The organism is Pseudomonas sp. NPDC008258 (assembly GCF_042956345.1).
In the GTDB taxonomy this organism is placed as follows: Bacteria; Pseudomonadota; Gammaproteobacteria; order Pseudomonadales; family Pseudomonadaceae; genus Aquipseudomonas.
This window is the reverse complement of record NZ_JBIBGE010000003.1, coordinates 57473-172815: the sequence shown is the minus strand read 5'-3', so window position 1 is coordinate 172815 and position 115343 is coordinate 57473. Positions and strand designations below refer to the sequence as shown.

The 115343-nt window shown below is 62.4% G+C and carries 96 protein-coding genes, 3 pseudogenes and 1 riboswitch (2 of these 100 running past the window's edge); of the genes and pseudogenes, 64 read left to right on the top strand and 35 right to left on the bottom strand.

What is annotated here, in order from left to right; genetic code table 11:
- On the top strand, positions 1 to 2724 hold the 3' portion of the coding sequence (locus ACFY9W_RS03650; protein ID WP_391125887.1) for an error-prone DNA polymerase. It extends 354 nt beyond the left edge of the window; the window shows 2724 of its 3078 coding nt (coding positions 355-3078); the start codon falls outside the window, past its left edge; the stop codon is at positions 2722 to 2724.
- 191 nt (positions 2725 to 2915) lie between these two features.
- Here the strand turns inward: ACFY9W_RS03650 and ACFY9W_RS03645 are convergent, their stop codons facing one another.
- The gene (locus tag ACFY9W_RS03645; RefSeq protein WP_391125883.1) at positions 2916 to 3737 is read right to left on the bottom strand and encodes an aldo/keto reductase; all 822 of its coding nucleotides are present in this window, start codon (positions 3735 to 3737) and stop codon (positions 2916 to 2918) included.
- Entirely contained in the window at positions 3725 to 4630 is a 906-nt protein-coding gene (locus ACFY9W_RS03640; protein WP_391125880.1) for a LysR substrate-binding domain-containing protein, read from the bottom strand. The genes ACFY9W_RS03645 and ACFY9W_RS03640 overlap by 13 nt, the downstream gene beginning before the upstream one ends.
- Positions 4631 to 4770: 140 nt before the next feature.
- On the opposite strand from ACFY9W_RS03640, the gene ACFY9W_RS03635 reads away from it, so the two are divergent.
- From ACFY9W_RS03635 to ACFY9W_RS03595, 9 genes are all read left to right on the top strand, one after another.
- Entirely contained in the window at positions 4771 to 5469 is a 699-nt protein-coding gene (locus ACFY9W_RS03635) for a 3-oxoacid CoA-transferase subunit A (protein WP_391125877.1), read from the top strand.
- A 35-nt stretch (positions 5470 to 5504) separates the two neighbouring features.
- Positions 5505 to 6161, top strand: a complete 657-nt coding sequence (locus ACFY9W_RS03630) for a CoA transferase subunit B (RefSeq protein WP_028613936.1) — start codon at positions 5505 to 5507, stop codon at positions 6159 to 6161.
- A gap of 154 nt (positions 6162 to 6315) precedes the next feature.
- A complete protein-coding gene (locus ACFY9W_RS03625; protein WP_391125874.1) occupies positions 6316 to 7734 on the top strand; it encodes a TIGR00366 family protein in 1419 nt (472 codons plus the stop codon).
- A 78-nt stretch (positions 7735 to 7812) separates the two neighbouring features.
- On the top strand, positions 7813 to 8355 hold the full coding sequence (locus ACFY9W_RS03620) for a helix-turn-helix domain-containing protein (protein WP_391125871.1): 543 nt from the start codon (positions 7813 to 7815) through the stop codon (positions 8353 to 8355).
- Positions 8356 to 8605: 250 nt separating this feature from the next.
- Entirely contained in the window at positions 8606 to 8782 is a 177-nt protein-coding gene (gene eppA, locus ACFY9W_RS03615) for an EPS-associated small membrane protein EppA (RefSeq protein WP_284353647.1), read from the top strand.
- Between the two features lie 265 nt (positions 8783 to 9047).
- The gene (locus ACFY9W_RS03610) at positions 9048 to 9605 is read left to right on the top strand and encodes a polysaccharide biosynthesis/export family protein (protein WP_391125867.1); all 558 of its coding nucleotides are present in this window, start codon (positions 9048 to 9050) and stop codon (positions 9603 to 9605) included.
- A 24-nt stretch (positions 9606 to 9629) separates the two neighbouring features.
- On the top strand, positions 9630 to 10745 hold the full coding sequence (locus ACFY9W_RS03605; RefSeq protein WP_391125864.1) for a hypothetical protein: 1116 nt from the start codon (positions 9630 to 9632) through the stop codon (positions 10743 to 10745).
- Between the two features lie 19 nt (positions 10746 to 10764).
- Complete coding sequence (locus ACFY9W_RS03600) at positions 10765 to 12327, top strand: Wzz/FepE/Etk N-terminal domain-containing protein (protein WP_391125861.1); 1563 nt, start codon at positions 10765 to 10767, stop codon at positions 12325 to 12327.
- A gap of 11 nt (positions 12328 to 12338) precedes the next feature.
- Positions 12339 to 13145 carry an AAA family ATPase gene (locus ACFY9W_RS03595; RefSeq protein WP_391125858.1) on the top strand — a complete coding sequence of 269 codons (807 nt, stop codon included), beginning with the start codon at positions 12339 to 12341 and terminating at the stop codon, positions 13143 to 13145.
- Positions 13146 to 13350: 205 nt separating this feature from the next.
- Here ACFY9W_RS03595 and galE read toward each other — a convergent pair whose 3' ends face one another.
- The 3 genes from galE to ACFY9W_RS03580 all read right to left on the bottom strand — a co-directional run bounded on the left by galE (position 13351) and on the right by ACFY9W_RS03580 (position 18546).
- Entirely contained in the window at positions 13351 to 14316 is a 966-nt protein-coding gene (gene galE / locus ACFY9W_RS03590) for a UDP-glucose 4-epimerase GalE (protein WP_391125855.1), read from the bottom strand.
- Positions 14317 to 14422: 106 nt separating this feature from the next.
- A complete protein-coding gene (locus tag ACFY9W_RS03585) occupies positions 14423 to 17020 on the bottom strand; it encodes a cellulase family glycosylhydrolase (RefSeq protein WP_391125853.1) in 2598 nt (865 codons plus the stop codon).
- Positions 17020 to 18546 (bottom strand): O-antigen ligase family protein, encoded by a 1527-nt coding sequence (locus tag ACFY9W_RS03580; RefSeq protein WP_391125850.1) that lies wholly within the window; start codon positions 18544 to 18546, stop codon positions 17020 to 17022. The genes ACFY9W_RS03585 and ACFY9W_RS03580 overlap by 1 nt, the downstream gene beginning before the upstream one ends.
- Before the next feature lie 95 nt (positions 18547 to 18641).
- Here ACFY9W_RS03580 and ACFY9W_RS03575 point away from each other — a divergent pair, with 95 nt between their 5' ends.
- From ACFY9W_RS03575 to ACFY9W_RS03525, 11 genes are all read left to right on the top strand, one after another.
- The gene (locus ACFY9W_RS03575; protein WP_391125847.1) at positions 18642 to 20018 is read left to right on the top strand and encodes an oligosaccharide flippase family protein; all 1377 of its coding nucleotides are present in this window, start codon (positions 18642 to 18644) and stop codon (positions 20016 to 20018) included.
- A gap of 236 nt (positions 20019 to 20254) precedes the next feature.
- A complete protein-coding gene (locus tag ACFY9W_RS03570; RefSeq protein WP_391125844.1) occupies positions 20255 to 21721 on the top strand; it encodes an FAD-dependent oxidoreductase in 1467 nt (488 codons plus the stop codon).
- 105 nt (positions 21722 to 21826) lie between these two features.
- On the top strand, positions 21827 to 22444 hold the full coding sequence (locus tag ACFY9W_RS03565; RefSeq protein ID WP_391125841.1) for a DapH/DapD/GlmU-related protein: 618 nt from the start codon (positions 21827 to 21829) through the stop codon (positions 22442 to 22444).
- Positions 22437 to 23393: a glycosyltransferase gene (locus ACFY9W_RS03560; RefSeq protein ID WP_391125838.1), complete on the top strand. Its 957-nt coding sequence runs from the start codon at positions 22437 to 22439 to the stop codon at positions 23391 to 23393. Before ACFY9W_RS03565 ends, ACFY9W_RS03560 begins: the two co-directional genes overlap by 8 nt.
- An 8-nt stretch (positions 23394 to 23401) precedes the next feature.
- Complete coding sequence (locus tag ACFY9W_RS03555; RefSeq protein WP_391125835.1) at positions 23402 to 23935, top strand: serine O-acetyltransferase; 534 nt, start codon at positions 23402 to 23404, stop codon at positions 23933 to 23935.
- Complete coding sequence (locus tag ACFY9W_RS03550) at positions 23932 to 24909, top strand: glycosyltransferase (protein ID WP_391125832.1); 978 nt, start codon at positions 23932 to 23934, stop codon at positions 24907 to 24909. Before ACFY9W_RS03555 ends, ACFY9W_RS03550 begins: the two co-directional genes overlap by 4 nt.
- Positions 24910 to 24918: 9 nt before the next feature.
- Positions 24919 to 25923, top strand: a complete 1005-nt coding sequence (locus tag ACFY9W_RS03545; RefSeq protein ID WP_391125829.1) for a DUF535 family protein — start codon at positions 24919 to 24921, stop codon at positions 25921 to 25923.
- A 49-nt stretch (positions 25924 to 25972) separates the two neighbouring features.
- Complete coding sequence (locus tag ACFY9W_RS03540) at positions 25973 to 27175, top strand: glycosyltransferase (protein WP_391125826.1); 1203 nt, start codon at positions 25973 to 25975, stop codon at positions 27173 to 27175.
- Complete coding sequence (locus ACFY9W_RS03535) at positions 27172 to 28359, top strand: glycosyltransferase (protein WP_391125823.1); 1188 nt, start codon at positions 27172 to 27174, stop codon at positions 28357 to 28359. Before ACFY9W_RS03540 ends, ACFY9W_RS03535 begins: the two co-directional genes overlap by 4 nt.
- The gene (locus ACFY9W_RS03530; protein ID WP_391125820.1) at positions 28359 to 29117 is read left to right on the top strand and encodes a WecB/TagA/CpsF family glycosyltransferase; all 759 of its coding nucleotides are present in this window, start codon (positions 28359 to 28361) and stop codon (positions 29115 to 29117) included. Before ACFY9W_RS03535 ends, ACFY9W_RS03530 begins: the two co-directional genes overlap by 1 nt.
- 156 nt (positions 29118 to 29273) lie before the next feature.
- Positions 29274 to 30695 carry an undecaprenyl-phosphate glucose phosphotransferase gene (locus tag ACFY9W_RS03525; protein ID WP_391125817.1) on the top strand — a complete coding sequence of 474 codons (1422 nt, stop codon included), beginning with the start codon at positions 29274 to 29276 and terminating at the stop codon, positions 30693 to 30695.
- A 137-nt stretch (positions 30696 to 30832) separates the two neighbouring features.
- Here ACFY9W_RS03525 and ACFY9W_RS03520 read toward each other — a convergent pair whose 3' ends face one another.
- Positions 30833 to 31774, bottom strand: a complete 942-nt coding sequence (locus ACFY9W_RS03520) for a LysR substrate-binding domain-containing protein (RefSeq protein ID WP_391125814.1) — start codon at positions 31772 to 31774, stop codon at positions 30833 to 30835.
- Positions 31775 to 31920: 146 nt separating this feature from the next.
- Here ACFY9W_RS03520 and ACFY9W_RS03515 point away from each other — a divergent pair, with 146 nt between their 5' ends.
- A complete protein-coding gene (locus ACFY9W_RS03515; RefSeq protein WP_391125811.1) occupies positions 31921 to 33297 on the top strand; it encodes an L-serine ammonia-lyase in 1377 nt (458 codons plus the stop codon).
- A 179-nt stretch (positions 33298 to 33476) separates the two neighbouring features.
- On the opposite strand, the gene ACFY9W_RS03510 is transcribed toward ACFY9W_RS03515, so the two are convergent.
- From ACFY9W_RS03510 to ACFY9W_RS03495, 4 genes are all read right to left on the bottom strand, one after another.
- Complete coding sequence (locus tag ACFY9W_RS03510) at positions 33477 to 34154, bottom strand: DUF3313 family protein (protein WP_391125808.1); 678 nt, start codon at positions 34152 to 34154, stop codon at positions 33477 to 33479.
- A 159-nt stretch (positions 34155 to 34313) separates the two neighbouring features.
- Positions 34314 to 35609, bottom strand: a complete 1296-nt coding sequence (locus ACFY9W_RS03505) for an FAD-dependent oxidoreductase (protein WP_391125805.1) — start codon at positions 35607 to 35609, stop codon at positions 34314 to 34316.
- Positions 35610 to 35622: 13 nt separating this feature from the next.
- Positions 35623 to 36711, bottom strand: coding sequence for an extracellular solute-binding protein (locus tag ACFY9W_RS03500; RefSeq protein ID WP_391125802.1), 1089 nt, complete (start codon positions 36709 to 36711; stop codon positions 35623 to 35625).
- 69 nt (positions 36712 to 36780) lie between these two features.
- On the bottom strand, positions 36781 to 38139 hold the full coding sequence (locus ACFY9W_RS03495; RefSeq protein ID WP_391125799.1) for a glutamine synthetase family protein: 1359 nt from the start codon (positions 38137 to 38139) through the stop codon (positions 36781 to 36783).
- A gap of 172 nt (positions 38140 to 38311) precedes the next feature.
- Between ACFY9W_RS03495 and ACFY9W_RS03490 the strand changes: the two genes are divergently transcribed.
- Together ACFY9W_RS03490 and ACFY9W_RS03485 are read left to right on the top strand one after the other, a co-directional pair.
- A complete protein-coding gene (locus ACFY9W_RS03490) occupies positions 38312 to 39211 on the top strand; it encodes a helix-turn-helix domain-containing protein (protein ID WP_391125796.1) in 900 nt (299 codons plus the stop codon).
- Positions 39212 to 39438: 227 nt separating this feature from the next.
- Positions 39439 to 41349: a hypothetical protein gene (locus tag ACFY9W_RS03485; RefSeq protein ID WP_391125794.1), complete on the top strand. Its 1911-nt coding sequence runs from the start codon at positions 39439 to 39441 to the stop codon at positions 41347 to 41349.
- A 119-nt stretch (positions 41350 to 41468) separates the two neighbouring features.
- On the opposite strand, the gene ACFY9W_RS03480 is transcribed toward ACFY9W_RS03485, so the two are convergent.
- Positions 41469 to 42854, bottom strand: coding sequence for an aldehyde dehydrogenase family protein (locus ACFY9W_RS03480; protein WP_391125791.1), 1386 nt, complete (start codon positions 42852 to 42854; stop codon positions 41469 to 41471).
- A 106-nt stretch (positions 42855 to 42960) separates the two neighbouring features.
- Here ACFY9W_RS03480 and ACFY9W_RS03475 point away from each other — a divergent pair, with 106 nt between their 5' ends.
- The 3 genes from ACFY9W_RS03475 to ACFY9W_RS03465 all read left to right on the top strand — a co-directional run bounded on the left by ACFY9W_RS03475 (position 42961) and on the right by ACFY9W_RS03465 (position 45171).
- Positions 42961 to 43827: a LysR substrate-binding domain-containing protein gene (locus ACFY9W_RS03475; RefSeq protein ID WP_391125788.1), complete on the top strand. Its 867-nt coding sequence runs from the start codon at positions 42961 to 42963 to the stop codon at positions 43825 to 43827.
- Positions 43828 to 43963: 136 nt separating this feature from the next.
- Positions 43964 to 44407, top strand: a complete 444-nt coding sequence (locus ACFY9W_RS03470; protein WP_391125785.1) for a carboxypeptidase regulatory-like domain-containing protein — start codon at positions 43964 to 43966, stop codon at positions 44405 to 44407.
- Between the two features lie 242 nt (positions 44408 to 44649).
- A complete protein-coding gene (locus tag ACFY9W_RS03465) occupies positions 44650 to 45171 on the top strand; it encodes an acyloxyacyl hydrolase (RefSeq protein ID WP_391125783.1) in 522 nt (173 codons plus the stop codon).
- Positions 45172 to 45300: 129 nt separating this feature from the next.
- Here the strand turns inward: ACFY9W_RS03465 and ACFY9W_RS03460 are convergent, their stop codons facing one another.
- Positions 45301 to 47430, bottom strand: a complete 2130-nt coding sequence (locus ACFY9W_RS03460; RefSeq protein WP_391125780.1) for a TonB-dependent siderophore receptor — start codon at positions 47428 to 47430, stop codon at positions 45301 to 45303.
- Between the two features lie 246 nt (positions 47431 to 47676).
- Positions 47677 to 48567, bottom strand: coding sequence for a universal stress protein (locus ACFY9W_RS03455; RefSeq protein ID WP_391125777.1), 891 nt, complete (start codon positions 48565 to 48567; stop codon positions 47677 to 47679).
- Positions 48568 to 48778: 211 nt separating this feature from the next.
- On the opposite strand from ACFY9W_RS03455, the gene hisN reads away from it, so the two are divergent.
- Complete coding sequence (gene hisN / locus ACFY9W_RS03450; RefSeq protein ID WP_391125774.1) at positions 48779 to 49570, top strand: histidinol-phosphatase; 792 nt, start codon at positions 48779 to 48781, stop codon at positions 49568 to 49570.
- A gap of 213 nt (positions 49571 to 49783) precedes the next feature.
- Positions 49784 to 50515, top strand: coding sequence for a hypothetical protein (locus tag ACFY9W_RS03445; protein ID WP_391125771.1), 732 nt, complete (start codon positions 49784 to 49786; stop codon positions 50513 to 50515).
- A gap of 120 nt (positions 50516 to 50635) precedes the next feature.
- Here ACFY9W_RS03445 and ACFY9W_RS03440 read toward each other — a convergent pair whose 3' ends face one another.
- Positions 50636 to 51520: an alpha/beta fold hydrolase gene (locus ACFY9W_RS03440; RefSeq protein WP_391125768.1), complete on the bottom strand. Its 885-nt coding sequence runs from the start codon at positions 51518 to 51520 to the stop codon at positions 50636 to 50638.
- 120 nt (positions 51521 to 51640) lie between these two features.
- The gene (locus ACFY9W_RS03435; RefSeq protein ID WP_391125765.1) at positions 51641 to 52621 is read right to left on the bottom strand and encodes a LysR family transcriptional regulator; all 981 of its coding nucleotides are present in this window, start codon (positions 52619 to 52621) and stop codon (positions 51641 to 51643) included.
- Positions 52622 to 52982: 361 nt separating this feature from the next.
- Between ACFY9W_RS03435 and ACFY9W_RS03430 the strand changes: the two genes are divergently transcribed.
- The 15 genes from ACFY9W_RS03430 to ACFY9W_RS03360 all read left to right on the top strand — a co-directional run bounded on the left by ACFY9W_RS03430 (position 52983) and on the right by ACFY9W_RS03360 (position 69990).
- Positions 52983 to 54143 carry a betaine/proline/choline family ABC transporter ATP-binding protein gene (locus tag ACFY9W_RS03430; protein ID WP_391125762.1) on the top strand — a complete coding sequence of 387 codons (1161 nt, stop codon included), beginning with the start codon at positions 52983 to 52985 and terminating at the stop codon, positions 54141 to 54143.
- 43 nt (positions 54144 to 54186) lie between these two features.
- Positions 54187 to 55140: a glycine betaine/L-proline ABC transporter permease ProW gene (gene proW / locus ACFY9W_RS03425; protein ID WP_391125759.1), complete on the top strand. Its 954-nt coding sequence runs from the start codon at positions 54187 to 54189 to the stop codon at positions 55138 to 55140.
- Between the two features lie 70 nt (positions 55141 to 55210).
- A complete protein-coding gene (proX, locus tag ACFY9W_RS03420; RefSeq protein ID WP_391125756.1) occupies positions 55211 to 56239 on the top strand; it encodes a glycine betaine/L-proline ABC transporter substrate-binding protein ProX in 1029 nt (342 codons plus the stop codon).
- 140 nt (positions 56240 to 56379) lie between these two features.
- The gene (locus ACFY9W_RS03415; RefSeq protein WP_391125753.1) at positions 56380 to 57435 is read left to right on the top strand and encodes a helix-turn-helix domain-containing protein; all 1056 of its coding nucleotides are present in this window, start codon (positions 56380 to 56382) and stop codon (positions 57433 to 57435) included.
- 362 nt (positions 57436 to 57797) lie between these two features.
- Positions 57798 to 58754: a helix-turn-helix domain-containing protein gene (locus ACFY9W_RS03410; RefSeq protein ID WP_391125750.1), complete on the top strand. Its 957-nt coding sequence runs from the start codon at positions 57798 to 57800 to the stop codon at positions 58752 to 58754.
- A gap of 221 nt (positions 58755 to 58975) precedes the next feature.
- Positions 58976 to 60334: a benzoate 1,2-dioxygenase large subunit gene (gene benA / locus ACFY9W_RS03405; RefSeq protein WP_391125747.1), complete on the top strand. Its 1359-nt coding sequence runs from the start codon at positions 58976 to 58978 to the stop codon at positions 60332 to 60334.
- Positions 60331 to 60816, top strand: coding sequence for a benzoate 1,2-dioxygenase small subunit (benB, locus tag ACFY9W_RS03400; protein ID WP_391125744.1), 486 nt, complete (start codon positions 60331 to 60333; stop codon positions 60814 to 60816). Before benA ends, benB begins: the two co-directional genes overlap by 4 nt.
- Before the next feature lie 72 nt (positions 60817 to 60888).
- Positions 60889 to 61899 carry a benzoate 1,2-dioxygenase electron transfer component BenC gene (benC, locus tag ACFY9W_RS03395; protein ID WP_391125741.1) on the top strand — a complete coding sequence of 337 codons (1011 nt, stop codon included), beginning with the start codon at positions 60889 to 60891 and terminating at the stop codon, positions 61897 to 61899.
- Between the two features lie 149 nt (positions 61900 to 62048).
- A complete protein-coding gene (locus ACFY9W_RS03390; RefSeq protein WP_019096256.1) occupies positions 62049 to 62810 on the top strand; it encodes a 1,6-dihydroxycyclohexa-2,4-diene-1-carboxylate dehydrogenase in 762 nt (253 codons plus the stop codon).
- A 57-nt stretch (positions 62811 to 62867) separates the two neighbouring features.
- On the top strand, positions 62868 to 64196 hold the full coding sequence (locus ACFY9W_RS03385; protein ID WP_391125737.1) for an MFS transporter: 1329 nt from the start codon (positions 62868 to 62870) through the stop codon (positions 64194 to 64196).
- Between the two features lie 56 nt (positions 64197 to 64252).
- Complete coding sequence (locus tag ACFY9W_RS03380; RefSeq protein WP_391125734.1) at positions 64253 to 65452, top strand: benzoate/H(+) symporter BenE family transporter; 1200 nt, start codon at positions 64253 to 64255, stop codon at positions 65450 to 65452.
- A 54-nt stretch (positions 65453 to 65506) separates the two neighbouring features.
- Positions 65507 to 66757, top strand: coding sequence for an OprD family outer membrane porin (locus tag ACFY9W_RS03375; RefSeq protein WP_391125731.1), 1251 nt, complete (start codon positions 65507 to 65509; stop codon positions 66755 to 66757).
- A gap of 74 nt (positions 66758 to 66831) precedes the next feature.
- Entirely contained in the window at positions 66832 to 67896 is a 1065-nt protein-coding gene (locus tag ACFY9W_RS03370; protein WP_391125728.1) for a metal-dependent hydrolase, read from the top strand.
- Between the two features lie 101 nt (positions 67897 to 67997).
- Positions 67998 to 68909 carry a LysR substrate-binding domain-containing protein gene (locus tag ACFY9W_RS03365; protein WP_391125725.1) on the top strand — a complete coding sequence of 304 codons (912 nt, stop codon included), beginning with the start codon at positions 67998 to 68000 and terminating at the stop codon, positions 68907 to 68909.
- A 100-nt stretch (positions 68910 to 69009) separates the two neighbouring features.
- On the top strand, positions 69010 to 69990 hold the full coding sequence (locus ACFY9W_RS03360) for an MsnO8 family LLM class oxidoreductase (RefSeq protein ID WP_391125722.1): 981 nt from the start codon (positions 69010 to 69012) through the stop codon (positions 69988 to 69990).
- A 147-nt stretch (positions 69991 to 70137) separates the two neighbouring features.
- On the opposite strand, the gene ACFY9W_RS03355 is transcribed toward ACFY9W_RS03360, so the two are convergent.
- The gene (locus ACFY9W_RS03355; RefSeq protein WP_391125719.1) at positions 70138 to 71235 is read right to left on the bottom strand and encodes an N-ethylmaleimide reductase; all 1098 of its coding nucleotides are present in this window, start codon (positions 71233 to 71235) and stop codon (positions 70138 to 70140) included.
- Between the two features lie 215 nt (positions 71236 to 71450).
- Positions 71451 to 72461: an aldo/keto reductase gene (locus ACFY9W_RS03350; protein WP_391125716.1), complete on the bottom strand. Its 1011-nt coding sequence runs from the start codon at positions 72459 to 72461 to the stop codon at positions 71451 to 71453.
- Between the two features lie 122 nt (positions 72462 to 72583).
- Between ACFY9W_RS03350 and ACFY9W_RS03345 the strand changes: the two genes are divergently transcribed.
- Positions 72584 to 73414: an RHS repeat-associated core domain-containing protein gene (locus ACFY9W_RS03345; protein WP_391125713.1), complete on the top strand. Its 831-nt coding sequence runs from the start codon at positions 72584 to 72586 to the stop codon at positions 73412 to 73414.
- A 176-nt stretch (positions 73415 to 73590) separates the two neighbouring features.
- Here the strand turns inward: ACFY9W_RS03345 and ACFY9W_RS03340 are convergent, their stop codons facing one another.
- A complete protein-coding gene (locus ACFY9W_RS03340; protein WP_391125710.1) occupies positions 73591 to 74922 on the bottom strand; it encodes an MFS transporter in 1332 nt (443 codons plus the stop codon).
- Positions 74923 to 75085: 163 nt separating this feature from the next.
- On the opposite strand from ACFY9W_RS03340, the gene ACFY9W_RS03335 reads away from it, so the two are divergent.
- On the top strand, positions 75086 to 76183 hold the full coding sequence (locus ACFY9W_RS03335; protein WP_391125708.1) for a sugar diacid recognition domain-containing protein: 1098 nt from the start codon (positions 75086 to 75088) through the stop codon (positions 76181 to 76183).
- A 222-nt stretch (positions 76184 to 76405) separates the two neighbouring features.
- Entirely contained in the window at positions 76406 to 77554 is a 1149-nt protein-coding gene (locus ACFY9W_RS03330) for a glycerate kinase (RefSeq protein WP_391125705.1), read from the top strand.
- 13 nt (positions 77555 to 77567) lie between these two features.
- Here the strand turns inward: ACFY9W_RS03330 and ACFY9W_RS03325 are convergent, their stop codons facing one another.
- Positions 77568 to 78470, bottom strand: coding sequence for a LysR substrate-binding domain-containing protein (locus ACFY9W_RS03325; protein ID WP_391125702.1), 903 nt, complete (start codon positions 78468 to 78470; stop codon positions 77568 to 77570).
- Positions 78471 to 78595: 125 nt separating this feature from the next.
- Here ACFY9W_RS03325 and ACFY9W_RS03320 point away from each other — a divergent pair, with 125 nt between their 5' ends.
- Complete coding sequence (locus ACFY9W_RS03320; RefSeq protein WP_391125699.1) at positions 78596 to 79582, top strand: SMP-30/gluconolactonase/LRE family protein; 987 nt, start codon at positions 78596 to 78598, stop codon at positions 79580 to 79582.
- Here the strand turns inward: ACFY9W_RS03320 and ACFY9W_RS03315 are convergent.
- The 5 genes from ACFY9W_RS03315 to ACFY9W_RS03295 all read right to left on the bottom strand — a co-directional run bounded on the left by ACFY9W_RS03315 (position 79572) and on the right by ACFY9W_RS03295 (position 88422).
- A complete protein-coding gene (locus tag ACFY9W_RS03315; protein WP_391125696.1) occupies positions 79572 to 80552 on the bottom strand; it encodes a tyrosine-type recombinase/integrase in 981 nt (326 codons plus the stop codon). The two genes, ACFY9W_RS03320 and ACFY9W_RS03315, sit on opposite strands and share 11 nt — an antisense overlap.
- Positions 80553 to 80603: 51 nt before the next feature.
- Positions 80604 to 81479: a phosphate/phosphite/phosphonate ABC transporter substrate-binding protein gene (locus ACFY9W_RS03310; RefSeq protein WP_391125693.1), complete on the bottom strand. Its 876-nt coding sequence runs from the start codon at positions 81477 to 81479 to the stop codon at positions 80604 to 80606.
- Positions 81467 to 83794, bottom strand: a complete 2328-nt coding sequence (locus tag ACFY9W_RS03305) for an EAL domain-containing protein (RefSeq protein WP_391125690.1) — start codon at positions 83792 to 83794, stop codon at positions 81467 to 81469. The genes ACFY9W_RS03310 and ACFY9W_RS03305 overlap by 13 nt, the downstream gene beginning before the upstream one ends.
- Before the next feature lie 81 nt (positions 83795 to 83875).
- Positions 83876 to 84859 (bottom strand): SCO family protein, encoded by a 984-nt coding sequence (locus ACFY9W_RS03300; RefSeq protein WP_391125688.1) that lies wholly within the window; start codon positions 84857 to 84859, stop codon positions 83876 to 83878.
- A 167-nt stretch (positions 84860 to 85026) separates the two neighbouring features.
- Complete coding sequence (locus ACFY9W_RS03295) at positions 85027 to 88422, bottom strand: Ig-like domain-containing protein (protein ID WP_391125685.1); 3396 nt, start codon at positions 88420 to 88422, stop codon at positions 85027 to 85029.
- Positions 88423 to 88672: 250 nt separating this feature from the next.
- A riboswitch (TPP riboswitch) is annotated at positions 88673 to 88787 on the top strand.
- Positions 88788 to 88865: 78 nt separating this feature from the next.
- On the opposite strand from ACFY9W_RS03295, the gene ACFY9W_RS03290 reads away from it, so the two are divergent.
- From ACFY9W_RS03290 to codA, 5 genes and pseudogenes are all read left to right on the top strand, one after another.
- Positions 88866 to 89513 (top strand): TenA family protein, encoded by a 648-nt coding sequence (locus tag ACFY9W_RS03290; RefSeq protein WP_391125682.1) that lies wholly within the window; start codon positions 88866 to 88868, stop codon positions 89511 to 89513.
- Complete coding sequence (gene tenA / locus ACFY9W_RS03285) at positions 89510 to 90172, top strand: thiaminase II (RefSeq protein ID WP_391125679.1); 663 nt, start codon at positions 89510 to 89512, stop codon at positions 90170 to 90172. The genes ACFY9W_RS03290 and tenA overlap by 4 nt, the downstream gene beginning before the upstream one ends.
- A gap of 409 nt (positions 90173 to 90581) precedes the next feature.
- Positions 90582 to 91482: pseudogene (gene codB / locus ACFY9W_RS03280) on the top strand (cytosine permease); the annotation flags it as partial.
- A gap of 25 nt (positions 91483 to 91507) precedes the next feature.
- Entirely contained in the window at positions 91508 to 92725 is a 1218-nt protein-coding gene (locus ACFY9W_RS03275) for a PucR family transcriptional regulator ligand-binding domain-containing protein (RefSeq protein WP_391125677.1), read from the top strand.
- Between the two features lie 4 nt (positions 92726 to 92729).
- Complete coding sequence (gene codA, locus ACFY9W_RS03270) at positions 92730 to 93971, top strand: cytosine deaminase (RefSeq protein WP_391125675.1); 1242 nt, start codon at positions 92730 to 92732, stop codon at positions 93969 to 93971.
- Between the two features lie 10 nt (positions 93972 to 93981).
- Here the strand turns inward: codA and ACFY9W_RS03265 are convergent, their stop codons facing one another.
- A complete protein-coding gene (locus ACFY9W_RS03265; RefSeq protein ID WP_391125673.1) occupies positions 93982 to 94587 on the bottom strand; it encodes a PAS domain-containing protein in 606 nt (201 codons plus the stop codon).
- Between the two features lie 240 nt (positions 94588 to 94827).
- Between ACFY9W_RS03265 and ACFY9W_RS03260 the strand changes: the two genes are divergently transcribed.
- From ACFY9W_RS03260 to ACFY9W_RS03250, 3 genes are all read left to right on the top strand, one after another.
- A complete protein-coding gene (locus tag ACFY9W_RS03260; protein WP_391125671.1) occupies positions 94828 to 95826 on the top strand; it encodes a DNA-binding protein in 999 nt (332 codons plus the stop codon).
- A 36-nt stretch (positions 95827 to 95862) separates the two neighbouring features.
- Positions 95863 to 97431, top strand: a complete 1569-nt coding sequence (locus ACFY9W_RS03255) for a diguanylate cyclase (protein WP_391125669.1) — start codon at positions 95863 to 95865, stop codon at positions 97429 to 97431.
- A 172-nt stretch (positions 97432 to 97603) separates the two neighbouring features.
- The gene (locus tag ACFY9W_RS03250) at positions 97604 to 98071 is read left to right on the top strand and encodes a sterol desaturase family protein (RefSeq protein ID WP_391125666.1); all 468 of its coding nucleotides are present in this window, start codon (positions 97604 to 97606) and stop codon (positions 98069 to 98071) included.
- A gap of 281 nt (positions 98072 to 98352) precedes the next feature.
- Here ACFY9W_RS03250 and ACFY9W_RS03245 read toward each other — a convergent pair whose 3' ends face one another.
- Positions 98353 to 99252, bottom strand: coding sequence for a bile acid:sodium symporter (locus tag ACFY9W_RS03245; RefSeq protein WP_391125663.1), 900 nt, complete (start codon positions 99250 to 99252; stop codon positions 98353 to 98355).
- A gap of 184 nt (positions 99253 to 99436) precedes the next feature.
- Between ACFY9W_RS03245 and ACFY9W_RS03240 the strand changes: the two genes are divergently transcribed.
- From ACFY9W_RS03240 to ACFY9W_RS03210, 7 genes and pseudogenes are all read left to right on the top strand, one after another.
- On the top strand, positions 99437 to 100300 hold the full coding sequence (locus ACFY9W_RS03240) for a Dyp-type peroxidase (protein WP_391125660.1): 864 nt from the start codon (positions 99437 to 99439) through the stop codon (positions 100298 to 100300).
- An 89-nt stretch (positions 100301 to 100389) separates the two neighbouring features.
- On the top strand, positions 100390 to 101298 hold the full coding sequence (locus ACFY9W_RS03235; protein ID WP_391125657.1) for an aldo/keto reductase: 909 nt from the start codon (positions 100390 to 100392) through the stop codon (positions 101296 to 101298).
- A gap of 4 nt (positions 101299 to 101302) precedes the next feature.
- Positions 101303 to 102586: an MFS transporter gene (locus ACFY9W_RS03230; protein WP_391126138.1), complete on the top strand. Its 1284-nt coding sequence runs from the start codon at positions 101303 to 101305 to the stop codon at positions 102584 to 102586.
- Between the two features lie 203 nt (positions 102587 to 102789).
- Positions 102790 to 102915, top strand: a pseudogene (locus tag ACFY9W_RS03225) (general stress protein); the annotation flags it as partial.
- Positions 102916 to 103031: 116 nt separating this feature from the next.
- On the top strand, positions 103032 to 103619 hold the full coding sequence (locus tag ACFY9W_RS03220; RefSeq protein WP_391125654.1) for a nucleosidase: 588 nt from the start codon (positions 103032 to 103034) through the stop codon (positions 103617 to 103619).
- Between the two features lie 108 nt (positions 103620 to 103727).
- Entirely contained in the window at positions 103728 to 104279 is a 552-nt protein-coding gene (locus tag ACFY9W_RS03215) for an ATP-dependent Clp protease proteolytic subunit (RefSeq protein ID WP_391125652.1), read from the top strand.
- Positions 104280 to 104429: 150 nt separating this feature from the next.
- A complete protein-coding gene (locus ACFY9W_RS03210) occupies positions 104430 to 104699 on the top strand; it encodes a DUF6555 family protein (RefSeq protein WP_391125649.1) in 270 nt (89 codons plus the stop codon).
- Between the two features lie 21 nt (positions 104700 to 104720).
- Here ACFY9W_RS03210 and ACFY9W_RS03205 read toward each other — a convergent pair whose 3' ends face one another.
- Positions 104721 to 105347: a LuxR C-terminal-related transcriptional regulator gene (locus tag ACFY9W_RS03205; protein WP_391125646.1), complete on the bottom strand. Its 627-nt coding sequence runs from the start codon at positions 105345 to 105347 to the stop codon at positions 104721 to 104723.
- A 116-nt stretch (positions 105348 to 105463) separates the two neighbouring features.
- Between ACFY9W_RS03205 and ACFY9W_RS03200 the strand changes: the two genes are divergently transcribed.
- Positions 105464 to 107086: an ATP-binding protein gene (locus ACFY9W_RS03200; RefSeq protein ID WP_391125643.1), complete on the top strand. Its 1623-nt coding sequence runs from the start codon at positions 105464 to 105466 to the stop codon at positions 107084 to 107086.
- Between the two features lie 24 nt (positions 107087 to 107110).
- Here ACFY9W_RS03200 and ACFY9W_RS03195 read toward each other — a convergent pair whose 3' ends face one another.
- The 8 genes and pseudogenes from ACFY9W_RS03195 to paaC form a co-directional block, all read right to left on the bottom strand.
- The gene (locus ACFY9W_RS03195) at positions 107111 to 107410 is read right to left on the bottom strand and encodes a hypothetical protein (protein ID WP_391125640.1); all 300 of its coding nucleotides are present in this window, start codon (positions 107408 to 107410) and stop codon (positions 107111 to 107113) included.
- A gap of 175 nt (positions 107411 to 107585) precedes the next feature.
- Positions 107586 to 109640 carry a phenylacetic acid degradation bifunctional protein PaaZ gene (gene paaZ / locus ACFY9W_RS03190; RefSeq protein ID WP_391125636.1) on the bottom strand — a complete coding sequence of 685 codons (2055 nt, stop codon included), beginning with the start codon at positions 109638 to 109640 and terminating at the stop codon, positions 107586 to 107588.
- A gap of 36 nt (positions 109641 to 109676) precedes the next feature.
- Positions 109677 to 110909: an OprD family outer membrane porin gene (locus ACFY9W_RS03185; RefSeq protein WP_391126135.1), complete on the bottom strand. Its 1233-nt coding sequence runs from the start codon at positions 110907 to 110909 to the stop codon at positions 109677 to 109679.
- Between the two features lie 39 nt (positions 110910 to 110948).
- Positions 110949 to 112517, bottom strand: a pseudogene (locus ACFY9W_RS03180) (cation acetate symporter); the annotation flags it as partial.
- Positions 112508 to 112816 carry a DUF485 domain-containing protein gene (locus tag ACFY9W_RS03175; protein ID WP_012272262.1) on the bottom strand — a complete coding sequence of 103 codons (309 nt, stop codon included), beginning with the start codon at positions 112814 to 112816 and terminating at the stop codon, positions 112508 to 112510. The pseudogene ACFY9W_RS03180 and the gene ACFY9W_RS03175, both read right to left, overlap by 10 nt.
- 170 nt (positions 112817 to 112986) lie before the next feature.
- Positions 112987 to 114063, bottom strand: a complete 1077-nt coding sequence (gene paaE / locus ACFY9W_RS03170) for a 1,2-phenylacetyl-CoA epoxidase subunit PaaE (RefSeq protein WP_391125632.1) — start codon at positions 114061 to 114063, stop codon at positions 112987 to 112989.
- 15 nt (positions 114064 to 114078) lie between these two features.
- The gene (gene paaD / locus ACFY9W_RS03165; RefSeq protein WP_391125629.1) at positions 114079 to 114612 is read right to left on the bottom strand and encodes a 1,2-phenylacetyl-CoA epoxidase subunit PaaD; all 534 of its coding nucleotides are present in this window, start codon (positions 114610 to 114612) and stop codon (positions 114079 to 114081) included.
- On the bottom strand, positions 114599 to 115343 hold the 3' portion of the coding sequence (gene paaC / locus ACFY9W_RS03160) for a 1,2-phenylacetyl-CoA epoxidase subunit PaaC (protein WP_391125626.1). The gene runs 14 nt beyond the window's last position; the window shows 745 of its 759 coding nt (coding positions 15-759); the start codon falls outside the window, past its right edge — the gene reads right to left on this strand; it ends in the stop codon at positions 114599 to 114601. Before paaC ends, paaD begins: the two co-directional genes overlap by 14 nt.

The following is a 115343-nucleotide window of genomic DNA, read 5'->3' as shown; positions in this document are numbered from 1 at the left end:
GGCCTGCTGGCGCTATGGGTCGCCGATGACCACAGCGATACGGCCACTGGTGCGTGGCTGCGCAGCGTGTTTGGCGAGCACCTGTGGCTGGCCGTGCACCTGCACCGTGGCAGTGATGATGGGTTTCGCCTTCAACGCTTGCGAAGCCTGGCGGCTGAAGTGGGTATTCGCGCCGTGGCCTGTGGCGATGTGCACATGCATGTGCGCGGCCGCCGTGCCTTGCAGGACTGCATGACCGCCATCCGCCAGCATTGCCAGGTGGCAGAGGCCGGTCGCTTTCTGTTTGCCAATGGCGAGCGCCACCTGCGCAGCCAGGCACAATTGGGCGAACTCTATCCCGCCGACCTGCTGGCCGAGACCCTGGCCATTGCCGAGCGCTGCCAGTTTGACTTGAGTGAGTTGAAATACCAGTACCCCCGCGAATTGGTGCCTCAGGGCCATACCCCGGCGAGCTGGTTGCGTGAGCTGTGCGAGCAGGGCTTGCCGATGCGCTGGCCAGGTGGGGCCAGCGGCAAAGTGCGTGACGTGCTGGCCAAGGAGTTGGCGCTGATCGAGGAGCTTGGCTACGAAAGTTATTTCCTGACCGTGCACGACATCGTCGCATTTGCCCGCAGCCAGCGCATTCTCTGCCAGGGCCGCGGTTCGGCAGCCAACTCGGTGGTGTGTTTCGTGCTGGGTATCACCGAACTGGACCCCATGGAACACCGCTTGCTGTTCGAGCGCTTCTTGTCGCGCGAACGTAACGAGCCACCGGACATCGATGTGGATTTCGAGCACGACCGGCGCGAAGAAGTGATCCAGTACGTGTTCAACCGCTATGGCCGACACCGTGCGGCGCTGACTGCGGTGGTCAATACCTACCATGCGGCGGGTGCAGTGCGGGATGTTGCACGCGTGCTGGGTTTGCCGGCGGACCAGGTGGATGCCCTGGCCAAATGCTGTGGCCGCTGGAGCGACCGCATCCCCGATGACCAGCGCCTGGCTGAAGCCGGGTTCGAGGCCGGCAACCCATCGTTGCGGCGGGTGTTGGTACTGGCTGGCGAACTGATCGGTTTCCCCCGGCACTTGTCGCAGCACCCGGGGGGCTTCGTCATCTCCCAGCAACCGCTCGACCAACTGGTACCGGTGGAAAATGCTGCCATGGCGGAGCGCACGGTGATCCAGTGGGACAAGGACGACCTGGACATGGTCGGCCTGCTCAAGGTCGATGTACTGGCCCTGGGCATGCTTAGTGCCTTGCGCCGTTGTTTCGACCTGCTGCAACGCTATCGCGGCCAAGCGCTGACCCTGGCCACCATCCCCGGCGAGGACCCGGCCACCTACGCCATGATCAGCCGGGCAGAGACCATGGGCGTATTCCAGATCGAGTCGCGTGCGCAGATGGCCATGCTGCCCCGGCTGCAGCCCAGAACCTTCTATGACCTGGTCATTGAAGTGGCGATTGTCCGCCCTGGGCCGATCCAGGGCGACATGGTGCACCCCTACCTGCGCCGGCGCCTGAAGCAGGAGCCCGTGACTTACCCATCACCGCAGCTCAAGGAAGTCTTCGAGCGTACCTTGGGTGTACCCCTGTTCCAGGAGCAGGTGATGGAGCTGGCCATGGTCGCAGCCGACTACACACCCGGCGAGGCCGACCAGCTACGCCGCAGCATGGCCGCCTGGAAGCGCCACGGTGGCCTGGAACCGCACCGCGAACGGCTGGTGCAAGGCATGCTGCGTAATGGTTACGAACTGGCCTTTGCAGAACGCATCTTCGAGCAAATCAAAGGCTTTGGCAGCTATGGTTTCCCGGAGTCGCACGCGGCCAGCTTTGCCTTGCTGTGCTATGCCAGCAGCTGGCTGAAGTGCCATGAACCGGCCATCTTCACCTGCGCATTGGTCAATAGCTGGCCCATGGGGTTCTACAGCCCCGATCAGTTGCTACAAGAGGCTCGTCGCCAGGGTATCGACGTGCGCCCGGTGGACGTGTGCCACAGTGGCTGGGACTGCACCCTTGAACCAACGGCGGGTGGGGCGCTGGCCATTCGCATGGGCCTGCGCCTGGTGCGCGGCCTTGCCGAAGCCGATGCCATACACCTGGAGCAGGCGAGGGCGCAGCGGCCCTGGCGCGATGTCGAAGACCTGTGCCTGCGTGCCGGGCTCGACGCCCGCGCCCGCGCCCGGCTGGCTGATGGCGGGGCGTTGCGGGCCTTGGCCAGCGATCGGCACCAGGCACGTTGGCAGGTAGCCGCGGTACAGCCGCAGTTGCCCCTGTTCGCTGACGTGCAAGCAGCGCCTGAACTACCCGTGAATCTGCCTGTACCCACCGTGGCTGAGGACCTGGTGGCCGATTACCAGACCCTGGGCACCACGCTCGGGCCGCACCCGCTGGCCCTGTTGCGCTCACGCCTGAGGGCGCTGGGGTGTCGCAGTTCGCTGGAGCTGCAGGGTGTCGAGCATGGCGACAACATTGCCGTGGCCGGCCTGGTGGTAGGGCGCCAACGGCCACAGACTGCCAGCGGCGTGACCTTCGTGACCCTGGAAGATGAGCACGGAATGGTCAACGTGGTGGTGTGGCGGGACTTGGCCGAACGGCAGCGGCGGGCGCTGGTGGGGTCGCAGTTGCTCAAGGTCAGCGGGCGACTGGAGCAGGAGGAAGGGGTAAGGCACTTGATTGCGCGGCGGCTGGAAGATGTGAGCCCATTGTTGCAGGGGCTGGATGTGCGCAGTCGGGACTTCCACTGAGTTGCGCATCAGCACCACCCCTGTGGGAGCGGCCTTGCGTCGCGAAAGGGGCGCGCAGCGGCCCCAGGATTTCAGCTTCGCCGTATGCATTGCTGGGGCCGCCTTGCGGCCCTTTCGCGACGCAAGGCCGCTCCCACAGGGACCGCGCAGGTTTTCAGATTGAGCAAGAAAACCGATTTCCAACTAGCTGGTCACACCATCGCCAGCTGCTGCTTGCGCGCAGGCGCCGGGAACGCCCGGTCAATCGCCCGCAGGTCTTCACGGGTCAATGTCAGCGACCCCGCAGCCGCATTCAGCCGTACATGTTCAGGCTCCACAGCCTTGGGAATGGCGATCACGCCATCAGTACGGGTTACCCAGGCCAGGCTCACCTGGGCCGGCGTGGCGCCATGGCGCTCGGCGATTTCTGCCAGTGTCGGGTGCTGCAACAGGCGCCCAGCCTGGGCCAGCGGGCAGTAAGCCATGGTCGGCAGTGCGCGCTTTTCGCTCCAAGGCAGCAGGTCGAACTCGATGCCGCGCTGGGCCGGGTTGTACAACACCTGATTGGTGGCACAGTCAGGGTTGTGCAGCTCACGCAGGTCGTCGACGTCGAAGTTGGACACGCCCCAGCGCTTGATCTTGCCTTGCTCGCGCAAACGCTCGAAGGCTTCGACGGTTTCTTCCAGCGGGTGCTGGCCACGCCAATGCAGCAGGTACAGGTCGATGCAGTCGGTGCCCAGGCGCGTGAGGCTGCGCTCGCAGGCGGCTGCCATGCTGCGAGCACTGGCATTGTGCGGGTAGACCTTGCTGACCAGAAAAACCTGGTCGCGGCGCCCGGCAATGGCCTGGCCAACTACCGCTTCCGCGCCGCCTTCGGCATACATTTCGGCAGTGTCGATCAGGCTCAGGCCCAGCTCGATACCCTGTTGCAGGGCCGCCACTTCGGCAGCCTTGCGGCCTGGGTCTTCACCCATGTACCAGGTGCCTTGGCCGATAGCGGGAACACTCGAACCTGCCAGTTTCACGTAACGCATGTCACCTCCGGGGGGCGGGTGTTGGAAAGCAGAACCTCAAGCAGCGCCTGCGCTGCCGTGGAAAGCTTGTGTTCGCTGAGGGCAATCACGCCGATACGCCGTTCGACCGTGGGCTCCACCAGGGTCACGCAGCGGGCACCCAGCTCCTGCATCTGGCTGATGCACAGCGCCGGTACGGCACTCACCCCCAGGCCGCTGGCAACCATGCGGCCAATCGTTGCCAGCTGGTGGCTCTCGAAGGCCACCGTCAACTTGCCGTGCTGGGCCGCCACATTCTGCTCCATCAACAGGCGTACCGCCGAAGGGCGTTGCAGGGCTACGAAGTCTTCGGCCATCAATTGTGCCCAGCTGACCTGGGGCTGCAGTGCCAAGGGCGAGTCTGCAGGTACCACTGCAACGAAACGGTCCATGTACAAAGGGTGAAAGTGCAGCCCGTCGATGTTGTCCGGTTCAAAGCCGATGCCCAGTTCGACGCGCCGATGGCGTACCAGTTCCAGCACTTGTTCGTTGATCACGTCATGCACGGTGACGTTGACCTTGGGGTAACGTTGGCGAAATACCTTGAGCGACTGGGGCAGCAGGTTACCGGCGAAGGCCGGCATGGCCGCCACCGCCACCCGGCCCAGTTGCAGGGTGAAGCGCTGGCGCAGCATTTCTTCGGTGTCGTCCCAATCAGCCAGCAGGCGCCGTGCCAGCGGCAACAATACTTCGCCTTCGGCGGTCAGGCTGACGCTGCGTGTGGTGCGGCTGAGCAGGGCGCCGCCCAGGTTTTCTTCCAGGGCCTTGATGGTCAGGCTCAGCGCCGGTTGCGAGACATGCAGGTGTTCACCGGCCTGGGCGAAGCTCTGGTACTTGGCCACGGCGACAAAGGCACGCAGTTGCTTGACGTTCATGACAGGCCTATTGTTTGTTTTGCAAAAGTTATCAATCGATGACGAAAACAAAATTAACAAATCAGTCGCTTGCGGTGAAGATGTCTGCACACGCTCACCGACAGCCTCGTCGGTTCAACAACTACAAAAGGCGGATCAGCATGGCCGGACTGGACAAGCGCGTTGCAACCTATGAACAGGCCCTTGAAGGCCTGACCGACAACATGACAATACTGGCCGGTGGTTTTGGCCTGTGCGGCATCCCGGAAAACCTCATCAGCGAAATCAAGCGGCTTGGCGTCAAGGGCCTGACCGTGGTCTCCAACAACTGCGGCGTCGACGGCTTTGGCCTGGGCGTGCTGTTGGAAGACCGGCAGATCCGCAAGATGGTCGCCTCCTATGTGGGCGAAAACGCCGAGTTCGAACGCCAGTTGCTCAGCGGCGAACTGGAGGTGGAACTGACCCCGCAGGGCACCCTGGCCGAGAAGATGCGCGCTGGCGGCGCCGGTATCCCGGCGTTCTACACCGCCACCGGTTACGGCACCCCGGTAGCCGAGGGCAAGGAGGTGCGCGAGTTCAACGGGCGCAAATACATCCTCGAAGAATCCATCACCGGTGACTTCGCCATCGTCAAGGGTTGGAAAGCCGACCACTACGGCAACGTGGTGTACCGCAACACCGCGCAAAACTTCAACCCGCTGGCAGCCACCGCCGGCAAGATCACCGTGGTCGAAGTGGAAGAGATCGTCGAGCCTGGCGTGCTGTTGCCCAGCGAAATCCACACCCCGGGCATCTACGTGGATCGTGTCATCGTCGGCACCTTCGAAAAACGTATCGAAAAGCGCACCGTCAAGGCCTGAGCGCCCTCCACCAGAACAACAAAGAGATCCTGACCATGGCACTGACCCGCGAACAGATGGCACAACGCGTTGCCCGTGAACTGAAGGACGGCTACTACGTCAACCTGGGCATCGGCATTCCAACCCTGGTGGCCAACTACGTACCCGCCGACATGGATGTAATGCTGCAGTCGGAAAACGGCCTGCTTGGCATGGGCGAATTCCCCACCGAAAGCACCCTCGATGCCGACATGATCAACGCCGGCAAGCAAACTGTCACCGCCCGCCGCGGCGCCTCGATCTTCGATTCGGCCCAGTCGTTCGCGATGATCCGTGGTGGCCACGTCGACCTGACCGTGCTGGGGGCTTTCGAGGTAGACGTGCAGGGCAACATTGCCTCGTGGATGATCCCTGGCAAGCTGGTGAAGGGCATGGGCGGTGCCATGGACCTGGTGGCTGGCGCCGAGAACATCATCGTCACCATGACCCACGCCTCCAAGGACGGTGAGTCCAAGCTGCTGCCCCAGTGCAGCCTGCCCCTGACCGGCGCCGGCTGCATCCGCAAGGTGCTGACCGACCTGGCCTACCTGGAAATCGAAGACGGCGCTTTCATCCTGCGCGAGACCGCACCCGGCGTGAGCGTTGAGGAAATCATCGCGAAAACCGCCGGCAAGCTGATCGTGCCGGATGATGTGAAGGAAATGACCTTCTAAGGCATCACGCGATCCTACCCTGTGGGAGCGGGCATGCCCGCGAATGCTGCGGTGAATTTACCGACGCATTCGCGGGCACGCCCGCTCCCACAGGGTTTTTGCGTTGTCTGATCGTACTGATTCACCTCATAAAACCAATAAAAGGAATGCCCCTGTGGCCGCTGAAATCCAAGACAGCCGCTCCGCCCGCTTTGCCTTGCGCTGCTCCAACTGGGCCGAACGCTGGTTCCCCGATTCCTGGGTCTTCGCCGCCCTGGCCGTACTGCTGGTGTGTATCGGTGCCCTGGCCATGGGGGCCAAACCGACCGACACCGCCAAGGCCTTTGGCGATGGCTTCTGGAGCCTTATCCCGTTCACCATGCAAATGGCCTTCGTGGTCATCGGCGGTTATGTGGTGGCCAGCTCGCCACCTGCTGCACGGTTGATCGACCGCCTGGCACGCATCCCCGCCAATGGCCGTTCTGCGGTGTGCTGGGTGGCGCTGATCTCGATGCTGGCGTCGCTGCTCAACTGGGGGCTGTCGCTGGTGTTTGGTGGCCTGCTGGTACGCGCCCTGGCCCGGCGCACCGACTTGAAGATGGACTACCGCGCAGCCGGTGCCGCAGCTTACCTGGGCCTGGGCGCCGTGTGGGCATTGGGCCTGTCGTCATCGGCAGCGCAGCTGCAAGCCAACCCGGCCAGCCTGCCACCCTCGATCCTCTCGATTACCGGCGTTATTCCATTTACCGAAACCATCTTCCTTTGGCAGTCCGGCGTGATGCTGGGGGCGCTTGTGGTGGTTTCGCTGGTGATCGCCTACGCCACGGCCCCCGGCCCGAACAGTGCACGTAGCGCCGAAGACTGTGGTGTAGACCCCAGCTTCACCGCGCCGCCCGCACCGCAGCGCACCCGCCCGGGGGAGTGGCTGGAACATAGCCCCATTCTGATCCTGATGCTGGTAGCCCTTGCCGCTGGCTGGCTGTACCAGGAGTTCGCCACCAAGCCGGCGATTACCGCCATTTCTGGCCTGAACACCTACAACCTGCTGTTCATCATGCTTGGTGCCTTGCTGCACTGGCGGCCGCGCAGTTTTCTTGACGCCGTCGCGCGGGCGGTGCCGACCACTACCGGGGTGTTGATCCAGTTCCCGCTGTATGGCTCGATCGCGGCCATCCTCACCCAGGTAAAGGGTGTGGATGAACAGACCCTGGCCCATCACATTTCGCTGTTCTTCACCCAGATCGCCACGCATGACACCTATGCCGTGCTGATGGGGGTGTATTCGGCAGTGCTGGGCTTCTTCATTCCTTCGGGTGGGGGCAAGTGGATCATCGAAGCGCCCTATGTGATGCTGGTGGCCAACGACCTGCAGTATCACCTGGGCTGGGCGGTGCAGATCTACAACGCTGCCGAAGCCTTGCCGAACCTGATCAACCCGTTCTACATGCTGCCGCTGCTGGGTGTGTTGGGGCTGAAGGCACGCGACCTGATCGGCTTTTCGTTCGTGCAGTTGCTGGTGCATGTGCCGCTGGTTCTGGTGTTGCTGTGGGCATTGGGTACAACGTTGCAGTACGTGCCCCCGGTAATGCCGTAACCCAAGGTGGGCCTGCAGGCTTGGCGGCAGCCGTCAGATGCGTATCATGGCTGCCTCAGCCTGGGAAACCTGCTTCACATGTCTATCCGATTGAAACTGCTGCGAAAGAAACTGGGGATGACCCTGGAAGTGCTGGCCGAGAAGACCGGCATGACCAAAAGCTACCTGTCCAAGGTGGAGCGCGGCCTCAATACCCCCTCGATCGCCGCCGCGTTGAAACTGGCGCGGGCGTTGAACGTGAATGTCGAGGAGCTGTTCGCTGAAGAACAGGTTGGCCAGAGCCGCTACAGCCTGGTGCGCCATGGCGAACGCCAGGCCTTGGTGGGTGATGGGCAAGGGCCGGGCTACGCGGCCCTCACCAGCCAGATCGGGCAACGCAGCCTGTTGCCGTTCCTGATCCAGCCGCCGTCCGAGTTCAGCGACCCCACCTTCAAGGAACACCAGGGCGAGGAGTTCCTGTTCGTACATGCCGGCCAGGTGGAAGTGGACTTCATGAGCGAACGGGTATTGCTGGAGCAGGGAGATGCCTTGCATTTCAACGCCCAGACACCGCACCGCCTACGCTCGGTAGGTGCCCAGCCGGCGCAATTGCTGGTCGTGGTTCACCACGCAGACGAATGAAAAAACCGGGGGGTCAAGCACGGCTCCCCACCGTTCTCAGCCCTGAAACGCAGCCCCCATCAGCCCGCACGCCCTTGCATATTTTGCATGTCGACATTTTGACGAATACGGCCATCTCCCATTGAATTTTATTATGGTGTCGGATCATTGACGTAGTGTCATTGTGCCCATAAGCTCAAGTCAACAGCGAAACAACTCCCGCCGTAACACGCAAATAACTAATTGATTTCCTTAATTTTTGGAGGGGCGTATGCGCACGACTCTGATTATCAAATCGATGTTTTTGCTCGTGCTGCTGAGTGGTGCTGCGCGCGCCGCAGATTCGTATGTAAATCAAAACAGTATCATTCCTGTTTCAACCGCAGGCTGGTTGATGGCATTTGCCGTTGTTGGCTTTGTGCTGGTGGCCAACAGAAGAAAGATCTGATTCTGATCAGCCCATTCCTTGAGTGGGTACTGGTTGTCGCAAGCCCGGGGCTCGGCTTGTGAATTTCCCAACCGTTGCTATATTCCCAGTAGCCCAAGAAGGCCCAGGATTGCAGGGCGTTGCACCCCAGATCACAGCGTCAAGGTTAGGGCCTCCAGGAAGGTCGAGGCCATCGCGGCGGGCATAAGCCGTGAAGCGGAGCGAGAGTTGGTGTGCTGTTCTCATTCAGTGCTCTTTGTCGGGCCATTTGGCCGGAGGGACCCTCATGAAGCGTTCATTGATTGCTGCATTCTGCATGCTGACAGTGTGGTCCGGTGTGGGCAACGCTGACCAGGGCAGTGCGACCTACCTGCTAAGCCCCGGTGATGTCGTCATGGTTTCGGTGTGGCAGGAAGACAGCCTGCGTCAAGAAGCCACCGTACTCCCCGATGGCAGTATCACGTTCCCTTTGGCCGGGCGCATCAATGTTGCCGGGCTGGATGTTACGGCAGTTGAAAAACAGGTAGCTGCCAAACTCGAAAAGTTCCTCCCCGACCCAAACGTCAGCGTTGTCGTCAAGAGCATCGCTGGCAACCTGGTCTATGTCCAAGGCAAAGTGATCAAGCCGGGCGCTGTGCAAATGGCAGGCCCTACGGCGGTACTTCAGGCCCTGAGCATGTCGGGTGGGCTGGACAAGTTTGCTGACGAAAGCGAAATCAAGGTGGTCCGCGGCACGGGCGCTTCACAAAAGATCCTGCCCGTGCGATATAAGGACCTGGTGTCTGGGCGGGACATGTCCACCAACATCCAACTTCAGGCTGGCGATACGCTGGTCGTTCCTTGATCTTGCCTTTAATAAGAACATTTAATGCCACTTCTTAAAACAACACGCATTGCAACGGCAATCCTGGTCTTGCCGTTTACGGACGCGGTCCTGGCGGCAAATTGGCAGTCTACGGTGGTGGTACCGACATCCGTCGAATACGACAGCAACCCCTTGTTGCTGACCTCGGGGGAAAAAGGCGTAACGCGCACGATCATTGCGCCGGACTACACCTTGATCGGAACCTTCGACCGTGACGAATTGAGGTTGGGGTTGGGCATGCATGTGTTGCGCTCATCCGACACGGACGTGGTCGATGACCGTGAAGACCCCGACCTGAGCCTGGGCTGGCAACGCACGACCGAGCGTGGGCGTTTTGGCCTGGTGGCACGCTACAACGAAAGCTCGACCCTGTCGGGGACGGTGCTGGACACTGGCGTCATCACCACCGACGGCACGCAAAAGCTGTATACGCTGACTGGCAACTGGAGCCAGGCGGTCACCGAACGCAGCACCTTGAGCAACGAAACCACCTACAACCGTGCCCGTTATGACATCAGTTCGCTGACGGGGTACGACGAATTGGCGAACGTCTTTACCTGGACCTACGCCTGGAACGAGCGGGCTGATCTGTACACGCGTTTTGGCGCCCGGCGCTACGAGCCCGAGCAAGACCTCACTGCCACGGCTTCCAACAGCTACACCCCGGCGGTGGGGATCAAGTACCAGCTGTCCGAGCGCCTGAGTGCCGACGCGCATGTGGGCGTCAACGAAGTGTCTGGCGATGAAGGTGGCCGACGCGGGGAGGGCGGTGTTTCGTTGCTTTACACCGGCGTGCGCGCTGACGCCAGTTTTACCGCCGAACGCAGCACGGTGGCCAGCGCCGAAGGTGGTTTCGCCGAGCTGGACCAGGTACGCGGCGTGTGGAGCTACGCGGTCAGCGAGCTGAACCGGGTGGGTGCGGACGCGGCCTGGCAAGACAGCAAGGGCCAGAGCCCCAACACATTGCAGACTTACAGCGTTTGGGCCAGCCGCCAGTTTTCGCCGTACTGGGACCTGCGCCTGTCGCTGATGTACAAGGAACGGCAGCAGGACCATGTAGCAGATGCAACCGCTACGATCGTTGGTTTGACGTTGACGTACAGGTACCCCGACATCTGAACTTCAGGCAGGTGGCCCCATGAAGTCTGACTACGAACTCTCCATCAGAGATTACATCGCCATTATCAAGGACAGGGCCCTGGTGTTAGGGGTGAGTGCCGCAGTCATTCTTGCCGCGACCGTGGCTGTCGCGTTGATGGTGCCGCCGATCTACCAGTCGACCGGCACCATCCTGGTGGAGTCACAGCAGATTTCCCCCGAGCTGGTGTCGACCAACAACACCAGCTTTGCCGATGAGCGCATCGAGGTGATTCGCCAGCGGGTGATGACCCGCGAGAACCTGCTGCGCATCATCGGCAAGTACGACTTGTTCGCTGACAAGCGCCTGAGCGAAAGCGACAAGATCGACCAGATGCGCAACGCCATCGTGGTTGAAACGCTTACCACCTTCGTGCGCGGGCGCGGTGAGGCGACCGTGGCGTTCAATGTGTCTTTCGAGCACAAGCAGGCGCAGGTGGCCAAGGAAGTGGCCGACGAACTGGTAACGTTGTTCCTCAACGAAAACCTCAAGCAGCGTACCGAACGCGCCAACGAAACCACCGAGTTCCTCACCCAGGAGGCCAACAAGCTGGGTGCCGAGCTTGCCAGCCTGGAAAACCAGCTGGCCGACTTCAAGCAGGCTCATGCCAACGCCTTGCCCGAGCACCAGACCCTGCGCATGAACATGTTGTCGCGTTCGGAGCTGGAGTTCCGCGAAGTCGACCGTGACTACAAGGCTGCCCAGGAAGAGCTGCGCTACCTGGAGCTGGAACTGTCGGCGGCCAATGCCGGGCTGGCCACCAAGGTCACTGATGGCGCCCGGCAGGCTACTGCCGACCAGCCCGAGGACTTGCCCAGCCTGAAAGCCGAGTACGCCCGCTTGCTGACCCGCTACAAGGACGCCCACCCGGATGTGGTGGCGATCAAGCGCAAGATCCAGGCACTGGAAGCCACGGGGGGGCGCACAACGGCGGCCTCCTCGGTGAGCCTCGACGTCGCTCGTGTTCGCGCCAAGATGAGCGCTGCCCAGGAACGGATCGCTTCACTGGCCGATCAAAAGCGCGAACTGACCAGGAAGATGGAAGGCTACGAGGCCGAAATCCTGGAAGCACCTCAGGTCGAGCGTGGCCTGGTGACCTTGATGCGTGACCACGACAACGCGCGCAAGAAGTACGAAGAAATCCGCGCCAAGGAAATGGGCGCCAAGATTACCGAAAGCCTGGAGCAGGAGAACAAGGCCGAGCGCTTTGTCTTGCTGGAGCCACCGCTGCTGGCTGAAAAACCGATCAAGCCCAACCGCAAGAAAATTGCCGCCCTGGGCCTGGTGTTGGCACCGGCAGGTGGCGGTGCGTTGGTGATGCTGCTGGAAATGCTCAACCAGCGCGTCCGCGGCGTCGGCGCCCTGGAAAGCCTGCTGGGCAAACGGGTATTGGTGGCAGTGCCCTATATCGATACCCGGGCCGACGTAGCCCGGCGCAAGCGCTGGCGTAACTGGCTGATCCTGGCGGCACTGGCGTTGGCGGCTATCATGGTAGTGCTGGTGCACGTGTTCTACATGCCACTGGATGTGCTGTTGTTCAAAGTCATATCTCGGTTTGCATAGGGAAAGCAGTGATGGACAGGATCAAGCCGGCTGTTGGCAACAATCTTCATCAGGTCACCCCTGGTACCCCCCAGGCATTATCACCCCCACCGGGTACGGCGCTGGCGGAAGTGCCAGGCCAGTTCGACTACGTAACCACCAAGGTGGTGCCGCTGCGCCCGGACCACCTGGAGCGCCATCGCATTGTGGCGTTCAACAAGAACTCCAACATGAACGGGCCGATCGACCTGCTGCGTACCCAAGTACTCAGGATGATGGACGAGAACGGCTGGCGTACCCTCGCCATCACCTCGCCAACCCCTGAAGCAGGCAAGACGGTGCTGGCGATCAACCTGGCCATGAGTATCGCGCACCACACCACCAAGACCGCGTTACTGGTGGATTTCGACCTGCGCCGGCCCAAGGTAGGCAGTTGCCTGGGCCTGCCCATGGAGCAGGCACTGAACGAGTTCCTGACGGACAAGGCAGAACTGCAGGACTGCCTGGTGAACCCGACCCTGCCACGCTTTGTGGTGCTACCGACGCGGGCGCCGGTGCCGTTGTCGACCGAGATGCTGTCTTCGCCCAAGGTAAACACCCTGATCGACGATTTGCGCAATCGCTATGAGTCGCGCATCTGCATTTTCGATTTGCCGCCGTTGTTAAGCTCTGACGATGCGATCACCGTGATACCCAGGTTCGATTGTGTATTGCTGGTGGTGGCCAACGGGATGAACAACAAGAAGGAAATCGAGGATTGCCTGCATTACCTGGCGACGGTGAACCTGGTGGGGACGGTGTTGAACAAGGCGGATGAGCAGCCACGCACGTACTATTGAATCAGGAGCAGCACAAGGCTGCTCTCATCTGATTTAGCAGGGGACCCTGTGGGAGCCGGGCTTGCCGGCGATGGGGCGCGAAGCGGCCCCGGCGATTTATGCAACAACCTGGAAATCGTGGGGCCGCTTTGCGGCCCATCGCCGGCAAGCGCGGCTCCCACAAGAGCAGCCGCAGGTAAACCCGCCACAGGGGGGCGAGGTGCGCTCAACGACTCCAGGGATATTGCAATTCCCACTGCCACGCATGCCGCACGATCTGCTCCAGCGAAACAAACTCCGGCCGCCAGCCCAGTGCACTCAATGCCTTGCCGGCATCCGCCACCAGCCGGGGCGGGTCACCGGCGCGACGTGGCGCATCGAGCACGCGGATTTCCCGGCCAGTTACGGCGCGGGCAGTATCGATCACCTGCTGCACTGAAAACCCATGGCCATTGCCCAGGTTGAACGCCGTACGTTCACCGCCCGCCAGCAGATAATCCACCGCCAACGCATGCGCCGCCGCCAGGTCGGCCACATGCACGTAATCACGAATACAGGTGCCATCCGGGGTGTCGTAGTCCCGGCCAAACACCGTCACCGCCTCGCGGCGCCCTGAGGCCGCCTGCAAGATCAACGGGATCAGGTGGGTTTCCGGTTCGTGGCGCTCCCCCAGTTGGCCTTCGGGGTCGGCGCCTGCCGCATTGAAATAGCGCAGGCAAACCGATTTCAAGCCATAGGCGCGGTCGAAGTCCTCAAGAATTTGCTCGACCATCCATTTGCTCAGGCCATACGGGTTGATTGGCCCCTTGGCATGCGCTTCATCGATCGGTACATAAAGCGGGTTACCGTAAACGGCCGCACTGGAAGAAAACACCAGATGCTTGATACCCGCGTTCACCATGGCCTGCAACAGGCTGAGGGTAGCGGCGACATTGTTCTGGTAGTACTTGCCAGGTGCGCTGACTGACTCGCCTACCTGGATGAACGAGGCAAAATGGAACACGGCATCGAAGCGGCACACGCCAAACAGCACATCCAGTGCGGCCTCGTCGGCGATGTCCAGCTTGGCCCATTGAACGCCAGGTGCAGGCTCAACCAGGTCGGCCACAACCACCTCGTGGCCTGCAGCGAGCAAGTGCTTGACCATGTGCGAGCCGATGTAGCCGGCGCCACCGACAACCAGGAACTTCATCCGCACCTCCTGTGACCTGCTGTTTTACAGACGCAGTGAACCGTCCCTGAAAAGTACAGGTGAGTGGGCCAGCTACAGGTGACTTGAGCGTAGATGGCCAGATGCCCTATTTCAAGAACAGCCAGTTGGACATGTAATTGCTGTCGAACGTAATCAGGTAATGCCCGTCCTTGTACGTTGCCGGCAGCGGCTTGAGTTGTGCCTGTGCATCCCGGGCGAACAGTTTCAGCCCCGCGGGCGCCTTGATGGTGAGGCTGCCTTCGAGCGGTTCGACGTTGAACGGGGTCTTGTCATCGGCTTTGGGCAGGGCGCGGGTGCCCAGAGACAACAGCAGCACCCTTGACTGGCCCAGCGGTTTACCGTCCAGGCTTTGTACCGCGACGCTGGCGTAAGGCGTTTTTGTCTGCACCTGGATGGCCCCAAGGCTGATTGCACGGCCACCCAGCCAGCCCGTGGCCGCCTGGGTCAGCGGTGTGTCGATGGTGTAGATGCCTTGTTGCCAGTTGCGCTTGAGTTCGCCGGTGTCGGTCACCGATTCGGTGGCATCAGCGGCCAGCAATGACTGCCCCGGGTCTTGTAGCACTTGCGCTCCCGTGGGAATGGCGGCCGGTTTCAGCCACGGCAATTCCGGTGTTTGCGGCAGGGCGATCTGCAGCTGGCCCTTCTCCATGGCGGTGCGCAACAACGGCGAATTTCCCGGGGTGATCTCCTGGTTGTACAGGGTGGCGGGTGTCGGTGCGAACACATAATGGGTGGTGGCAGGTTTCACATCGGCACGGCGATAGAGCAGGGCGGCTGCCGGCAAGGTGGCGATCATCGCCGGGTCGTTGTAAGCGTGCCAGTTATCCGCCGTGCGCCAGCCCGGGTTGAAACCTTGCTGGCTGTAGGCATATTGCATCAGCGCATCCCAGCCCTGGTGGCTGGCGGTACCGGCCACGTACAGCGGTAGCGAATGGCGGTCGGGCAAAGGGAACGGCTCGGCGTTCCATTCGGTGACGGTGAGCGGTTTGCCGACCACCTGGGCAGCGGCGATCCAGTCGATCATGCCATCGCTGGTCAGCGGGTTCTTTTCCAGCTGGCCAATGGCGCCGTAGCTGTGGGCATCGACGACATCCCCTACGGTCAGCGCGGGCAGTGCACTCAGGCCATTGCCACCCCACGTACTGGTGGTGGCGATCGGTACCTTCACGCCCAGGCCACGGAGGTGGGCGATCATGTCGGCGTTGAAGCGCTGCTCCAGTTCGTTGAGCCACAGCTTCGAGGGGCCGTGCTCCCAGGCGCGCCAGGTCTGGTCGACGGGCAGGTTGTACTGCCTGGCGAACGCTTTGGCCGCTGCCATGTAGCGTTCGCTGTGGCGTGGTACATCCTTGTTCGGCATCAAGGCATTGCCATAGTGCTGGGTAAGGTCGTTTTCGTTGGTGATCAGCACCGCGGCGATGGCCGGGTCGTCCTTGTAGGCAAGACCTGTGTATTCGTTCACATGGGTCAGGTATTGCTCGGCAAAGCGTTTCATCGCCTGCTGAATACTGGTGTTCACATAGGCGTAGCCCTTCAAGTCGACGCGGTCATCTTTCTTGGGCAGTTCCTCGAAATCTTCAATCTTGTCGTTGGCAGTGAGTGCGCGTTGCACGTGCATGTCCAGCCAGATATAGATGCCTTCATCCTTGAGCGCCTTGATCCACAGGTCGAGCTTGCGTAGCGACTCGGCGCTGAGCTGCTGGGTATCGCGCACCAGGGTGCCATCGCCAAACACGTTCGGGCTGACCCAGGGCGAATCGTGGTGGTGCAGGCGCACCAGGTTGAAGCCCAGTGCCGATAGACGCTTGGCCTGCTGGCGGATTTCCTCATCGGGGCTCTTGAACAGCGAATAGGCAGACAGGTTGGTGCCCCAGAAACGCACCGGCGTGTTGTCTTCGAACATCAGTTGTTCGCCCACTGCCTTGACGAAGCCGCGCTTGCCTGCCGGTTTTTCCGCAGCGTTGAGGAATGACAGGTCCACAGGCGAAGTGCGCCAGTCAAGCTGGTCGTCGGGCCAGCTGGTGGGGTCGGCCAGGCCAAAGCGTTCGGTGGGGGTGGGGCCCAGGTCGATGTCGCCGGTAATGTTCAGCACCGCCTTGATCTGCTGCCGGCCAGCGCTGATCGGGTCTTTGTAGAAGAATGCGCGCAGCTCGGACGGGTTGCCGCGCTCGAAGTACACCTTGGCCAGTGGCGGGTCGAAGCGCATTTCAATGCGTCTGCCCTGGTCAGCCTTGCCCCATGACCAGCCACGGTTGTCGGGTAGCAAGATCGGGGCGCCCATTTCTCCGGCAATTTGCTCCGGGTCGAACTGGAACACCATGCCGCCACCCATTACGCCGCTCTGGCGGCTATGCGCGTCAAGGTCGAAGGCCCAGCTCAGGGTTTGTGGCTGTTGCTTGCGGATGTCTGCCGTAAGGTCGAAATCCAGCTCCTTGTTCTTGCCCTGCAAGGTGTAGTGGTAGGGGCCGTTGACCTTGAAGTCCGTGTAGAAGCCGGTCCAGCTCCAGTTGGCCGCCCAGAAGTCGAACTTGGCCTTCATCACCGGCCCGCCGCCGCGGGTCACAGTGGGCAAGCCATTCTGTTCCTCGACGCTGACCTGCCAGTCCGATGACCAGCCGGCCAAAGGCAGCACCGCCAGGCCAGCCATGACCGAAACCCGCACAAGGGCAAACACATTCATGGGCATTACCTGGGTTGTAGGCCGGGTTCGGCCAGCTCGGCTGCCTGGCTGTTGTGCAGACGGCGGACCATCTGGATGTAGGCCACGCCCAGCCCGCCGATTGACCAGTACACCACCGGGATGAAGGTGATGCTGCTGACGGTGAAGATGATGACCAGAATGCCGATCAGCGTTGCCAGCAACACCCGCCCCAGCTGCCTTCGCTCGTCATCCTTGTCGGCAAAGCTGCGCATGGCCTTGCGGATGCCCCACAGCACCACGGCGAAAAAGGCCACGAACAGGCCAAGCCCGACCAGCCCGACCCGCAGTGCCAGGTTGATGTACGTGTTGACGATGTCGATGATGCCTTCGCCCTGGATCATCGATTGCATTTCCGGGGTGTTGCGGAAGTCGAACGAGCCAAACAGCGGGTTGCGCTGGATGACGATCCACGAGTTGTCCATCAGCCGCTCGCGGTAGGTGATGTTTTCTTTTTCCAGGTTGCCAATGAACGGCAACAGGTCCAGTACCTTTTCACCGCCGGGCACGATGGTCAGCAAGGGCAGGGCGAGCATGCCGGCAGCTGCCAGCAGCGTCAGGCGCCGGACGGCCCCTTTGCCCAAGGCAATGAATACCACCACGATCACCACCACGCCTATCCACGGGCCACGAGACAACGGCGCGAACAGCCCGGCGGCCAGCAGCAGGGCGCCCATCGCGCGCTGCAAGGGGCGCTGGACATAACCCTGCACGAACAGGAACAGGCCGATGGCCACGCTCATCACATAACCCAGGGCAATGGCTTGCCCGGTAGTGGCGCTGGCACGCAGCGCGCCACCCCGGCTCAGGTAGCCGGACATGCTCCAGGGCACGCCCATGGCATCCACCAGGGCGCTGTACAGCAGCCAGTGGCGCACGTACTCGGCCACGGCGATCAGTGCCAGCACGAAAGAGGCAAGCACGAAGGCCAGCAACGCATCCTTGAAGTCGCTGACCTGGCGCAGCCCACGGCTGGCAACGTAGTACGGCAGGAACACATCGACAAACAGGTACAGCGCCTGGCGCAGGGTATCCGTAAGGGTGGTCTCGCGCAGGTACAGCACGCTCATCAGCAGCAGGCCGGCCGCCAGCAACTTGTCGGGCCAGGTGCGCCCGAAGCGCAGGGTGTCACTTTGCCGGCGCAGCTCCAACGCTGCCGGCAACAGCACGCACAGGGTCAGCAGGCGGATATGGTTGAGGTCGACCAGGTAGTTGACCACGCCGAACCCGGGCACCTGCACCGACGCCGGCGGGATCAGGAACAGCAGCATGTAGAACAGCGCCATGGGGTTGTGTTCGCGGCGCGTGGCAATCAACAGGATCACGGCACCCGCGCCCAGGTACAGCCAGAAGCTGTGCGAGACGAAGGCCAGCACGGTAAGCAGGAACCACAAGTTGCGCCGGCGCTTGAAGTCACCGAGCGGAATCAGGTCGGTGGCAGGGCGCCGCGCCAGCAGGAAGACCACGCTCGCCAAAAACAGAATGACGATCAACGCACGAAAATGTTCAGGCATCGGCTATGTACACCTTTCCCTCGGTGGGCAACGGCTAGCATCGTGGCTAATTGAAACTATAGTGACTTTTAGCCAATCAGTCAGAGATTGAAGTCATGCCGTCGATTGATGTGTCAGCTGCCGCAAGCTTGCGCAAGCGAGCCATGAGAGCCGGGTCATGGAACCTGGTATCCCAGGTGGCTTCACAGGTCATGCGCCTTGGCGGCAACCTGATCATGGCCCGTTTGCTGCTGCCGGAAATGTTCGGGGTAATGGTCATTGCCACCACGGTCTCGGTACTCCTGCATTTGTTGTCGGACGTAGGGCTGCGGCAGAACATCATCCAGAGCCATCGGGGTGACGACCCGGACTTTCTCAATACCGCATGGACCGTGCAGATCATTCGCGGCTTCTTGCTGTTTGGCCTGACCCTGCTGCTGGCCTTGTGTGCCTGGGTGGCACAGCTGGAGGAGTTGTGGCCGGCGGATTCCACATATGCCGCGCCCGTGTTGCCGATGGTGTTGGCATTTACCGGGCTGTCGGCAGTCATCTGGGGCTTCCAGTCCACCAAGATAGACGTGGCTGTGCGCACTTTCCAACAAAAGCGCGTGGTGCTGGTCGACCTGGCGTCACAAGCGGCCGGCCTGGTGGTGATGCTGGTTCTAGGCCTGCTGACCCATTCGATATGGGCGTTGGTGATTGCCGGGCTGGTTTCTGCCGTTGCCTGGACCGTGCTGGGCCATACCGCTCTTGAGGGGCCGAACAATCACCTGCGCTGGGACCGTACCGCGCTTACCGAACTGATAGTGTTCGGCCGCTGGATCCTGTTGTCGTCGATGGTGGGGGTGCTGGCCATGTACGGTGACCGCATCCTGTTTGGTGCCAGTATGTCGGCGGCGCAACTGGGGGTTTACTCGATTGCAGTGCTGATCCTGGGCGCGGTGCAGACGGCACTGATGAAAATTGTCGGCGCGGTCGCGCTCCCCGCCTTCAGCGAAGCGGCCCGGGCCGATGACAAGGAGCGCCTGAAAGCGCTGTATCACCGTTTCCGCCTGCTGGTCGACCTGCTGGTGCTGTTCATCTGCGGCGGTTTTCTCACTGCCAGCCCACTGCTGATCGGCTGGATGTACGACGATCGCTACAGTGAAGCAGGGCCGATGCTGGCAATTCTCTCGCTGTCTTTCATCGTATTGCGCTATACCTTGGCACATCAGGTGTGGATTGCCTTGGGCCTGACGAAGTACCAGGCCATGGATAACATCATCCGCCTGGTCTCGCTATGGGCGTTGCTGCCGCTGTTGCAGGCGATCGGTGGTGTGGAATGGGCGATCTGGGGGGTTGCCTTGCATACCGTACCAACGCTGGTGCTGATTGTGTATGTGAATTGCAAGCTGGGAATCTTCAGCCTCAAACGTGAACTGGTGGTGCTGCCGATGCTGCTGGTCGGGGCGCTGTGCGGGGCGTTGCTGACGGCCTTTTTCAACTGGTTGTGAGGCAGCGTGCTGGGTGTAACTTTCATGAGTACAGGTCACGGGATCATGGGGAAGCTTACTTTTTGTAGTGCGCAGGTGGGGCGTAGGGGGTTTCTCCAGAGCTGTGTCTTGCTGGGCGTCGGTGGCGCCGTGTTCGGCACTTCTGCAACCGTTGCCGGCAAACCTGTCGAACAATCGGGGTTCGTGGTCATCAACGGCTGGGTATTGCCGTCCCGTTACTTCCGGAACGAGCAAGCATGATCAAGGACTTCGAGCAGCAGAAGGCGCTGCGTGATCATTACGATTTCTGCATCATTGGTGCCGGCCCGGCAGGTATCACCCTGGGCCTGCGGCTGGCTGCGGCTGGCTGGAGCGTGTTGCTCGCCGAAGGCGGCGGGCGTGAGTATGCGCCGCACTCGCAAGGCTTGTACGCATGCACCTCCACAGGCCTTGAGTTGTACGCCGAAGAAACCCGCCTGCGCTACCTGGGCGGTACGTCCAACCATTGGGCGGGCCGTTGCCGCCCATTCACCCCTTCGGACTTTTCCATCGCCCCGCCTGGCGAGCTGCCTGGGTGGCCGATTCCCTATTCGGAGATAGAGGGCTACCTGCCTGCGGCCATGGATATCGTCGACCTGCCGCCAGGTTCGGATTTTCGTGCGATGAATGCCGGCCTCAATGGCGGCGACTTCGAGCCCGATCGCTTTCTGCTTAGCCCACCCACGCGCTTTGCGCAGAAATACGCCACGGCACTCGAGCAGACCAAAGGCCTGGACGTGTTCATCAACTGCAATTGTGTAGACCTGGAATTCGACAGGGCTTCCGGCCACATTGCTGCAGTGGTGCTGTCCGATTACCAGCGCAATCGCCAGCGCCTGGTGGCTAGCCACTTCATCCTGGCCACGGGCGCCATCGAGAATGCCCGGCAACTGTTGAACAGTGAAACCCTGGTGGCTGCGGGCGTGATAAACAAGGATGGGCTGGTTGGCGGGTGCTTCATGGAGCACCTGAATATTGACCTGGGCACCTTCATCCTCAAGTCCGGGCAAGACCCGGAGCCGCGCCAGTACTACACCACCGATGCCTTTGTCGATGAGTACAAAGCCGGTAAAGGCAACGTCACCGCCGCCTTGCTGGCTGATGTGCAAACCTATGGGCGTACCGCCGAGGTCAAGCATTTTCTCGAAAACCTTGCCTGTGACTGGGGCTTCGCCAGCAAGGTGTCCTTCGTCGCCAAGTTCAGTTGCCCCGGTGACGGTGTGATCAGCACCATGATCGAGCAGTTCCCCAACCTGCACAGCCGCATTTCGCTGCTGAACGAAAAGGATGCACTGGGCATGGCCAAGGTCAATGTCAACTGGGCGCTCAGCGCCGATGACAGGCATACCATCAAGTGCATCGGCACCGAACTGGCCAAGCAGTTCGCCGATATGGACCTGGGGTTCATCAAACTCAACGACTTTGTCTACGACACATCGATACCGCTGAAGATGGCACCGCATGCCCACCACATGGGCACCACGCGCATGGCCGCTTCGCCGCAATTCGGTGTGGTCGATGCCAACTGCAAGGTGTTTGGTACCGAAAACCTGTACGTCGCCGGCAGCAGTATTTTTGCCAAGGGCGGCGCCTCCAACCCGACCATGCCGCTGCTGCAGTTTGCCGTGCGGCTGGCCGACCACCTCAATGCCAGGATGACGGCGGCCAGGGGCGCCGTGGCGTGATGCACGCTGTACATGGGTTGAGAGCGCTGCGGTCAGCAACCAGAAGAACGAGACCGGAACGCCTCAGGGACACTCCAGAAGGTTTTGATCGCGAGGCCAGGCAGTATGAAGGGATGGATACGCAAGGCAGTGGCGCATTATGCCCATGCAACCGGGCGAGGGGGCACGTTCTACCGGCGGTTCTGCAGGCCTTCGGGGCTTGAATGGGGCGCCTACCTCACCCGCTGGGGCAACTTTCACTCGGTCGGCACCAACTTCTTTGTCAATACAGGCTGCAAGTTCCTCGACCCGTCGCTGGTGCGCATCGGTAACAGTGTGGGCCTGTCCGACTGCACGTTGATCGGTCATGACGGCGTGGTATTGCTGATCGAGCATCGCTTCGGCAAGCACCTGGACTCGGTCGGGTATATCGATATCAAGGACAACTGCTTCATCGGCCACGGAGCCATCATCATGCCCCGTGTGACCATCGGCCCGGAGTCGATCGTGGCTGCAGGCGCGGTGGTGACCAAGGACGTGCCGCCGGGCACCGTGTATGGGGGCAACCCGGCCGTGTTCATCTGTACCACCGAGCAATTGATCAAGCGGGTGGAGGAGCGCTGCGAAGCCTACCCCTGGATCGACCTGGTCAAGCAGCGCAATGGCGCCTACGACCCGCAAGTGGAGCCGCAGCTGATGGCGCAAAGGCGCCAGTATTTCTTCGGGGACAGCAAAAATGGCTAGCAAACCTGTGGATGTCATGGTGGTCAATTTCAATACCGCCGGGCTGCTGCAGCCGATGTTCGATGCGCTGCGCCGCGCCGACAGCGAGCGCCTGGCCAGTTACCTGGTGGTAGACAACGCATCGCGCGATGACTCGGTGCAGCGCATGGCCCAGGTGTGCCCCGAGGCACTGCTGCTGAGCAACAAGCAGAACGTGGGGTTCGGCCGGGCCAACAACCAGCTGCTGGCGCACCTGAAAGGCAAGTACGCCTTGCTGCTCAATACCGATGCCTTTGTTGCCGCCGACTCCCTGCAGAAAACCCTCGACTACATGGAGGCCCATCCAGATTGCGGTGTGCTGGGGGTGCGCCTGGAGGGGCGCGACGGTGACCTGCAACCCAGCTGCCGCTACTTCCCCACACCGCTCAACGTGTTCGTCGGGCGTACCGGGCTGGGGCGGTTCTTCCCGGGGTTGAAGATGGTCGACGAAATGAACTGGGACCACGCGTCGGTGCGCGAGTGTGACTGGCTGCCCGGCTGCTTCTACCTGGTGCGCCGCGAAGTGCTCGACAAGGTGGGGCTGTTCGACCCGCGCTACTTCCTTTATTACGAAGAAGTGGACCACTGCAAGCGGGTGAAAGAGGCGGGCTGGAAAGTGGTGTTCTACCCGCATACCACGGTGGTACACATCGGCGGCGAAAGCTCCAAGTCGGTGGCCGAGCTGGAGGCGGCAAGCCGGCAGATCTCGGCGTACCAGATCGAAAGCGAGTTGTTGTACTTCCGCAAGCATCATGGGGTGGCAGGGCTGGCCCTGCACATGCTGCTGGTTACCCTGGGTGACCTGGTGCTGGCACTCAAGGCGCTGTTGAAACGACGCGGGTGGGGCGCGATACAGGCCTGCTGGCGTCATTGCCAGGCGACCTGGTCATTGTTGTTCAAGACCCGGTACGCCAGCCAAGCGACAAGGTAGGTGGAGCCATGTTCGAGAATATTCGTGCTGACCTGCGGGCCCATGGCGGTGACTGGGGCGCGCAGGGCTTCTGGGTACTGCTGGTGTATCGCTTTGGTCGCTGGCGTTATACCGTCCGCCCGGCGCTGCTGCGCAAGCTGTGCTCGCTGGTCTACAAAGTGTTGTTCAAATTCGTGCAGATCATCACCGGCATCGAGTTGCCGTGCGAAGTGGTGATCGGGCGCAACTTTGTCATCGATCATTTTGGCGGCATCGTCATCAGTGGCTATGCACGGTTCGGCGACGACTGCCGTATCCGCAACGGTGTGGTGGTGGGCTTGAAGAATGTCAACGAGCCCATTGCCCCGGTGTTCGGCAACAACGTCGATATTGGTACCGGCGCCAAGGTGCTGGGCAGCATTCGCATTGGCAACAACGTGATCATCGGCGCCAATGCGGTGGTACTGGTGGATGTGCCGGACAACTCGCTGGCGGTAGGGGTACCGGCCACCATCAAGACCAGGCTGCCGGCTGCCACGGCGCCTGTCGAGCGAACGCCATGACGGCAGGCATCGGCGTGGTGGTCATCGGCCGCAACGAAGGCTCGCGTCTGGAGCGCTGCCTGCGTTCGCTGGTGCAGGGGGCGGGCAAGGTCATGTACGTCGATTCGGGCTCCACCGACGGGTCGCCGCTGCTGGCGCGCAGCCTGGGGGTGGAAGTGCTTGCGCTGGACATGAGGGTGCCGTTCACCGCCGCACGCGCCCGCAACGAAGGCTTTAGCGCCTTGCAACAGCTATTGCCGTCGATGCAATGGGTGCAATTCGTCGATGGCGATTGCGAGGTGGATGCCCACTGGCTGGCCACGGCGCAGGCATTTCTCGACCAACATCCAGAGGTAGCGGTGGTGTGTGGCCGTCGGCGTGAGCGCTTCCCGGAGCATTCGGTTTACAACCTGTTATGCGACCTGGAATGGGACACCCCGGTCGGTGAGGCCAAGGCCTGTGGTGGCGATGCGCTGATGCGTGCAGACGCCTTTGCCGCCGTTGGCGGCTTTCGCGCCGAGCTGATCGCTGGCGAGGAGCCGGAACTGTGCGTGCGCTTGCGGGCCAAGGGTTGGAAGGTATGGCGGCTGGCTGCCGAGATGACCTTGCACGACGCGGCCATGACCCGTTTCAGCCAGTGGTGGCGGCGCAGCCTGCGTGCCGGCCATGCTTATGCCGAAGGCGCCTATCTACATGGCCAGCCGCCTGAACAACACTGGCTGCGTGAGTCGCGCCGGGCCTGGCTGTGGGGCCTGGGCATCCCCCTGGTGATCGTGCTGGCGTGCCTGTTGCTGGGTAGTTGGGGCTTGCTGTTGCTGTTGATCTACCCGTTGCAGGCTGTGCGCCTGGCGCGCCGCGGCGGTAAATCGGCGCGCGAGAACTGGCTGCAGGCGGTGTTTCTGGTGTTGGGCAAGTTTCCGGAAATGCTCGGCCAACTGAAATTCCTGCGCCACCGCTTCGCGGCCGGCAAATCGGCTTTGATCGAGTACAAGTGAGAGAGACCCATGATGCTCGGCACCCTCGTGAAAAGCGTGTTCACCTTGCAACCGGGCTACTCGTTGCGGGCGTTGAACAACAAGTACAAGTTGACGCGGCACATTGCCAGGCAATGGCCTGAGCTGAATGGTTTCATGCAGCGCATGACGGCAGCGTTGGGCCCGCAAGGTGTGCAGCGGCTGGGCGTGGACTGCATCGGCATGGTGCAGTGGCCTTACCTCAGCAAGTGCTGGGAGGCCCCGCAGCGCCTGGAGGTGGTGGCTTCGCACTTTGAAGTGCTGGCCGGGGAATTTCCGGCACTGTTGCTGCTGGGGCGGGACGAAAGCCTGACGTTGTGCGACCTGGCCAGCTATTCGCCCGGCTGCCGACTGGTACTGGACCGCCCCATCTGGTTCAAGCGTGAAGGTGAACTGGTACTGAACCTGTTTCAGGGCGACCTGCGTGTGGCGTCGTTGGCGTTTACCCTGTGCCGCGACCAAGGTGAGCTGTTGATGTTCATCGGTGCTGTGCAGGGCATTCACAAGGGCATCGACAGCGAAACATCGCTTGCCATTTACCGTGACCTGACCAAGGACTTCGAGGGGCTGCGCCCGCGCAGCCTGCTGCTAGAAGCATTGAAGTGCCTGGCGCGCACGTTGGGCGTTGTGCACCTGTATGCCGTCAGCGATACCTGCCGGCACCATCGCCACCCGTATTTCGGCAGCGACAAGGCCCAGGACCTGGCGGCCAACTACGACGTCATCTGGCAGGAAAACGGCGCTACTGCGTCGAACCGCGAGGACTTCTTCATCATCCCGTTGGCACCGGCCCAGCGCGCCGAACAGGACATTCCGGCAAAGAAACGCGCAATGTACCGCCGTCGCCAGGCGCTGCTGGACGATGTTTTTCTGCGCTTGCAGGCCGCATTGCCGGGCAGCGGTCACAACCTTGGACTACAAGGAAAACAGGGGGATGCATTTGCTGTGAGTGCATCGGCAGTAGACAGACCGCCCGTAGTCGACAGCCTGAAGTGAAGGTTGGCAGGGGTGGCCGGTCATCAAGCGGGTCGGGATCTGAATTCGTATGCGCATTGCTTACTTCATCAATCAATACCCGAAAGTCAGCCACAGTTTCATCCGCCGCGAGATCCTGGCGCTGGAGCGGCTGGGCGTAGAGGTGCAACGCATTGCCCTGCGAGGGTGGGATGCCGAGTTGCAGGACGCCGAGGATGCGGCCGAGCGGGGCAAGACCCGCTATGTATTGCAGGCAGGCGTGAAGGGCTTGCTGAGGCCAACGTTGCAGGTACTGCGTGCACAGCCCGGGCGGTTCTTCCAGGCCCTGTGGCTGGCGATGCGCCTTGGCCTGCGTGCCGACCGCGCCTGGCCCTACCACCTGGTCTACCTCGCCGAAGCGTGCCAGGTGCTTCAGTGGCTTCAGGCCAGTGAAGCAAGACACGTGCATGCTCATTTCGGCACCAACTCCACCGAGGTGGTGATGCTGGCCAACCGGCTGGGCGGGCCTGCCTACAGTTTTACCGTGCACGGGCCGGAAGAGTTCGACAAGCCGCAGTTCTTGCACATGGGCGAAAAGGTGCGGCGCGCCGCGTTTGTAGCGGCAGTCAGTTCTTATGGCCGCAGCCAGCTGTTCCGCTGGGTGGCGCACGAACACTGGGCCAAAGTGAAGGTGGTGCATTGTGGCCTTGAGCGGGGCTTCCATGAGGTGGCGCCGGTCGATGTGCCGTCTGCGCCACGGCTGGTGTGCGTGGGGCGCCTGTGTGAACAGAAAGGCCAGTTGCTGCTGCTTGAGGCGGCACGTCAGCTTGCTGCAAAGTCGATCGAGTTCGAATTGGTGCTGGCTGGTGACGGCGAGATGCGCCAGCAGGTCGAGGCCTTGATTGCCCGGCACGGCTTGCAGCAGCACGTGCGGATCACCGGCTGGATCAGCAGTGCACGGGTGCGCGAGGAGGTCCTTGCCGCCCGCGCGCTGGTATTGCCCAGCTTCGCCGAAGGCTTGCCGGTGGTGATCATGGAGGCCATGGCCTTGCGCCGGCCGGTACTCACCACCTTTGTAGCGGGTATCCCCGAGCTGGTGCGCCCGGGCGAGAATGGCTGGCTGTTCCCCGCCGGTGCTGTGGACGAATTGGCAGCCGCCATGGCCGACTGCCTGGCGCAACCCGCCGACGTGCTGCAGCGCATGGGCGAGGCGGCCTACCAGCGGGTATTGCAACGGCATGACATCGACACTGAGGCGGCCAGGCTGGCCGGCTATTTCAAGGCATCCGCATGATGAGTGTACTGGGTTGGTTGCTGGGCCTGTTGGCGGTGTCCGCCTGGGTCCCGGTGTCGGTGTTTTTCGTGCAGGTGCTCATGGCATGCCTGCCGCCGCGTTCGCGGCCCCTGGGCAATGCCGTGCGCCCGCGCGTTGCGGTGCTGGTGCCCGCACATGATGAGGCGGCGATCATCCGCACGACGCTGGCGAGCATTACCCCGCAATTGCAGGAAGGCGACCGCCTGCTGGTGGTGGCCGACAACTGCTCCGACGAAACGGCCCGCCTGGCCCGCGAGGCGGGTGCAGAGGTGGTGGAGCGCTTTGATGCAGTGCGGCGTGGTAAAGGTTATGCCCTGGACTTTGGCGTACGCCACTTGGCTGGCCAGCCACCAGAGGTGGTGATTGTGGTGGATGCCGACTGCCAGGTAGGCGAGGGCGCAATTGAATGCCTGGCGCGCCGTTGCAAGCAGGCGCAACGCCCGATACAGGCGCTGTACCTGATGCGCGCTCCCGCAGGCAGCGGGCTGAAAGTACAGGTGGCCGAGTTTGCCTGGCGGGTAAAAAACCTGGTGCGTCCGCGCGGGTGGGCGCGCCTTGGCCTGCCGTGCCAGTTGATGGGGGCCGGGATGGCATTCGGTTGGCACGACCTGGCCTTGATCAACCTGGCCAATGGGCACCTGGTGGAAGACGTGAAACTGGGCCTGGACCTGTGCCAGCACGGCAAGCCGCCACTGTTTTGCCCTGAGGCGCTGGTTACCAGCCAGTTTCCCGCCAGCCAGCAAGGACTGAACAGCCAGCGCACTCGCTGGGAGCATGGCCACCTGGGGTTGATGCTGGCTGATGCACCCAAGCGTGCGCTGGCAGCCATCAAGCAAGGCAATGGCAGCCTGCTGGCCATGACCCTGGACTTGCTGGTGCCACCCTTGGCGCTACTGGTGCTGACGTTGCTCGGGCTAAACGTGTTGGCCTGGCTTGCGTACCTGCTGCTGGGTATTGCGGCGCCTGCGTGGATTGCCCTGGTGGCGTTGGCCATGCTCGGCGTTGCGGTGTTGCTGGCGTGGGCCCGTTTCTGCCGGGAGCTGATACCGTTTTCAGTGCTGCTGTACGCGCCTTTCTACGCTGCCAGGAAAATCCCCTTGTACCTGGGGTTTCTGATCAAGCGCCAGGTTGAATGGGTGCGCTCCAAACGGGATGACGACTGATGGCTGCATGGCAATGGCAGAAACGCTGGCAAGGCATCATCAACGGGCTCGAGGTAGTGCCTGACAGCAGCGCAGCGCAGCGCCTGCTCGACCGGCTGGCTGCCCCGCAGTGCGCAACCGTGCTGGGGTTCGTCAATGCCCATGCGATGAACCTGGTGGTGCGCGACGCTGCGTACTGCCAGGCGTTGTCGGCGGCCGACGTGCTGCTGCGCGACGGCTCCGGCATGGCGATCCTGTATCGGCGTATGGGCCTGGAGCCCGGGCTGAACATGAACGGCACCGACTTCATTCCCAGCCTCATGTCGGCTTATCGCGGCCGCCGGGTTGCGTTCTGGGGCACGCAGCAGCCGTACCTGAACCAGGCTGTGCAACGCTGTGAGGCACTGTTTGGCGTGCTACCGGTTTCGGTTCACGATGGCTTTGCCAGCGTCGACACCTACCTGAACCTGGCCAAGGATCATCAACCAGAGCTGATCGTGCTGGGCATGGGCATGCCCAAGCAGGAGGCGGTAGCAGCCAGGTTGGCAGCGGTTGGCGGACCGTGCCTGATCGTGTGTGGCGGGGCTATCCTGGACTTCCTCGGTGGCAAGGTAAGCCGGGCACCGCATTGGCTACGGCGCCTGGGGGGCGAATGGGCCTACCGGCTGTTGCGCGAGCCAAAACGTTTGTTCATGCGTTATGTGGTGGGCAACCCACTGTTTTTGTTGCGTACGCTGCTGTACGGCAGGGCAGCCGATTCGGCCAGAGGGGCTGGATGAATCGGCCAGAACCCGCCTTGATGGCGGGTGGCTGCTACAGTGAGATCAGTGGCTTGGGGGCTGCACGATCCTGCTTCGGTGGCGTTACATAAGCCGTTTTCAAGACTTGCTGTTTGATGGAAGGCACTTGCTACGCTCACATAGATGAGGTCTGAAATGGTTTTCGAACCCAGAAGCAGTCGTTCCTTACTCCAGAGAAGAAGCAGCGTAAGTAACGCCATCCAGGCCGGGCTTGATGGCATTGCGGTCACAGGTATTGCCTGGTACCTCATCTATGATCAGTTTGGTTACATAACCTCAGATTATGTAATCATGCTGCTGTTGCTGATTGGTGCATTGGCCGTGATTTACGACCATTATGCTATCTACCGCACGAACGTGGGCCTTTCGATCAAGGCCTTCCGCCTGTTCAAAGCGTGGTCTGCAACGTTCTGCTTCCTTGTGGTCATGGCGTTTTTGACCAAGCAGAGCGAAACCTATTCACGGCTACTGGTCGTGCAGTTGTTCATCATTGGTTATATTGCCCAGTTATTCCTGCACTTTGCTGTTCGTGAATTGCAAAAGCGCTTTACCGCCCATGCACGCCTGGACAATGCACTGATTATCGGCGACGGCGACCTGGCCAATTTCCTTTATCAGAAAATCAGCAACAACCCCTGGTTTGGCGAGCGGGTTCTGGGGTGCGTGCTGCTTGACCAGGGCGCCGGGCAGGGGCGTGACAATGCTGAAGGCAAGCAGCGCCTACCCGTGCTCGGGCACATTGCGGACCTGGATGAAATCGTTGCCCAGCATGGCATACGCACCGTCTACCTGGTTACGCCGCTCGGGGGCTCCGAGGTCATCAACGATGTGTACTTCAAGCTGCTCGACAAGTGCATAGCGGTGAACTGGGTGCCGGATATCTTCTCGCTGCGCCTGATCAACCACAGCGTGAGGGAAATTGCCGGTATCCCTGTACTTACGTTGTCTGAAACACCGCTGACGGGCATGAGCCTGTTCCTGAAAAACCTCGAGGACAGGGTGTTGGCGGCGCTCATTCTACTGTGCGCGTCGCCCGTATTACTGGGTGTTGCACTGGCCATCAAGGTCACCAGCCCCGGGCCGGTGTTCTTCCGCCAGGAGCGCACGGGCTGGACCGGCGAATCGTTCCGGATCTGGAAGTTCAGAAGCATGCATGTTCACCAGCCGGATAATGGGGTGGTGAAACAGGCGCAGAAGAATGACCCGCGGCTGACCCGGATTGGCGCGTTTATCCGCCGCACCAGCCTGGATGAGCTGCCACAGTTGTTCAACGTGCTGACCGGGGAAATGTCGCTGGTCGGGCCGCGCCCGCATGCGCTGCAGCACGACACCTTGTATTCGCAGGACATCGTTGACTACTTTGCCCGCCACAACATCAAGCCGGGCATGACCGGCCTGGCGCAGGTGCGTGGTTTCAGGGGCGAGACCAAGGATATCGAGCAGATGATCCAGCGGGTGGACTCGGACATCGAGTACATCAACAACTGGTCGCTATGGCTGGACTTTGTGATCCTGGTGCGCACCCTGAATGCCTTTACCGGCAAGCAGGCGTATTAACAGTTCGAAAGCGCGCCACGGACCCTGTGGGAGCGGGCGTGCCCGCGAAACAAGCAACGCGGTGGATGGCACCGGCTAAGCCGGTGTTCGCGGGCTCGCCCGCTCCCACAGGACCGCGATTAGCAGTAGGAGATTGGTCATTCCTTGCTTAGCGGGTGCAACTCGCGGAATCCCCGCGCTTCCTCCACCAGCCAGTCATGTACCGCCCGTGCCCCCGGCTGGTTCAGTCCACCCGGCGGGTAATGCACCATGTAGCGTTTGTGGTTCGCAATTGGCACACCGAACGGCACGATCAGTGCGCCGCGTTCCAGTTCGTCATTCAGCAGCGTGCGCCGGGCAATCGCTACACCGATACCGGCAATGGCCGCCTCGATCGTCAAGTGGTTACGGTTGAAGGTGTGCCCACGCCGCACATCCAGGCCGGCGGCGCCTATGCCCTCCAGGTAGAACTCCCATTCGGCGTATTCCGAGCTGCCACGCCAGGCGGTGATGTCATGCAGCAGCGGGTAATGGGCAAGGTCTGCCGGCCCATGCAGCGGTGGGCGCCCGCGCAGCAGGGAGGGTGAACACACCGGGAAGATCTGCTCGTCCAGCAGCGGTGTCGAGAGCATGCCGGGGTAGCTGCCATCGTTCAGGTCGATCGCCAGGTCGAACTCGCCCAAGGTCAATGCCTGGGCGCTGTCCTCGGCCACCAGGCGCAATTCGATGTCGGGGTAGCGCTGCTGAAAGCGCGGCAGGCGGGGGGTGAGCCACTTAGCCAGGAATGACGGGATCGAGCGCACCCGCAACGTACCGCGAATTTCACCGGCGTCCAGGCGCAGCAGTTCGGCCTCGATGCTGCCGTAGGCGTCGGTCACCGTCTGGGCCAGGCGCTGCCCTTCGGCGCTCAGCTCCACACCGCGGGCCCGGCGCAGGAAAAGCCGGTAACCCAGGCGTTCTTCCAGCTGGCGCATCTGCTGGCTGACCGCACCCGGGGTGATGTGCAGCTCTTCGGCGCAGCGGGTGAAGGACAGGTGCCGGGCAGCGCAGGCGAATACATGTAGCCAGACGAACAGCTGGCCATTGAGTTGTCGTCGCATCGTTTAGTACCACTAAAGCCTTGCTTAGAAAGTTTCGTTGGTCATCCGTGAGCCATGGCGTCAGTATCGCGCAATATCGCAGTACCACTCAATTTCTTCAGATAACCGTGCTTTGGATTCATCTCAGGGGGCGGTCAGGCATTAGTATGGCTATCAGTGTTTTCGACCTTTTCAAAATCGGCATCGGGCCGTCCAGCTCCCACACTGTTGGCCCGATGCGGGCCGCAGCGACTTTTGCCCAGGCCTTGCGTGAGCAGGGGCTGCTGGCGCGGGTGATGCGTGTCGAAGTGCGCTTGTATGGCTCGCTGTCGGCCACCGGGGTTGGCCATGCCACCGACCGCGCCTGCCTGCTCGGCCTGATGGGCCAGTGGCCGGACAGGATCGACCCGGCCACCATCGAGTCGCGTATCGGCCAGGTGCTGCAAGAGCATTGCCTGATGCTGGATGGCAGCCACCCGCTGGCTTTCGACTATGGCCGTGACATGCTGTTGCTCGACGAAAACCTGCCGTACCACCCCAATGCCATGAGCCTGGAAGCCATGGACGGGCAGGGCAGCCTGCTGTGTCAGACCTACTATTCGGTGGGTGGCGGCTTTATCGTCGAGCAGGCCGAAATCGATGCTCCGGCCACTGAAGGCGGCGCAGTGGTGCTGCCTTATGAGTTCGACAGTGGTGCCCAGTTGCTGGCCTTGTGCAAAACCCACGGTTTGAGCGTGGCGCAACTGATGATGGCCAACGAGTGTGCATGGCGGCCGGAAGCCGAGGTGCGCGAAGGGCTGCTGCGTATCTGGGCGGCCATGCGTGAGTGCGTTGACAACGGGCTGCGCAACGAAGGCATCTTGCCTGGCGGGCTGCACGTCAAGCGCCGTGCGGCGCGCCTGCACCGCAGCCTGCAGGAACTGGGCAAGCCTAACGTGATCGGCTCGACCCTCAGCGCCATGGAGTGGGTCAACCTGTTCGCCCTGGCGGTCAATGAAGAAAACGCCGCCGGCGGGCGCATGGTTACCGCGCCTACCAATGGTGCGGCCGGTATCATCCCGGCGGTGTTGCACTACTACATGAAGTTCAACCCTGCCGCCAGCGACGCCGATGTCGTGGACTTCCTGCTGGCCGCAGCAGCGGTCGGCATCCTGTGCAAGAAGAACGCTTCGATTTCCGGTGCTGAAGTGGGCTGCCAGGGCGAAGTGGGCTCTGCGTGTTCGATGGCCGCTGCCGGCCTTGCACAGGTGCTGAGCGCTACGCCGCCGCAACTGGAGAATGCCGCCGAAATTGCCTTGGAACACAACCTGGGGCTGACCTGCGACCCGGTTGGCGGCCTGGTTCAGGTGCCCTGCATCGAGCGCAATGCAATTGCGGCAGTGAAGGCGATCAACGCTGTGCAAATGGCGTTGCGCGGGGATGGTGAGCACTTCATCTCGCTCGACCGGGTGATCCGCACCATGCGTGATACCGGGGCCGACATGCATGCCAACTACAAGGAAACCTCGCGTGGCGGTTTGGCAGTAGCATTTGTAGAGTGCTAAACAAGCTTACTGGGCGATGCGGTCTTTTTGTGGGAGCGGCCTTGCCGGGGCGCCGGACCGGTCGGAAAGGGGTGCGAAGCGCCCCCAGGATTTCGGCATGGGTGCCTATGTTGCTGGGGCCGCTTTGCGGCCCTTTCGCGACGCAAGGCCGCTCCCACAGGTACTGTGTACGGCGATTCTTAGCGGGCTTTCTGCTTCGCCTCCAGGAAGCTCGCACGCATGTCCTTGGCCCAGCCATCCAGCACCGGCTTGACGTCATTAAGGGTCAGCTTCTGGGTATCGTTCTCCAGCTCCTGGCCCGCACCTTTGCGTACCACCTGGGCGAGTACCTTCTGGTTGGCCCCATCAAGGAACGCCGCCTCCACCCCCACATCCACATCCTGGTCACGGCCACCCGTGGCGGTGTTCACACCTGCCGCGATCAGCGCGATGGGGATGACCTCGTAGGGCTTTAGGCCCTCGTTGCTGGTAGATACTGCAGTAATAGCCGGGCGTACCACGATCACACCCGGGCCAGGACCTTGTGCGAGCGGCATCACACTGCCGATTTCACGGCGCAGGGCCTCATTGAAGTAGCGGGTGATTTCCCCCAGCGTCTGTTGCGTAATAACTGCTGTCGGCTGTGGCTTGGGGTAGAACTGGCTGGGCTCGATGAACACCTGGCTGTACTGGTTGATATTGACCTTGGGGTCGATCCAGCGCATCACCGGGTCGCCAGACGGGCTCTTGGCTTCTTGCAGGCGGCTGTAATCCTTGAGGAAGCCGGAGTAGTCCTTGGGGTCCACGCGATTGCTGGAGCAGGCGGTCACGGCAAGCAATGCGGCGCACAACAGGGTAATGCGAGGCAGTGATTTCATGATGAAGGCGCATCCATGAGAGGTCGGCCAGAACAACGCTAGCAGGTGCATGACAGTTGGCCAGTGGGCGGGTTCAACTCGGGCTGCTGATTCTGTTCAGGTATCTTGCGCATCGCGGGCTTGCCCCCCTCTGTAGGCAGCGTGCACGCCCGCACGCTATCAACCGAGCGCTTCTCGCAACCGATACCACAGCATCCCCAAGGCCAGCAGCGGTGAACGCAGTGCCTTACCACCGGGGAAGGTCAAATGCGGCACGGCGCTGAACACATCCAGGCCGTGGCTTTGGCCGAGGGCGATGCTTTCGGCCAGCAGTTTCGCCGTCCAGTGCGTCACGTTCAGCCCGTGCCCTGAATAGCCCTGGGCGTAATACACGTTCGGGTGCTGGCTCAGGCGCCCGACTTGGGGGAAGCGGTTGGCGGTGATGCCGATCATGCCGCCCCACTGGTAATCGATACGCACATTGGCCAGTTGCGGGAACACCTTCATCACTTTGGGCCGCATGTAGGCAGCGATGTCCTTGGGGTCACGCCCGGAATAGTGGCAGGCGCCACCAAACAGCAGGCGGCGGTCGGCGGTGAGGCGGTAGTAGTCCAGGCCGACCTTCTGGTCGCACAGCGCCATGTTCTGCGGTATCAAGGTAAGGGCTAGCGCTTCGGGCAGGGGTTCCGTGGCTACCACGTAACTGCCGGCCGGCAGCACCTTGCCACTCAAGCGGGGCTCCAGCTCATCGAGGTGGGCGTTGCAGCCCAGCACCAGGCTGCCTGCCCTCACTTTGCCGCGAGCCGTGTGCAAGATCACGCTGGAGCCGTGGTCGATGCGCAGCACCGGGCTTTGCTCGAAAATGCGCACGCCCAGGCCGTGTGCCGCACGGGCCTCACCCTGAACCAGATCGAGAGGGTGAAGGTGACCCGAACCCATGTCGACCAGGCCGCCGGCGTACTGGTCGCTGGCTACAATCTCGTTCAGCTGCCCGGCACCTACCAGGCGTGTTTCATGGCGATAGCCCAGGGCCGAAAGTTCGTCCTGCTCATCCTTGAAAGCGGCGAACTGGGCTGCTGTGTTGGCCAGTTCGCAAAAGCCCCAGCGCAGGTCGCAGGCAATGCCATAGCGGGCAATGCGGTTGGCCACCAGCTCCACCGAATCGATGCCGGCCTGCTTCAGGTATTGCACACCCTCCTGGCCGACGTGCCGGGCGAAGCCGCTGACGTCGTGGCCGATACCGCGAATCAGCTGGCCGCCATTGCGCCCGCTGGCGCCCCAGCCGATGCGCCGGCCTTCCAGCAGCACCACCGAAAGGCCGCGCTCGGCGAGCTCCAGGGCAGTATTTACACCGGTCAGGCCACCGCCGACCACGCAGACGTCTGCCGTAACTTCGCCATCCAGGCAGGGGTAGGGTGCCGCATCGCGTGCCGTGGCGGCATAGTACGAGGCGGCGTGTTGAGTATTGAAAGGCATGGGCGTTCTCGACTCAGCGGTTGGACTTGATCTTGCTCCAGGAACGGGTCATGACGCGCATGATCTTGGGGCTGGGGGTGCTGGAGATGTACAGCTTGTCCAGCACATCCTGGGGTGGGTAGATTTCGGGGTTGTTCACCAGTGATGCATCCATGTAGGCCTTGGCATCCGGGTTGGCGTTGGCATAGCCCACCGTCGCGCTGACTTTGGCGATCACCTTGGGGTCGAGCAGGTAGTTGATGAACGCCAGGGCCTGTTCGGGGTTGCTGGCATCCTTGGGAATGGCCAGCAGGTCGAACCACAGGTTGCTGCCTTCCTTGGGAATGCTGTAGGCCACTTTCACGCCGTTCTTGGCTTCTACTGCACGGTTGGCGGCCTGGAACACGTCGCCGGAGTAGCCGAAGGCCACGCAGACATCGCCATTGGCCAGGTCGGAAACGTATTTGGAGGAGTGGAAGTACGTGATGTATGGGCGCAACTCGAGCAGGCGGGCTTCGGCTTTGGCGTAGTCGGCCGGTTTTTCGCTGCGCGGGTCCATGCCCAGGTAGTTGAGCATGGCCGGGAACAGTTCGTCGGGCGAGTCCATGAATGCCACGCCACATTGCTTGAGCTTTTTCAGGTTCTCAGGCTCGAACAGCACCGCCCACGAATCGATATGGTCGACGCCTAGCGCTGCCTTGACCTTTTCGACGTTGTAGCCGATGCCATTGGTCCCCCACAGGTAGGGCACGGCGTACTGGTTGCCGGGGTCGTTCTGTTCAAGTTGCTTCAGCAGGTTGGGGTCCAGGTGCTGCCAGTTCGGCAGTTTGCTGCGATCCAGTGGCAGAAAGGCGCCAGCCTGGGCCTGGCGGGCCAGGAAGTGGTTGGAGGGTACCACCACGTCATAGCCGGTGCGCCCGGCCAACAGCTTGCCTTCCAGGGTTTCGTTGGAGTCGAATACGTCATAGACCACCTTGATGCCGCTGCTGGCCTGGAAGTCGGCCAGGGTGGTGTCACCGATGTAGTCGGTCCAGTTGTACACGCTCACCGAAGGGGTGGCGTGGGTAGTGGTGGCGAACAGCAGGGTGAATGCAGCGGGGATCAGGGCTTGCAGATGACGCATGGGGACACCTCGTTGGTCTTGTTCTTCGAGTTCGGTGTAAAGGGGGCAGCCAAGCACCCCCTGTGCGGTTCAGACGCTCAGCATCAGGAACTCGCGCTCCCACGAGCTGATCACGCGCTTGTAGTTCTCGTGCTCGGCACGTTTGACGGCCACATAGCCCTGAACGAACTGCTTGCCCAGGTACTGCTGCACGGCTTCGCAGTCTTCCATGTGCTGCAGCGCGTCCTCGATGGTGATCGGCAGGCGCAGGTTGCGCCGCTCGTACGCCCGGCCCTGTACCGGCGCGCTGGGGTCAATCTGCTCGACCATGCCCAGGTAGCCGCACAGCAGGCTGGCGGCAATCGCCAGGTACGGGTTGGCATCGGCACCCGGCAGGCGGTTTTCCACGCGCATCGCCTCGGGGCTTGAGGTAGGCACGCGCAGGCCGGCGGTGCGGTTTTCTTCGCCCCACTCGACGTTTACCGGTGCCGAGGTGTCTGGCAGGAAGCGGCGGAACGAGTTGACGTTGGGCGCGAACATCGGCAACAGCTTGGGGATGTACTTCTGCAAGCCGCCAATGTGGTGCAGGAACAGCGGGCTCATGCTGCCGTCTTCGTTGGCGAAAATCGGCTTGCCGGTGGCGATGTCGACCACGCTCTGGTGCAGGTGCATGGCACTGCCCGGCTCGTCGGTGATCGGCTTGGCCATGAAGGTGGCGGCCACATTGTGCTTGAGCGCCGCTTCACGCATGGTGCGCTTGAACACGGTGATCTGGTCGGCCAGGTCCAGCGCATCGCCGTGGCGGAAGTTGATCTCCATTTGCGCCGGGCCGTCTTCGTGAATCAGCGTATCCAGGTCCAGGCCCTGGATCTCGCACCAGTCATAGACGTCTTCGAACAGCGGATCGAATTCGTTGGCGGCGTCAATCGAGAACGACTGGCGGCCACTCTCGGCACGGCCAGAGCGCCCCAACGGTACTTGCAGCGGCAAATCCGGGTCTTCACAGCGCTTGGTCAGGTAGAACTCCATCTCTGGCGCGACGATGGGCTGCCAGCCTTTGTCGGCGTACAGCTTGAGCACTTTCTTCAGCACGTTGCGCGGCGACAGCTCGATGGGGTTGCCTTGCTTGTCGAAGGTGTCATGAATCACGATGGCAGTCGGCTCGATCGCCCACGGGATCTGGTACACAGCGCTTGGGTCGGGGCGGCAGACCATGTCGATGTCGGCGGCATCGAGGAGGTTGTAGTAGATGTCATCATCTACGTAGTCACCGGTGACCGTCTGCAGCAGCACGCTTTCTGGCAGGCGCATGCCTCGTTCATGCAGGAACTTGGCGGTGGGTGCGATCTTGCCGCGGGCGATGCCGGTCAGGTCGCTGATCACGCATTCGACTTCGGTGATGCGGTGTTCTTTCAGCCAGGTGTACAGCTGATCGAAGGGGGCGTTCATACAGACCTCTTGGTTGGGTTTTTGTGTGGGGGCGGGCAGCTGTTACAGGGCTTGTCAGGTGAACCGCTTCCCAGGTGACGCGCTGGAGACTATCTTGGTCTCAGCCCCCGGGGCCGATCTATCCATTTTCTTCGGCAAGCAATGCACCAAAAGAGTGCAACTAGGATCTCGCGTGAAAACGCCCAATGCGCTGCAAGTCCAGGCCTTCCATACCACCGATGTCTCTGAGCAGGTGCGCGCTACCCCTGGTTGGCAGCAGCACTACCGGCAGATGTCGCCGGGGCATTTCAGCGGTGAACTCCGCTGTCTGGGGATGGATGGCGTGGAGGTGTATGAGGAGCGGCTCAATACCCGGGTAGAGCAGTTTTTTCGAGCCCCGAGTGGCTCACTGGCGTTCTGTTTCGACCGCAGTGAAAACAGCCTGTATCTGCTGAATGAGCAAAGCCGCAATATCTGGATCACCCCAGAGAACTATCAGGAAGTGGCGGTGGTATTCGACCAGGCGTTCCTGGCCCGTCATGGCCTGGACCCGCAACGCCTGGAAGGGTTGTTCATGGTGCCGCTGGGCAGTGGGCAGAACGCACTGTTCGGCAGTTGGCTCAGCGCCACGCTGACGCGCCTTGGCGAGGCGGATTGCCCGCTGCAGGGGCAGGCCTTGGCGGAGCAATTGCTGGAGGATTGCCTGTTCATCCTCGATAACGCCAGCCAGCGCCTGGAGGGCGTGGCCTTGGGAAGGCGTGACGAAGAACGGGCGATCATGCGCCGGGTGAGCGAGTGGGCGGCAGATTGCCCCGAGGAGACCTTGAATCTGGTGGAGTTGGCGGAGGTTGCAGGGGTTTCGCTGCGCCAGTTGCAGCAGGCGTTCAAGGCATTTACCGGAATGCCACCGGCGCAGTGGTTGCGCCTACGCCGGTTGAACGGTGCGCGTCGTGATTTGCTACGCGATGGCAAGGGGACTGTGGCCGAGGTAGCGATGCGTTGGTCGTTTTGGCATTTAGGAAGGTTTTCAGAGAGTTACCGGCAGTTGTTCAAGGAGTTTCCCAGCGAGACCTTGAAGCGGAGCAGGGGTTGAGGGCGGCGGGCTCAATGGCCTTTTCGCAGGTGAGCCTACTCTCAAAGAACAACCGCTAAATCATTGATATAGCAGGGACCTGTGGGAGCGGGCGAGCCCGCGAACACCGGCAAGGCCGGTGCCATACACCGAGTGGCCTGCTTCGCGGGCATGCCCGCTCCCACAGGTATTCCACAATCAGCGCCGAAAGTTGCTATCGTGCCGGCCTGATTCCAACCGAGGTCACGATGTTCTACCTGCCTTTGCCCAGCGATCGGGCCGACCGCCTCGCCAGCGAGCCCAATAGCGACTTCTTCAGCACCGCCAGTGTGCTCGACGCCGCCACGGTGCTGTTCGTGCAAAACCTGCCGCGCCCGCCCGCCACCGCGTCGGCCGACGCGCAAGAGCGGCGTTTCGCCGAAATCGTGCGCATCGCCAACGAAGTCGAGAGCGCCGCCCCCGGGCGCTTCCAGCGCCAGGTGGCCCAGCACTTCGATCGTGAGGCCTTTGCCATGGGCCTGGGCATGTTGGGCGAAAACGGCATTGCGCTTTTGTCGGAAGAAGTCGAGTACCAGGCAAACGAGTTGCTGGATGCTGAAGGCCAGTGGAATTTCCAGTTCGCCGATACCTACCGCCAGCGGGCCACGCCGCTGCACCCGGTATACCTGCCATCGCTGGCTAGCGACCTGATGCTTAGCGACCAGCAGAACCGCCTGTTGCGTGAATTCCTCAGTGGCATCGACGAGTCGGTGGCAGTGCAAGGCTTCGCCGGTACTGGCAAGACCTTCCTGATTCACCAGTTCGCCCGCCTGCTGGAGCCACAGCGTACGCTGCTGTTGGCACTGACCGAAGGCCAGTTGCGTGCTCTGCAGGCGCGGGTGAAGGACGCTGCGGCCTACACCGCACTGACGTTTGGCCAGCTGGCCGACGAATTGCTGAACCGCGACCTTACCGCCAACGGCTGGCGACTGCGCGATCCCTATCGCACCAAGCTGTCGTGGCGCCCGCAGGACGCGCAAGTGGTGCGCTGGCTGGCCATCCCCGACATCGGCCCGCTTGCCGCACGTGATGTGGTTGCCTTGTGCGTGCGCGCCGTGCGCACGTTTTGCCACAGCGCCGACACTCAGCTGCAACTGCACCATCTGCCTTGGGCGGGGCCTGGTACCTCACCGCTGGATCAGGAAGTGCTGTTGGAAAAAGCGCGGCTGTACTGGCAAGAGCTGATTCGCCCGTCTGCACGGGAGATCCAGTTGCCGGTGCGTGACTACCACCGGGTCAAACTGCTGTCGTTGACGGGCTATGTGATCGACAGCCGCTATACCCACGTGATCGTCGACGAGGCCCACGAGCTGTCGGCACCCATGCTTGCCGTGCTGGACCGCAGCCCGCAGTCCATCATTGCATTGGGTGACGAGCTGCAGAACCTCAATGGCCTCAGCCCACACCATGGCAGCTTCATCCGCCAACGCTGCATCGACCACTCCCTGCGTGCGGGGCCAGCCATGGACAATGTGCTCAACCCACTGATCCAGGCGCACCCGGCGGCGATCCAGGCGGCCTTCAGTGGCAGTGCCGAGCACTACACCCGGGTCAGTTTTTTCGATGCCGTGACAGTGCCTGAACAACCCACGGCGCTGATTGTCGATGACGAATGGGGCTTGTTCGGCTGGTTCCAGCGCCTGACGCACCAAGGCGTGCCGTTCGTTTTGCTGAAAAGCGCACGCAAGGACTTCGAGCTGTTCGTCGAGGACTGCATCGAGCTCTATCGCTACGGCACCCGGCCGCGTCACCCGATGCTGTTCCGATATGCCAGTTGGCAGGCGCTGGAGCAGGACAAGGGGGATGACAAGGCCTTCCTTGCCGTGGCCACTATGCTGCGCAAAGGCTATACGCCGGAGCATTTTGCCAAAGCCAAGAGTCGCTACCGTTGGGACAAGGCGCCCAAGCTGTTTCTCGGCCGGGTGCGGGATGTAAAGAACATGGAGTTCGCCCGGGTGATGGTGTCAGCGGAGCTGATGGTGGCGCCGCAGGTGGCGGGTAACCGCAATGAGCGGGCGCGGATGCTGGCGGGGTTGTATACCGCGTGTTCGCGGGCACGGCATGAGCTGATTGTGCCGGGTGGGATGCTGGACTGGGTCAAGGACCAGGTCCGGGATTGATATGCCTGGGGCTGCTTTGCAGCCCTTCGCGGGCACGCCCGTTCCCACAGGGTAATGCACAATCCTGTGGGAGCGGGCGTGCCCGCGAAGGGCCGCAGAGCGGCCCCAAGGGTTTTGAATCAGTTACGGTCCAGCCATACCGTCTGGGCATTGGTGAACTCGCGCACCCCAAAGTGCGACAACTCACGCCCGAAACCGCTCTTCTTCACGCCACCGAACGCCACGCGGGGGTCGGATGCGCAGTAGCCGTTGATGAACACGCCACCGGTATCCAGCGCTGCGGTCATGCGCTCGGCCAGCGCATAGTCGGCGGTGTAGATGGTCGAGGCCAGGCCGAACTCGCTGTCGTTGGCCAGCTCCACCGCATGGTCGGCGTCACGGGCAGTGATGATCGCCGCTACCGGGCCAAACAGCTCCTGCTTGAACGCGGTCATGTCCGGAGTCACATTGGCGAACACGGTCGGCGCGTAGAAGTTGCCTACGCCCTCTACCTTGTTGCCGCCCAGCAGCAGGGTGGCGCCCTCGGCGAGGGTTGCCTGCACCTGGCCATCCAGCTCGTCGCGCAGGTCGTAACGAGCCATCGGGCCAATGTAGGTTGCGTCGTCCAGCGGGTTGCCGACTTTCAGCTCGCGAGTGGCTTCAACAAACTTGCGCGTGAACTCTTCGACAATGCTTTCTTCCACGATCAGGCGCTTGGCCGCGGCACAGACCTGGCCGGTGTTCTGGTAGCGGCCGATGACCGCAGCCTTGACGGCGGCATCCAGGTCGGCGTCGGCCAGCACGATGAACGGGTCGGAACCGCCAAGTTCCAGCACGCACTTTTTCAGCGCAGCACCGGCCTGGGCACCAATTGCCATGCCTGCACGCACGCTACCGGTGAGGGTAACGGCGGCGATGCGTGGGTCGTTGATGGCGCGGGTAACGCCCTCCGGCGTCACGTTCAGTACTTCGAACACGCCTTCCGGCAGGCCGGCATCCTTGAACAGTTCGCCCAGCAGGTAGGCGCTGCCCATCACGTTCGGCGCATGCTTGAGCACATAGGTGTTACCCGCCAGGATTGCCGGTACGGCGCCACGCAACACTTGCCAGACCGGGAAGTTCCACGGCATCACGGCCAGGATCGGGCCAAGCGGGCGGTATTCGATACGGGCTTTTTCAACCTGGGTCGCTTCCGGTGCCAGCATGGCCGGGCCGTGCTCGGCATACCAGCGGCACAGGCCGACGCACTTGCTGACCTCACCACGGGCCTGGGCTATCGGCTTGCCGATTTCGCGGCTGATCATCTGGGCAAAGGCTTCGGCCTTGCTTTCGAGGGTGCTGGCCACGGCGAGCAGGTACTCGCTGCGCTGACCCAGCGACACCTGGCGCCACTGGCGGTAGCCAACCTTGGCACGTTGCAGCGCCGCTTCCAGTGCGGCGTCAGTATCGAACGGGTAGGCGCCGATCTGCTCGCCGCTGTACGGGTCGAGGGAGATGGCGTGGGTCAGGCTGCTGATCGCGCTCATGGCGGACACTCTCGTTGTTGTTAATCAGTGACGCCAGACTAGTGGGCTATGGCTTTAATGAAAACTGAATAATAATGAGCGAAACATTCACGTTTGGAGAAAGGCTGTGGACCTGGTGCAACTGGAGATCTTCAAGGCCGTGGCAGAGCAGGGCAGCATCAGCGCCGCCGCGCAGCACATTCATCGGGTGCCGTCGAACCTGACCACGCGCATCAAGCAGTTGGAAGAAGACCTGGGCGTTGAACTGTTCATTCGTGAAAAAAGCCGCCTGCGCCTGTCACCTGCCGGCTGGAATTTCCTTGAATACACCCGGCGCATCCTTGATCTGGTGCAGGAGGCGCGGCTGGCCGTGGCCGGTGAAGACCCGCAGGGCACCTTCGCCCTTGGTTCGCTGGAGAGCACGGCAGCCGTACGCATCCCGGCCTTGCTGGCGGCGTATAACCAGCGCTACCCGAAAGTTGACCTGGACCTGTCTACCGGGCCCTCGGGGACGATGCTTGAAGGTGTGTTGTCGGGTCGCCTGGTGGCGGCGTTTGTCGATGGGCCGGTGCTGCACCCGACATTGGAGGGCATGCCAGTGTTCGAGGAAGAGATGATGGTGATCGCGCCACTCAACCACGCGCCAGTCACCCGCGCCCAGGATGTCAACGGTGAGAGCATCTACGCCTTCCGCGCCAACTGCTCCTATCGCCATCACTTTGAAAACTGGTTCGTGAAGGACCAGGCGGTGCCGGGCAAGATTCACGAGATGGAGTCGTACCACGGCATGTTGGCCTGTGTCAGCGCTGGCGCCGGCCTGGCCATGATGCCGCGCAGCATGCTCGACAACATGCCCGGGTGTAGCACGGTCAGTGCCTGGCCCATGTCGGAGGATTTCCGCTACCTGAAAACCTGGCTGGTGTGGCGTCGGGGCACAGTATCGCGCAGCTTGAGCATGTTCGTGAAACTGCTTGAGGAAACCAGTACAAACTAATGATCTATATATAAATTAACGTTAGCTTGATGAGTTAGTGCCGAATGTCACGACCCTGACCACGTACTCGGCAGAACGCCGTTACGCCTGAAGGATCAGATACTAGGTAAGCCATCCTCGAAAGGAGGGTCGTACCATGCGTAACCATCACTATGCCCTCGGCGCGGCATTGCTGATCACCTTGGCGCTGCCATGGACCCTGGCTGCCGCCGCCGATCTCAATGCCCCCATCGACATGCAGGCCGTTCAGCTGCAACCCCAGGAACAGAACGGCGTGCGTTTTCTCCAGGGAGGCATTGGCCAGGATGAGGCCAATGCCCTGCGCAAAACCCCAGGCTACGACTTGCATATAGAGCTTTCTACCGGGCCGAAAGGCAAGTTCGAGAGCGGTGCCAATGTCGACATCCAGAGCGCCCAGGGCCACTCCGTGCTCAGTGTCACGGATGCCGGGCCGCTGCTGTATGTGCAGTTGCCTCCTGGCAAATACAAAGTGACTGGCAACGCTCAAGGGCAGACGGTGCAGCAAATGGTGACCGTTAACGGCAAGGCGCCTGCAACGGTGAGCCTGAACTGGCGTTAGCGCAAAACGGGCAGGAGTACGTATGTACTCTTGCCTGGGCGGAGTACTTCATCCAGGCCATGCAGACTGCACCTGAGCAAGCTAATTAGCCAATAGTGGCAATTCACTTTCAACTTTCTGATTATCTAGACAATAATCAAAAAACTATTACTTCGTGTGACCGGGTTGGATGCGCCGGTCACCCAATAAAATCGAGGGGCCAAAGCCCCCGCTTGCCGTGTAGACCATCAGGAGAGTCGTTGATGAAAACCCGTCTAGCAGCATCGCTGGCCGCTGCAGTGCTGGCCTTTGCAGGGGCCAACCTGGCCCAGGCCGCGCAGGTGTCCGGTGCGGTTGGCGCCACTGGCCAAGGCGACATGACTTACCGTATTGGCGTGTCGTTCGACTGGGACAAGAAGTGGCTGGAGAGCAGCACCGGTTATCTGACCGGTTATTGGGATGCGGCCTACACCTACTGGGAGGGCGGTGACGCCAGTGGTGCACATTCGTTGTCGTTCAGCCCGGTATTTACCTACGAGTTCAGTGGTTTCACCTATACCCCGTACATTGAGGCGGGTATTGGCCTGGCGGCGTTTTCCAAGACCGATGTGGGCGACCAGCGCATGGGCTCGGCAGTGAACTTCGAAGACCGCATCGGCTTTGGCCTGAAGTTGCCGGGCGAGCAGAAGGTGGGGATCCGTGCGATGCATTATTCCAATGCGGGGATCAAGCAGCCGAATGACGGGATCGAGTCGTACTCGCTGTTCTACAGCAAAGGTTTCTGAAGCTGGGGGCCGCCGTGCGGCCCATCGCAGGCAAGCCAGCTCCCACACCAACCGCATCGCTTTTAAAGGATGCGCCGCACCTGTAGGAGCTGGCTTGCCTGCGATGGGCTGCAAAGCAGCCCCAGTCGTTCAGAATGTATAGGAAACCCCAGCCTGCACTGTCCGAGGTGCCCCCGGGTAGGCGTAAAGGTTGAACGCCCCCTCGTCGTACTCTTTGTTGAAAAGGTTCTTCACGTCCAGGTTCAGGCGCACGTGCTCGTTGACCTTGTAGAAAGCCAGCAGGTCAACCACGGTGTACTGGTCCATGTTGTAGGTCACCGCCTCGGTCTGGCCATTGCGGTCATCCACATATTTCACCCCAACCCCCAGGCCCAGGCCTTTCGCAAAGCCGTCCTGGAACTCGTAGGTGTTGAGCAGGCTGAACGTGTTGCGCGGGATGTTCGCCAGGCGTGTGCCGGTGGGTAGGCGGTTGTCCTTGGTCACTTCAGCGTCGACATAGGCGTAGCCGCCGATCACACGCCACTCCGGCGTGATGTTGCCCGCAATGTTGATATCCAGGCCACGGCTGCGCACCTCGCCAGCGGCCAGGCTGTAGTTGGTTTTTGCCGGATCCAGGGTGAGCACGTTTTCCTTGACGATGTGGTACACCGCTGCATCCACACTAAGCTGGCGATCCAGCGGCTCCCACTTCACGCCCAGTTCGTAGGACTTGCCTTTTTCCGGATCAAAGCCACCTCCCGCAAACGGCGTGCCGCTGTTGGGCTTGAACGAGCGTGCGGTGTTGGCATAAACCGCAACCGTATCGGTCAGGTCGTAGAGCAGGCCGAAGCGCGGCGTGACCCCGTTTTCGCCCTTGCTGAAGTCGCCGGCATCGGTCAGCTTGTTGTCGTAGTCATGCTCGAAGCGCTCGAAGCGCACCCCTGCCAGCGCCTTCAGGCGCTCGGTCAGCGCCACCTGGTCCTGGATGAAGAAGGCCCAGGTTTGCAGGTTTTCCTTGTCCCAGGTGGTGGTGCGGGTAAGCGCTGGCCGAGTCTGGCCCAGGACCGGGTTGTAGATGTCGATAGGGTAGGTGCCATTAACCGCAGAGGAGCGCTGAATGATCGAGTTGTAGTCGTAGTTCTCGTACTCGACGCCGGTCAGCAGGGTGTGGCTGAAACCGCCCGTATCGAAATGCCCGGTCAGGTTCAGCTGCCAATCACGATCGGTCCACTCGAGCTTGCGGTAGTTGAAGTTGCGCTGCAGCGTGCGGCCGTCTGCCGGTGCGCCGTTGGCTTCGACAGCGTTGCCCTTGAGCGAGCCATCGAGGAACTGGAACCCACCTGCCAGCGTCCAGCTGTCGTTCAGCAAATGCTCGAAACGCACCTGGGCCATGTTGTTGTCGTTGTGCAGCAGGTTGTCGCTGCCTTTTTCCCATATGTAGGTATCACGCGAAGCGCTGCCGGTCTGTGTTGCATAGCGGGTCAGGCCGCGGTCCAACGGGTGGTTGTTACGCATGAAGTCGCCTTCGAAGATGATCTTCGTGGCGTCATTGACCTGCCAGCTGATGACTGGCGCCACATCGTAGCGCTCGCTTTCCACGTCGTCACGGAAGCTTTCACCGCCTTCACCCAGCACATTCAGGCGATAGGCCAGCGAGCCGTCGCTGTTCAGTGGGCCAGTGGCGTCCAGCGTGGCGCGGTGCATGCCCTGGTCATCGAACTGGCTGCCCAGGGTGACCTTGGACTCTGGCAGGGGCTGCTTACTGACCACGTTGAACGTACCACCGGGGTCGCCACGGCCGTACAGGCTGGTAGCCGGGCCACGGATCACTTCCAGGCGCTCGACGGTATTGGCGTCCGGGGCGTTGGGGTAGCCGCGGTTGATCGGGAAACCGTTGCGGTAGAACTCGCCGGTAGTGAAACCACGCACGGTAAAGGTCGTCAGGCCCTGGCCGCCAAAGTTGTTGGCGCGGCCTACACCGCCGGCGTAGTCCAGGCCGTCCTGCAGGCGCGTGGCGCCGGTGTCTTCCAGCACGTCCTTGGGCACCACGCTGACCGATTGCGGCGTTTCGTGCAGCGCCGTGTCGGTGCGGGTGGCACTGGCCGAGCGGGTGGCCTTGTAGCCCTGGACCGGGCCATCGGCGCGTTCACTGTCGGCGCTGCCGGTGATGCTGAGGGCCTGGAGTTCGATCTGCGCGGGTTCGCTGAGCGGTTCAGGCTCGGCAAAGGCCAGCGGGGAGACAGCATGAAGCACACAAAGCGAAACGAACGTGCGACGCATCGACGGTACGATCCTGGAGTAGGGCGCTGAGGGAGAGGGTAAGGAAGCGTCGCGAAATTACTACGAATCATTATCAAATGCATTCTTTTTAAGTGGCACTGGTGTACCAGATACCAAGCAGGCAGATCGGTGCTGGATTCTTCGCGGGCACGCCCGCTCCCACAGGGATTCACTTTTCCTGAACCTGATAGGAAATCCTGTGGGAGCGGGCATGCCCGCGAAGAGGCCGGACCAGGTTACAGCCCCTCAGCGCACCGCCTTGATCGCCAGCACATTGCACAGCGGATGCTCCAGCACATGCGCCGTCGTTCCGCCAAGGTATGTCTGCATGGCGTCATGCCGATGGCTGCCCATCACGATCACATCCGCCCGGCTGTGGCCGACAAACTGGGCAATTGCCCTGATCGCGGCACCTTCAAGAAAGTGCCGGCGCTCCAAAGGGATCTGGTGGTGGTCACCCAGGCGGTTGAATGCGGCCCGCTGCGCGGTTCGCACGCTGCCATCGAAACCCGGCATGGTCACCGTGCCGGCGCCGAAATCGGCGATGTGGGTCTTGGCTGCATCGCACACATGCAGCAAGTGCAGTTCGGCGTCGCATTGCAGGGCCAGCGCATGCGCCGCCTGTATGACCTGCTCATCCAGGTGCTCGCCAGCTCCGTGGCTGTTCAGGTCCACCGCCGCGGCAATCTGCCGGGGCAGGGGCAGGCGGATGTCGCTGACCAGGTGCACGGCAACCGGGCTGTCCTTGAGCAACTGCCAGTCCAGTGGCGTGACCAACAGGCGCTTGAGCACCGGTTCATGCTGCACATCCTTGACCAGCAAGTCGCAGCCTTGCCGTTCGACCCGTTCCAGCACGCTGGCCAGCGGGTCGCGGATCAACAACAACTCGGTGGACACATCCAGGCCCGCATTGCCCAGTTGTTCGGCCTCATCCGCCAGCCACTGGCGGTTGTCACTGAGCAGCCGCTCACGCTCGCGGCCATCGCTCATCAAGCCAAAGGTGTCGACATCGTCGACGAACACATTGATATCCAGCAGTGCACCGCTGGATTCCGCCAGCGCCGCCGCGCGTTGCAGCGCTGGCGTATGGCGCATCTGCGGGCCGAGCATGACACACAAGCGCTTGAACTGGCTCATCTCACACCTCCACGTGTGGCAGCCCCCCGGGTAGCTGGTTCTGTTCAGTCTAGACCCGTGTGTACCCGATAAAACCGCTCACGCTGTTTTCACCTGGCGCCGGTATCATCGCCCCACTCTTTCAACCGTGTTCACCTTGAGCGCACGGCTGGCGCAGTGCGGGTTGTGGGGTATGATGCCGCCCTCCATCTTTGTCACGAGGCTTGTTGCAATGTCCCTGAGTGTTGAACAGATCGGCGAATTCCGCACCTTCGCCGAGCAGCTGGCCGATGCTGCCGCCGTGGCGATCAAACCGTACTTTCGTGCCAGCCTGGATGTCGAGGACAAGGGCGGGCGGCTTTACGACCCGGTGACCGTGGCCGACAAGGCGGCTGAAGATGCCATGCGCGAGCTGATCCAGGCCCGCTACCCCGAGCACGGCATTCTCGGTGAAGAAGCGGGAGTGGCCGTCGGTAGCAGCCCGCTCACCTGGGTGCTTGACCCGATCGACGGCACCCGTGCCTTCATTACCGGCCTGCCGCTGTGGGGCACACTGATTGCCTTGAACGACGGCGAACGCCCGGTGGTTGGCGTAATGAACCAGCCGTTCACCGGTGAACGCTTTGTAGGCACCCCTGAAGGCGCCTGGCGCAGCGGTACGCCGCTGAAAACCCGGGCCTGCGCCGACCTGGCTTCAGCCACGCTGATGTGCACCACGCCCGACATGTTCGACACTGCCGAGCGCAAGGCTGCGTTCGAGGCCGTTGCCGGGCAGGCACGCTTGATGCGTTATGGCGGTGATTGCTATGCCTATTGCATGCTGGCATCGGGGTTTGTCGACGTGATCGTCGAGGCGAGCCTGCAGCCGTATGACGTGCAGGCGCTGATGCCGATCATCGAAGGGGCGGGCGGGGTGATTACTGCGTGGGATGGCAGCAGTGCGCAGAATGGCGGCTGTGTAGTGGCCTGTGGTGACCCGGCGCTGCATGCGCAGGTGGTGGAAATGTTGCGTCACGCCATGTGACCTTGTGTTGCCTGGGCGGGCCTCTTCGCGGGCTTGCCCGCTCCCACAGATGCCAATTACTGTGCGGTCTCTGTGGGAGCGGGCGAGCCCGCGAAGAGGCCGGCACAGGTATCCAGAAACTCCAACCACCGCACTTTTTCCATTTTCCGGGCTCTATGCTTGGCCAGGCTGCACTGACCCCCAGCGCAGCCGCCGAATATCGACCCGGTGCCGATGGTTGCAAGCTACCCCCATTTCCTCCCCCGCCTGCTGCTGGCAGGCGCCCTCACATGCCTGTGCGCCTGCACTCAGGAGCAGGGCCGCGACATGCTCGACCAGTTCGGCAATGGCAAGCCCAGCGAACTGTTCCAGACCAGCGTCGACCGCCTGGCCACGCTGTCGATGCGCGACAACCTGCAAAGCCTGTATTTGCTGATGAACAAGCTGTACCTGCGCAACCCCAACCAGTGGAAGATGTCCGGTTATGTCGACGCCGCCACCGCCGAGCGGCAGATCCGCATGGCCATCGAACAGCGCCAACCACTGCCGCAACTGGGCAACCGACGCGACCTGGCTGCCTTGAGCTACGCCCTGAGCCCGGAGTTTCGTGGTGACCGCGTCGGTGCCTTTATCTATGCCATCGGCAGCATGCTGATTACCGCGCACGGCGGGCGTACCGAATTCTACATGACCGATACGATCGACCCGCTGTTCATCAACAACGCGGCGCGCAACATCGAAAAGGCCACCTGGATGTTGAGCCAGCGTCAGGACGCCAATGGCGTGTTGCTGCTGTTTTCCAACGAGATTTCGGAAGAGGGCAGCAACCTGAGCTTTGCCGTGGAGTTCGGCAAGATCGTGGCGCGCCTGGATTTGTTGGCAGAGCTGCTGGATGAGCGGTATCGGCGGATAGGCCTCAATTATGCCCAGAGTCTGCTGCTGATGAACTTCCTGCCCGTACAGTGAGGAGGGGCTGCTTCGCAGCCCAATCGCCGGCAAGCCAGCTCCCACACCGACCGCACAAATTTCAAGCCATGTGCAATTCCTGTGGGAGCTGGCTTGCCGGCGATGAGGCCAGTGAATGCTTCAGAGCAGCGCCTGTATTGCCCGTCGATAACGCTGCCCGGCCAGGCTCATGCTGTTGTTGTGGCTCGCCCCGGGCACCAGCAGCAATGTCTTGGGTTCCTGAGCGGCATCGAACAACTGCTGGCTGAAACGCGGCGGCACAAAGCGGTCATCCAGCCCATGCACCAGCAGCACGGGCAAGCTGACATCCTTGATCTTGCCCAGCGAGTCGAACTTCTGCGACATCAACCAACGCACCGGCAATGAAGTGTTGGCCACCGCTGCAGCGACATCGCCCAACGAGGTGAATGTCGACTCCAGTATCAGCCCACGTGCCGGCGCTGCCGTTCCGTTGTTGCGGGCCTCGGCGGCCAGCTCACTGGCCAGCTCCACCGCCACGGCGCCGCCCAGCGAATGACCAAAGATCAAGCGCTTGCCAGCATCGGGCTGCAGCTGTGCAAAGCGCTCCCAGGCGATGCGCGCATCTTCATAGACTGTGGCCTCCGAGGGCAGGCCGCCGCGGCTTTGGCCAAAGCCGCGGTAGTCCACAGCCAGAACCGAGTAGCCCATGGCATGCAGTTGCTCGATACGGAACAGCTGCCCGGTCAGGTTCCAGCGCACGCCATGCAGGTAGAGGATGGCCGGGGCATTGGCACGTTTGGCCGGCCACCACCAGGCGTGCAGGCTCTGGTTGGCGCTGAAGCTGCGCGGGCGCAGGTCAAGTTCCTGCACATCACCGGGCAGGCCACGGAACCAGCTGGCCTGGCCGGGTTCTACGCGGAACACCAGCTCGCGCTCCTTGTGCTGGAGGACGGCGCAGCTGGTGGGCAGGCCGATGACCAGCAGGGTGGCGCACAGCCAGGCGAGCCAGCGGCGGCGCAGGTGGGTGAGGAGGAGGGTGGGCATGTGGGCTTTTTAGCAGATGCAGCCAGCTTGATGTGGGAAAGTGGCCGAATGGCGGGGGTGGTTTGATAACAAGTTGTTTCTGGGTTTGGCCCCGACCAGCCCCGCACAGGCAATGCAGAATCATCGGTCGGCCAGCGATTCCAGCAATGGCCTGAACTCATCCAGCAACCAGTCGCGCAAGCGCCGGCAGCTGGACTCATGCTCCTTGTCCTCATTGAAGGCCAGGAAGTGGAAGGTGTCCTTGAGCACCAGTTCCTCTTCCACCGGCCTCACCAGCAACCCCTGAGCAACCAGCGGCGCCACCAGGTGGTGCCAGCCCAGCGCCACGCCCTGGTTACCCAAGGCCAGCTGCACCAGCAGATTGTAGTCGTTGGCATTGAAAAAATGCGGCGCCGTGTTGGCGCGGCTTTTCAGGTCGACATCGTGGAAGGCCAGCCACACGTTCCAGTCCACATGCTCGGCTACCTGCGAGCGGCCGTAGGGGCTCAGGTTCAACAAGGTGCCATCGCGCAAACCCGGCAGGGTGCGCACTTCCGGGTGCTGCGCGAGGTACTGCGGCGTGCACACCGGGTAGATCACGTCATGGTTGAGCGGGTGCGAGCTATAGCCCGCCTGCACCTTGCCCAGCTTGGTGATGTAGATGTCCGGGCGCACCCCCGGCTCCATCGACAGGAAGTTCTGCGTGGTCACCAGGTTGATGTCGATATCGGGGTTCTCGTCGAAGAACCTGGGCATGCGCGGGCCCATCCACAACGCCGCGAACGCCGGCGAACAGCACAGCGTGACCACGTGCTTGGTGTTGGTGTTGCTGCGTATGCGCTCGGCCGCCTGGGAAATGTTGACGAACGACAACTGCACCGCATCGAAGAAGATCGAGCCGGCCACGGTCAGCTCCACCGCACGCCCCACCCGGGTGAACAGCTCCGCGCCCAGGTAGGTCTCCAGCTCACGGATTTGCCGGCTGACGGCGGCCTGCGTCACGCACAGCGCCTCGGCAGCGCGGGTGAAGTTCTGGTACTTGGCGGCGGCCACGAAGACCTTGACCGCGCGCAGCGAGGGCATCTTGATCAGCGTCTGATCGGGTTCGGAGTGTTTGACCATGGGGCGGGGGCGAGGTCCTTCGTCTAGCCAATCGGCTCACTCTAGCCTGTTCCACGCCAACTGGTAAGGGCGCAGGGGCTCTGGGGCCGGCCTTGGGCGCCGATTGATAACTTCAGGTAATGGTTTGCGTGAAACAAATGTCGTTGGACCCTCTCTGGATCAAGGCCTAACGTTAAACCCACGGCGCGACATTCGAGACATCGAGGTCGAACAATTTTTTGAAGCAGGATTTTCTGCGTGCCGGTTTTGACTCACGTTCGAATTTGAACGGACTGCCAAGCGTACTCGCACTGATCTCTACCCGCCTTATTGAAAGTGCGATGTTGAAAGATTGGTTAATAAGCATAATAAAGAGGGTCGTATGAGCCATGCCGATGAGATTCTTTCGGTAAAAAATATCTTCAAGGTGTTCGGTCCCAACCCGAACATGGCCATGGAGATGCTCCGCAAGGGCGCCGACAAGAACGAAATCTTCAGCAAGACCGGCCACGTCGTCGGCGTGTTCGATGCAAGCTTTTCCGTCAAGCGTGGCGAGATCTTCGTCATCATGGGCCTTTCGGGCTCGGGCAAATCGACCATGGTGCGGTTGTTCAACCGCCTGATCGAACCTACCTCCGGCAGCATTCACCTCAACGGCAAGGAAATTACCGGGCTTTCCGACAAGGCCCTGCTGGACGTGCGCCGCAAGGAAATGGGCATGGTGTTCCAGTCGTTTGCCCTGATGCCGCACATGAGCGTGCTGGAAAATACCGCATTCGGCCTGGAAATCGCCGGCGTACCGGAAGGCGAACGCCACAGCCGTGCCCGTGAGGCGTTGAGCCAGGTGGGCCTGGCCGGTCATGAACACAGCTACCCGCATCAGCTCTCCGGGGGCATGCAGCAGCGTGTGGGCCTGGCCCGGGCGCTGGCCAACGACCCGGCGATCCTGTTGATGGACGAGGCGTTCTCCGCCCTGGACCCGCTGATCCGCAGCGAAATGCAAGGCGAGCTGATCCGCCTGCAGGCAGAGCAGCAGCGCACCATCATCTTCATCTCCCACGACATCGAAGAGGCCATCCGCATCGGGCACCGCATCGCGATCATGGAAGGCGGCCGCGTGGTGCAGATCGGCACCCCGCAAGAGCTGATCAACCAGCCGGCCAATGATTACGTGCGGACCTTCTTCAAGAGCTTCGACAGCTCGCGGGTGCTCAAGGCCGGCGATGTGGCCAGGTTCGACCCTGCGGTGGTGTGCAAGGTCAACGGCAAGGCGCCGAGCTTCCAGGCGGGCGTGCCATTCGGTTACCTGGTCGATGACCGTGGTCAGTTGCTGGGCGTGGTCGACACCGACGCCAGCGGTGCCACTGCCAGTGACCGCTACAGCCTGCATGAGCAGTGCCCGGTGTACACCGATACGCCGCTGCACGAGGTGCTGGGGATTGCGGCCGATTTGCCGTACCCGGTGCCGGTGCTCGACCGCCAGGGCGCCTTCAAGGGCACGCTGTCGAAAAACGAGCTGCTGCAGACCCTGAGCCGTCACTAAAACAAGAAGCGCCCGTAGCGTTTACTAGAAGAGGTAAGCCCTCATGTCCGAATTCAGCCTTCTTGACCCGTTCCAGGCGGCCACCATCCCCTTGGGTGACTGGGTCACCGCTACCCTGAATTTCCTGGTGCACAACTTCCGCGAGGTATTCCGCGCCATCCGCTGGCCGATCGACCAGGTACTCAACGGCATCGAGTTCACCCTGCAAAGCATTCCGCCCACCATCGGCATCATCCTGTCGTCGTTGCTGGGTTGCCAGTTGGCAGGCAAGCGCATGGCGTTGCTGTGCTTCGTCACGCTTACATTGCTCGGCCTGATCGGCGTGTGGTCAGAGTCGATGACCACCCTGGCGCTGGTGTTGACCTCGGTGTTCTTCTGCGCGGTCATCGGCATTCCACTGGGCATTCTCTGCGCCCGCAGCAACCGCCTGGAAAGCATCATTCGCCCCTTGCTCGATGCCATGCAGACCCTGCCGGCCTTCGTTTACCTGGTGCCGGTGGTGATGTTGTTCGGCATCGGCAACGTGCCTGGGGTGCTGGTGACCATTGTGTTTGCCTTGCCGCCGCTGGTACGCCTCACCAACCTGGGCATTCGCCAGGTGCCGGAAGACAAGATCGAAGCCGCCCGCGCCTTTGGCTGCACCCCACGGCAGATGCTGACCCGCGTGCAACTGCCGCTGGCCACTTCGACCATCATGGCCGGCCTCAACCAGACCCTGATGCTGTCGCTGTCGATGGTAGTGATCGCCTCGATGATTTCGGTCGGCGGCCTGGGCCAGATGGTGCTGCGTGGTATCGGCCGCCTGGACATGGGCCTGGCCACGGTCGGTGGTGTAGGGCTGGTGCTGCTGGCGATCTTCCTCGACCGCCTGACCCAGGCGATGGGCGCGCGCACCAGTGCCGACCCGAGCCTGCGCTGGTACCACACCGGCCCCGTAGGCGTGGTGCTGCGGCTTTGTGGTGCCACACAACCGCAAGGGCGGCGCAAGACCGCCTGAGCACAGCAAGACTTTTGAGACGTTCGATCTGCCGCACTTGAAGATAAAAATCAGAAAAAGGTAAGCGACGATGCACGAATCCAAGTTCACCCGCAGCATCCTTAAATGCGCCACCGCGCTGACCCTGGTGGCCGCAGCGCTGGGCGCACACGCCTCGGCGGAAAAGCCCGGTGACGGCGTAAAGGTAACGCCTATCTTCCCGTCCATCGCTGAAGAGCGCTTCCGTGGCGAGGTGGCCATGGAAGGGCTGCGCGAACTGGGCTACAAGGTCCAGGAGCCGAAAGAGACCGAGTACGGCGTAATGATGGTGGCGCTGGCCAACGGTGACGCCGACTTCACCGTGCACCTGTGGGACAAACTGCACAACCAGTTCTACCAGCAGGCCGGCGGTGACGACGTGATGGTCAAGACCGGCGACATTCTGCCGGGCGTAGCCCAGGGTTACCTGATCGACAAGAAAACCGCCGATCAGTACAACATCAAGTACATCACCGACCTTAAAAAGCCCGAGATCGCCAAGCTGTTCGATACCGACGGTGACGGCAAGGCCGACATGACCGGTTGCAACCCAGGCTGGGGTTGCGAGTTGGTGATCGCTCACCACATGAAGGCCTACGACCTGGACAAGACCATCACCGTCAACCAGGGTTCGTACTTCGCGTTGATGGCCGACACCATCGCCCGCTACAAGGAAGGCAAGCCGATCTTCTACTTCACCTGGGTGCCGCAGTGGATCGCCAGCGTGCTGGTTGAAGGCAAGGATGTGGTCTGGCTGGAAGTGCCGAAGACCGACCTGCCAGACGGCAAGAATGACGTCGATACCATGTACCACGGCAAGAATCTTGGCTTTGCCATCGACAAGGTGGTGGCCGTGCTGAACAAGGACTTTGCCGAGGAGAACCCGGCGGCGCTGAAGTTCCTGTCGCTGGTGCAGATCAGCACCGACGACGAGAGCAACCAGAACCTGAAGATGCAGCAGGGTGAGAAGAAGCCTGCCGACATCACCCGCCATGCCAAGGAATGGGTTGCCGCCCACCGCCAGCAGTTTGACCAGTGGCTGCAAGCCTCGCGCGATGCTGCGGCCCAGGCCGGTAAGTAACCTGATCCATCAGCGTTGGCTTTTTCGCGGGCTCGCCCGCTCCCACAGGTCCGCCACAGGTTCCGAAAACTGTGCAATGCCTGTGGGAGCGGGCAAGCCCGCGAAGCAGCCAACGCGATTTCCGCTGTTGAGTTAACGCCATGAGCCACTTCGAAAGCATCCTCAAGAACACCAACCTGGCCCACCTGGACCCCGCCATCCGCACCACACTGTCAATGCCCTGCCAACGCGTGGCCTTCGTCCTGCGCGAGCATTTCTCGATGATGGCCTTCACCGCCGCCATGGATAGCCTGGTTACCGCCAACCTGATGAGCGCCACGCCGCTGTTCCAGATTCAGGTGGTAGGCGAGGGCGAGCAGGTGATGAGCGACCTTGGCATCGCCTTGCCGGTCAATACCCAACTCGCCGACCTGGAAATTCAAGGCCTGGACTGCCTGCTGGTATGCGGCGGCTTTCGGGTACGTCTGGAGACTGCGCCGCAACTGCGCGCCAAGCTGCGCCAGGCGGACCAGCACGGTAGCCAGCTGGGCGGTTTGTGGAACGGTGCCTACTTCCTTGCCGAAGCCGGCTTGCTCAACGACCACGACTGCGCCTTCCACCCCGATGGCCGGGCGATGATGAACGAATTGTTCCCCAAGGTGCGCATCAGCCGCCAGGCTCATGTGCTGGACCGCCGCCGCATGAGCTGCGCCGGGGCCAGCAGCGCGCTGGACATGATGCTGGCCTTGCTTGAACACTGCGGCGGTGTACCGCTGCGCCGGGCGGTGGAACAGATGCTGGCCTGTGACCGCTCGCGGGTAATGAGCGACGCACCGGCCAGCGCACCGGAAATAGACCCCAGCCTGCCCAAGGGCGTGCGCCTGGCACTGGAGCTGATGCACGCCAACATCGAAGACCCTATCGGCATCGATGAAATCGCCGAGCACGCGGGCTTGTCCCGTCGGCACCTGGAGCGGTTGTTCCGCCGCCATGTGCAGGCCACGCCGCCGCGGTACTATCTGGAGCTGCGCCTGACCCATGCGCGGCAGTTGTTGCAGCACACCAGCAAGTCGCTGACCGAAGTGGCGGTGGCCAGCGGGTTTGTCAGCTTTCCGCATTTCTATCGGCGCTTTCGCGAGCTGTTTGCCATTGCCCCACGCCAGTACCGGGCGCGGAGCCAAGGGTGGGCAGGGCGGCAGGATGTGGCTGTGCACTGAGTGGCTTTCTGCCTGTACCGGCCTTTTCGCGGGCACGCCCGCTCCCACAGGGTTTTGCACCAGTATTGAGGGCGAAGGTAAACCTGTGGGAGCGGGCGTGCCCGCGAATAGGCCAGTACAGGTAAACACTGTTCGGTAATCGAACGCAGACCGCCCCCGACCTGTCCGCTATCCGCCCAACCAAAGCCATCGCCGCATTGCCCAACCCCCGCCTTTTTGCTTAAGTGTGCCTATCCACCGGTTGTCGCCTGCCCCCGCGACCCGCAACCGGCCCGATAAAATGACCGTGACGACCGCAACCACAGCCCCCAAGGCCGTAGGAAGCGGCGACCAGAACAATAACGATACCGAGTGCCTTGCCTATGGAAAGCCGCCTGCTGAGCGAGCGCAGTAGCGTGTTTCATCACGCCGACCCTTATGCTGTGTCCGACTATGTGAACCAGCACGTAGGCCAGCATTGCATCGGCCTGTCCCGAACCACCCACCCCCAGGCCAGCCTCAGCCATCGCAAATTCGCCGAACTCGATCTGTGCCGCATCAGCTATGGCGGGAGCGTGCGCGTTACCTCGCCGGCGCTGGAAACCATCTACCACCTGCAAGTACTGCTCAACGGCAACTGCCTGTGGCGCGGGCACAAGCGCGAGCAACACCTGGTGCCGGGCGAGCTGTTGCTGATCAACCCGGACGACCCGGTTGACCTGACGTATTCGGAAGACTGCGAAAAATTCATCCTCAAGGTGCCCACCCGGCTGCTGGATTCGATCTGCGACGAACAACGCTGGCACCGACCAGAAGGCGGCGTGCGGTTCTTGCGCAACCATTACCGCCTGGATGAACTGGACGGCTTCGTGAACCTGCTGGCCATGGTTTGCCACGAAGCGGAAGTGAGCGATTCGCTGCCGCGGGTGCAGGGGCACTACAGCCAGATTGTGGCCAGCAAGCTGCTGACCCTGATGAGCACCAATATCCGCCGCGAAAGCCTGGGCTCGCCAGGCGCCAGCCTTGAGCGGATCATCGACCACATCGACCGCAACCTGAAAGTTGAACTGACCGCCGAAGCACTGGCAGAGCAGGCGTGCATGAGCCTGCGTTCGTTGTATGCCTTGTTTGACCGGCACTTGCAGACCACGCCGAAGCACTATGTTCGCCAGCGCAAGCTGGAGCAGGTGCATGCCTGCCTGAGCGATGCCAGTTGTTCGGTACGCAGCGTGACCGAGCTGGCGATGGACTATGGTTTTCTGCACCTGGGAAGGTTCTCCGAGGTGTATCGGCAGCAGTTTGGCGAGTTACCTTCGGAAACGTTGCGCAAACGGCGCTGAACAGCACCGGCCTCTTCGCGGGCGCGCCCGCTCCCACAGGAATTCCTGACCTTTGAGGGATACACAGTCCCTGTGGGAGCGGGCGTGCCCGCGAAGAGGCCCTTGAGTCTGTTGGATCACCCTGCACAAAACGGATAGCACCCCGCACAAACCGGATATTCCCGCCCCGTACCAATCCCTAACCTGACCTGGTCTGAACAATAACAATGGAGACCCTGGCCATGTCCCTGGGATTCGACTACCTCAATGCCATGCTCGAGGACGACCGTGAAAAGGGCATCTACCGCTGCAAGCGCGAGATGTTCACCGACCCACGCCTGTTCGACCTGGAGATGAAACACATCTTCGAGGGCAACTGGATCTACCTGGCTCACGAAAGCCAGATCCCCGAGAAAAACGACTTCCTCACCCTGACCATGGGGCGCCAGCCGATTTTCATCGCGCGCAACAAGGACGGTGAGCTCAATGCCTTCCTCAACGCCTGCAGCCACCGCGGCGCCATGCTGTGCCGGCACAAGCGCGGCAACCGCTCCAGCTACACCTGCCCGTTCCACGGCTGGACCTTCAACAACAGCGGCAAGCTGCTGAAAGTGAAAGACCCAAGCAACGCCGGCTACCCCGACAGCTTCAATTGCGATGGCTCCCACGACCTGACCAAGGTCGCACGCTTCGAGTCGTACCGTGGCTTCCTGTTCGGCAGCCTGAACGCCGACGTCAAGCCGTTGGTCGAGCACCTGGGCGAGTCGGCCAAGATCATCGACATGATCGTCGACCAGTCGCCAGAAGGCCTGGAAGTGCTGCGCGGTGCCAGCTCGTACATCTACGAAGGCAACTGGAAGCTCACCGCCGAAAACGGCGCCGATGGCTACCACGTCAGCTCCGTGCACTGGAACTACGCCGCCACCCAGAACCAGCGCAAACAGCGTGAGGCCGGTGACGAGATCAAGACCATGAGCGCTGGCTCCTGGGCCAAGCAGGGCGGTGGCTTCTACTCCTTCGACCACGGCCACCTGCTGCTGTGGACCCGCTGGGCCAACCCCGAAGACCGCCCGGCCTACGAGCGCCGCGACCAGCTGGCCGCCGACTTCGGCCAGGCCCGTGCCGACTGGATGATCGAGAACTCGCGCAACCTGTGCCTGTACCCGAACGTGTACCTGATGGACCAGTTCAGCTCGCAGATCCGCGTTGCCCGGCCGATTTCGGTGAACAAGACCGAGATCACCATCTACTGCATCGCGCCGAAAGGCGAGAGCCCCGATGCCCGCGCCAAGCGCATCCGCCAGTATGAAGACTTCTTCAACGTCAGCGGCATGGCCACCCCCGACGACCTGGAAGAGTTCCGCTCGTGCCAGACCGGCTACGGCGGCGGCACTGGCTGGAACGACATGTCCCGTGGCGCGAAGCACTGGGTTGAAGGCGCCGATGAAGCGGCTAAAGAGATCGAGCTGCATCCGCTGCTGTCTGGCGTGCGCACCGAGGACGAAGGCCTGTTCGTGCTGCAGCACAAGTACTGGCAGGACACCATGATCCAGGCCCTCAAGGACGAGCAGCAACTGATCCCTGTGGAGGCCGTGCAATGAGCCTGTATGAAACCGTGCGCGACTTCCTTTACCGCGAAGCGCGTTACCTGGACGATGCCCAGTGGGACCAGTGGCTGGAGCTGTACGCCAGCGACGCCAGCTTCTGGATGCCGAGCTGGGACGATGACGACACCCTCACCGAAGACCCACAAAGCGAAATTTCGCTGATCTGGTACGGCAACCGTGGTGGCCTGGAAGACCGCATATTCCGCATCAAGACCGAGCGCTCCAGTGCGACCGTGCCGGATACCCGCACCTCGCACAACATCAGCAACATCGAGATCGTCGAGCAGGGCGAGGGCAGCTGCCAGGTGCGCTTCAACTGGCACACCCTGAGCTTTCGCTACAAGACCACCGACAGCTACTTCGGCACCAGTTTCTACACCCTCGACCTGCGCGGCGGGCAGCCGCTGATCAAGGCCAAGAAGGTGGTGTTGAAGAACGACTACGTGCGCCAGGTCATCGACATCTACCACATCTGATACAGGGTTTTGCGAGCATTGCCCGGTGCGTCCTGCGACGCGCCGTGGGCCGGCTCGCCCGCGAGGTGCAACATGAGCTACCAGATCGCACTGAATTTCGAAGACGGGGTTACCCGCTTCATTGAAGCCACCGGCCACGAAACCGTGGCCGACGCAGCCTATCGCCAAGGCATCAACATCCCGCTGGACTGCCGCGATGGCGCCTGCGGTACCTGCAAGTGCAAGGCCGAATCCGGGCGTTACGACCTGGGTGACAACTTCATCGAAGACGCCCTGAACGAAGACGAAATTGCCGAAGGCTACGTACTGACCTGCCAGATGCGCGCCGAAAGCGACTGTGTCATCCGCATTCCGGCGTCGTCGCAGCTGTGCAAAACCGAACAGGCCAGTTTCGAGGCTGCCATCAGCGATGTTCGCCAGCTGTCTGCCAGCACCATTGCCCTGTCTATCAAGGGCGAAGCCCTCAGCCGCCTGGCGTTCCTGCCGGGGCAGTACGTGAACCTGAAGGTACCGGGCAGCGAGCAGAGCCGTGCCTATTCGTTCAGTTCGTTGCAGAAGGACGGTGAAGTCAGCTTCCTGATCCGTAACGTGCCGGGCGGGCTGATGAGCAGCTTCCTGACCAACCTGGCCAAGGCCGGGGACAGCATGAGCCTGGCCGGGCCGTTGGGCAGCTTCTACCTGCGGCCGATTCAGCGCCCGCTGTTGCTGCTGGCGGGCGGTACCGGCCTGGCACCGTTCACCGCAATGCTGGAAAAGATCGCCGAGCAGGGCAGTGAACACCCGCTGCACCTGATCTATGGCGTGACCAACGACTTCGACCTGGTTGAACTGGATCGCCTGCAGGCGCTGGCTGCACGCATTCCCAACTTCACCTACAGCGCCTGCGTGGCCAACCCGGATAGCGAGTACCCGCAGAAGGGTTACGTAACCCAGCACATCGAGCCACGCCACCTCAACGACGGCGATGTGGACGTGTACCTGTGCGGCCCGCCGCCGATGGTCGAGGCGGTGAGCCAGTACGTGCGTGAGCAAGGCATTACCCCGGTCAACTTCTACTACGAGAAGTTTGCGGCAGCAGCCTGACAGCCTCCTTTTATTCCAAGCATTACGCCGACCCTGTGGGAGCGGGCATGCCCGCGAAGAGGCCAGCAGGTTCAACAACTTTGTCTGGTCGGACGCATTCGCGGGCATGCCCGCTCCCACAGGGATTGTGGCGAACCGGAGAGATGGATATGAACAACAGATTCCAAGGCAAGGTTGCCCTGGTCACCGGTGCCGCCCAAGGCATCGGCCGGGGCGTGTGCTGGCGGCTGAAGGCTGAAGGCGCGCAAGTGGTGGCGGTAGACCGTTCCGAACTGGTTCACGAACTGGCCGGCGAGGGCATGCTCACCCTCACCGCCGACCTGGAACAACACGCCGACTGCGCCCGGGTAATGGCCAGTGCCGTAGAAACCTTCGGCCGCCTCGACATCCTGGTCAACAACGTCGGCGGCACTATCTGGGCCAAGCCCTTCGAACACTACGAAGTGGAGCAGATCGAAGCCGAAGTGCGCCGCTCGCTGTTCCCCACCCTGTGGTGCTGCCACGCCGCACTGCCGTACATGCTCGAACGGGGCAGCGGTGCCATCGTCAACGTTTCGTCCATCGCCACGCGCGGCGTCAACCGGGTGCCCTACGGTGCGGCCAAAGGTGGGGTGAATGCGCTCACCGCCTGCCTGGCGTTTGAAACCGCTGGCCGTGGCATCCGCGTCAACGCCACCGCGCCCGGCGGCACCGAAGCGCCACCCCGGCGTGTGCCGCGCAACAGTGCCGAGCAGAGTGAGCAGGAAAAACACTGGTACCAGCAGATCGTCGACCAGACCCTCGACAGCAGCCTGATGCACCGCTACGGCAGCATCGATGAGCAGGTGGGCGCGATTCTGTTCCTGGCCTCGGACGAAGCCTCGTACATCACTGGCGTGACCCTGCCGGTAGGGGGCGGCGACCTCGGCTGAGCAGCAACCTCAAGGCAACAGCTTTCACTCACAACAAAAACAAGAGCGACAGATGCCATGCGAACCCTTGACGTACACCCGATCATCGATAATGCGCGCTTTACCTCGTTCCACTGGATGGTCATGGCCTGGTGTGGCCTGCTGCTGATCTTCGACGGCTACGACCTGTTCATCTACGGCGTGGTACTGCCGGTCATCATGAAAGAGTGGGGCCTGACCCCGTTGCAGGCCGGCGCACTGGGCAGCTACGCGCTGTTCGGCATGATGTTCGGTGCCCTGGCATTTGGCAGCCTGGCCGACCGCATCGGGCGCAAGAAGGGCATTGCCATCTGTTTCGCCTTGTTCTCGGGGGCGACCATTCTCAATGGCTTTGCCAGCAGCCCCAGCGAGTTCGGCATCTACCGCTTCATCGCCGGCCTGGGCTGCGGCGGGCTGATGCCCAACGCCGTGGCGCTGATGAACGAATACGCGCCCAAGCGCCTGCGCAGCACGCTGGTGGCAATCATGTTCAGCGGCTATTCACTGGGCGGCATGCTGTCGGCGGGCGTTGGCATCTTCATGCTGCCACGGTTTGGCTGGGAGTCGATGTTCTTCGTCGCAGCTGTACCCCTGCTGCTGTTACCGGTGATTCTCTACTACCTGCCAGAATCCATCGGCTTCCTGGTGCGCCAGGGGCGTACGGATGAAGCGCGCACGCTGCTCAAGCGGCTGGACCCGGACTGCGACGTGCAGGCCGACGACGTGTTGCAGGCTGCGGACCGTAAAGCGAGCGGGGCATCGGTACTGGAGCTGTTCCGCAACGGCCTGGCCATTCGTACCCTGGCGCTGTGGCTGGCGTTCTTCTGCTGCCTGCTGATGGTGTATGCGCTCAGCTCATGGCTGCCGAAACTGATGGCCAATGCCGGTTACAGCCTGGGTTCCAGCCTGTCGTTCCTGCTTGCGTTGAACTTTGGCGGCATGGCAGGGGCGATTCTCGGCGGCTGGCTGGGCGACCGTTACAACCTGGTCAAGGTCAAGGTTGCGTTTTTCATCGCTGCCGCGTTGTCGATCAGCCTGCTGGGCGTCAACAGCCCGATGCCGGTGCTGTACCTGCTGATCTTCATCGCCGGTGCTACCACCATCGGCACGCAGATCCTGCTGTATGCCGGCGCCGCCCAGTTGTACGGGCTGTCGGTGCGCTCCACCGGGCTTGGCTGGGCCTCTGGTATCGGCCGCAACGGTGCCATCGTCGGCCCCTTGCTGGGCGGGGCGCTGATGGGCATCAACCTGCCGCTGCAACTCAACTTCATCGCCTTCGCCATACCTGGCGCAATTGCTGCGCTGGCCATGGCTGTGCACCTGGCCAGCGGCCGTCGGCAAGCCCAGGCCGTGGCGGCGCAGGCCTGACCCGAAAAGAACCAGAGCCGGGCACCCAGCCCGGCCAATGCCTTGCCAGAGGTGCCATGAAAACCCTGATCAAGGACAGCTCGCTGTCCGCCATCGTCGCCGGCTGCATTGCCACGATGATCTCCTACGCCGGCCCGCTGGTGATCATCTTCCACGCGGCCGAAGCCGCCGGCTTGTCGCACCAGCAGTTGTCGTCCTGGGTCTGGGCCGTGTCCATGGGCAGTGCCGTGCTCGGCGCGCTGCTCAGCTTGCGCTACCGGGTGCCTGTGGTGATCGCCTGGTCGATTCCAGGTTCCGCGTTGCTGGTCAGCGCCTTGCCGCAGCTCGGCCTGGAGCAGGCCGTGGGGGCTTACCTGGTGGCCAATCTGGTGCTGCTGATGATCGGCATCAGCGGCGCCTTCGACCGCATTATTGCGCGCTTGCCGGGGTCCATCGCTGCCGGCATGCAGGCCGGCATCCTGTTCAGTTTCGGTATCGAAGTGTTTCGCGCCCTGCCAGTGCAGCCGGTGCTGGTACTGGCGATGTTCATTACCTACGTGCTGATGCGCCGGCTACAACCACGCTATGCAGTGGCTGCCGTGCTGTGCGTGGGCACGCTGGTGACCGTCGCCAGCGGTGCGCTGCGCAGCGAGGCACTGGTGCTGGAGCTGGCTTCACCGCAGTGGGTCACCCCGCAGTTCAGCCTGCAGGCGGTGTTCAGCCTGGCGCTACCGATGGTGCTGGTGGCGCTGACCGGGCAATTCATGCCGGGCATGGCGGTGCTGCGTAATGCGGGCTACCCCACGCCAGCGAGCCCGCTGATCAGTGCCAGTGCCCTGGCCGGTGCGCTTCTGGCGCCGTTTGGCTGCCACGGGCTGAACCTGGCGGCAGTCACCGCCAGCCTGTGCACGGGCCCCGAGGCTCATGAAAACCCACGGCGGCGCTATGTGGCAGCCGTAGCTGGTAGCGCGCTGTACCTGCTGCTGGGGATTGCTGGTGCCACGTTGATGTCGCTGTTCGCGGCGTTTCCGGCCGCGCTTGTTGCTGCCCTGGCCGGGCTGGCCCTGTATGGCGCCATCAGCGAAGCCCTGGCGCGCAGCCTGGCCGAACCGGCCGAGCGTGATGCAGGCCTGTTCACCTTCCTGGTCACCGCTTCGGGGGTGGCCTTCCTGGGCCTGTCGGCGGCGTTCTGGGGGCTGTTGTTCGGCCTGCTGGCCCATGCGCTGCTCAGGCTGCGCCAGCCACGTGCCCGGGAGGTGCTGCGCCGTACCCCATGAGCTGCCGTGTTCCCAACGCTTTACCCATAAAAACAAGATCAAGAGAGCTTCGGAATGAAACACACCCCTTGCGTTGCCCTGGGGCTGACTTTGCTCAGCCAACCTTTACTGGCCGCCGAAGGTGGCTTCTTCGAGGATTCGAAGGCTACCCTGAGTGCCCGTAACTATTACTTCAGCCGCGATTTCTCCGACATTGTCGGGGCCAACAAGCAGTCCAAGGCCGAGGAGTGGGCCCAGGGTTTCATCCTCGACTTCAAGAGTGGCTACACCCCGGGTACGGTCGGCTTTGGTGTCGATGCCCTCGGCCTGCTGGGTATCAAGCTGGACAGCAGCCCCGACCGCGCTAACACCGGCCTGCTGCCAGTGCATGGCGACGGCCGGGCTGCCGACGAGTACAGCCGCCTGGCACCTACCTTCAAGGCCCGCTTGTCGAAGACCGAACTGCGCGTCGGTGAGCTGCAACCGAACCTTCCGGTGCTGACCTTCAGTGACATCCGCCTGCTGCCGCCGACCTATCAGGGCGCGAGCCTGAGTTCGTCGGAAATCGACGGGCTGACCGTGCAGGCCGGGCATTTGAAAAGTACCCACCTGCGCAACGAAGGCGGCGACGGCAAGATGAACGCCATGCTCGGCCATGTGCCGATGCGTCAGGCCGAGAGTGATGCCTTCAACTACGTGGGCGGGGACTATGCGTTCAATGCCAACCAGAGCAGCGTCAGCCTGTGGTATGGGCAGCTGGAGGATATCTACGAGCAGGGCTTTGTCGGCTTCAAGCACAGCAAACCAGTGGGTGACTGGGTGCTCAGCGCAAACCTGGGTTATTTCACCGCCCGGGAGGATGGCGATGCGCTGTTGGGCAATATCGACAACCAGGCGTTCTTCTCGATGTTCACTGCGCGCCATGGCGGGCACAGCTTCCATGTCGGCTACCAGGGCATCTACGGCGACAGCCCGTTCCCACGTGTGTTCGCCAATATCTCGCCGCTGGGCAACGAGGTGCCGACCTATGAGTTCGCCTACACCGACGAGCGCTCGTATCAGGTGCGTTACGACTACAACTTCGCCGCCATGGGGGTACCGGGGCTGACGGCGACCGTGCGCTACATAACGGGTAACAATGTCGATACCGGGCTGGGTTACGAAGGGCGTGACCGGGAACGTGACCTGGATATTGGTTACGCGGTGCAGAGCGGGGTGCTGAAGGGACTGGGGATTCGGGTACGGAATGCGATGGCGAGGTCCAACTACCGCAGCGACATCGACGAGAACCGTTTGACGCTGGTGTACACCTGGCAGCTGTTCTGACGCCTGTACAGCAATTGCACTTCAGGGCCGTATGAAGGTAGCTTCCGGAAACCACATTTTCAGGAATGCCACCCTTGGACTCCATCACTCAGGCCGTACTCGGCGCAGCCCTGCAAGGTACCGTGCTTGGTCGCATTCAGGGCCGTCGCGCCTTGTTGTATGGCGCGGCACTGGGCACGCTGCCCGACCTGGATGTGATCATCCGCTACGCCGACCCGGTGTCGCAGATGACCTACCATCGCGGCTTCTCACACTCGCTGTTCGTGCTCACCGGGCTGGCCTTGCTGCTGGCCTGGTTGGTCAACAAATGCTGGCCTGGCAAGGGTTACACCTTGCCGAGGCTGTTCATGGCGTTCTGGCTGGTGCTGGTTACCCACCCTTTGCTCGATGCGTTCACGGTCTATGGCACGCAGTTGTTCTGGCCTTTGCAGAGTATTCCGCAAAGCTGGGCAGCGGTGTTCATCATCGACCCGGTCTACACCTTGCCGCTGCTTGCAGCGGTGGCCTACACGAGCATCAAGGGCGTAACCGGCAGGGCTACACGGCTGCTGACCCTGGCCTTGGCGTTCAGCACCTGCTACCTGGGTTTCGGGCTGGCCGGGCGCATGGCGGCAGAGCAACGTTTCCAGGCGGCGCTCGACCAGCAAGGCATTGTGGCCAGCGAGGTCCGTGCCGTGCCGCTCGCGTTCAACAGCCTGGTCTGGCGGGTATTGGCCAAGACCCCGGATGGCGATTACTACGAAGGCATCAGCAGCGGGTTTGACCGGCAAGCGCCAGAAATGCAGCGCTTGCCGCGTAATCTGGCGTTGGCAAAGGTGCTGGAAGGTGTCCCTTTGCACCAGCGCCTGCGCTGGTTTACCGATGACTGGCTGCGCTATGACCAGGTGGGCGATGCGCTGGTGGTCACCGACCTGCGCATGGGCATCCCCGGCAACTACACCTTCCGTTTCAACATGGCCCATCGCGACAGCCAGGGGCACTGGATTACCGATGTGCCTTCGCGATGGCAGGGGAGTGGGCCCGGGTCGATGTTCAATGGGGATGACCTGCTGTTGATCTGGCGGCGCATCGTCGAGCAACAGCCGCCCTTGCCACTGGCTGCCTGGACCGACCGGTACATGGGTGCCCGCCAGCACTGAAACAGGCAACAGGGCTGGTATGGGGCTGCACAGCAGCCCCGCTTGCAATCGCCAATTTCATACCCATCTACAGCGGTCACCTTGCACCCAGGAACCGAGCCATGGAACCCAACCGCTTCGGCGACATCGCCGCCTTCGTCAGTGCCGTCAAGGCCGGTAGCTTCACCGCTGCCGCCGCCAGCCTGGGCCTAACCCGTTCGGCGGTTGGCAAGAGCATTGCCCGCCTGGAAGCGCGCATGGCCGTGCGCCTGCTCAACCGCACCACGCGCAAACTGAGCCTGACCGACGAAGGCCTGGTGGCATTCGAGCGCTGGCGGCAGATTCTGGACGACCTCGACGAGGTCGAAAGCACCATGGCCCAGCGCCGGGGCAAACCCACCGGCACCCTGCGCCTGACTGCGCCGCTGTCACTGGGCCAGCGCCATGTGCTGCCCATCCTCGACCAATACCTCAAGCAGTGGCCCGAATTGCGCGCAGACATCCGCTTCACCGACCGCTTCGTCGACCTGGTCGAGGAGGGCGTCGACGTTGCCGTGCGCATCGGTGCACCCAAAGAGGATTCACAGCTGCTGACACGCACCGTGGCCTGGCAGCAGTTCGTCACCTGTGCTTCACCCGCGTACCTCGAGGCGCGTGGCGTGCCGCAGGTGCCAGGTGACCTCTACGGCCACGATAAAATCGCCTTCCTCGCCGGCGAGAAGGCCATGCCCTGGCGCTTTCGCACCGAAGCCGGCCTGCACCTGTGCGAAGACCCCGGGCGTTTGAACATCGACAGCTCCGAAGCCATGCTCGACGGCGCCCGCGCAGGCTTCGGGCTGATTCACCTGCCCACCTACATTACCGGTGACGACTTGCGCGCCGGCACCCTGGTGGAAGTGCTGCAAGCCTACCGGCCACCGGCAGACCCGATTCGCATCGTGTACCCGAGCAAACGCCACCTGTCCCCGCGGGTGCGTGGGTTCATCGACCTGCTGGTGGCCAGTTGGGAATCGGGCGTGCCCTGGGAATCCTGATTGGGGACTGTCAGGCCCCTATGCCGGGCCTGAAACCGGGTTTATCACTGGCGGCGCAGCAGGGAAACTGGCAGCCACTGATAATCCCTCTGGAGACCCCATGACTGCACTGTCCGTACTGGATCTGGTCATGATCGGTGAAGGCAAGACCTTCGCCGACGCGATCGAAGAATCTCGCCAACTCGCCCGCCATGTCGAGCAACAGCAATACAGCCGCTACTGGATTGCCGAGCACCACGACATGCCCGGGATCGGCTCGGCGGCTACCTCGCTGGTCATCAACGAAATCGCCAACGCCACCCGGCATATCCGCGTGGGTGCCGGCGGCATCATGCTGCCCAACCACGCGCCGCTGGTGGTGGCCGAACAGTTCGGTACCCTCGACACCCTGCACCCGGGCCGCATCGACCTGGGCCTTGGCCGTGCACCCGGTACCTCCGGGCCGACCGTGCGTGCCTTGCGAGGGGCTGCCCCGGAGCGCGACTTCAGCCAGGACATTGCTGAACTGCGCGATTACCTGGCCGACAACGGCAACCGCCGGGTGCGGGGTGTGCCGGGCGCGCACGATGTACCGGTGTGGATACTCGGTTCCAGCCTGTTCGGCGCCGACCTGGCGGCGAAGCTGGGGCTGCCATATGCCTTTGCCTCGCACTTTGCCCCGCGTTACCTGCTGCAGGCCATTGCCCATTACCGGGCCAATTTCCAGCCCTCGGCGCAACTGGCCAAGCCCTACGTGATGGTAGGCATGAACCTGTTCGCCGCCGCCAGCGATGCCGAGGCAGATTACCTGGCCAGTTCCCATCGCAAGTGGATGCTGGACCTGCATGTCGGGCGTTTCGGCTTGTTGCCAAAACCGCAGGAAGGTTACGTGGACAGCCTGCCAGCGCATGAGCGGGCGGTGCTTGAGCAAGTGATGGCCTGCACGGTGGCGGGTGGGCCGCACCGGGTCAGGGAAGGCCTGCGCTCGTTGATCGAACAAACGGGGGCGGATGAGCTGATGATCGACTGCCGCATCCATGACCCGCTGGCGCGGCAGCGGTCGCATGCCTATGCGGCGCAGGCCTTGGCTGAACTGGGTTAACGCTACCGGCCTCTTCGCGGCTGAAGCCGCTCCCACACGTATTGTGCATGCCTGGCGGTAAGCACTGCCGCTGTGGGAGCGGGTTCACCCGCGAAGGGGTGGTACAGGCATAAAAAAACGGGAGCCCTCAGAGCTCCCGTTTTCGCATCAAGCGCGCTTGAGGAACGGGTAATCCGTATACCCCTCAGGCCCATTGGCATAATCGAACTGCGCCCGGTGCTCGTTCAACGGCGCCTGCAACCGCAGCCGCTCCACCAGGTCCGGGTTGGCAATGAAGCTGCGCCCGAACGCCACGGCGTCGATCAGCCCACGCCCGATCAGGTCTTCGCCCTTCTCGGCGGTGTAAGCCCCTGCCGCGATGATCACACCCGGATAAGCGGCGCGGATGGCTTCGCGGAACTCATCACGCAGCGGCTTGCCACCGGCCCAGTCCGGCTCGGACAGGTGTAGGTAGGCCAGGTTGCGCTTGGCAAGTTCGCGGATCAGGTACAAGCCGGCAGCTTCCTGGTCCTCGCCATTATCCACACCGTTGAAGCCGCCTAACGGGAATACACGGATACCCACGCGTTCGGCACTCCAGTTGGCAATCGCCGCGTCCACGGCTTCAAGCACGATGCGCGCCCGGTTCTCGATGCTGCCGCCGTAGCGGTCTTCACGCACGTTGGCGCTCGGGGTCAGGAACTGGTGCAGCAAGTAGCCGTGGGCGGCGTGCAGCTCGATGAAGTCGAAGCCGGCTTCACGGGCGTTGACGGCTGCCTGGCCGAAGTCGGCAACGATACCGGCGATTTCCGCTTCGCTCAGTGCACGTGGTGTGGAGGTTTCTACACGTACCAGGTTGCCGCCCTCGTCACGCAGGGTAGTACGGGCACCCGCTGGCAGCGCCGAGGGCGCAACGGGTGCGTCTCCACCAGGTTGCAAGGTGGTGTGAGAGACGCGACCGGTGTGCCACACCTGCACGGCACTGTGGCCACCTTCGGCGTGGATGCCTTCGTTGATGTGCTTCCAGGCGGCGATCTGCTCGGGGCTGTGAATGCCGGGCGAGCCGGAGTAGCCCTTGGCCTGTAACGAGATCTGCGTGGCTTCGGTGATGATCAGGCCAGCGCTGGCACGTTGGCGGTAGTACTCGGCCATCATTGTGGTCGGCACGTCGCCCGGCTCCAGGCTGCGCAGGCGGGTGAGGGGGGCCATGAACACGCGGTTGGGCAGGGTGAGCGGACCGACTTGCAGGGGTTGGAAGAGTTTCATTGCAGCTCCAGAGGTGGAAAACCAATGGTGCGCACGATACCGACATGATTGGGGAAAGGGGGGACCGGGAGCCCGGCGCCGGGCTCCCCAATGGTGCTTTGCTGTGCCGGCCCTTTCGCGGGCTCGCCCGCTCCCACAGGATCTCCACTGCCTCAGGGCTTGTGCTGTACCTGTGGGAGCGGGCAAGCCCGCGAAAGGGCCGGATCAGGAAACGCTTAGCTGCGGGCCACCCGCCCACTCACATAGTGCGCCACATCATTGAACCCTGGTGTCGACGCATGCCCCGGTGTCACCAGGGAGTCGATGAACGCCTCATCCTCCGCGGTGATCTTCACCGCCAAGGCGCCACCATAGGTGTCCCACTGCTCCTCGGTCCGCGGCCCAACGATCGCCGAAGTGACCAGCTGGTTGTTCAGCACCCAGGCAATGGCAAATTCGACGATGCCCACACCCTTGGCTTCCACATAGGCCTGGATCTGCCGGGCGATGGCCAACGACTCCTGGCGCCACTCCACCTCCATGATGCGCTTGTCCTGGCGCCCTGCACGGCTGGCGGCATCGGGCACGGCCCCCGGCGCATACTTGCCACTGAGCACGCCACGGGCCAGTGGGCTGAAGGGCACCACGCCAAGCCCGTGTGCAGCGGCAGCAGTGAGCTGCTCCGGCTCGGCCTGGCGGTTGACGATGTTGTACAAAGGCTGGCTTACCACCGGCCTGGGCACGCCCAGGCGCTCGGCAATGTGGCACACCTGGGCAATGCGCCAGCCGCGGAAGTTGGACACGCCCCAGTAACGGATCTTGCCTTGGCGCAGCAGGTCGCCAATGGCCTGCACGGTCTCCTCCAGCGGCACTTTGTGGTCTTCGCGGTGAAGGTAGTAGATGTCCAGATAGTCCATGCCCATGCGGGTCAGCGTGGCTTCCAGGGCATTGAAGATATGCTTGCGCGACAACCCGCTGCGGTTGGGCAGGCCATCGGCCGGGCCAAAGCCGACCTTGCTGGCAACGACCCAGTCCTGACGATGGCGGGCCACCGCTTCACCGACGATTTCTTCCGAGCGGCCAGCGTTGTACACGTCGGCCGTGTCGATGAAGTTGATGCCTTGGTCCCAGGCTTTGTCGATGATGCGCAAGGCGTCTTCGGTGCTGGTCTGCTCGCCAAACATCATGCTGCCCAGGGTAAGGGCGGAAACCTGCAGGCCACTGTGGCCGAGGGGGCGGTAGATCATGCGCGTGAGTCCTTGTACGGTCGGCTGTTCCACCTGTTTTACACATAACCGGGGCACTTTGAAAGGCAGCCTGATGATAACCGCGTCGCTGCTCGGACTGTGCCTCTGCGTACCAATAACCTGTGAACTCTGCGAGTTCCTTTCATGCGATCAGCTGGCTAGTTTCAAGCGAGGTTAATAGCGAGGAAAGCGAAGTGACTACGTCAAACTCAAGCAACCGCTGCTACGGCCCCCAAGGCGTATTGGCTGCGTATACACCTTACGGATTGAGCGCATGCAGTTCAGGATGCAACGTTCTAGGGTACATCGGGCAGCGTCTGGACCAGTGGGTGGAGGGTTATCACCTTGGGCAGGGGAGGCGTCTCTATAGTCCGGCGCGCGGCACCTTCTGCAGCCCGGATCCGTTGAGCCCATTCGGTAAAGGTGGAGTCAATGCGTATGCTTACTGTGGAGGCGACCCCGTCAACTTCACAGACCCTACCGGTCTTTCTCGGACATGGGGCCGAATACGCCCGCCAGATTCCAGCCCCAGACGTCGAGCTTCCGCCCCCTTAAAGGCGACGCCTGTTCAAAAACATGGCAAACGTCGCCATAGCCTTCCCTGGCAGTGGAAAAACAATCAAGAACTACCTGGTTATACTGAAGCAACGCAGCATATCGATCAGCGCCAGCTTGACGCGGTGCGGTACAGCCCTGAAACACAGCGTGACAAGGTTATACCGACCTACAATCAGAGCACAGATCCAAGGGGATTGGCAGCTCAAACATTTGCAGATGACCATTCCGCAAGAAACCCTGAAAGGAGTGGAATCCCTGCACCCCTGAACACTGCGCGGCGTCAGCCTCCAACGCTCAAACAATGGGCGGTTCGCGTTGCAGCAGGGGTTATCTTGGTAGGCCTGGTAGTCGGACCAATACTCGCCAGCCAAATCCGTGGAGGTGGTCAAGCGTGAAAGAACAAGAGCCGCAATCAGACTGTGTAAAACACACTGATAGGCCTTAGACCAAACGCACCGACTTGTTCGGGGCGACGAAAAATCCTCCGTATCTTTCGATACGGAGCATTCTCTTGAAAGGGCCGTGCAGATTGCCAGGTTTTCACACAGGCTGCCAATGGACCTTGAGTTTATCAATCCGCGGAGCGAGCAACGCTCATCGCATTCGCCCGCGTTAACCGCAGGGCCACCAGGCTTCCGACAACGATCAGCGCCGCCAGCGAATACAAAGCGGCGTCAGTCGAACCGGTCTGGTCCTTGATGAACCCGACCAGGTATGGGCTGAGGAAGCCGGCCATCTGGCCAACCGAGTTGATGATCGCAAGGCCCGCGACAGCCGCACCGGCACTGAGCAGTGCGGTGGGCATCGGCCAGAACATTGGCAGGCCGGTGAGGGCGCCCATGGTGGCAATCGACAGGCCGAGAATGGCAATGGCAGGGTTGCCGGCAAAGTTGACCGCGATCAGCAGGCCGATGGCGCCCATCAGCATCGGCACTACAAGGTGCCAGCGGCGCTCGTTGCGCAGGTCGGCCGAGCGGCCGCACAGGATCATGAACACACCGGCCAGCAGGTACGGAATGGCGCTGAGCCAGCCGATCAGCAGCGGGTTGTCGAAGCCCATGTTCTTGATGATCGACGGCAGCCAGAAGTTGATCGCATACACGCCGCTCTGGATACAGAAGTAGACGAAGCCGAACGTCCAGATCAGCGGGTTGGTCAACACGGCGAGTACACCATCGCCGGTGGTGGTCGGCTTGCTCGCAGCGTCGGCCTCCAGATCGGCGGCTATCAACTGGCGTTCAGTCGGGTTCAGCCAGGCAGCCTTCTGGTAGCCATCGCTCAGCAGGAACACCGCCAGTACGCCCAGGGCAACCGTGGGCAGGCCCTGGATCAGGAACATCCATTGCCAGCCGGCCAAACCATGCTGCCCGGCGGCGAAGTGCTGGAGGATCCAGCCGGAGAACGGCCCGCCAAGCAGGCCCGACACCGGGATCGCCGACATGAACAGGGCCATGATGCGCCCGCGACGGGCGGCCGGGAACCAGCGCGAAAGGTACAGCACCACACCCGGGAAAAAGCCGGCTTCGGCGGCGCCGGTCAGCAGGCGCAGGGTGTAGAACTCGGTAGGGGTGGTGACGAACAGCAGGCAGGTGGACAAACTGCCCCAGGCGATCATCATCAGCGCGATCCAGCGACGCGGGCCAAAGCGGTTGAGCGCCAGGTTGCTCGGCAGGCCGCAAAGTACGTAGCCAATGAAGAAGATGCCGGCACCCAGGCCGTACACCGTTTCGCTGAATTTGAGGGCGTCGAGCATCTGCAGCTTGGCAAAGCCGACGTTGACGCGGTCCAGGTAGTTGAACAGGTAGCAGATGAAAATGAACGGAATCAGCCGCAGTGTAATGCGCCGGTAGAGCGCGTTGCGGGTGGTGTCCGTGCCTTGGTCAAGGGCGGGGCTGTGTGCCATGATCGGGTTCTCTTTTGTTATGGTTGTCTCCGCGTCGCCTGTGCCGGCGCTCGCCCTGACGAGTCTCGGGGACTGCGGCGTGCCTGTCTTTGTGCTTTTGCACAGTGCCTGGGCCGGGCTGCTGTGCTCGGGCCCAATAGCCTAACACCCTAAGGACCCTGCAATGTTCGAACTCGACCATGACCTGGCACAGGATATCGTTGACCGGGCAATGGCCATTTTGCCGTGCAACGTCAACGTCATGGACAGCCAGGGGTTGATCCTGGGCAGCGGTGAGCCGGAACGCATCAACACCCGCCACGAGGGCGCGCAACTGGTACTGGCCAACGGGCGCATTGTCGAGCTGGACGTGGAGGCGGCCAAATGCCTGAAGGGCGTGCAGCCCGGGGTGAACCTGCCCCTGATGCTCGATGGCCGGCTGATGGGCGTGCTTGGCCTGACCGGTGACCCGCAGCAGGTGCGTACGTATGGCGAACTGGTACGCATGACCGCCGAGATGCTGCTGGCCCAGCGCCATTTGCAGGCTGACCAGCAGTGGCGACGGCAGCGTTGTGATGACCTGCTGGCCCTGTTGCTGGGTGGCAGCGGTGATTCCCCCCGCCTGCTTGATGAAGCCCGGCAACTGGGCCTCAAGCCGCAGCTGCCGCGGGTACCGTGCTTGTTCGAACTGGCTTCGGGGCCAGCGGCCGAGGCACTGTCGGCGTGGTTGATGAGCCGCTACCCGGACAGCTGGTGTGTCAGCCCGGCCCGCCAGTCGTTGCTGTGGTGCCGCCCGGCCAGTGTGGCGCTGGACGAGCCCCGCCTGCTGGAGCGCCTGCATCGTCACGGCTGGGACGTGGAGCGGCTGGCCCTGGGCAGTGCCGCACAAAGCCTTGAACAGTTGCGCCGTGGCTACCGCCGGGTTCGTGACTTGCTGGCCTATGGGCGCGAGGTGTTGCCTGGCGAACGTTTGCTCAGCCTGCAGCGCTACCGGCTGCCGGCGCTGTTGTGGCGCCACCGCAACGATGACGCGCTGGATGAGCTGTTGGAGCCGCTGCAACGCATTCGTGCCAAGGACAACAGCGGCCAGTTACTCGCCACCCTGCGTGCGTGGTGTGCCCATGACGGCCAGAGCCAGGCGTGTGCCGATGCCTTGGGCATCCACCGTAACAGCCTGCGCTACCGGCTGGAGCGGATCGCCGAACTGGGCGAGGTCGACCCGCTGCGTATGGAAGGCATGCTTAGCTTGTACCTGGGGTTGCAGCTGTTGCCTGCAGACTGAAGCGATCCCTGTTGCGGCCCTATCGCCGGCAAGCCAGCTCCCACAGGATGAATGCTGCCCTCAGGCCTGTGTTGCACCTGTGGGAGCTGGCTTGCCGGCGATAGGGCCGCATCAGGCGAAAGGCATCCGCCCAAACAACCCACCCAGGGTTTTGTGCATTTGACCGAGGCTCCCTTGGCAAACAACTGTCAGCATGCCGCTCATCAGGACAGGAGAATTCCCATGAAGATCGTCATTGCCCCCGACTCGTTCAAGGACAGCCTCGACGCTGCGGGTGTCGCTCGCGCCATCGCTGCGGGCCTGGGCGAGGCGTGGCCGGACGCGGAGCTGGTCGAGTGCCCGATGGCCGACGGTGGTGAGGGCACCATGGAGGCGATCCTGGCAGCCAGCCACGGCGAACTGCGCCGCCAGACCGTACGCGGGCCGCTGGGGCATAGCGTCGAGGCCGGCTGGGGCTGGTTGCCGCAAAGTCGCACGGCAATCATCGAAATGGCCCAGGCCAGTGGCCTGCAACTGGTGCCGGCCGGCCAGCGCGACGCCTGCCGCAGCACTACCTGGGGAACCGGCGAACTGATTGCCGCTGCCCTGGCCGCTGGTGCGCAGCGGGTAGTGCTGGCCATCGGCGGCAGTGCCACCAACGATGCCGGCAGCGGCATGTTGCGGGCGCTGGGCCTGCGCCTGCTGGACGCTGACGGGCAAGCGCTGGAAGAAGGGGGCCTGGCCCTGGCCAGGCTGGCCCACATCGACGCCAGCAACCTCGACCCGCGGCTTGCCGAAGTACAGTTTGAAGTGGCAGCCGACGTCGACAACCCGCTGTGCGGCAGCCACGGCGCATCGGCAATCTTTGGCCCACAAAAGGGGGCCAACCCGCAGCAGGTGCAGGCGCTGGACCAGGCGCTGGGGCAGTTTGCCGACCATTGTGCGCAACTGCTGGGTAAGGATGTGCGCGACTACCCGGGTAGCGGTGCTGCCGGTGGAATGGGCTTTGCCGCCCGGGCATTCATGGGCGCGCAGTTCCGCCCAGGCGTGGAAGTGGTGGCGGAGCTGGCTGGCCTTGATGCCTTGGTGCAGGGCGCGGGTCTTGTGGTGACCGGCGAAGGGCGCTTCGATGCCCAGACACTGCGGGGCAAGACACCGATGGGCGTGGCCCGGGTTGCCAAACGCCATGGGGTACCGGTGGTGGTGCTGGCCGGGACCTTGGGTGAGGGTTACCAGCAACTGTACGCTCATGGGGTTGACGCCGCCTTTGCACTGGCCAGCGGGCCGATGAGCCTGGAGCAGGCGTGCGCTGACGCTGCCAGGTTGCTGCAGGCTCGGGCGTGTGACATTGGCCGGTTATGGCGCAGTGCAGCGCAGATCCCGGCAGGTTGATCGCCGAACCCTGTCAATCATGGGCCAGTTCAAACATGGCGATGAAATTGGCCAATGCCGGGGAAGCATTCTGGGCGCTCCATTTCATGTACAAGCCGATGCCGGGCACCGGTTGTTCATCCAGCGGCCGGATCGCACAGAACTGCACACGTTCGTGCGGTGCGGAGCCGGCAAACGAAGCCGGCACCAGGGCCACGCCAAAACCGCAGGCCACCAAGCCCAGCAAGGTATGGATCTGCGCGGCTTCCTGGACCACTTTGGGGTAGAAACCGGCCGACTCGCACAGGCCGATCAATTGCGCGTGGTAGCCACCACCCAATGCTTGCGGGGTGAAGACGAAATCCTCATCGGCAAAGTCGCGCAGGTCGACTTCGCCCTGCTTCCCTTTCACATGCCCGGCAGGCAGGGCCATGACAATCTGCTCATCAAGCAGCCGTCGGGACTCAAGCGTGCCAGCTGGCAGCGGTAACCTGCGCATGAAGCCAACATCCGCCTCACCGGCCAGTAACGCCTTGGCCTGCGTGGCCGACGGCATTTCACGAATACTCAACTGCACGTTGGGATAAGTCTCGCGAAAGCGCCGCAGGCTGTTGAGCAGTGAGTCGTAGTAGGCGATGGAAATGGCCGTGATGGTCAGCTTGCCGCTGACACCTGCGGACACACTGCGCGCGTACTCGACGCCCTTTTCCAGCTCGGCCAGCGTGCGGTAAGCCGTATCGAGAAAGGCCGAGCCCGCCGCCGTCAGCCGCACCCCGCGCTTGTTGCGCAGGAACAAGCTGAAACCGAGCTTTTCTTCAAGGCGGTTGATGGCCTGGCTAAGCGGCGGTTGCGCCATGTGCAGGCGCTCGGCGGCCTTGTGAAAGTGCAGCTCTTCGGCCACGGCAATGAATTGCCGGAGCAAACGTGTCTCGATCATCCAGCAGTCCTTAAGCACGGCAATCGCCGGTGATATCCATGAGATATCAAAGTTGCATGCTTTTAATATTAAGTCATTGAAATTTTTGTTGTTATCGTAAAAAGGAGAATTGAAGGTAGCCTGAAATGCCCGTTACAGACCCATTCCACACCAACGTTGCGGCCACCGCTGGTGCCGCACAGGGCCTGGGCTTGCCTGATGCCGCGACGCTGACCGAACGCTGGAGCTGCCTGAAGGCATGCAGCTACGTGCCCGTCAAAGTCGCCAGCACACGGGCCGACCTGGGTGAGAGCCTGGTCTGGGATGAACGCAGCGGTGTGCTGTACTTTGTCGATATCTCCGGCGGGCGCATCAACTGCCTGGCGCCTGGCGGCGAAGTGCAAACCCTGTACGAGTCCGCTGCGCGGATCGGCGCATTGGCGTTGACCAACCAGGGCAACCTGATTTTCACCGAGGATGCCAGCGTAGCCGTATTCGACACGCAGGCACGCAAGGTACGCCAGCACTCGGCATCAGTACACCCGCGAGCAACCTACCGGTTCAATGACGGCGCCTGCGACCCTCAAGGCCGCTTCGTCACAGGGTTGATGGACGAAACCCCAAGCGGCAATAGCGGCGCGCTGTTCCGCTTTGACGGGCAGTTGAGCGACCAGGTGATCCATGACGACCTGACGCTACCCACCGGCATTGCCTGGTCGCAGGATGGGCACACGGTGTACTTCGTGGATTCGGCAGCGCGCTCGATCTACCGTGCCGAGTACCTGGTGGAAGGCCGGCTCGGTGCGGTCACGCTGTTCGCCAAAACCCCGGCCGAACTCGGGCGCCCGGATGGCCTGGCACTGGATCGCGAGGGTGGGCTGTGGGTATGCCAGTACAACGGCAGTTGCCTGTTACGCTTCGACCGCAACGGCCAGCTGACAGATCAGGTGCTGATGCCGGTACCCAGCCCCACCAGTTGCTGTTTTGGCGGGGCCGGGATGAACACCTTGTACATCAGCACCGCGCGCTTCGGCATGAGTGCTGAAGACCTGCACCACTACCCGGATGCTGGCGACCTGTATGCCATACGCCCGGAATTTGGCGGTGTCGCGCCGCACTGTTTCAAGGAATGAGCAGCGGGGCCTGGCTGGCGGGCATCACCGCCAACTCGCCAAAACGCTGAGCCGAGTCGATGTAGCGCAAGGCCGATTTGGCGTCTTTCCAGCCTACATAGCTCATCAGCGACTTCAGTTCCCAGCCGTTGGCCGTGGCCCAGGTGGCGAACCCACGCCGCAGCGAGTGACCGGTATACAGGGCCGCCGGCACACTGGCGCGCTCCAGCATGCGCCGCAGCAGGCCGACCAGGCTGTTGCTGTTCAGTGCCGCGTCACCGAGGTTGCCCCAACGGTCGAGTTTGCGGAACACCGGCCCGTGGGCAATACCGGCAACTTCGAGCCATTGCAGGTAGGCAGTGACCGGGCACAGGGCCTTGAGGGCAGGGGTGCGGTGTTGCACCCCCAGGGCTTCACGGTCGCCCTTGCTACGCGGCAGGAACAAGGTAATGCCAACACCGGCTTCAGCCTGGATATGCTCGATGCGCAGGCGCGCCAGTTCATCACCGCGAAAACCACGCCAGAACCCCAGCAACAACAACGCACAGTCGCGCCGAGCCCGGCGCAGCGCGGCCAGGTCATGCTGTTCACGGGCCTGGCGGGCTTCCTCTTCAAAACACGCCACGGCCGTTTGCACGTGCTGCAACAACAGCGGGGCAGCCTGTTTGGGCGGCGTCGGGTGCAGGGTGCGGATACCCCGTAGCACCTGGCGCACCAGCGGCGCCTTGGTCGGGTCAGGGAAACCTTGGGCGACGTGCCATTGGCTGAGCGCAGCGAGGCGCTGGCGCAAGGTGCTGACGGCGTGTTGGTCGGCGTGGTCGGCCAGGTAGCGGGCAATACTCTCGGCAGTGGCCGGTAGAAACCCGCCCCAATGGGTTTCGAAGTGCTCGATGGCGGCCTGGTAACTGCGCCGGGTGTTGTCACGGGTGGCGGCGCGAAGGTAGCGCTCGATATCGGTCATGGTGCGGGTGTCGGCGGGTGATGGGCACACGATAAACCTAAATGACCGGTAATGCATGCCTGCACCGCCGCGCCTGCGGGGTCAGCGTACCGGTAATGAATCATCCATCATTTTTTGCAACGGCGCATATTCGGCCGCACTCACCGGTACCAGCCCACTGGCATCCTGCGAAGTGACAAACGCCGCAAGGGCCTGCGGCTCATCGAGCATGGCTTTGCGAATACGGTTTTTCAGCGCCGGGCACAGGCTGGCACTGAACACATACGGGTCATAGTAGATTGGCTGCGAACGCCATTGCGCCTTTAGCCGTGTCGGCCCGATGGCATGCCGGGCCAGGTAGGCATCGGTGCGCTCGCTGGCGACGAATGCAGCATCGACCCGACCCTCCAGTAACGCTTCCAGTGCCTTGTCGTGATTACCGGCATACACCAGCGCACCAAAGAACTGCGACAACGGCATGCCCACCCTGGCGGCAAATTCGACATTGGGTACCAGGCTACCCGAAGTGCTTGCCGGATCGCTCAGGGCAACGCGCCGGCCGCGCAGCGCCTCGATACTGTCAGGGCTGTCACCGCGTGTCAGCAGCAATGCCTGGTAATGGCTGCCAGCCGGGGTATAGGGGCCGGCACTCAAGGTGAAGGTGGCAAACGGCTCGACCCGGGGGTCGCGACGGTGGGCCAGCACGTACGAGGCCGGGCCAAGGCGGGCGATATCCGCGCCACCGGAAACAATCGCATCCACCACGCTTTCGTACGAGGCTGCAATCACCAGCTCTACGGGCACGCCAGCGGCCTGGCTCAGCCGTTGCAGCAAAGGTTGGTGCTCACGCGCCATGTCTTCGGGGCTTTTGATCGGTATGACAGCCAGGCGCAAGCTGTGGGGTGTGCAATCGGCCAGTGCGGCATTGGCCGACGCGTTGGCCAGCAGCAGCCATGCCAGTGTTTTCAATACACGCATGACTTTTCCTCGATGCCGTTGAAGGGCGGGTAAGCGCTTAGCTGTGCGGGCGACAGCGGCCGGCTGAAGTGGTAGCCCTGGGCGATATCGCAGCCGGCGAGCTTCAGGCACACCACCTGCTCGCGTGTTTCCACACCTTCGGCGACCACTTCCAGGCCAAGGCGTTTAGCCAGGATGATGGTGGACGACACGATCGGGCTGTCGTCGTGGCTGTTGGACAGCGGCGCGATCAGCGAGCGGTCGATCTTCAGCTTGCTCAGTGGCAGCGAATGCAGGTGCGCAAAGCCCGCGTAGCCACGGCCGAAGTCATCCAGGCTGATACCCAGGCCAGCGCGGCGCAGGGTATGCAGGTGCTCCACCGCCGTACCTTCGGGGTCGAGGATGGTGGTTTCGGTAATTTCCAGCTCAAGGCGCTGCGGGGCTATTGCATACCGTTGCAGTTCACCCAGCAGGCGGGTAGCGAAGTCGCCCTGGCGTAGTTGCAGGGCGGATACATTTACGGCCAGGCGGGTTTCCCGGCCTTGGCTGTCCCAGCCCGACAAGGCCTCACAGGCCAGGCGTAGTACCTCCCAGCCCAGGTCGACAATGAAGCCGCTGCGCTCGGCCAGGTCGATGAAGCGGTCCGGGTACAGCAGGCCGAACTCGGGGTGGTCCCAGCGCACCAGCGCCTCGTAGCCCAGCACCTGCTGGGTGTCCAGGCGGATCTGCGGTTGGTAATGCAGCACGAACTGGCGCTCAGCCAGCGCGCCGCCAAACGCCTGTTCAAGGGTGAACGCCTGGATATCCGCCAGGTTGAGCGAGGGGTCGAAAAAGCGGTACTGGGCGCGCCCGGCCTGTTTGGCCGAATACATCGCGGCATCGGCACTGCGTATCAGGCTGTCGATGTCCTGGCCGTCACGTGGGCAGATGCTCACACCCACGCTGGGGCTGGTGTTGACCTCCTGGCCGTCCAGTGCATAGGTGGCGGACAAACGCTGCACCAGCTCCCGCACCCAGGCGTTTATCTGTTCTTCGCTGCGCTCGCCGGCCAGCAGCACAACGAACTCGTCGCCGCCAAAGCGCGAGGCTTCGTCACCGGGCTCCAGCAAACGCTGGATACGCCCAGCCACGGCCTGCAGCAGCAAGTCGCCGATCTTGTGCCCGAGCGAGTCGTTGATTGACTTGAAGCGGTCCATGTCGATGAACAGGATGGCCATCAACCGGCGCTTGCCACGCTGGCGGGTGAGCGCCTGGCTTGCAACCTCGACAAACTGGCGCCGGTTGTGCAGCCCACTGAGGTGGTCGGTGGCGGCGGCATGGCTGCTGCGTCGGTGCTCATCTTCAAGGCGGCCGATAAGCTGCTGGTTTACCTGCTGGGCCTGCTCCAGTGCGCTGAACGCTTCCTGGCGCTTGCGCAGCAGGCGCAACGTCCACACCAGGCTGGCGAGAATCATCAGCGTCATGCTCAGGTTCAGCCAGAACTGCCGGGCATAGGCCAGCGTCGAGGGCGCGAGGATTTCATCCTGGCGCTGGCTGACCACCACGCTGAACCCGCGCTCCGGAACATGGCGGTACAGGCTCTGGTAGGCATCGCCAGCTGCGTACTGGGTCAGCATGCCGGCATCGCTGCCGGTATCCGGCAGCCCGGGGAGCAACGCATCCCCGGCCACCACCACACCGCTGGTGTCTATGCGCAGTCGCTCCAGGCCATCGTCCTGCAGCAGGCGTACCAGCCCGCTGCTGCCCAGGTCGATATGCTGGAACAGCACCGCCAGGTAGCCGATGTCCAACTGCACCACGAGGATATTGTCGATATCGCGGCCGGGCAAGTCGGTCAATGGCAGCAGAAAGGGCAGGCGCCAGTTGGGCAGGGTGGCCGGCTGGTCGGGCGCTTGCACACGGGGCAGAAACGGCTTGAAACCATAGCGGGCAACGTGCCCTTGCAGCTGGTGCAACCATTCTTGGGGCAGTACCGTGGCCTCGTCCGAATGGCTGGCCGACAGCAACCGGCCGTGCCGGTCGTACAGGCTCATGCGCTTGAACACCGGGTCTTCAGCCAGTATCCGCGCCAGGCTGAAGTTGCCCTGGCGCAATACCTTCATGTCGTCCTGGGTAACCCGGCCCACGGCCTGGGCGCGGTCGACCAGTTGGCGCAGGCTTTCACCGACGATGCTGGCCAGGTTCAGGTGCTCGGTGGCCTTGGCTGACAGCGCGTCCTGGCGGGCGGCGCTTTTCTGGGTAATGTGCAGCCCCCAGAGAAAGGCCAGGGTGGCTGCACAGAGCATCAGGATCAGCAGCCGCAGCAGGCTGGCGGATGAAAACGAACGGCGAATCACTTCTGTTGGTTCCCGACCCTGGGTGATGGTCGAAAAATACGACAATCAGATGACAGGCTGATGACTGATGTCAAATTGCCTTTAAGGATGGCCCGTATCCGCCAGGGGTGCTTGCACGCGCGCGGTTTCCTCCTCGATGTAGCTCATCAATGCGCTGACCTCGGCATCGCCCAGGCGCATGTTGGGCATGGCCAGGCGGTTGTATTGCTCGTACAGCAGCATGGCCAAGGGGTCTTTTTCTTCCAGCATGCGGTCGGGTTCCTTCAACCAGCGGGTCAGCCAGTTGGCATCACGCTGGCGGGTGACACCCAGCAGGTCAGGGCCGATGGCGGGTTGCCCCGGCTCCATGTTGCCCAGGGTGTGGCAGGATGAGCAGCGGGTGCGGAAGATCTGCTCGCCACTGCTTGGCGGGCGGACTACGGGGGCCTGGGCGTAGTCGTTGTTCATGGCGCTGGCCTGCTTCCAGTTGTGCAGGCTGTTGCCCAGTCGGTCGGCCAGGATATAGGGGCTTTCGAAGGGCGAGGCCTTCATCCAGCGGCCGGTGGCCTGGTTGCCGATGATCAGGCTCAGGTTGTGATCCTTGGAGCGGCCGTTTTCCAGACCGTCGATCCACAGCCCCAGGCTGCGGCGTAACCGTTCGATGTCGTCAGGTTCGCCGGTGAGCAGCGTCCAGCCTGGGCCGATGCCGAATTTTTCAGCGTAACGCTTAAGTGTGGCAGGCGTGTCGTTGTAGGGGTCGATGCTGATGGAGTAGAGGAAGATGTCCTTGCCGATCCGGTCGCCAAGTATTTTCTGCACCTGGCGCAGGCGCGCGGTTTCCACTGGGCAGGAGTCCGTGCAGCCGGTGAAGATGAAGTTGATGGCGACCACCTTGTCCTTGATCAGGTCGTCGAAGAAATGCACTTTCTTGCCGTCCTGGGTCAGCAGGGGGATGTTGGGGAAATAGTCGGCGCCCCAAGGGGTGGCAGTTTGTTCGACCGCCGGCTGTTTTGGCTGCAACGGCCAGAACGGGATGCTGGTGGCGAACAACGCGAGCACCAGCAGGAAACGCCATGAGCCGGGCATGATACGGTCCTCGATGTTTGGCTGATTGGGGCTGCTGCGCACCCCATCGCCGGCAAGCCAGCTCCCACCTCGACCGCGTCGGCCTCATGAATTGCTGAAGCTGGCGCAACCCTTGTGGGAGCTGGCTTGCCGGCGAAGGGCCGCAGAGCGGCCCCCGCTTTTTGCGCTTACTGGTATTTGACTGGCGCTGTCACCGTTTGCCCCAGCGTCGATTTCACGGTGACCGTCGCCGGTGTGGCCGGGCCGAAGCCGGTGGTGGTTACAGACACCCGCCAGCGGGCTCCGGTGGTAGTGGCGGTCAGCGTGGCATTGCCCAGGCTTACCGGGCCACCGGTGGTTGCCACGGTCGCGCTGATGCTGTTGCCTGTGGCCACCGTTGTCGTCCCTTGTATGTCCCAGGTGAAGCGGTTGCCGCTGCGCACCTGTACCGTGGCACTGGTGACCTGGATCTGGTCGACCGCTGCCGCCTGGCTAACCGCGATACTGACCGTGGCCGGGTTCACCGACTCGGCACCTTTGGCATCGCGCGTCGTGTAGTTGAAGCTGGCGGTGAACGGTGTGGTGACCGTGGCCGGTGGGGTGTAGGTCACGGTGGTGCCGTCGGTGCTGGCGTTACCCTGGCCAGAGTCCGGCTGGGTCAAGCCGACGACCGTCAACGGCAGGTTGCCTTCCGGGTCGGTGTCGTTGGCCAGCACGTTCAAGGTGATCGGCTTGCCAGCGGTGGTTGCCGCACTGTCGTTGGCCGCCACCGGAGGCTTGTTGGCCGCGTCGTCGTTGTCGTCCTTGGCTTTGGTGCGGAAGGTTGGCAGGCCCACCGAGGCCATGTACTGCACGCCATCCCAGCCTGGCAGCGGGGTCGGCATCACCTGGAACTGCCCAGGGTGCTCAATGTCCCAGCGCAACAGCATCGACGAGTCCTCATGCTGGGTGTTGTGGCAGTGCTCCATGTAAGTACCGGCGAACTCGCGGAAGCGGATGGCCATTTCGACTTCCTCCGACGAATCGGTATCCGGCCCGATGCGGTACACGTCCTTGCGTGCCCATTTTTCCCACTCTGGCGGCGCCTTGCCGTCACGGCTAAGGATCACGCCTTCCTCGAAGTGCACATGCACCGGGTGGCTCCAGCCGTTGCCACCGTTCACGATCTTCCACACTTCCAGGGTGCCGTCGCCGCTGAAGCCGGCATCGGTGGACTGGTTGGCCAGTTGCGGCGCCGCACTGATGCGCCGAGGGTCCATGCTGTAGCCGAAGCCGCCGTCGGTCTTGATGGTCCAGGGGGTGGTGTCGGTGCCGTCGGAGCGGCCAAAGATGAACTCGCGGTGGCGGGCATCCTTGATCTTGGCCAGGTCGGCGGCCGAATTGCGGTCAATGGGCAGCGGCAGCATTTTCAGGCCCGCGGCCTTGCCCGGTTTGGCCGGCTCGTAGGCGACCGGGTCCATGCTCACATCCTGGCCGCTGTAGGGCTGAACGATCAATTGCAGGAACTTGCCCACCAGCGGGTCGCCTTTATCCCATTGCGGGCCTTTGCTGGTCTGTTTGATCACGGCCTTGTACTTTTCCGACAGCACGTCGGCCAGCGAGATGGCACCTTCCGGGCCCTTGCCGGTGCGGTGCTCCTCAATGTTGACGAAGTACAGCTTGTCGCCCACCTTGATGCCGTTCTTGGCGAAGTTGATGATGATGTCGTAGCGCTCGGCGATGCCTTGCAGCGGCAGGATGCCATTGTTGTCCTGCAGGTCGCCGTCACCGTTGAGGTCCAGGGTGCCGTCGAATGGCACGGCGTGCTCCATGATGTTGCCGTCGTTGGCAATCATGTGGAACGGTACCCGCGCATACGACACGTTGGAGCCCGATGGCCCCTTGAACTCGCCGCTGGTCCCGGCAATTTCACGCACGACTGCAAATTTGAAGTAGCGCGATACCGAGCCGTTGAGCAGGCGGAAGCGGTAACTGCGCGCACGCACCTTGAGCTTGGGCTGGTACTGCCAGTTGACCAGCATCTGGTCGCCAAGGAAGCCATCGGTGTTGAACGGGTTGAACCACAGTTGGCCGTTGGCATCCCAGGCCTTGTCGGCCATCACCAGGTTGACGTCATAGTCGCGGTTACCCCACGGCATGCCCGAACCGCTGGGGAAGCGCAGGTTCACGCCATCCTGAAGGGCTTCGTTGCCGCGGTCCAGGGCGCTGTAGTAGTTCATCATCACGGCGTTGCCCTTGTAGACGTTCTGCGCCGTGAAATCCATCATGTGGTCGTGGAACCAGTGGGTACTCATGGTTTCACGCCAGTCACCGCGGATCTTGATGCTGCCGTTCTGGCAGGTTTTCAGGCCTGGCGAACCGTCGTTGACGAACAGGGTTTCACCCGGGGAGCAGGGGAACGCGGCCCGGGGGTCCTGGGCACGGGTGTTGATGGTGTCATAGCCTGCCAGCTGTACCGGCCAACGGTAGTCATAGTACTGCCCGGGGAAGAAGTAGGCGTTGGCAAAGCCATCGCTCTCAGCCGGGGAATGGCCGTTGTGCTCGTGGGTCGAGATGGTGTGCAGGCCAAAGCCGCCGTTGGCCGAAGGGTCGATTGGCAGGGCGTTGTAGTGGCGCATCAACACCGGCTGGCCATAGCGCACCATCAGCAACTTGACCGGGAAGGTGCCGTCGAAGGTCCACAGTGACTTGTGGTTCTGCAGGGGCATGTTCGGGTGGAAGCGGGTGTCGATGCCCTTGGTGGTGCCCAGTGTGGTTGGAATGTCGGAGGTCTGGTAGTACAGCCCGCCCGGGGCGAATTCACCGACCGCATAGTTGTGCAATTGTCTACGGTCGCGCAGGCCCTGGTTGATGCGCGCGCCGGCCTGCGCGGTCTTGAACGCGGTCTGCGGGTAAAACTCGTTCCAGCGCTGATGAGACCAGCCCTTTCCTGGTGGGCGGCCTTCAGCCGGGGAACCAACGGGTTGGCGGTTGAGGAACAGTTCGATCTGCGCCTTCCAGGGGTTGCGGTCCAGCACGTTGGAAAACTGGGTCGGGAACGGGTACAGGCCCGGTTGCTTGAGGAAGGCTTCCAGGGCGGTGCCGCTCGGGCCGCTGCGGGCCACGACGTTGGGGTCCTGAGCCGGGGCCGCACCCAAGGTGGGAACCGGGAAGGTCAGGCTGGGCGGTGGCAGGGTAGGGTCGAGTTTTTCTGTGCCGAATTCTTCGAACAGCAGCAGTTGCTGGGTGAACGGCTGCGCACCGAACAGCGGGCTGGGCTTGCCATTGGTGGGGTATCGGTCCGAGGTTTGCAGGGCCGGCGGCAGCACGTTGTCGATGCGCACCGTGTTGCGGTCACCGTACACGCCATTGGTCAGCTCCAGCGAGCCTTCATTGGCTTCTGGCAATGTATTCAGGTTGAGCAGCGCCGGCGTTGGGTCGGCAGGCTGGTCGGTATAGGCCGACGGGTCGGTGGGCGGCGGCGGGCTGTTGTCGTCGAGGGGGGAGGCCATGACCGTGATCAGCCCGAGGCTGAGCATCAGCGCAGTGACGGAGGACAGCTGGAATACGTGGCTGGTTGGGTGGATCACGGCAGGTGTTTTCATTGCCTTATGCCTCGCTCGCGGCGTTATGGCGCTAAGCCATCAATGGCGTTTTGCCCGGTAAAAGGCCTTGAGCAACGGCTGTGCCAACAAATTTTTCAGTAATGCTTTGTTAAACAAATCCTTGTGGTGTCTGATGCGCGCTAAATAACGGGGCGTCAAAAATGGGGCTGATTCCCCACATGCGGGCCCCCATTACCCACAGATTGGGTGCAGTGGGTAGTGACAGCACCCGCGCCCTGGGGTATACCTGAGCACCACCAAGGGGAGCCCGGCAACGGGCTGAGAAACCGCTGAACGCAGCAGCGCGGTGACCCTTCGAACCTGATCCGGATCATGCCGGCGAAGGGATGGGATTTGTTACCTGCCTTTTTGCCGGCCTCACTGCGAGGCCCGTTCATGCCAACTGCCAAGGTCTCGCTGTCACCCCCATCAAGGACAGCAACATGACCGAACGTTTCAGCCAGTCCCTGCGCCGCCAAAGCGAGCCGACCTGGTCGGCGGCCGTTGGCCACCGTTTTGTGACCCAATTGTGCGACGGCAGCCTGCCGGACCCGATCATGGTCGACTACCTGGTGCAGGACCACCGCTTCCTCGACAGCTTCCTGACTTTGCTGGGTGCAGCGATTGCTACGGCCGACACCTTCGAGGCGCGCCTGCGCTTTGGGCGTTTTGCCGGCATGATCAGCAGTGACGAGAACACCTATTTCCTCCGCGCCTTCGAGGCGCTGGATGTAAGCCCCCTGCAACGCAGTGAACCGGCCGATACTGCGCCAACCGCAGGTTTCAAGGCGATCATGCGCGAAGCAGCAGCCACCCGTTCCTACGCGGCGGCGCTGGCAGTACTCAATGTTGCCGAAGGCCTGTACCTGGACTGGGCGCTGAAGGCGCCCAAACCCATGCCGGACAATTTCGTCCATGCCGAGTGGATCACCTTGCACGACAACCCGGCCTTCCAGGCCTTCGTTGCCTTCCTGCAGGCCGAACTGGACCGCGTTGGCCCGCAGCAAGCCGCACTGGCCAGTGACTTCTACCAGCGTACCGTCGCCCTGGAGCTGGCCTTCTTCGACGCCGTCTACCCGGAGGGCAAATGAGCATGGATACCTTCGAGCGCCTGAAGACCGCTGCCACGCAGCAGTGGAACAGCTACGTCGACCATGACTTCGTGCGGCAGATGCGTGAGGGCACGCTGAGTGAGGACGCCTTCCGGACTTACCTGGTGCAGGATTACCTGTTCCTTGTCCAGTTCGCCCGTGCCTGGGCCCTGGCAGCCTACAAGAGCCGTCGCCCGGCTGATATCCGTGCTGCTCAAACCACGCTGGCGGCGATTCTGGACGAAACCGAGTTGCATTTGCGCCTGTGCGCACGCTGGGGGTTGACCCACGCAGATATCGAGGCCGCGCCCGAGCACCAGGCCACTGTCGCCTATACCCGCTATGTGTTGGACTGCGGTGCAGCCGGCGACCTGCTGGAGCTGCATGTTGCATTGGCGCCTTGCGTGATCGGCTATGCCGAGATCGGCCGGACACTGGCGCAGCGGATTGGCGACTTGAGCAACCACCCTTACCGCGAGTGGATTGGCGAGTATGCCGGGGAAGGCTACCAGGGCGTGGCGGCGGCTGCGCGCAAGCAGCTGGACGCGCTGGCGGCACGGAGCATGACCGAACAGCGTTTCGCCGAACTGGTGGGCATTTTCGGGCAGGCTTCCAGCCTGGAGGCGGACTTCTGGCAGATGGGGTTGGACGGGGCGTAATCTTCCACCGCGTAGAAGCGCACATGATTTACTGATTTAGCAGTGCCCTGTGGGAGCGGGCTTGCCCGCGAACACCGGCGCAGCCGGTGCCATGCACCGCGTTGGATTCTTCGCGGGCGCGCCCGCTCCCACAGGGGACGCGTCAGCTTTCAGATTTTGAGCAAGCCAGTTGCCAGAGAGTCCTCGTTCTTCCGCTCCCTGAGTACCCAATCCGGATCCGCTTTGGTGCACTTGCGCCTCAAATCGAGTCACAGGCCACACTTTCAATCCGTCAATTCAACGCTTTAATGTTCACTGTGCACATGGCGCGAAGTGCCATGCGCCTGTTCCTGAGGTGCTCTCGGGCCCCATGGAAAGCGGCCCGCATATTGCTCTTCCAGCTCCCAACTACAACCCGGAGCCCCGTGCAATGAGCTCACCCAGCGAATTCCCCCTCAGCGAAGCCCCGCAGTCTGCCCGCAAGGGCCTGCTGCCGATTGCCATGGTCCTGTTCAGCTTCACCTTCTTCACCGGCACGATGTTCGCCGGCGGCAAGCTGGGCATGGCCTTCAATTTTGTCGACATGTTGTGGGTGGCTACCATCGGCAACAGCCTGCTGGCCCTGTATGCCGCAGCCCTGGCATTCATCGCCTCGCGCAGTGGCCTGAACACGGTGTTGATGGGGCGCTTCTGTTTTGGCGAAGCCGGCAGCCGGCTTTCGGACTTTCTGCTGGGGTTTGCGGAGCTTGGCTGGTACGCCTGGGGCACGGCCACCGTGGCCATCGTGCTGGTCAAGCTGCTGGGCCTGGCGGAAGGCTTCAGTGTGCCGTTGATGGTGTTCTTTGGCCTGGGCTTCAGCATCACCGCCATCATCGGCTTCAAGGGGCTGGATGTATTGTCGCGCGTGTCGGTGCCGTTGATGTTCGTGCTGCTGGTGGCTTCGATGTACATCGCCACCCGCGATGTCGGTGGGTTTGCCGGGCTGGCGGCAGTGGTGCCGCATGAAACCCTGACCTTTTCGGCAGCAGTGACCATGGTCTTCGGCACCTTCGCCAGTGGTGCTACCCAGGCCACCAACTGGACGCGGCTGGCGCGCAGTGGCCGGGTAGCGGTAATCGCCAGCGTCGTGGCGTTCTTGCTGGGTAACGGCCTGATGGTGGTGGCAGGCGCCTGGTGTGCGATGGTTTACCAGCAGGCCGATATTGTCGAAGTGATGGTGCTGCAGGGCCTGTCGTTTGCCGCAGTGGTGATGTTGTGCCTGAACCTTTGGACCATTCAGGGGCCGACTATCTACAACGTGTCAGCCGCCGCCTGCCACTTGCTGCGCAGGGCTCCGGGCCAGGCGGGCACCGAGCCGTGAGCCTGGCGCTGGATGAAATCCTGCATTTGCCCGGCCTGCACGAAATGCGCGTGCGGGCCGGCGCGCGCAACCTGCAGCGGCGGGTGCGCTGGCCGTATGTGGCGGAAAACGAAGGCATTGCCGAATGGGTAATGGGCGGCGAACTGGTGTTCGTCACCGGCATCAACCACCCGCGTGGCGAGGCCAACCTGCTGAACCTGGTGGAGGACGGCGACGCCGTGGGCATTGCCGGCATGGTCATACTCACGGGCGGCAGTTTCATCCAGGCCATCCCGCCTGCGGTGATTGCCCGCGCCGAGCAACTCGGCCTGCCGCTGATCGAGCAACCCTATGCACTGAAAATGGTGGTGGTTACCCACCTGATCGGCACGGCGCTGGTGCAGATGAGCCAGGTGCGACGCTCGCGCAACGATATCCTCGGCCAGTTGCTTACCGGCGACTACCCGAGCCTGGCGATTGCCCGGCAGCGGGCGGCGCATTTGCAATTGACGCTGGATGAGCCGCGGCGCCTGCTGGCCTTGCGCCTGTCGGGTGTGGATGGCCTGTTCGAGCGCCACGGGCTGGCGCTGGGCGAGCGGAGCTGGCAGGTTACCCGCCAGGCCTTGGAGGACCACCTCGAAGCCTGGTGCCGTCAGCGGCCGGGTAGCGTAACGGCGCAACTGCCGGGCGACCTGTTCGTGGTGCTGCTGGCCGAAGCACGCGACCTGCCCGAGGCATTGCCCACCCTGTATCGGCAGTTGCAGGCCGTGACGGGTGAGCTGAGCCTGTTCATGGGCCTGTCGTGCCTGGCGGATGATTGCGCGCATTACCGGCAGGCGCTCAACGAGGCACGCCAGGCGTTGGAGGTGGCGCAGCACCTGCGCCCGGCCAACGGATACTGCAACTACAGCGAGCTGGGCGTGCTGCGCCTTTTGCAAGGTATTGTCGACCGCTCGCTGATCGATGACTTTGTCAGCCGTACCCTGGGCCCGCTGATCGCCCCGGGGCGCAAGCAGGCAAATGCCCTGGTGCACACGCTCGACGCGCTGCTCATGGAAAATGGCAATGGGCTTAAAGCTGCGCAGCGCCTGGGGCTGCACCGCAACACCATCAATCAGCGCATCCAGCGCATCGAACAACTGAGCGGTCAGTCCCTGGATGACCCGCTTTTTCGCATGAATGCTTCGGTCGCCATGCTGGTATGGCGCATGAGCGAAGCCCACGGCAAGGAGTAGCAACATGAACATCATCAACGCACGCCTGCGCGGCAAGCCCGGGCTGTTCCGCATCGAACTGAACGGCGAGCGCATCGCCGCCGTGGTACCCCAGGCCGAGGTGCTGGTAGCTGGCACTGGCGATGAGCTGGACGCTGGGCAAAACCTGGTGGTAGCGCCTTTTGTCGAACCGCATATCCACCTTGACGCCACGCTGACGGCTGGCGAGCCAAAGTGGAACATGAGCGGCACGCTGTTCGAAGGCATCGAGCGCTGGGCGGAACGCAAGGAAATCACCACCCACGAAGACATCAAGACGCGCGCGAAAAAGACCATTGGCATGCTGGTGGACCACGGTATCCAGCACGTGCGCACGCATGTCGATGTAACCGACCCGAACCTCACCGCTTTAAAGGCGATGGTCGAGGTGCGCGACGAAGTGCGTGCACTGGTCGACTTGCAGATTGTCGCCTTCCCCCAGGAGGGGATCGAGTCTTATGCCAACGGGCGGGCACTGATGACTGAAGCGGTGGCGATTGGCGCCGATGTGGTCGGCGGCATTCCACACTTCGAGAACACCCGCGATCAGGGTGTGTCTTCGGTGAAATTCCTGATGGACCTGGCCGAGCGTACCGGCTGCTTGGTGGACGTGCACTGCGACGAGACCGACGACCCGCAGTCGCGCTTTCTCGAGGTGCTGGCCGAAGAAGCGCGAGTGCGCGGCATGGGCGCCCGGGTAACGGCCAGCCATACCACGGCCATGGGCTCTTACGACAATGCGTACTGCTACAAGCTGTTCCGCCTGCTCAAGCTGTCGGGCATCAACTTCATCTCGTGCCCGACCGAGAGCATTCACTTGCAAGGGCGCTTCGACAGCTATCCCAAGCGCCGCGGGCTGACCCGCGTGGCCGAAATTGATCGCGCAGGGATGAATGTCTGCTTTGGCCAGGACTCCATCGTCGACCCATGGTACCCGCTGGGCAATGGCAACATCCTGCGCATACTCGAAGCGGGCCTGCACATCTGCCACATGCTCGGTTATGAAGACCTGCAGCGTTGCCTGGACCTGATCACCGACAACAGCGCCCGTACCCTGAACCTTGGCGAGCGCTATGGCATCGAGGTGGGGCGGCCGGCAAACCTGTTGCTGCTGTCGGCGCCGGACGATTACGAGATGGTGCGTAGCCAGGGGCATGCACTGGTGTCGGTGCGCAATGGCAATGTACTGATGCAGCGTACGCCAGCGCAGGTGCAGCGCATGTGCTGACGCAAGCTTGCTAGGCCCTGAGTTCCTTCAGGTACTTGTACACAGTGGCGCGGCCCATGTTGAGCACATTGGCAACGTAGTCGGCGCCACTTCGCCCATCGAAAGCGCCCTCTGCATGCAAAGCCTGCACAAGTGTGCGCTTGTCCTTCATCCGCAGCGTCTGCAATGACAGGTTGTGCGCCTGCAGCCAGCCATGCAGGAAGGTATTGATACGTTCCTGCCAGTCGTTACGGAACAGTGCATCCGGCTGTGGCACCAGGCGGCTCATCTGGAAGAACGCATCCAGCGCCACACGAGCCTGCTCAAGCACCGACACATTCAGGTTGATGCACATCAGGTGCTCTGCTTCTCCATCCTGATTACGCAGCACGCTACTGATCGAGCGGATTTTCTGGCCGTTCCAGTTCAGCTTCTCGTAAGGGCCGAGATTGGCGCCATTCAGCAGCCCCCCCAATTCCTCATCGATAGCCGAATCATCGCCCAGCTTGCGCTGGGAAAAGTTGTTGGCGATGTGCACGACTGTCTGGCTGCTCAGCTCGTGAACGATGACTTCAGCGTGCGGATAAAGCAGCAGCGCGATGCTGTCGGCGATTGCCTTGTAGTTTTCCAGGGTCATTTTCAGTCGGTGATCGAATGCCGGACGTACATGGTGGCGGCAAAGCGCAGCTTAAACAAGGCGGGGCGCAAGCAGCTTCAGTACGCCTGCCCAGCGCCTGTTTCGGCTAAAAATGGCTCTAACATGCGATAAGCCGTGATTATTCCATGTGAGGAAGTATTTGCAGGTGCGTTTTGATGTCGCCATAATTGGTACGTAATTACATGGTACATAACACAGTACAAAATCGTAGGAGCAAGCATGGCCCGGGGCGGTATAAACAAGGTTGTAGTGCAGCAGGCGCGTCAGGCGCTGATTGCCCGTGGCGAGAACCCCAGCATCGATGCCATACGTATCGAGCTGGGCAATACCGGCTCCAAGACCACGATTCACCGCTACCTGAAAGAGCTGAACGGCCAGCAGCCAGTGGCTTCTGAAGGTGGCGCCGCGCTGAGCGATGTGTTGAGCCGCCTGGTCGGGCAATTGGCAACCCAGTTGCAGGATGAGGCTGACCTGCATATCGAGCAGGCCGAAAGCACCTTCACTCAACAGCGGGAAACGCTTGAGGCGCAGCTGGAAATCGCACAACAGGCACTGGCTGCTGCGCATCAGCAACACAAGATCGATGCAGCGGCATTGGCCGCCGAGACAGAAAAGCTGTTGTCCACGCAAAGCACACTGCAGGCCGAACAGCTTCGCAGTGCCAGCCTCAACCAGTCGCTGGGTGAATTGCAGGTGCGCCTGGCGGACAAGGACGAGCAGGTCAAGTCGCTGGAAGACAAGCATCGCCATTCTCGCGATGCGCTGGAGCACTACCGCACGGCCAGCCGTGAACAGCGCGAGCAGGAACAGCGCCGCCACGAAGCGCAGTTGCAGCAGATGCAGGTGGAGGTGCGCCAACTGCAGCAGGGCATGATCGTCAAACAGGACGAACTGACCCGCCTGCACCGTGATAACGAGCGCTTGCTGGGTGAGCATCGCCAGGCCGCCAGCGAATGCCGGGCACAGGACGAGTTGCTGGAACAACGCGATGCGCAGATCCAAGGCCTGCGTACGATCCTGGCCCAGGCCCAGGGCGCCAGCGAAGAAATGCGCCGGCAGCTGGATGTGCAAGCGCAAAGCCTGGAGCAACGGCGCGACCTGTGCGCCGAGCAAGCTCGCCAGCTGCAACGGCTTGAGGAGCACCTGAAAAACCGTGATGACGCGTTGGCACAATGCAGGGCGCAATTGCCCGTAGTTGCAGGTGGCGCTGAACTATAGTGAAAGGCGGTGAATGCGGCATGACCAGGGATTTCAATGTGTGCAGCCAGGAAACAGGATGATGACGGGCTCATCGCGGTAACTGGCGAGGGCCGCGCCGTGGCGCTGTTCCGCCTGGTGCTGGCATTCATGCTGGTAGTGATGCTGGCGTTCGGACTGGTCGAGGGCTGGCGCATCTGGCGCGACTATCGGCATGCCTTCAGCAATGCCGAAAACATGGTCACCAACCTGGCCCGGGCCACGGCGCAGCATGCCGAAGACGCTATCCGCCAGGTCGACGCCATTACCGCTGCCTTGGCCGAGCGCCTTGAAGGCGATGGCTTTGAGCACATCGATCGACCACGCCTGCACGCTTTGCTGGCCCAGCAGAAAAGCATCATGCCGCAATTGCACGGGCTGTTCGTGTATGGCCCGGATGGCCGCTGGATCGTTACAGACCGGGCGGCCATCCCGCCCAATGCCAACAACGCCGACCGCGACTACTTCGTTTACCACCGCACCCATGCCGACCGTAACGTCCATATCGGCTCGGTGGTGCGCAGCCGCTCCACCGGCGACCTGATCATCCCCATTTCCAGGCGCCTGGAGTATGCCGACGGCCGCTTTGCCGGCGTGCTGCTGGGCACCATCAAGGTGGAGTGGTTCGTGCGTTACTACGGCGACTTCAAGATTGACGAGCGTGGCGCACTGGTGCTGGCAAAACGCGACGGTACCATTCTGGTACGCCGGCCTTTCGTAGAGCAGGTGGTAGGCCGTAGCCTGGCCAACAGCGAGATCTTCCGCAATCACTTGCCGTACGCCTCGGAAGGGGTTGCCGAGGCCGTTGCCGTGGTCGATGGCACCACCCGGCTTTATGGCTACCGGGCACTTTCCAGCTACCCGCTGGTGGTGGAGGCAGGTTTGTCGCGGGAATCAATCGTTGCGCCTTGGCGGCACGACGCAATCAAGTCTGTGGCCGTGCTGCTGTTGTTGCTGGTGGGCCTGGCGGCGTTTGGCGGTGTGGTACTACGCCAGTTGCGCGAACGCATCATCATCGAACGGGCACTGCACCAGGCGCACCAGACACTGAAAGCGCTGGCCCTGACCGACAGCCTGACCGGGCTGGGCAACCGCCGGCGGCTGGATGCGGTGTTCGAACCAGAATTGCGACGCGCACGCAGGCAGGGTTACCCACTGGCGCTGGTAATGCTCGACCTTGATCACTTCAAGGCCTACAACGACCGATATGGCCACCCAGCCGGTGACCAATGCCTGCGGCGCTTTGCCGAACTGCTGCAACAGGCGCTGAAGCGCCCGGCAGACCTGGCCGTGCGCTATGGCGGTGAGGAATTTACGCTGTTGCTGCCCGATACCGATGCCCGCGGGGCAGAGGTGTTGGTGCAGGACCTGCAGGAGCTGTTACGGCGGTTGATGCTTGAGCATGCGGGTAGCCCGCTGGGTCGCGTTTCTTTCAGCGCAGGGATCGCAGTGGGCGACCTGGCGCGGCAGGGCTGCACTGCCGAAGGCCTTATGGCGGCGGCGGATGCGGCGTTGTACCAGGCCAAGCGACAGGGGCGGGACGGGTACTGTGTGGCAGGCGAAGTGGTGGCGGATGTCGAGCCGTAAGCGGCTTTAAAGCCCCAGGCTGCTATTGGCCCAGGCAAAATCCTGAGGTCAAGGGCAAAAGCATGACAATAGCTTCATCGGGCCCATGTATACAGCCGGTCACGCCTGCATGGAAAAAACAGCAGGCAATCGGTACCCTTGCGGCTTCCTTCGCCATCACCCGGACCGTTCCATGCTGTTCAATCTCGCCGTGCTGCTCGGCACCCTGGTGGCCATGGAGGGCGTTGGTACGCTGGCTCACAAGTACATCATGCATGGCTGGGGCTGGTGGCTGCACCGCTCGCACCATGAGCCACAGCTGGGCATGCTCGAAACCAACGACCTGTACCTGGTGGCCCTGGGGCTGATCGCCACAGCGCTGGTGGCCTTGGGCAAGAGTGGTTACGCACCCTTGCAGTGGGTGGGTGCTGGTGTGGCGGGGTACGGCCTGTTGTATGTCGTGGCCCATGACGGGTTCTTCCACAGGCATTGGCCGCACAAGCCAAAGCCGGTCAACCGCTACCTCAAGCGCTTGCACCGTGCGCACCAGTTGCACCATGCGGTGAAGGGGCGCACGGGGAGTGTGTCGTTCGGTTTTTTCTATGCGCCGCCGTTGAAGGTGTTGAAACAGCGGCTGCGAAGTAACCGCAAACCTTCGTGACAGCCTGATCGGGCCCCTTCGCGGGTGAACCCGCTCCTGTGGCAAGAGTCGTACCTATCTGATTTAGCAGAGAATCCTGTGGGAGCGGGCAAGCCCGCGAACACCGGCGCAGCCGGTGCCATGCTCGGCGTTGGATTTTTCGCGGGCACGCCCGCTCCCACAGGGTACGCGGTGCGCCCGGCATCAGTTCTCTGCGCCACGGGCTGGGCAATCTCGCAGGTACTGCACTGGCATGACAGGCTGCGGTAACCCCAGGCGCGGGTTTACCCGCGAAGAAGCCATCAGCCCTGATTCACAGTTCCGCCTTCAGGCTGAGCCGCCACATGCCCCCGGCTAACCCACCAGCCGAACCCCGCCGCCGTGAAGAACATGATCAGGCTGTACAGGGCCGCTGGTACCGCCATGGTCGCGTTGTTCAGCAGTGAAGGGCTCAGCGCCAGGGCAATCGCCAAAGTGCCGTTGTGAATGCCGATTTCCATGCCAATGGCAATCGCCTGGCGTTTAGGGATGTTCAACATGCGGGGCACCCAGTAGCCCACGGCCAGGCTCAGCACGTTGAACAACAGCGCCGCCAGCCCAACCAGCGGTGCGTACTCGACCACGGTCTGCCAGTCCTTGGCCAGGGCCAGGACGATGGTGAAGGCCAGGAACAGCGCAGCCACCAGCTTCATCGGCTTTTCCATGCGCGCTGCAAATGCCGGGGCAAAATGCCGAATCAGCATGCCCAATGCCACCGGCAGCAGGACAATGGCAAACACCTGCAGGACTTTGGCGAACTGCAACGGAATGGCCTGGTCCGAGGCCATGAACCAGCTCAGCGACAGGTTTACCAGCAGCGGCATGGTCAGGATCGCGATCAGCGAGTTGACGGCCGTCAAGGTGATATTCAACGCCACATCACCGTGGGCCAGGTGGCTGAACAGGTTGGCCGTGGTGCCGCCCGGCGAGGCGGCCAGCAACATCAGCCCTACCGCCAGGGCAGACTCCAGGCCAAAGCCGTTGGCGATCAGGAAGCACACCAGCGGCAGCAGCAGGATCTGGCAGGCCAGGCCCACCACCACCGGCTTGGGGTATTTCACCACGCGAGCAAAGTCGGCCAGGGTCAGTGACAACCCGAGGCCAAGCATGATGATACCCAGGGCAAGCGGCAGAAAGGCTGTGAGCAAGGGCGAGGCAGTCATGAGCGGTCTCTCGGGCGAAGGATCCCGAAGAGTGTAGGCGGGCGCTGATTGATAGCTAATCGCAAAGGGCCAGCTGTTGGTAACTGTTTGTTACCGCGCGCAGCGGTTACCGAGGCTGCATGCCGCATTGCAGTAGGGCTGCAGGCGCAGTAGCATTTCGGTTTTTACCGAGGATTAGCCTGTCATGCCGTTCCAGCAAGGTCTGCTTGCCACCCCGGTGCCGGCCCACGCCCGCCACCTGTTCTTCACCCTGCAGTCGCCCGAGGCTTTGCCTGGCGCACTGGATGCCTTGCTGCCACAGGTCGATGGCGAACAGCTGATCCTGGGTATCGGTGCCCCGCTGGCCAAGGCCCTGGGCCGTGCAGTGCCAGGCCTGCGCGCCTTCCCGCTGCTGGATGCCGCCGTGGAAAACCCAAGCACCCAGCACGCCCTGTGGCTGTGGCTGCGCGGTAACGAGCGTGGTGACCTGCTGCTGCGCGCCCAGGCCCTGGAAAAGGCGCTGGCACCGGCGCTGGGCCTGGCAGACAGCGTTGATGGCTTCCTGCACCGGGGTGGCCACGACCTGACAGGCTATGAAGATGGCACCGAAAACCCGGTGGACGAGGATGCTGTGCAAGCGGCCATTGCTGCCGACGGTTCCAGCTTTGCTGCATTCCAGCTGTGGAAGCACGACCTGGAGTACTTCAAGTCGCTGCCCCAGGCCGACCAAGACAACATCATTGGCCGCCGCCTCAGCGACAATGAAGAACTGGATGACGCTCCCGAGTCCGCGCACGTCAAGCGTACTGCGCAGGAAAGCTTCGACCCCGAAGCGTTCATGGTCCGTCGTTCGGTGGCCTGGGCCGACCAGCGCGGCGCCGGCCTGGCCTTCGTCGCCCTGGGGCACAGCTTCGATGCGTTCGAAGTGCAGCTGCGGCGCATGAGCGGGCTTGAGGATGGCATCATCGACGGCCTGTACCGTTTCAGCCGGCCGCTGACCGGCGGCTATTACTGGTGCCCGCCAATGGGCGAGGCGGGTGTCGACCTGAGCCAACTGTTGCACGCCTGATAACTAAACATCCAGATACAGAATCACCCGGCAGCGCGGGGCAGAGCGGCTAGCCTTGAAAGTTTCCGATTCATGACGGGAGCTTTTCCATGTACGCACGTCGTGATGTCCTACGCGCGGGCGCCACGTTGGGCTTGTTGGCCGCAAGCCCTTGGCTGCACGCCGCCGCCCCGGCAGGTTTGCTGACCCGTAAGGTACCGTCCACAGGGGAAGCGCTGCCGGTGATCGGTGCCGGTACTTCCGGCAGCTTTGAAGTAGACGCAGGCTCAGCCCAGTATCAGCAGCTTAAAAGCGTGCTAAAGGCGTTTTTCGACGGCGGTGGACGGGTGATCGACACCTCGCCCAACTATGGGGGTGCCGATAGCATTCTGGGCCAACTGCTGGAAGAGGGCGGCTGGCACCGGCAGTGCTTCATTGCCACCAAGATCGCCGCCGACAGCCGGGCCGACGCGCAAGTGCAATGGGCCGGCAGCCTGAAGAGCCTGCGTACCGACAAGGTCGACCTGCTGCAAATCCACAACTTGCGCGACTGGCAGACCCAACTGCCTTACGCCCGCGAGCTGAAGCAGCAGGGCAAGACCCGTTATGTGGGCATCACTCACTACCTCAACAGCGGCCAGGACGAAGTTGCCCGAATCGTGCGCAGCCAGCCGCTGGACTTCATCCAGATCAACTACTCGGTGAACGCGCCTGATGCCGCGCGTGAACTGCTGCCACTATGCCAGGACAAAGGCGTGGCGGTGCTGATCAACAGGGCCTTCGACGATGGCCGCCTGTTCGCCCGGGTCAAGGATCAGGCGTTGCCTGGCTGGGCGGCAGAGGCGGGGATCGGCAGCTGGGCGCAGCTGTTTCTCAAGTTCGCCATCAGCCACCCGGCGGTGACCACGGTCATTCCTGCGACCGGGCGGCCCGACCGCCAGCTCGACCAGCTAAAGGCTGGCCATGACCCCTTGCTCACCCAGGCGCAGCAACAGGCGCTGATCAAGCAGTTTGCCTGACATCATGCAGGCGTGGCGGCGGCGCCTGGACCAGGGGCTGAACATCCAGCCCGGCGAAGGCCCTGCGGTAGTCGCCGGCCTGCTGCTGTTCTACCTGCTGTTCACCGGCTACTTCATGCTGCGCCCGGTACGGGAAACCATGGGCATTGCCGGTGGCGTGGACAACCTGCAATGGCTGTTCACCGGCACCTTCATCGCCACCCTGGCATGCCTGCCGCTGTTCGGCTGGCTGGCGTCCAGGGTGCAGCGCAGGCACATCCTGCCCTGGACCTACGGGTTCTTCGCCAGCAACCTGTTGCTTTTCGCCGTGCTGTTTACCAGCAACGCTGACAATTTGTGGACCGCCCGGGCCTTCTACATCTGGCTGTCGGTATTCAACCTGCTGACCATTTCCCTGGCCTGGAGCGTGCTCGCCGACCTGTTTTCTACCGGGCAGGGCAAGCGCCTGTTCGGCTTGCTGGCAGCCGGGGCCAGCCTGGGCGGGCTGACTGGCCCCATACTCGGTACTTTGCTGGTAGCCCCACTGGGCCATGCCGGGTTGCTGGTGCTGGCGGCGGCCTTTTTGCTTGGCAGTATCGGCGCGACCCTGTTCCTGCAACGCTGGCGAGTGAAGCAACCCATGCAGGCGCATTCTGAGCGCCCGGATTCGCGGCCTTTGGGCGGCAACCCGTTTGCCGGCGCCACTGCCGTGCTGCGCTCCCCGTACCTGCTGGGCATTGCCCTGTTCGTGGTGCTGCTGGCCAGCGTTAGCACCTTTCTGTATTTCGAGCAGGCGCGCATTGTCAGCGAGACCTTCACCGACCGTACGCGACAAACCCAGGTATTCGGCCTGATCGATACCGTGGTGCAAGCCCTGGCCATTCTCACCCAGGTGTTCCTGACCGGGCGCCTGGCCCGCCGGCTGGGCGTGGGGGTGTTACTGGTAGCGGTGCCCTTGGTAATGGCCGCAGGCTTCCTGTGGCTGGCACTGGCGCCCGTGTTCGCCGTATTCGTGGTGGTGATGGTGGTACGCCGGGCGGGTGAGTATGCGCTGGTGCGGCCCGGGCGGGAAATGCTGTTCACCGTGCTACCGGCAGAGGACAAGTACAAGGCCAAGAACTTCATCGACACGGTGGTCTACCGGGGTGGCGATGCCTTAAGCGGCTGGATCAAACGGGCCCTGGACGTGATGGGCGAGCACCCGCAGTTGGCCATGCTCATTGGCGCGCTGATTGCGTTGGGCTGGGCAGCGACGGGGGGCTGGCTGGGCCGCCGCCAGGCTCGCCTGGATAGCCCATCGCACGACTGACAGGCGCACCAAATATGGCGTTGTCACTTATTTAACGCCACCGGTCCGAACCCATGGCGATAAAACGAATCCCTCCATATGGCTGAACTCCGAACTTGTGTACGGCAGCTGCCGTGCACTCCGAAGTCATATGAGGTTTGAAGACCATGGCCAACAAAGAAAACAGCCGCACCGGTAACCAACAAGGCAGCCAAGGCGGCAACAAGAACCCAGGCAACTTCGCCAATGACCGTGAAAAGGCCTCCGAAGCCGGCCGCAAGGGCGGCCAGTCCTCTGGCAGCAACATGCCGCATGATCGCGAGTCCGGCCGCAAGGGTGGCCGCTCGTAATTGACCTGCATGCAGTGCCGGGGCGACCTGGCACTGCAATGGGCAAGGGGTTGCATTTACCCGGGGTTGGCCGACAATGGCCGCGCCCCTTGCAGCCACTCGGAAATCCTTGCTCCATGATGCTGACCCAGCAATTCCCCGACACTTCCCTGGATGACACGCTGTTCGTCTTCGCCCTCGAAGCCGAGGCGGGCGATGTATTCACCGAGGTGAACACGGTGTTCACCGGTATCGGCAAGGTCAATGCCGCCATTGCCCTGACCAAGGCGATTGCGGCGCGCAAGCCAAAGTTGATCGTCAACCTTGGATCGGCTGGCAGTCAGCGCCACGGCAAAGGCGAAGTAGTGTGTTGCAACCGCTTCGTGCAACGCGACATGGATGTGACTCCACTGGGCTTCGACCGCTACCAGACCCCTTTGTCGGATACCCCGGTAGTGCTGGAACACGGGTCGGTCATTCAGGGCCTGCCGTTGGAAACCTGTGGCAGCGGTGACAGCTTCGAGGTCAACCACGGTGACGCGCCTTATGACGTGGTCGACATGGAAGCCTACGTGCTGGCGCTGATCGCACGCAGTGAAGGCATTCCATTCGTGTGCCTGAAATACATTTCCGATGATGCGGGCAGCGATGCCGCAGCAGATTGGGCGGTGCAGGTACTCCTGGCTGCAGAAGCGTTCAAGCGGGTGCTTTTCAGCCAGGTGTGAGTGCGGGCCAATAACGCCTTCAAGTGCGGGAACGATTTCGCGCATTGCCCAACCCGGGTTGAACTTTGCGGCTGTTGACGTTTCCACCGCATAACCCTGGAGGCAAGCATGGCCAGACATATCATTCACTTTACCGGGCCGATCAACTCGTCGACCTGCGGCAACCTGATCAACACCTGTTCGCGGGCGTTGCAGCAGGGGGCCGAGATCCTGCAACTGAACATCGCCACCATGGGGGGCGAGTGCAGCTACGGGTTTACCCTGTACAACTTCCTGCGGGCACTGCCGGTGGAGGTGCATACCCATAACCTGGGCACGGTCGAGTCGATGGGCAATATCCTGTTCCTGGCCGGGCAACGGCGCACGGCATGCAGTTACAGCAAGTTCCTGTTCCACCCGTTCCACTGGACCTTGCACGGTTCGGTGGACCATTCGCGGATGGCGGAGTATGCGATGAGCCTGGATTACGATTTGCGCCTGTATGCACAGATCGTGGCCGAACGCACCCAGGGCGCCACCGAGGTGCTGGATGTGCCGCGTTACCTGATGGCGTATCCACGGATACTGGGGCCACGGGAGGCGCTGGAGAACGGGATGATCCATGCCATTGATGAAATGCCGATCGAGGCGCAGGCGGTTCAGTGGAGTGTGCATGCTTAGCAGGTACCCGTACCGGCCATTTTCCAGGTAAACCTGCTTCCACCGGGGTGGCGGATACCATTGATTCCGGTTATTCGACAAAATTTTGAATCTTCTCGCCGTGCCCGGATCAATCAGGGTGTCATCCATGGAGAAGAGGAGGCCCCTGCGATGCCTAGCCCACAGCTGTACATCATCGACTACCAACTGCATGGCCAGCCGCGCAGTTTCATCATTCGTCTGGAGCGCCTGGACAACGCCGAGGCCTGGCATTGGGCAAGTTGCGATGCGGGCATTGGTATCATTCCCAAGTTCGGGCGCGAGAAAATCAGGAAGATCAGCCGGCCGATGGCCGAGCGCTACGGCATCACCGCTGTAACCTGGAGGGTTTCGGGCAGCAGGCCGAACCCGTCGGCGCAGGACCCGGCAGCAGCGGTCTGACCGGGAGAGCGCGCACCGGCGTCAGCTGCCGGTGTACTTCACGGCGGCCGCGGTACGCGAGCTGACGCCGAGCGCCTTGAGCAGTGAAGACACGTGAATACGCACGGTAAACGGCGAGATGTCGAGGGCCCTGGCTATTTCCTTGTTGGTCTTGCCTTGGGCGATCAGCCGCAAGACGTCGTGCTGGCGCTGCGTGAGCTGTTCCACTGCACACTCACCTCCAGGCCCACCACCACGATTCGGCAAGAAACCCGAGGGCGCATACCTGACCAGCACTTCGCCATTGCGAATGGCCAGGATGGCTGCGCCCATTTCCTCTGCCGCAATGCTTTTACCGACAAACCCGTCAACTCCGGCTTGCATGACCTGCTCGACGATGGCGGGGTCATCGACCATCGACACAATGATCAGCGTGGTGCGCGGCAGCTGTTGACGTAAGCGAGCCAGGCACGGGATATCTACCAGCCCGGGGAAGCGAAGGTCCAGGATCAGGGTATCGGCGGCCTCGCCGGTGCTGGCCAGCAGCAACACTTCATCAAGGCAACCGGCTTCTTCCACACGGGCGCCCGGCACCACGCGCTGCACGGTGCGCGACAGGGCTTCCCTGAACAGCGGATGGTCATCCGCCACGATGATGCGACACGTCACGCCTGGCAACTCCCTGTAGCCGTAGGTGGACCGGAGCATGCTAATTTAGCAGCCACGCAGGGAGGGCGCTGCCCATGGAGGGCAGTAATGCGACCCTGTGCACAAGGACACTGGCCATGGACCTGGACAAGAACAACGAACTCGATCAAGCCAACCTGCGCGTCATCGTTGCCTGCTGCGCGCTTGCCTACATCACCATGCTGGGCTTTCTCCCGGGCCGCTCGCATGCGCCTCACCTGCCGATCATCTACTACATCGCGATTTTCATAGTGGTGTCCATCGGCTTGCGCCAGGCCATCGCCCATTGGCCCGGGCATTACCCCTGGCGACGCGTGCTGGGCATGGTGCATGACTACACCGGCACCTGCTTCGGCCTGGTGGTCGGTGGCGATGCGGCCCTGCCGATCTATGCGGTGATGGTGTGGGTGAACCTGGGTAATGGCATGCGCTTTGGCTCGCGCTACCTGGCAATTGCCACGGTGCTGGCCTTGGCGGCGTTGCTGGTGGTGTACCAGATCACGCCTTACTGGCAAGCCAACCCGTTCATGGTGCTGATGCTGCTCACCACCAGCACGGTGATCCCGATCTATGCGCACCTGTTGCTGGAGCGCACGCGCAAGGCCTCGGAGCTGGCCGCTGCTGCCAACCGCGAAAAATCGCGCTTCCTGGCCCAGGCCAGCCATGATCTGCGCCAGCCGATCCATTCCATCGGCCTGTTTACGGCCTGCCTGCGCGATGCGCCACTGGGCGAGCAGGAGCGTCGGTTGGTGGACAGCATCGACCGCTCGCTGCTCAACGTGTCGCAGCTGTTTCGCTCGATTCTCGACCTGTACACACTGGACAACGGGCGGGCACAACCCAGGTACGAGGTGTTTGCCCTGGATGCGTTCCTGGCTGACCTGCTGCAACAGAACAGCGAGGCCGCCCGCTGGGCGGGCGTGACCATTCGCTTGCGGCCTTGCCGCCACTGGACCCGTGCCGACCGCGGCATGTTGGCCACCATGGTGCAGAACGTATTGTCGAACAGCTTCAAATATGCAGCTCATCGGCCCCTGCTGCTGGGGGTGCGGCGCTGTGCCGAGGGTTTGGCCATCGTTATCTACGACCAGGGCCGAGGCATTGATGAAGCCCACCAGCGGCTGGTATTCGAAGAGTTCTACCGGGTGCGCCAGGTGCGTGACACTGATGTTGAAGGCGTAGGGTTGGGCCTGTCGATCGTGCGCCGGCTTGGGCGCCTGATGGGCCTGGAGGTAAAGTTGCGCTCGCGGCCAGGGCACGGCACGGCGGTAAGCTTGCAGGGCCTGCCACGGCTGTGCGCGCAACCGGCGCAGGTGCCGGTTGATCGTGCGCATGCAGCCCCGGGCCTGCTCGGCGGTTTGCGTGTGTGCCTGGTGGAAGACGACCACAACGTGCTGAGGGCGACCACGGCACTGCTGCAGCGCTGGGGCTGCGAGGTGGATGCGCACAGCTCGCCCGTGGGGCTGAGCAGTGATTGTGAGGTGATCGTCGCCGATTACGACCTGGGGCGGGAGGCAACCGGGGTCGACTGCATCGACCAACTGAGGGCGCAGCGTGGGTGGGACGTGCCCGCGCTGATCATGACGGGGCATGACACGGAGAAAATCCAGGCAGTGGTGCATGAGCGCAATATCGCTGTGCTTTCCAAACCGGTGCGCCCAGCTGAACTGCGTGCGGCCTTGCGCGCATTGCGCGAGGAAACGGCGGCGCCGGCCAACTAGGCCGGCACGGGGCGCGGGGTGGGTTTATTGCAGGATGAGGGCCTGGCCTTCCTTCATGCAGGTCGGCGTCGGCTCGTACAGGCCCATGCCGGCTACGGCGACGATGCCACCGCTGGGCATCTGGCACTCGTACTGGCCTTTGGCGGTGGTGGCGGTGTAGTAGGTGAGGGTGCTGTCATTACGTACATCGGCGACTTTCGACACCTTGGTGTTGAGAATGAACTCGGTACGCTGCTTGAGGGTGTCTTCGGAGGGCTTGATGGTCTGGCAGCCGGCGATGCCGAGCAGCAGGGCGGTACTGAGGGCTAGCTTGAAGGGGTGCATGGTGGGGGCTTCCTTGGCGTTGTTATCACTGGACTATAACGCCGAGGGGGGTGAGGGGCGATTAGGGCAGATGTACGAGGTGGCCTTTGGCCTTTATGTGGCCTGTGCGGGCCTCTTCGCGGGCTTGCCCGCTCACACAGGGATGTGCGGTCCCTGGGGGAGCGGGCTCAAACCATTACAGTGGCTGCTTCAACACCAGGGTCAGGATGTCATAACTGGCCACCAGTTCGCCCAGCTGGTTGGTCACCTCCACATCCCAGGCCACCACACCCTGCGGCTGGCCCAGCGGGCTGGTCTTGCCCTGGTCGATCTTGCGTTTGCAGGTCAACCGCGCCTGGATGGTGTCGCCAATGCCCACCGGGTTGATGAAACGCAGGGTATCCAGGCCATAGTTGGCCAGCACTGGCCCCGCGCCGGGCGATACAAACAACCCGGCTGCCGCCGACAGCACGAAGTAGCCGTGGGCAATGCGCTTGCCGAACTGCGATTCCTTGGCAGCGATTTCGTCAAAGTGCATGTAGAAGTGGTCGCCCGACAGGCAACCAAAATTGACCAGGTCGGCTTCGGTCACGGTGCGACGGTGGGTAAGCAGCGACTCGCCGATGCGCAATTGCTCGAAGTAGCGGCGGAACGGGTGCACTTCAGTCTCGATCACTTCAGCGCCACGCACATACTCGCCAGTCACCGCCGTGAGCATGCTCGGTGAACCTTGCACCGCGGCACGCTGCAAGTAGTGCTTGACCGCACGCAGGCCGCCCAGCTCTTCACCGCCCCCCGCACGCCCCGGGCCGCCATGCTTGAGCTGTGGCAGCGGCGAGCCGTGGCCGGTGGACTCCTTGGCGGCTTCGCTGTCGAGCACCAGCAGCCGGCCGTGCCAGGCGGCAGCCACTGGAATGGCCTTGGCGGCCACGCTGCGGTCGGCGGTGACCAGGGTCGCCACCAGGCTGCCTTTGCCACGTGCGGCCAGGGCCAGTGCCTCGTCAAGGTCATCGTAGGCCATCAGGGTGCTGACCGGGCCGAACGCTTCGATATCGTGGGCACCGCCTACGGCATGCGGGTTGCGAGCCTGCAACAGGGTCGGGGCAAAGAACGCGCCCTCAGCCACACCTTCGCCGCGCGGAGCAAAACCATCGCTGGCGCCGAACAGCTGATCGCAGCTTTGCAGCAAGCTGCGCACCCGCTCGGCCACGTCCTGCTGCTGGTCGTGGGAGGCCAGGGCGCCCATGCGCACGCCTTCCACCGACGGATCACCGACCACTACCTTGCCCAGCCGCTCGCGCAGGCGCGTGGCAACTGCGTCGATGTGTTTGGCCGGTACGATGGCACGGCGGATGGCGGTGCATTTCTGCCCGGCCTTGGTGGTCATTTCCCGCACCACTTCCTTGATGTACAGGTCGAACTCGTCACTGTCCGGGGTGACGTCCGGGCCGAGAATGGCGCAGTTCAACGAGTCGGCTTCGGCGGTAAACGGCACCGAATTGCGTATCAGGTTCGGCGTGACGCGCAGTTTGGCGGCGGTATCGGCAGAACCGGTGAAGGTCACCACGTCCTGGCCCAGCAGGCGCTCCAGCAGGTCGCCGGTGCTGCCAATGACCAGTTGCAGGCTGCCTTCTGGCAGCAGGCCAGAGGCGTTCATCAGGCGGACGACGGCCTCGGTCAGGTAGCTGGTGGAAGTCGCTGGCTTGACGATACAAGGCATGCCAGCCAGGAAGGTCGGCGCGAATTTCTCCAGCATGCCCCAGATGGGGAAGTTGAAGGCGTTGATGTGCACCGCAACGCCCGCACGTGGCACCAGGATGTGGCTGCCAGCGAAATGGCCTTGTTTGCCCAGCGGGATGGCCGGGCCTTCGTGCACCAGGTTGCCCGACGGCAGCTCACGGCTGCCGATGCCGGCATAGGCGAACAGCGTGGCGTTACCACCTTCGATGTCGATCCAGCTGTCGGCACGGGTGGCGCCGCTGTGGTGCGACAGGGCGTATAGCTGTTCCTTGCGCTCGGCCAGGTACAGGGCCAGCGCTTTAAGCCGTGCAGCGCGTTGCTGGAAGTCCATGGCCATCAGGCTGGCGAGGCCACGGGCACGGGCGAAGTCCACGGCTTCGGCGAAGTCCGGGCGCTCCTCGTGGCTGTAGGCCAGGACGTGGCCATCAAGGGCGCTGCGCAGGGCCTGGGCGCCGTGCTGGCCCAGCCAGCGGCCGGCGATGAAGCTTTGCAGAGTAGGGGCGGCAGACATGCTGTTCTCCATGCTGTTCAAATTGAGGGGGCGCTGTTACCACAGCGCCAGGGTGTAGCCGATGATCAGGCGGTTTTCGTCCACGGCGTTGGTCAGGCCATTGCCGGAACGGAAGGTGACGTTGCGCCAGCGCAGGCTCACGTCCTTGAACGGCCCGCTCTGGATGACGTAGGTGATATCGGTATCGCGTTCACGCTCGCGGCCATTGCTGACGGTGGCGGTTTCGGCGTGGCGGCCATCGGTATAGCGCGTCATGAAACTGAGGCCGGGGATACCCATGGCCACGAAGTCGTAGTCGTAGCGCACTTGCCACGAGTCGAGCCCGGCGCGGGTGAAGGTGTTGTAGGTGACCAGGTTGACGGTGAACGGGTCGCCACCATTGACGAACGGGAAGGCGCTGTCGCCCGACATCTGTTGCCAGGTGGCGGTGAATTTGTGCGCCCGTACGCCGAGGGTGAACATGGCGTTGAAGTTGCGGTTGTCGATGTTGCCGGCACGTTCGGCGCCGTCATTGCGGCTGTCGAAGTAGCGCAGGTCGCTGCGCAGGCTCACGCCTTCGCTCAAGGGGCGGGTGTCGATCAGGCCGACAAACTGCTGGCGGTAGATGTCTTCGAGTTTGGCGTAGTAATAGCTGATGCTGGTTTGCGGGGTAATGGCGTAGCTGCCACCGCCGAAATCCAGGTGGTCGCTGCTGGCGGCGCCGTAGCCAATGTCGTCGCGGCCCGAGGAGTCGCGCAGGTTGGCCTTGGTCAGACGGCCGCCATTGAAGGTGAGGCCATTGATGTCCTGACTGGTAAGCAGGCCACCCTGGAAGGTGGACGCCAACAGGCGGGTGTCGTTGTAGACCACCACCGGCAAGATCGGCTGTAGCGTGCCCAGGCGCAAGGTGCTCTTGGATACACGTACCTTGCCGGTAAGGCCCAGCTCGCTGTAATCGTCGACCGGTTCGTGGCTGTTAGGGCCGAAGGGCAGCAGGCCGGTATTACGGCGATCGCGGCTGGAGTCGAGCTTGATACCCAGCTGGCCCATGGCGTCGACGCCAACGCCGACCGGGCCATCGGTGAAGCCCGACTCGAGCTTGGCAGTAAAGCCCTGGCCCCATTCCTCGGCCTTGGCCTGGGGCGCATTGCTCTGGCGGAAGTCTCGGTTGATGTAGTGGTTGCGCAGCTCCAGGCGTGCGTGGCTGTCGCCGATGAAGTCTGCCATCGCCGGCAAAGGCAGGGCGAGGGTGGCCAGCCAGGCGGCTGACATGAAGTGCGTGCGGTTCATTGTTGTTGTTTTACCCGACATGGTTGATCGTCCTTGAGGTCAGTGCTTGCTGGCGCCGGCGGCGCCGATCCCGGTCATGGAGCGGATGAACTGGGCCAGGTAGCGGCCGCGCTCTTCGCTGGCTCGTTCCGAACTGTCGGTAACCGAGAACACCCAGGCACTCAGGAAGGCCAGGCTCATGGAGAACAACGCCGGGTTGCTGTACGGGAACAGCGCACTCTCGTTGTGCAGTACGTTGACCCACACCGCCGGGCCCAGTACCACCAGCACTACCGCCGATACCAGGCCGGCCATGCTGCCGCACACCGCGCCGCGGGTGGTCAGGCCTTTCCAGAACATCGAGAGCAACAACACCGGGAAGTTGACCGAGGCAGCGACCGCCAGCACCAGGCCGGAGAGGAAGGCGATGTTCTGCGACTCGAACATCAGGCCGAGCAACACCGCCAGCAGGCCGATCAGCAGGGTAGCGATACGCGACACGCGCATTTCTTCCTGTTCGGTGGCCTTGCCTTGGCGCACTACGCAGGCATACAGGTCGTGGGACACGGCCGACGCACCCGACAGCGCCAGGCCGGCGACTACCGCCAGGATGGTGGCGAACGCCACGGCAGAGATGAATCCCAGGAACAAGTTGCCGCCCACCGCCTGGGCCAAATGGACCGCGACCATGTTGCCGCCGCCGATGATCGCGCCGGTGGCATCGCGGTAGGACGGCTCGGTGCCGACCATCACGATGGCGCCAAAGCCGACAATGATCAGCAGCAGGTAGAAGTAACCAATGAAGCCGGTGGCGTAGAACACGCTCTTGCGTGCTTCCTTGGCATCGCTGACCGTGAAGAAGCGCATCAGGATATGCGGCAGGCCGGCGGTGCCGAACATCATGCCCAGGCCCAGGGAAATGGCATCCACCGGGTTGGACAGCAAGCCACCCGGTGCCATGATCGCCTGGCCCTTGGCATGCACGGCCACGGCGCTGGCAAACATGGCTTCGGTGCTGAAGCCGAAGTGCTTGAGCACCATGAAGGCCATGAAGCTGGTGCCCGACAACAGCATCACTGCCTTGATGATTTGCACCCAGGTGGTGGCGAGCATGCCGCCGAAGGTAACGTAGGCAACCATCAGCACGCCCACCAGCATCACCGCGTACAGGTAGCTGATGCCAAACAGCAACTCGATCAGCTTGCCGGCGCCGACCATCTGCGCCACCAGGTACATCAACGCAACCACCAGGGTGCCGAACGCCGATGTGAGACGAACCGGGGTTTGCGCCAAACGATAGCTGACCACGTCGGCGAAGGTGTACTTGCCCAGGTTACGCAGGCGTTCGGCGATCAGGAACAGAATGATCGGCCAGCCGGCCAGCACGCCCAGGGCGTACAGCAGGCCGTCATAGCCGTTCATGAACATCATCGCGGAAATGCCCAGGAAAGACGCGGCGCTGATCATGTCGCCAGCGATCGCCAGGCCGTTCTGCATGCCGGTCAGGCCCCCGCCAGCGGTATAGAAATCGCTGGCGGAGCGGGTGCGCAGGGCCGCCCAGCGGGTGACCAGCAGGGTGAAGCAGACAAACACCATGAACATCGAAATGGCAGTCCAGTTCATTGTGCGCACTCCTGCTTGACCTTGTCGTTGAGCGGGTCGAGTACGTTGTTGGCGCGGTGTACGTAGATACCCGTCAGGGCGAAAGACAGCAGCACCATCAGCACGCCCACCAGCATGCCGACAGTGGTCACGCCGCCGCTGAGGGACTGGCCGAGGGTGCTGGGGGAGAACGCCACCAGCAGGACGAAGCCGTAGTAGATCACCAGCATCGCCAGGGTCAGGCTGCCGTTGAGGCGGCGCTTGCGCCGCACCAGGTGCTGGAAGTCGGGGTGGTTGGCGATGCTCTCTATGCGTTCGGGTGTCATGGGTTGCGATCTCTGGGTGTTGTAATTGTTTTATGTGAGGTCACGCGGGTGTTGCGGTGGTGCTGATGGCCTCTTCGCGGGCATGCCCGCTCCCACAGGTGCGGCGGCGTATTTGAGGCCTGTGCTATCCCAGTGGGAGCGGGCGCGCCCGCGAAGAAGGCGACCCGGTGTCAGAGCTGGTCGAAGTCGAGGACCACCTTGTCGCTCACCGGGTAGGTCTGACACGACAGCACATACCCGGCCGCCACTTCGTAGTCCTCCAGCGCGTGGTTGCTGTCCATTTCCACTTCGCCCTCGATTACCCGGCACTTGCAGGTAGAGCAAACACCGGCCTTGCACGAGTAGGGCAGTTCTGCGCCGATGGCATTGCCGGCGTCCAGTACGTTCTGGGTGTTGCGTGGCAAGTCGAAGGTGAGGGCGCGGCCGTCGCTGATTACTGTGATATGGCTGAGCGCCGAGTCCACCTGGCGCGCTGCTTCACGGGCCTCACGGCGGGCTTCGCTGCCGGCCGCGGCAAACAGTTCGAAATGAATGCGCTCCTTGCCCAGGCCATTGGCCTGCAAGCTGTCGCGTACGGTTTCGGTCATTGCCTGCGGGCCACAAATGAAGGCGGCGTCCAGGCCTGGCACGTCCAGCCAGCGCGAGAACAGCTGGCCGCACTTGTCGGCATCGATGCGGCCGTTGTACAGGTCAACATCCTGCTGCTCGCGGCTGAACACGAAAATCAGGTTCAACCGGTCGAGGTAGCGGTTCTTGAGGTCCTCGAGCTTGTCGCGGAACAAGGCCCCCGAACTGGAGCGATTGCCATACAGCAGGGTGAAGCGGCTGTGCGGCTCGCTGGCCAACGTGGTACCGATGATGGACAGGATCGGGGTAATGCCACTGCCAGCAGCCACACCCAGGTAATTACCCTGACGGGTCGGGTCCAGCGGCACGTAGAAGCTGCCGGAAGGCGGCATCACGTCCAGTTGCTGGCCTGCCTTGAGCACTTCATTGGCAAACGCCGAGAAGCGCCCGCCTGGCACACGCTTGACAGCCACGCGCAGCTCGCCGTCCTGCACGGCACTGCAAATGGAGTAGGAACGGCGGACCTCTTCGTTGTCCAGCTGGGTACGCATGACCAGGTACTGGCCCTGGGTGAAGCGAAACTGTGCTTGCAGGTGCTCGGGCACGTCGAAGGCAATCGATACCGCATCACGGGTCTCGTTGCGCACTTGCTTGATGGTCAGGCTGTGAAACTGGCTCATGGCGTTCTCCACGGCTCAAATGCATTTGAAATAGTCGAACGGCTCCAGGCACTCGCGGCAACGGTATAGCGCCTTGCACGCGGTGGAGCCGAACTGGCTGAGCAATTCGGTATGGGCGCTGCTGCACTGGGGGCAGCACACCTGCGGCGCGTCACCAAGCAGGCTGCGCTTGCTGGCGCTGCCTTGCGGCGGGGCGATGCCGTAGGCGCGCAGGCGTTCACGGCCCAGCGCACTGATCCAGTCGGTACTCCACGCCGGGGTCAGCTGCCGCTCCAGGTCCGGCGCGGCAAAACCCGCCTGCTCCAGTGCTTGCCGGATATCGCCTTCGATCACTTCGGTGGCCGGGCAGCCCGAGTAAGTCGGAGTGACCACCAGGTGCAAGTGGCCGGCGCGCCAGTCCAGGTCGCGGACAATCCCCAGGTCGACCACGCTGACCACGGGCACTTCCGGGTCCATGACCTGGGCCAGGACCTCCCAGGCCCGGGCCAGGTCATCGCCGCGTGGCGCCCGCGCACCACGGTCGCCGGCAATCAGCTCACCAGGTTGCATCGGGGTAGGCCCTTGGCAGGAACTGCATCTCGGCCAGCAGCAGGCCCAGGTGCTCGGTGTGCAAGCCTTTGCGACCATCCAGGTAGAAGTGGCTGGCAGCCTTGGGCAGCGGCAGCTCGACCGAGGCGAAGGTTTCGCTCACCTGCTTGAGCCAGGCTGCGCCAACAGCAGCGGAGTCAGCAGCGATGCCCGCTGCTGCCAGTTGCACTTCGTTGTCGCTGCCAGCCGTCAACTCGACCGTGAAACGCCACAGAGCCGGAATGGCGGCAAGCATGCGCTGGCGGCTTTCCTCCGTGCCGCCACCCAAACGCTGTACCCACTCGCTGGAGCGGCGCAGGTGGTAGGTGACTTCCTTCAAGGCCTTGGCGGCAATACCAGCGATACGTTCATCGCTGGAGCCAGCCAACCCCTTCAGCACGGCGAAGTGCCAGGCGTCGTAAAGGAACTGCTTGGTCATGGTCACGGCGAAATCGCCGTTGGGCTGCTCGACCAACAGCAGGTTGCGGTAGGCCCGCTGGTCCCGGTGGAAGGCCAAGGCGTCGGCGTCCCGGCCATCGTCCAGCAGCTCGGCTGCGTATTCCAGCCAGTTGCGCGCCTGGCCGACCAGGTCGAGGCCGACGTTCATCAGGGCCAGTTCTTCTTCAATGGCCGGGGCGTGGCCACACCATTCGCACAGGCGCTGGCCTTGAACAAGGGCACTGTCGCCAAGCAGCAGCAGGTAGGGGATAAGG

Excerpts from the sequence above, each read along its gene's own strand:
- ACFY9W_RS03335 (WP_391125708.1), top strand. The coding sequence starts at position 75,086 with ATGTTCGAACTCGACCATGACCTGGCACAGGATATCGTTGACCGGGCA.
- ACFY9W_RS03480 (WP_391125791.1), bottom strand. The coding sequence starts at position 42,854 with ATGAGCGCGATCAGCAGCCTGACCCACGCCATCTCCCTCGACCCGTAC.
- ACFY9W_RS03430 (WP_391125762.1), top strand. The coding sequence starts at position 52,983 with ATGAGCCATGCCGATGAGATTCTTTCGGTAAAAAATATCTTCAAGGTG.
- eppA (WP_284353647.1), top strand. The coding sequence starts at position 8,606 with ATGCGCACGACTCTGATTATCAAATCGATGTTTTTGCTCGTGCTGCTG.
- proX (WP_391125756.1), top strand. The coding sequence starts at position 55,211 with ATGCACGAATCCAAGTTCACCCGCAGCATCCTTAAATGCGCCACCGCG.
- ACFY9W_RS03240 (WP_391125660.1), top strand. The coding sequence starts at position 99,437 with ATGCCGTTCCAGCAAGGTCTGCTTGCCACCCCGGTGCCGGCCCACGCC.
- ACFY9W_RS03310 (WP_391125693.1), bottom strand. The coding sequence starts at position 81,479 with ATGCGTGTATTGAAAACACTGGCATGGCTGCTGCTGGCCAACGCGTCG.
- ACFY9W_RS03445 (WP_391125771.1), top strand. The coding sequence starts at position 49,784 with ATGGTTGCAAGCTACCCCCATTTCCTCCCCCGCCTGCTGCTGGCAGGC.
- ACFY9W_RS03365 (WP_391125725.1), top strand. The coding sequence starts at position 67,998 with ATGGAACCCAACCGCTTCGGCGACATCGCCGCCTTCGTCAGTGCCGTC.
- ACFY9W_RS03545 (WP_391125829.1), top strand. The coding sequence starts at position 24,919 with ATGATGCTCGGCACCCTCGTGAAAAGCGTGTTCACCTTGCAACCGGGC.
- proW (WP_391125759.1), top strand. The coding sequence starts at position 54,187 with ATGTCCGAATTCAGCCTTCTTGACCCGTTCCAGGCGGCCACCATCCCC.
- ACFY9W_RS03385 (WP_391125737.1), top strand. The coding sequence starts at position 62,868 with ATGCGAACCCTTGACGTACACCCGATCATCGATAATGCGCGCTTTACC.
- ACFY9W_RS03200 (WP_391125643.1), top strand. The coding sequence starts at position 105,464 with ATGGACCTGGACAAGAACAACGAACTCGATCAAGCCAACCTGCGCGTC.
- ACFY9W_RS03645 (WP_391125883.1), bottom strand. The coding sequence starts at position 3,737 with ATGCGTTACGTGAAACTGGCAGGTTCGAGTGTTCCCGCTATCGGCCAA.
- ACFY9W_RS03320 (WP_391125699.1), top strand. The coding sequence starts at position 78,596 with ATGCCCGTTACAGACCCATTCCACACCAACGTTGCGGCCACCGCTGGT.
- ACFY9W_RS03210 (WP_391125649.1), top strand. The coding sequence starts at position 104,430 with ATGCCTAGCCCACAGCTGTACATCATCGACTACCAACTGCATGGCCAG.
- tenA (WP_391125679.1), top strand. The coding sequence starts at position 89,510 with ATGAGCATGGATACCTTCGAGCGCCTGAAGACCGCTGCCACGCAGCAG.
- ACFY9W_RS03185 (WP_391126135.1), bottom strand. The coding sequence starts at position 110,909 with ATGAACCGCACGCACTTCATGTCAGCCGCCTGGCTGGCCACCCTCGCC.
- ACFY9W_RS03585 (WP_391125853.1), bottom strand. The coding sequence starts at position 17,020 with ATGCCCATGAATGTGTTTGCCCTTGTGCGGGTTTCGGTCATGGCTGGC.
- ACFY9W_RS03510 (WP_391125808.1), bottom strand. The coding sequence starts at position 34,154 with ATGAAATCACTGCCTCGCATTACCCTGTTGTGCGCCGCATTGCTTGCC.
- ACFY9W_RS03605 (WP_391125864.1), top strand. The coding sequence starts at position 9,630 with ATGCCACTTCTTAAAACAACACGCATTGCAACGGCAATCCTGGTCTTG.
- ACFY9W_RS03500 (WP_391125802.1), bottom strand. The coding sequence starts at position 36,711 with ATGCGTCATCTGCAAGCCCTGATCCCCGCTGCATTCACCCTGCTGTTC.
- ACFY9W_RS03560 (WP_391125838.1), top strand. The coding sequence starts at position 22,437 with ATGGCTAGCAAACCTGTGGATGTCATGGTGGTCAATTTCAATACCGCC.
- ACFY9W_RS03265 (WP_391125673.1), bottom strand. The coding sequence starts at position 94,587 with ATGACCCTGGAAAACTACAAGGCAATCGCCGACAGCATCGCGCTGCTG.
- ACFY9W_RS03600 (WP_391125861.1), top strand. The coding sequence starts at position 10,765 with ATGAAGTCTGACTACGAACTCTCCATCAGAGATTACATCGCCATTATC.
- ACFY9W_RS03440 (WP_391125768.1), bottom strand. The coding sequence starts at position 51,520 with ATGCCCACCCTCCTCCTCACCCACCTGCGCCGCCGCTGGCTCGCCTGG.
- ACFY9W_RS03260 (WP_391125671.1), top strand. The coding sequence starts at position 94,828 with ATGGCCCGGGGCGGTATAAACAAGGTTGTAGTGCAGCAGGCGCGTCAG.
- ACFY9W_RS03355 (WP_391125719.1), bottom strand. The coding sequence starts at position 71,235 with ATGAAACTCTTCCAACCCCTGCAAGTCGGTCCGCTCACCCTGCCCAAC.
- ACFY9W_RS03380 (WP_391125734.1), top strand. The coding sequence starts at position 64,253 with ATGAAAACCCTGATCAAGGACAGCTCGCTGTCCGCCATCGTCGCCGGC.
- paaZ (WP_391125636.1), bottom strand. The coding sequence starts at position 109,640 with ATGTCTGCCGCCCCTACTCTGCAAAGCTTCATCGCCGGCCGCTGGCTG.
- ACFY9W_RS03415 (WP_391125753.1), top strand. The coding sequence starts at position 56,380 with ATGAGCCACTTCGAAAGCATCCTCAAGAACACCAACCTGGCCCACCTG.
- ACFY9W_RS03340 (WP_391125710.1), bottom strand. The coding sequence starts at position 74,922 with ATGGCACACAGCCCCGCCCTTGACCAAGGCACGGACACCACCCGCAAC.
- paaE (WP_391125632.1), bottom strand. The coding sequence starts at position 114,063 with ATGAGCCAGTTTCACAGCCTGACCATCAAGCAAGTGCGCAACGAGACC.
- ACFY9W_RS03455 (WP_391125777.1), bottom strand. The coding sequence starts at position 48,567 with ATGAGCCAGTTCAAGCGCTTGTGTGTCATGCTCGGCCCGCAGATGCGC.
- ACFY9W_RS03485 (WP_391125794.1), top strand. The coding sequence starts at position 39,439 with ATGTTCTACCTGCCTTTGCCCAGCGATCGGGCCGACCGCCTCGCCAGC.
- ACFY9W_RS03390 (WP_019096256.1), top strand. The coding sequence starts at position 62,049 with ATGAACAACAGATTCCAAGGCAAGGTTGCCCTGGTCACCGGTGCCGCC.
- ACFY9W_RS03195 (WP_391125640.1), bottom strand. The coding sequence starts at position 107,410 with ATGCACCCCTTCAAGCTAGCCCTCAGTACCGCCCTGCTGCTCGGCATC.
- ACFY9W_RS03580 (WP_391125850.1), bottom strand. The coding sequence starts at position 18,546 with ATGCCTGAACATTTTCGTGCGTTGATCGTCATTCTGTTTTTGGCGAGC.
- ACFY9W_RS03470 (WP_391125785.1), top strand. The coding sequence starts at position 43,964 with ATGCGTAACCATCACTATGCCCTCGGCGCGGCATTGCTGATCACCTTG.
- ACFY9W_RS03220 (WP_391125654.1), top strand. The coding sequence starts at position 103,032 with ATGATGCTGACCCAGCAATTCCCCGACACTTCCCTGGATGACACGCTG.
- ACFY9W_RS03555 (WP_391125835.1), top strand. The coding sequence starts at position 23,402 with ATGTTCGAGAATATTCGTGCTGACCTGCGGGCCCATGGCGGTGACTGG.
- ACFY9W_RS03465 (WP_391125783.1), top strand. The coding sequence starts at position 44,650 with ATGAAAACCCGTCTAGCAGCATCGCTGGCCGCTGCAGTGCTGGCCTTT.
- ACFY9W_RS03330 (WP_391125705.1), top strand. The coding sequence starts at position 76,406 with ATGAAGATCGTCATTGCCCCCGACTCGTTCAAGGACAGCCTCGACGCT.
- ACFY9W_RS03575 (WP_391125847.1), top strand. The coding sequence starts at position 18,642 with ATGCCGTCGATTGATGTGTCAGCTGCCGCAAGCTTGCGCAAGCGAGCC.
- ACFY9W_RS03530 (WP_391125820.1), top strand. The coding sequence starts at position 28,359 with ATGGCTGCATGGCAATGGCAGAAACGCTGGCAAGGCATCATCAACGGG.
- ACFY9W_RS03410 (WP_391125750.1), top strand. The coding sequence starts at position 57,798 with ATGGAAAGCCGCCTGCTGAGCGAGCGCAGTAGCGTGTTTCATCACGCC.
- ACFY9W_RS03245 (WP_391125663.1), bottom strand. The coding sequence starts at position 99,252 with ATGACTGCCTCGCCCTTGCTCACAGCCTTTCTGCCGCTTGCCCTGGGT.
- galE (WP_391125855.1), bottom strand. The coding sequence starts at position 14,316 with ATGAAGTTCCTGGTTGTCGGTGGCGCCGGCTACATCGGCTCGCACATG.
- ACFY9W_RS03505 (WP_391125805.1), bottom strand. The coding sequence starts at position 35,609 with ATGCCTTTCAATACTCAACACGCCGCCTCGTACTATGCCGCCACGGCA.
- ACFY9W_RS03215 (WP_391125652.1), top strand. The coding sequence starts at position 103,728 with ATGGCCAGACATATCATTCACTTTACCGGGCCGATCAACTCGTCGACC.
- ACFY9W_RS03375 (WP_391125731.1), top strand. The coding sequence starts at position 65,507 with ATGAAACACACCCCTTGCGTTGCCCTGGGGCTGACTTTGCTCAGCCAA.
- ACFY9W_RS03635 (WP_391125877.1), top strand. The coding sequence starts at position 4,771 with ATGGCCGGACTGGACAAGCGCGTTGCAACCTATGAACAGGCCCTTGAA.
- ACFY9W_RS03540 (WP_391125826.1), top strand. The coding sequence starts at position 25,973 with ATGCGCATTGCTTACTTCATCAATCAATACCCGAAAGTCAGCCACAGT.
- hisN (WP_391125774.1), top strand. The coding sequence starts at position 48,779 with ATGTCCCTGAGTGTTGAACAGATCGGCGAATTCCGCACCTTCGCCGAG.
- ACFY9W_RS03610 (WP_391125867.1), top strand. The coding sequence starts at position 9,048 with ATGAAGCGTTCATTGATTGCTGCATTCTGCATGCTGACAGTGTGGTCC.
- ACFY9W_RS03525 (WP_391125817.1), top strand. The coding sequence starts at position 29,274 with ATGGTTTTCGAACCCAGAAGCAGTCGTTCCTTACTCCAGAGAAGAAGC.
- paaD (WP_391125629.1), bottom strand. The coding sequence starts at position 114,612 with ATGCAACCTGGTGAGCTGATTGCCGGCGACCGTGGTGCGCGGGCGCCA.
- ACFY9W_RS03255 (WP_391125669.1), top strand. The coding sequence starts at position 95,863 with ATGTGTGCAGCCAGGAAACAGGATGATGACGGGCTCATCGCGGTAACT.
- ACFY9W_RS03295 (WP_391125685.1), bottom strand. The coding sequence starts at position 88,422 with ATGAAAACACCTGCCGTGATCCACCCAACCAGCCACGTATTCCAGCTG.
- ACFY9W_RS03435 (WP_391125765.1), bottom strand. The coding sequence starts at position 52,621 with ATGGTCAAACACTCCGAACCCGATCAGACGCTGATCAAGATGCCCTCG.
- benB (WP_391125744.1), top strand. The coding sequence starts at position 60,331 with ATGAGCCTGTATGAAACCGTGCGCGACTTCCTTTACCGCGAAGCGCGT.
- ACFY9W_RS03460 (WP_391125780.1), bottom strand. The coding sequence starts at position 47,430 with ATGCGTCGCACGTTCGTTTCGCTTTGTGTGCTTCATGCTGTCTCCCCG.
- ACFY9W_RS03495 (WP_391125799.1), bottom strand. The coding sequence starts at position 38,139 with ATGAACGCCCCCTTCGATCAGCTGTACACCTGGCTGAAAGAACACCGC.
- ACFY9W_RS03620 (WP_391125871.1), top strand. The coding sequence starts at position 7,813 with ATGTCTATCCGATTGAAACTGCTGCGAAAGAAACTGGGGATGACCCTG.
- ACFY9W_RS03325 (WP_391125702.1), bottom strand. The coding sequence starts at position 78,470 with ATGATCGAGACACGTTTGCTCCGGCAATTCATTGCCGTGGCCGAAGAG.
- ACFY9W_RS03565 (WP_391125841.1), top strand. The coding sequence starts at position 21,827 with ATGAAGGGATGGATACGCAAGGCAGTGGCGCATTATGCCCATGCAACC.
- ACFY9W_RS03360 (WP_391125722.1), top strand. The coding sequence starts at position 69,010 with ATGACTGCACTGTCCGTACTGGATCTGGTCATGATCGGTGAAGGCAAG.
- benA (WP_391125747.1), top strand. The coding sequence starts at position 58,976 with ATGTCCCTGGGATTCGACTACCTCAATGCCATGCTCGAGGACGACCGT.
- ACFY9W_RS03550 (WP_391125832.1), top strand. The coding sequence starts at position 23,932 with ATGACGGCAGGCATCGGCGTGGTGGTCATCGGCCGCAACGAAGGCTCG.
- ACFY9W_RS03640 (WP_391125880.1), bottom strand. The coding sequence starts at position 4,630 with ATGAACGTCAAGCAACTGCGTGCCTTTGTCGCCGTGGCCAAGTACCAG.
- ACFY9W_RS03535 (WP_391125823.1), top strand. The coding sequence starts at position 27,172 with ATGATGAGTGTACTGGGTTGGTTGCTGGGCCTGTTGGCGGTGTCCGCC.
- ACFY9W_RS03175 (WP_012272262.1), bottom strand. The coding sequence starts at position 112,816 with ATGACACCCGAACGCATAGAGAGCATCGCCAACCACCCCGACTTCCAG.
- ACFY9W_RS03300 (WP_391125688.1), bottom strand. The coding sequence starts at position 84,859 with ATGCCCGGCTCATGGCGTTTCCTGCTGGTGCTCGCGTTGTTCGCCACC.
- ACFY9W_RS03570 (WP_391125844.1), top strand. The coding sequence starts at position 20,255 with ATGATCAAGGACTTCGAGCAGCAGAAGGCGCTGCGTGATCATTACGAT.
- codA (WP_391125675.1), top strand. The coding sequence starts at position 92,730 with ATGAACATCATCAACGCACGCCTGCGCGGCAAGCCCGGGCTGTTCCGC.
- ACFY9W_RS03235 (WP_391125657.1), top strand. The coding sequence starts at position 100,390 with ATGTACGCACGTCGTGATGTCCTACGCGCGGGCGCCACGTTGGGCTTG.
- ACFY9W_RS03290 (WP_391125682.1), top strand. The coding sequence starts at position 88,866 with ATGACCGAACGTTTCAGCCAGTCCCTGCGCCGCCAAAGCGAGCCGACC.
- ACFY9W_RS03350 (WP_391125716.1), bottom strand. The coding sequence starts at position 72,461 with ATGATCTACCGCCCCCTCGGCCACAGTGGCCTGCAGGTTTCCGCCCTT.
- ACFY9W_RS03520 (WP_391125814.1), bottom strand. The coding sequence starts at position 31,774 with ATGCGACGACAACTCAATGGCCAGCTGTTCGTCTGGCTACATGTATTC.
- ACFY9W_RS03595 (WP_391125858.1), top strand. The coding sequence starts at position 12,339 with ATGGACAGGATCAAGCCGGCTGTTGGCAACAATCTTCATCAGGTCACC.
- benC (WP_391125741.1), top strand. The coding sequence starts at position 60,889 with ATGAGCTACCAGATCGCACTGAATTTCGAAGACGGGGTTACCCGCTTC.
- ACFY9W_RS03630 (WP_028613936.1), top strand. The coding sequence starts at position 5,505 with ATGGCACTGACCCGCGAACAGATGGCACAACGCGTTGCCCGTGAACTG.
- ACFY9W_RS03250 (WP_391125666.1), top strand. The coding sequence starts at position 97,604 with ATGCTGTTCAATCTCGCCGTGCTGCTCGGCACCCTGGTGGCCATGGAG.
- ACFY9W_RS03515 (WP_391125811.1), top strand. The coding sequence starts at position 31,921 with ATGGCTATCAGTGTTTTCGACCTTTTCAAAATCGGCATCGGGCCGTCC.
- ACFY9W_RS03230 (WP_391126138.1), top strand. The coding sequence starts at position 101,303 with ATGCAGGCGTGGCGGCGGCGCCTGGACCAGGGGCTGAACATCCAGCCC.